This is a genomic window from Citrobacter sp. ABFQG, assembly GCF_004322975.1.
GTDB lineage: Bacteria > Pseudomonadota > Gammaproteobacteria > Enterobacterales > Enterobacteriaceae > Citrobacter > Citrobacter freundii.
Genome location: NZ_CP036435.1, coordinates 3,454,366 through 3,569,172, shown reverse-complemented (window position 1 = coordinate 3,569,172; position 114,807 = coordinate 3,454,366). Strand labels below are relative to the sequence as shown.

117 protein-coding genes and 1 riboswitch (2 of these 118 cut by a window edge) are annotated in these 114,807 nt (G+C 51.2%); of the genes, 71 read left to right on the top strand and 46 right to left on the bottom strand.

The genetic code is table 11. The annotated features are described in order from the left end of the window. Positions 1-1,035, bottom strand: partial view of a dicarboxylate/amino acid:cation symporter gene (locus tag WN16_RS17535; RefSeq protein WP_044701493.1) — the 5' portion only. The gene continues 237 nt to the left of window position 1, outside the view; only the first 1,035 of its 1,272 coding nucleotides appear in the window; the start codon lies at positions 1,033-1,035; its stop codon lies off the left edge, out of view. Between the two features lie 406 nt (positions 1,036-1,441). On the opposite strand from WN16_RS17535, the gene tar reads away from it, so the two are divergent. The 10 genes from tar to WN16_RS17485 all read left to right on the top strand — a co-directional run bounded on the left by tar (position 1,442) and on the right by WN16_RS17485 (position 12,963). Continuing rightward, positions 1,442-3,097, top strand: a complete 1,656-nt coding sequence (gene tar, locus WN16_RS17530) for a methyl-accepting chemotaxis protein II (protein WP_003833879.1) — start codon at positions 1,442-1,444, stop codon at positions 3,095-3,097. Positions 3,098-3,140: 43 nt separating this feature from the next. Then, the gene (tap, locus tag WN16_RS17525; protein ID WP_044701491.1) at positions 3,141-4,742 is read left to right on the top strand and encodes a methyl-accepting chemotaxis protein IV; all 1,602 of its coding nucleotides are present in this window, start codon (positions 3,141-3,143) and stop codon (positions 4,740-4,742) included. A 19-nt stretch (positions 4,743-4,761) separates the two neighbouring features. Further along, on the top strand, positions 4,762-5,634 hold the full coding sequence (gene cheR, locus WN16_RS17520) for a protein-glutamate O-methyltransferase CheR (RefSeq protein ID WP_003034649.1): 873 nt from the start codon (positions 4,762-4,764) through the stop codon (positions 5,632-5,634). After that, a complete protein-coding gene (locus WN16_RS17515; RefSeq protein WP_003034651.1) occupies positions 5,631-6,680 on the top strand; it encodes a chemotaxis response regulator protein-glutamate methylesterase in 1,050 nt (349 codons plus the stop codon). The genes cheR and WN16_RS17515 overlap by 4 nt, the downstream gene beginning before the upstream one ends. 17 nt (positions 6,681-6,697) lie before the next feature. Further along, positions 6,698-7,087: a chemotaxis response regulator CheY gene (gene cheY / locus WN16_RS17510; RefSeq protein WP_003034656.1), complete on the top strand. Its 390-nt coding sequence runs from the start codon at positions 6,698-6,700 to the stop codon at positions 7,085-7,087. Between the two features lie 10 nt (positions 7,088-7,097). After that, complete coding sequence (cheZ, locus tag WN16_RS17505) at positions 7,098-7,742, top strand: protein phosphatase CheZ (protein ID WP_003034659.1); 645 nt, start codon at positions 7,098-7,100, stop codon at positions 7,740-7,742. A 158-nt stretch (positions 7,743-7,900) separates the two neighbouring features. Further along, positions 7,901-9,052 carry a flagellar biosynthesis protein FlhB gene (gene flhB, locus WN16_RS17500; protein ID WP_003034664.1) on the top strand — a complete coding sequence of 384 codons (1,152 nt, stop codon included), beginning with the start codon at positions 7,901-7,903 and terminating at the stop codon, positions 9,050-9,052. After that, a complete protein-coding gene (flhA, locus tag WN16_RS17495; protein WP_044701487.1) occupies positions 9,045-11,123 on the top strand; it encodes a flagellar biosynthesis protein FlhA in 2,079 nt (692 codons plus the stop codon). The genes flhB and flhA overlap by 8 nt, the downstream gene beginning before the upstream one ends. After that, the gene (flhe, locus tag WN16_RS17490; RefSeq protein WP_016150530.1) at positions 11,123-11,515 is read left to right on the top strand and encodes a flagellar protein FlhE; all 393 of its coding nucleotides are present in this window, start codon (positions 11,123-11,125) and stop codon (positions 11,513-11,515) included. The genes flhA and flhe overlap by 1 nt, the downstream gene beginning before the upstream one ends. Positions 11,516-11,823: 308 nt before the next feature. Then, complete coding sequence (locus tag WN16_RS17485) at positions 11,824-12,963, top strand: glycoside hydrolase family 105 protein (RefSeq protein ID WP_003034669.1); 1,140 nt, start codon at positions 11,824-11,826, stop codon at positions 12,961-12,963. Here the strand turns inward: WN16_RS17485 and mrdA are convergent. Together mrdA and argS are read right to left on the bottom strand one after the other, a co-directional pair. Continuing rightward, positions 12,935-14,872 carry a penicillin-binding protein 2 gene (gene mrdA / locus WN16_RS17480; RefSeq protein WP_044701483.1) on the bottom strand — a complete coding sequence of 646 codons (1,938 nt, stop codon included), beginning with the start codon at positions 14,870-14,872 and terminating at the stop codon, positions 12,935-12,937. The genes WN16_RS17485 and mrdA overlap by 29 nt on opposite strands. 228 nt (positions 14,873-15,100) lie before the next feature. Next, complete coding sequence (gene argS, locus WN16_RS17475; RefSeq protein WP_003034673.1) at positions 15,101-16,834, bottom strand: arginine--tRNA ligase; 1,734 nt, start codon at positions 16,832-16,834, stop codon at positions 15,101-15,103. A 238-nt stretch (positions 16,835-17,072) separates the two neighbouring features. On the opposite strand from argS, the gene WN16_RS17470 reads away from it, so the two are divergent. Both WN16_RS17470 and cutC read left to right on the top strand, forming a co-directional pair. Next, positions 17,073-17,639 (top strand): VOC family protein, encoded by a 567-nt coding sequence (locus tag WN16_RS17470; RefSeq protein WP_003034677.1) that lies wholly within the window; start codon positions 17,073-17,075, stop codon positions 17,637-17,639. 2 nt (positions 17,640-17,641) lie between these two features. Then, on the top strand, positions 17,642-18,388 hold the full coding sequence (gene cutC, locus WN16_RS17465; RefSeq protein ID WP_044701481.1) for a copper homeostasis protein CutC: 747 nt from the start codon (positions 17,642-17,644) through the stop codon (positions 18,386-18,388). Positions 18,389-18,631: 243 nt separating this feature from the next. On the opposite strand, the gene cmoB is transcribed toward cutC, so the two are convergent. The 5 genes from cmoB to WN16_RS17440 are packed head-to-tail and all read right to left on the bottom strand — an operon-like array spanning position 18,632 to position 22,210. After that, complete coding sequence (gene cmoB, locus WN16_RS17460; protein ID WP_003839177.1) at positions 18,632-19,600, bottom strand: tRNA 5-methoxyuridine(34)/uridine 5-oxyacetic acid(34) synthase CmoB; 969 nt, start codon at positions 19,598-19,600, stop codon at positions 18,632-18,634. Continuing rightward, a complete protein-coding gene (gene cmoA / locus WN16_RS17455) occupies positions 19,597-20,340 on the bottom strand; it encodes a carboxy-S-adenosyl-L-methionine synthase CmoA (RefSeq protein WP_003034686.1) in 744 nt (247 codons plus the stop codon). Before cmoA ends, cmoB begins: the two co-directional genes overlap by 4 nt. A gap of 40 nt (positions 20,341-20,380) precedes the next feature. Then, the gene (locus WN16_RS17450; protein ID WP_003034689.1) at positions 20,381-20,776 is read right to left on the bottom strand and encodes an MAPEG family protein; all 396 of its coding nucleotides are present in this window, start codon (positions 20,774-20,776) and stop codon (positions 20,381-20,383) included. A 52-nt stretch (positions 20,777-20,828) separates the two neighbouring features. Next, positions 20,829-21,647 carry a DUF72 domain-containing protein gene (locus tag WN16_RS17445; RefSeq protein WP_008323693.1) on the bottom strand — a complete coding sequence of 273 codons (819 nt, stop codon included), beginning with the start codon at positions 21,645-21,647 and terminating at the stop codon, positions 20,829-20,831. After that, on the bottom strand, positions 21,644-22,210 hold the full coding sequence (locus WN16_RS17440) for a hydrolase (protein WP_044700301.1): 567 nt from the start codon (positions 22,208-22,210) through the stop codon (positions 21,644-21,646). The genes WN16_RS17445 and WN16_RS17440 overlap by 4 nt, the downstream gene beginning before the upstream one ends. 288 nt (positions 22,211-22,498) lie before the next feature. Between WN16_RS17440 and aspS the strand changes: the two genes are divergently transcribed. The 6 genes from aspS to ruvB all read left to right on the top strand — a co-directional run bounded on the left by aspS (position 22,499) and on the right by ruvB (position 27,755). Then, positions 22,499-24,271, top strand: coding sequence for an aspartate--tRNA ligase (gene aspS / locus WN16_RS17435; RefSeq protein ID WP_003034862.1), 1,773 nt, complete (start codon positions 22,499-22,501; stop codon positions 24,269-24,271). 1 nt (position 24,272) lies between these two features. Next, positions 24,273-24,716 carry a dihydroneopterin triphosphate diphosphatase gene (gene nudB, locus WN16_RS17430; RefSeq protein ID WP_003034863.1) on the top strand — a complete coding sequence of 148 codons (444 nt, stop codon included), beginning with the start codon at positions 24,273-24,275 and terminating at the stop codon, positions 24,714-24,716. A 28-nt stretch (positions 24,717-24,744) separates the two neighbouring features. Further along, positions 24,745-25,488: a YebC/PmpR family DNA-binding transcriptional regulator gene (locus WN16_RS17425; protein ID WP_003034865.1), complete on the top strand. Its 744-nt coding sequence runs from the start codon at positions 24,745-24,747 to the stop codon at positions 25,486-25,488. A 34-nt stretch (positions 25,489-25,522) separates the two neighbouring features. Beyond that, positions 25,523-26,044, top strand: coding sequence for a crossover junction endodeoxyribonuclease RuvC (gene ruvC, locus WN16_RS17420; protein WP_003034867.1), 522 nt, complete (start codon positions 25,523-25,525; stop codon positions 26,042-26,044). Positions 26,045-26,124: 80 nt separating this feature from the next. Next, entirely contained in the window at positions 26,125-26,736 is a 612-nt protein-coding gene (gene ruvA, locus WN16_RS17415; RefSeq protein WP_003034869.1) for a Holliday junction branch migration protein RuvA, read from the top strand. Positions 26,737-26,744: 8 nt separating this feature from the next. Then, a complete protein-coding gene (ruvB, locus tag WN16_RS17410) occupies positions 26,745-27,755 on the top strand; it encodes a Holliday junction branch migration DNA helicase RuvB (RefSeq protein WP_003034872.1) in 1,011 nt (336 codons plus the stop codon). A gap of 78 nt (positions 27,756-27,833) precedes the next feature. Here ruvB and znuB read toward each other — a convergent pair whose 3' ends face one another. Beyond that, entirely contained in the window at positions 27,834-28,619 is a 786-nt protein-coding gene (gene znuB, locus WN16_RS17405; RefSeq protein WP_003034874.1) for a zinc ABC transporter permease subunit ZnuB, read from the bottom strand. Further along, positions 28,616-29,371, bottom strand: a complete 756-nt coding sequence (znuC, locus tag WN16_RS17400; RefSeq protein WP_003034877.1) for a zinc ABC transporter ATP-binding protein ZnuC — start codon at positions 29,369-29,371, stop codon at positions 28,616-28,618. Before znuC ends, znuB begins: the two co-directional genes overlap by 4 nt. Positions 29,372-29,449: 78 nt before the next feature. Between znuC and znuA the strand changes: the two genes are divergently transcribed. From znuA to lpxM, 3 genes are all read left to right on the top strand, one after another. After that, positions 29,450-30,394, top strand: coding sequence for a zinc ABC transporter substrate-binding protein ZnuA (znuA, locus tag WN16_RS17395; RefSeq protein ID WP_003841677.1), 945 nt, complete (start codon positions 29,450-29,452; stop codon positions 30,392-30,394). Positions 30,395-30,409: 15 nt separating this feature from the next. Next, positions 30,410-31,729 carry a murein DD-endopeptidase MepM gene (mepM, locus tag WN16_RS17390; protein ID WP_003034883.1) on the top strand — a complete coding sequence of 440 codons (1,320 nt, stop codon included), beginning with the start codon at positions 30,410-30,412 and terminating at the stop codon, positions 31,727-31,729. Between the two features lie 119 nt (positions 31,730-31,848). Continuing rightward, entirely contained in the window at positions 31,849-32,820 is a 972-nt protein-coding gene (gene lpxM, locus WN16_RS17385) for a lauroyl-Kdo(2)-lipid IV(A) myristoyltransferase (RefSeq protein WP_032935377.1), read from the top strand. 44 nt (positions 32,821-32,864) lie between these two features. Here the strand turns inward: lpxM and pyk are convergent, their stop codons facing one another. Further along, positions 32,865-34,307, bottom strand: coding sequence for a pyruvate kinase (gene pyk, locus WN16_RS17380; RefSeq protein ID WP_003034890.1), 1,443 nt, complete (start codon positions 34,305-34,307; stop codon positions 32,865-32,867). A 118-nt stretch (positions 34,308-34,425) separates the two neighbouring features. After that, positions 34,426-35,295: a MurR/RpiR family transcriptional regulator gene (locus WN16_RS17375; protein ID WP_003034893.1), complete on the bottom strand. Its 870-nt coding sequence runs from the start codon at positions 35,293-35,295 to the stop codon at positions 34,426-34,428. A 367-nt stretch (positions 35,296-35,662) separates the two neighbouring features. On the opposite strand from WN16_RS17375, the gene zwf reads away from it, so the two are divergent. The 3 genes from zwf (at position 35,663) to kdgA (ending at position 39,859) form a co-directional block, all read left to right on the top strand. After that, positions 35,663-37,138, top strand: coding sequence for a glucose-6-phosphate dehydrogenase (gene zwf, locus WN16_RS17365; RefSeq protein WP_003034896.1), 1,476 nt, complete (start codon positions 35,663-35,665; stop codon positions 37,136-37,138). A gap of 233 nt (positions 37,139-37,371) precedes the next feature. Next, on the top strand, positions 37,372-39,183 hold the full coding sequence (gene edd, locus WN16_RS17360) for a phosphogluconate dehydratase (protein ID WP_003841668.1): 1,812 nt from the start codon (positions 37,372-37,374) through the stop codon (positions 39,181-39,183). Positions 39,184-39,217: 34 nt separating this feature from the next. Next, positions 39,218-39,859, top strand: coding sequence for a bifunctional 4-hydroxy-2-oxoglutarate aldolase/2-dehydro-3-deoxy-phosphogluconate aldolase (gene kdgA, locus WN16_RS17355; protein WP_003034901.1), 642 nt, complete (start codon positions 39,218-39,220; stop codon positions 39,857-39,859). A gap of 67 nt (positions 39,860-39,926) precedes the next feature. Here kdgA and purT read toward each other — a convergent pair whose 3' ends face one another. After that, positions 39,927-41,105, bottom strand: coding sequence for a formate-dependent phosphoribosylglycinamide formyltransferase (gene purT / locus WN16_RS17350; protein WP_044700298.1), 1,179 nt, complete (start codon positions 41,103-41,105; stop codon positions 39,927-39,929). 131 nt (positions 41,106-41,236) lie between these two features. Here purT and yebG point away from each other — a divergent pair, with 131 nt between their 5' ends. The 4 genes from yebG (at position 41,237) to ptrB (ending at position 44,897) form a co-directional block, all read left to right on the top strand. Next, on the top strand, positions 41,237-41,527 hold the full coding sequence (yebG, locus tag WN16_RS17345; RefSeq protein ID WP_003034906.1) for a DNA damage-inducible protein YebG: 291 nt from the start codon (positions 41,237-41,239) through the stop codon (positions 41,525-41,527). 121 nt (positions 41,528-41,648) lie between these two features. Continuing rightward, positions 41,649-42,002 carry a protein YebF gene (yebF, locus tag WN16_RS17340; RefSeq protein ID WP_003034909.1) on the top strand — a complete coding sequence of 118 codons (354 nt, stop codon included), beginning with the start codon at positions 41,649-41,651 and terminating at the stop codon, positions 42,000-42,002. Positions 42,003-42,096: 94 nt separating this feature from the next. Continuing rightward, the gene (locus WN16_RS17335; RefSeq protein WP_016150461.1) at positions 42,097-42,756 is read left to right on the top strand and encodes a tellurite resistance TerB family protein; all 660 of its coding nucleotides are present in this window, start codon (positions 42,097-42,099) and stop codon (positions 42,754-42,756) included. Positions 42,757-42,842: 86 nt separating this feature from the next. After that, positions 42,843-44,897, top strand: coding sequence for an oligopeptidase B (ptrB, locus tag WN16_RS17330; RefSeq protein WP_170864029.1), 2,055 nt, complete (start codon positions 42,843-42,845; stop codon positions 44,895-44,897). On the opposite strand, the gene exoX is transcribed toward ptrB, so the two are convergent. The 3 genes from exoX to WN16_RS17315 form a co-directional block, all read right to left on the bottom strand. Further along, positions 44,888-45,550, bottom strand: a complete 663-nt coding sequence (gene exoX / locus WN16_RS17325; protein ID WP_003034918.1) for an exodeoxyribonuclease X — start codon at positions 45,548-45,550, stop codon at positions 44,888-44,890. The two genes, ptrB and exoX, sit on opposite strands and share 10 nt — an antisense overlap. A gap of 23 nt (positions 45,551-45,573) precedes the next feature. After that, a complete protein-coding gene (locus WN16_RS17320; protein WP_003841657.1) occupies positions 45,574-46,230 on the bottom strand; it encodes a carbon-nitrogen hydrolase family protein in 657 nt (218 codons plus the stop codon). Between the two features lie 106 nt (positions 46,231-46,336). Further along, positions 46,337-46,567 carry a DNA polymerase III subunit theta gene (locus tag WN16_RS17315; RefSeq protein WP_003034925.1) on the bottom strand — a complete coding sequence of 77 codons (231 nt, stop codon included), beginning with the start codon at positions 46,565-46,567 and terminating at the stop codon, positions 46,337-46,339. Between the two features lie 143 nt (positions 46,568-46,710). On the opposite strand from WN16_RS17315, the gene yobA reads away from it, so the two are divergent. The 4 genes from yobA (at position 46,711) to pphA (ending at position 49,374) form a co-directional block, all read left to right on the top strand. After that, positions 46,711-47,085: a CopC domain-containing protein YobA gene (gene yobA, locus WN16_RS17310; protein ID WP_003034928.1), complete on the top strand. Its 375-nt coding sequence runs from the start codon at positions 46,711-46,713 to the stop codon at positions 47,083-47,085. A 3-nt stretch (positions 47,086-47,088) separates the two neighbouring features. Then, the gene (gene copD / locus WN16_RS17305) at positions 47,089-47,961 is read left to right on the top strand and encodes a copper homeostasis membrane protein CopD (RefSeq protein ID WP_003034931.1); all 873 of its coding nucleotides are present in this window, start codon (positions 47,089-47,091) and stop codon (positions 47,959-47,961) included. A gap of 20 nt (positions 47,962-47,981) precedes the next feature. Continuing rightward, the gene (locus WN16_RS17300; protein ID WP_044700293.1) at positions 47,982-48,320 is read left to right on the top strand and encodes a YebY family protein; all 339 of its coding nucleotides are present in this window, start codon (positions 47,982-47,984) and stop codon (positions 48,318-48,320) included. Positions 48,321-48,732: 412 nt separating this feature from the next. Further along, the gene (gene pphA / locus WN16_RS17295) at positions 48,733-49,374 is read left to right on the top strand and encodes a protein-serine/threonine phosphatase (RefSeq protein WP_003034937.1); all 642 of its coding nucleotides are present in this window, start codon (positions 48,733-48,735) and stop codon (positions 49,372-49,374) included. Here the strand turns inward: pphA and WN16_RS17290 are convergent, their stop codons facing one another. The 5 genes from WN16_RS17290 to yebS form a co-directional block, all read right to left on the bottom strand. Next, complete coding sequence (locus tag WN16_RS17290) at positions 49,375-49,566, bottom strand: YebW family protein (protein WP_003034941.1); 192 nt, start codon at positions 49,564-49,566, stop codon at positions 49,375-49,377. A 102-nt stretch (positions 49,567-49,668) separates the two neighbouring features. Then, positions 49,669-49,905, bottom strand: coding sequence for a YebV family protein (locus WN16_RS17285; RefSeq protein WP_029139506.1), 237 nt, complete (start codon positions 49,903-49,905; stop codon positions 49,669-49,671). Between the two features lie 100 nt (positions 49,906-50,005). Continuing rightward, positions 50,006-51,394: a 16S rRNA (cytosine(1407)-C(5))-methyltransferase RsmF gene (gene rsmF / locus WN16_RS17280; RefSeq protein ID WP_044700319.1), complete on the bottom strand. Its 1,389-nt coding sequence runs from the start codon at positions 51,392-51,394 to the stop codon at positions 50,006-50,008. A 112-nt stretch (positions 51,395-51,506) separates the two neighbouring features. Beyond that, the gene (locus tag WN16_RS17275; RefSeq protein WP_003034947.1) at positions 51,507-54,140 is read right to left on the bottom strand and encodes a PqiB family protein; all 2,634 of its coding nucleotides are present in this window, start codon (positions 54,138-54,140) and stop codon (positions 51,507-51,509) included. After that, positions 54,109-55,392, bottom strand: coding sequence for a membrane integrity lipid transport subunit YebS (yebS, locus tag WN16_RS17270; RefSeq protein ID WP_003841983.1), 1,284 nt, complete (start codon positions 55,390-55,392; stop codon positions 54,109-54,111). Before yebS ends, WN16_RS17275 begins: the two co-directional genes overlap by 32 nt. 128 nt (positions 55,393-55,520) lie before the next feature. On the opposite strand from yebS, the gene WN16_RS17265 reads away from it, so the two are divergent. The 4 genes from WN16_RS17265 to htpX all read left to right on the top strand — a co-directional run bounded on the left by WN16_RS17265 (position 55,521) and on the right by htpX (position 59,943). Then, a complete protein-coding gene (locus WN16_RS17265; protein ID WP_003034953.1) occupies positions 55,521-56,018 on the top strand; it encodes a GAF domain-containing protein in 498 nt (165 codons plus the stop codon). Positions 56,019-56,114: 96 nt separating this feature from the next. After that, on the top strand, positions 56,115-56,801 hold the full coding sequence (gene proQ / locus WN16_RS17260; protein ID WP_003034957.1) for an RNA chaperone ProQ: 687 nt from the start codon (positions 56,115-56,117) through the stop codon (positions 56,799-56,801). A gap of 19 nt (positions 56,802-56,820) precedes the next feature. Beyond that, a complete protein-coding gene (gene prc / locus WN16_RS17255) occupies positions 56,821-58,869 on the top strand; it encodes a carboxy terminal-processing peptidase (RefSeq protein WP_003034960.1) in 2,049 nt (682 codons plus the stop codon). A gap of 192 nt (positions 58,870-59,061) precedes the next feature. Further along, positions 59,062-59,943 carry a protease HtpX gene (htpX, locus tag WN16_RS17250; RefSeq protein ID WP_003034964.1) on the top strand — a complete coding sequence of 294 codons (882 nt, stop codon included), beginning with the start codon at positions 59,062-59,064 and terminating at the stop codon, positions 59,941-59,943. 98 nt (positions 59,944-60,041) lie between these two features. Here htpX and WN16_RS17245 read toward each other — a convergent pair whose 3' ends face one another. Then, complete coding sequence (locus WN16_RS17245; RefSeq protein ID WP_127702267.1) at positions 60,042-61,079, bottom strand: hypothetical protein; 1,038 nt, start codon at positions 61,077-61,079, stop codon at positions 60,042-60,044. 209 nt (positions 61,080-61,288) lie between these two features. Between WN16_RS17245 and WN16_RS17240 the strand changes: the two genes are divergently transcribed. The 12 genes from WN16_RS17240 to WN16_RS17185 all read left to right on the top strand — a co-directional run bounded on the left by WN16_RS17240 (position 61,289) and on the right by WN16_RS17185 (position 70,236). Next, a complete protein-coding gene (locus WN16_RS17240; RefSeq protein ID WP_052739221.1) occupies positions 61,289-61,822 on the top strand; it encodes a SycD/LcrH family type III secretion system chaperone in 534 nt (177 codons plus the stop codon). After that, the gene (locus WN16_RS17235; RefSeq protein WP_242670820.1) at positions 61,803-62,705 is read left to right on the top strand and encodes a hypothetical protein; all 903 of its coding nucleotides are present in this window, start codon (positions 61,803-61,805) and stop codon (positions 62,703-62,705) included. The genes WN16_RS17240 and WN16_RS17235 overlap by 20 nt, the downstream gene beginning before the upstream one ends. Positions 62,706-62,755: 50 nt before the next feature. Further along, a protein-coding gene (locus WN16_RS17230) for an IS1-like element IS1B family transposase (RefSeq protein ID WP_095033700.1) occupies positions 62,756-63,453 on the top strand; the annotation gives its coding sequence in 2 pieces (ribosomal slippage) (positions 62,756-63,005 and positions 63,005-63,453; 699 coding nt in all). A gap of 74 nt (positions 63,454-63,527) precedes the next feature. Further along, complete coding sequence (locus tag WN16_RS17225) at positions 63,528-63,938, top strand: FliM/FliN family flagellar motor switch protein (protein WP_242670822.1); 411 nt, start codon at positions 63,528-63,530, stop codon at positions 63,936-63,938. Between the two features lie 9 nt (positions 63,939-63,947). After that, positions 63,948-64,637: an EscR/YscR/HrcR family type III secretion system export apparatus protein gene (locus WN16_RS17220; RefSeq protein ID WP_044700258.1), complete on the top strand. Its 690-nt coding sequence runs from the start codon at positions 63,948-63,950 to the stop codon at positions 64,635-64,637. A gap of 3 nt (positions 64,638-64,640) precedes the next feature. Then, a complete protein-coding gene (sctS, locus tag WN16_RS17215) occupies positions 64,641-64,901 on the top strand; it encodes a type III secretion system export apparatus subunit SctS (RefSeq protein ID WP_003844086.1) in 261 nt (86 codons plus the stop codon). A gap of 10 nt (positions 64,902-64,911) precedes the next feature. Continuing rightward, entirely contained in the window at positions 64,912-65,673 is a 762-nt protein-coding gene (gene sctT, locus WN16_RS17210) for a type III secretion system export apparatus subunit SctT (RefSeq protein WP_052739225.1), read from the top strand. 5 nt (positions 65,674-65,678) lie between these two features. Continuing rightward, positions 65,679-66,815 (top strand): EscU/YscU/HrcU family type III secretion system export apparatus switch protein, encoded by a 1,137-nt coding sequence (locus WN16_RS17205; RefSeq protein WP_044700256.1) that lies wholly within the window; start codon positions 65,679-65,681, stop codon positions 66,813-66,815. Next, positions 66,805-67,455 (top strand): lytic transglycosylase domain-containing protein, encoded by a 651-nt coding sequence (locus tag WN16_RS17200; RefSeq protein WP_103790853.1) that lies wholly within the window; start codon positions 66,805-66,807, stop codon positions 67,453-67,455. The genes WN16_RS17205 and WN16_RS17200 overlap by 11 nt, the downstream gene beginning before the upstream one ends. A 138-nt stretch (positions 67,456-67,593) precedes the next feature. Next, complete coding sequence (locus WN16_RS17195; protein WP_003844080.1) at positions 67,594-68,274, top strand: response regulator transcription factor; 681 nt, start codon at positions 67,594-67,596, stop codon at positions 68,272-68,274. A gap of 30 nt (positions 68,275-68,304) precedes the next feature. Continuing rightward, the gene (locus WN16_RS17190) at positions 68,305-70,020 is read left to right on the top strand and encodes an IpaD/SipD/SspD family type III secretion system needle tip protein (RefSeq protein WP_080941990.1); all 1,716 of its coding nucleotides are present in this window, start codon (positions 68,305-68,307) and stop codon (positions 70,018-70,020) included. 9 nt (positions 70,021-70,029) lie between these two features. Further along, positions 70,030-70,236 carry a hypothetical protein gene (locus WN16_RS17185; protein WP_003844076.1) on the top strand — a complete coding sequence of 69 codons (207 nt, stop codon included), beginning with the start codon at positions 70,030-70,032 and terminating at the stop codon, positions 70,234-70,236. A 63-nt stretch (positions 70,237-70,299) separates the two neighbouring features. Here WN16_RS17185 and WN16_RS17180 read toward each other — a convergent pair whose 3' ends face one another. Beyond that, the gene (locus tag WN16_RS17180; RefSeq protein WP_044700249.1) at positions 70,300-71,667 is read right to left on the bottom strand and encodes an MFS transporter; all 1,368 of its coding nucleotides are present in this window, start codon (positions 71,665-71,667) and stop codon (positions 70,300-70,302) included. Positions 71,668-71,841: 174 nt separating this feature from the next. Between WN16_RS17180 and kdgR the strand changes: the two genes are divergently transcribed. Further along, positions 71,842-72,633: a DNA-binding transcriptional regulator KdgR gene (kdgR, locus tag WN16_RS17175; RefSeq protein ID WP_003833778.1), complete on the top strand. Its 792-nt coding sequence runs from the start codon at positions 71,842-71,844 to the stop codon at positions 72,631-72,633. Positions 72,634-72,747: 114 nt separating this feature from the next. Here the strand turns inward: kdgR and WN16_RS17170 are convergent, their stop codons facing one another. After that, the gene (locus tag WN16_RS17170) at positions 72,748-72,987 is read right to left on the bottom strand and encodes a YobH family protein (protein WP_003034975.1); all 240 of its coding nucleotides are present in this window, start codon (positions 72,985-72,987) and stop codon (positions 72,748-72,750) included. A gap of 164 nt (positions 72,988-73,151) precedes the next feature. Between WN16_RS17170 and mgrB the strand changes: the two genes are divergently transcribed. From mgrB to rlmA, 6 genes are all read left to right on the top strand, one after another. Next, on the top strand, positions 73,152-73,295 hold the full coding sequence (gene mgrB / locus WN16_RS17165) for a PhoP/PhoQ regulator MgrB (RefSeq protein WP_003034977.1): 144 nt from the start codon (positions 73,152-73,154) through the stop codon (positions 73,293-73,295). Positions 73,296-73,369: 74 nt separating this feature from the next. Continuing rightward, a complete protein-coding gene (locus WN16_RS17160; RefSeq protein ID WP_003034980.1) occupies positions 73,370-73,654 on the top strand; it encodes a YebO family protein in 285 nt (94 codons plus the stop codon). 636 nt (positions 73,655-74,290) lie between these two features. After that, a complete protein-coding gene (locus WN16_RS17155) occupies positions 74,291-74,434 on the top strand; it encodes a DUF2627 domain-containing protein (protein ID WP_003034983.1) in 144 nt (47 codons plus the stop codon). Positions 74,435-74,446: 12 nt separating this feature from the next. After that, complete coding sequence (cspE, locus tag WN16_RS17150; protein WP_001062678.1) at positions 74,447-74,656, top strand: transcription antiterminator/RNA stability regulator CspE; 210 nt, start codon at positions 74,447-74,449, stop codon at positions 74,654-74,656. A 219-nt stretch (positions 74,657-74,875) separates the two neighbouring features. After that, entirely contained in the window at positions 74,876-76,621 is a 1,746-nt protein-coding gene (gene ftsI / locus WN16_RS17145) for a peptidoglycan glycosyltransferase FtsI (RefSeq protein ID WP_003841630.1), read from the top strand. Between the two features lie 63 nt (positions 76,622-76,684). Further along, complete coding sequence (rlmA, locus tag WN16_RS17140) at positions 76,685-77,494, top strand: 23S rRNA (guanine(745)-N(1))-methyltransferase (protein ID WP_003841628.1); 810 nt, start codon at positions 76,685-76,687, stop codon at positions 77,492-77,494. Here rlmA and mntP read toward each other — a convergent pair. From mntP to manX, 5 genes are all read right to left on the bottom strand, one after another. After that, complete coding sequence (gene mntP / locus WN16_RS17135; protein ID WP_044700246.1) at positions 77,491-78,057, bottom strand: manganese efflux pump MntP; 567 nt, start codon at positions 78,055-78,057, stop codon at positions 77,491-77,493. The genes rlmA and mntP overlap by 4 nt on opposite strands. Before the next feature lie 130 nt (positions 78,058-78,187). Next, a riboswitch (yybP-ykoY riboswitch) is annotated at positions 78,188-78,292 on the bottom strand. Between the two features lie 197 nt (positions 78,293-78,489). Further along, complete coding sequence (locus WN16_RS17130; protein ID WP_003021010.1) at positions 78,490-78,948, bottom strand: DUF986 family protein; 459 nt, start codon at positions 78,946-78,948, stop codon at positions 78,490-78,492. A 60-nt stretch (positions 78,949-79,008) separates the two neighbouring features. Further along, complete coding sequence (locus WN16_RS17125; protein WP_008322630.1) at positions 79,009-79,860, bottom strand: PTS mannose transporter subunit IID; 852 nt, start codon at positions 79,858-79,860, stop codon at positions 79,009-79,011. Positions 79,861-79,872: 12 nt separating this feature from the next. Then, the gene (locus WN16_RS17120; RefSeq protein WP_003021004.1) at positions 79,873-80,673 is read right to left on the bottom strand and encodes a PTS mannose/fructose/sorbose transporter subunit IIC; all 801 of its coding nucleotides are present in this window, start codon (positions 80,671-80,673) and stop codon (positions 79,873-79,875) included. A 58-nt stretch (positions 80,674-80,731) separates the two neighbouring features. Beyond that, positions 80,732-81,694, bottom strand: coding sequence for a PTS mannose transporter subunit IIAB (manX, locus tag WN16_RS17115; RefSeq protein WP_003841624.1), 963 nt, complete (start codon positions 81,692-81,694; stop codon positions 80,732-80,734). A gap of 459 nt (positions 81,695-82,153) precedes the next feature. On the opposite strand from manX, the gene yoaE reads away from it, so the two are divergent. After that, positions 82,154-83,713, top strand: coding sequence for a CNNM family cation transport protein YoaE (yoaE, locus tag WN16_RS17110; protein ID WP_003844070.1), 1,560 nt, complete (start codon positions 82,154-82,156; stop codon positions 83,711-83,713). 6 nt (positions 83,714-83,719) lie between these two features. Here the strand turns inward: yoaE and WN16_RS17105 are convergent, their stop codons facing one another. The 4 genes from WN16_RS17105 to pabB form a co-directional block, all read right to left on the bottom strand. Beyond that, a complete protein-coding gene (locus WN16_RS17105) occupies positions 83,720-85,321 on the bottom strand; it encodes an EAL domain-containing protein (protein ID WP_047715751.1) in 1,602 nt (533 codons plus the stop codon). A gap of 130 nt (positions 85,322-85,451) precedes the next feature. Next, positions 85,452-86,816: an L-serine ammonia-lyase gene (gene sdaA / locus WN16_RS17100; protein ID WP_003020994.1), complete on the bottom strand. Its 1,365-nt coding sequence runs from the start codon at positions 86,814-86,816 to the stop codon at positions 85,452-85,454. 183 nt (positions 86,817-86,999) lie between these two features. After that, positions 87,000-87,578: a CoA pyrophosphatase gene (locus WN16_RS17095; protein ID WP_003020991.1), complete on the bottom strand. Its 579-nt coding sequence runs from the start codon at positions 87,576-87,578 to the stop codon at positions 87,000-87,002. 3 nt (positions 87,579-87,581) lie between these two features. Beyond that, positions 87,582-88,943, bottom strand: coding sequence for an aminodeoxychorismate synthase component 1 (pabB, locus tag WN16_RS17090; protein WP_044700240.1), 1,362 nt, complete (start codon positions 88,941-88,943; stop codon positions 87,582-87,584). 83 nt (positions 88,944-89,026) lie between these two features. Here pabB and WN16_RS17085 point away from each other — a divergent pair, with 83 nt between their 5' ends. After that, positions 89,027-89,206 carry a YoaH family protein gene (locus WN16_RS17085; RefSeq protein ID WP_003020986.1) on the top strand — a complete coding sequence of 60 codons (180 nt, stop codon included), beginning with the start codon at positions 89,027-89,029 and terminating at the stop codon, positions 89,204-89,206. A 6-nt stretch (positions 89,207-89,212) separates the two neighbouring features. Here the strand turns inward: WN16_RS17085 and WN16_RS17080 are convergent, their stop codons facing one another. Further along, positions 89,213-89,557 carry a RidA family protein gene (locus tag WN16_RS17080; protein ID WP_003020984.1) on the bottom strand — a complete coding sequence of 115 codons (345 nt, stop codon included), beginning with the start codon at positions 89,555-89,557 and terminating at the stop codon, positions 89,213-89,215. 141 nt (positions 89,558-89,698) lie between these two features. Between WN16_RS17080 and WN16_RS17075 the strand changes: the two genes are divergently transcribed. The 5 genes from WN16_RS17075 (at position 89,699) to rnd (ending at position 96,132) form a co-directional block, all read left to right on the top strand. Then, on the top strand, positions 89,699-91,609 hold the full coding sequence (locus WN16_RS17075; protein WP_003020980.1) for an ATP-dependent DNA helicase: 1,911 nt from the start codon (positions 89,699-89,701) through the stop codon (positions 91,607-91,609). Positions 91,610-91,667: 58 nt separating this feature from the next. Next, complete coding sequence (tsaB, locus tag WN16_RS17070; protein ID WP_044700237.1) at positions 91,668-92,363, top strand: tRNA (adenosine(37)-N6)-threonylcarbamoyltransferase complex dimerization subunit type 1 TsaB; 696 nt, start codon at positions 91,668-91,670, stop codon at positions 92,361-92,363. 94 nt (positions 92,364-92,457) lie between these two features. Further along, positions 92,458-93,042, top strand: a complete 585-nt coding sequence (locus tag WN16_RS17065; protein WP_003020975.1) for a Slp family lipoprotein — start codon at positions 92,458-92,460, stop codon at positions 93,040-93,042. A gap of 204 nt (positions 93,043-93,246) precedes the next feature. Beyond that, positions 93,247-94,932 (top strand): long-chain-fatty-acid--CoA ligase FadD, encoded by a 1,686-nt coding sequence (gene fadD, locus WN16_RS17060; protein ID WP_003020970.1) that lies wholly within the window; start codon positions 93,247-93,249, stop codon positions 94,930-94,932. Positions 94,933-95,016: 84 nt separating this feature from the next. Continuing rightward, positions 95,017-96,132: a ribonuclease D gene (gene rnd, locus WN16_RS17055; protein WP_008322612.1), complete on the top strand. Its 1,116-nt coding sequence runs from the start codon at positions 95,017-95,019 to the stop codon at positions 96,130-96,132. A 50-nt stretch (positions 96,133-96,182) separates the two neighbouring features. On the opposite strand, the gene WN16_RS17050 is transcribed toward rnd, so the two are convergent. Continuing rightward, entirely contained in the window at positions 96,183-97,268 is a 1,086-nt protein-coding gene (locus WN16_RS17050) for a tartrate dehydrogenase (RefSeq protein ID WP_032949464.1), read from the bottom strand. A 103-nt stretch (positions 97,269-97,371) separates the two neighbouring features. Here WN16_RS17050 and WN16_RS17045 point away from each other — a divergent pair, with 103 nt between their 5' ends. Beyond that, positions 97,372-98,289, top strand: a complete 918-nt coding sequence (locus WN16_RS17045; RefSeq protein WP_032935407.1) for a LysR family transcriptional regulator — start codon at positions 97,372-97,374, stop codon at positions 98,287-98,289. A gap of 86 nt (positions 98,290-98,375) precedes the next feature. Here the strand turns inward: WN16_RS17045 and minE are convergent, their stop codons facing one another. From minE to minC, 3 genes are read right to left on the bottom strand one after another with little or no spacing between them, the layout of a single operon-like run. Further along, positions 98,376-98,642, bottom strand: coding sequence for a cell division topological specificity factor MinE (gene minE, locus WN16_RS17040; protein ID WP_001185666.1), 267 nt, complete (start codon positions 98,640-98,642; stop codon positions 98,376-98,378). A gap of 3 nt (positions 98,643-98,645) precedes the next feature. Continuing rightward, positions 98,646-99,458, bottom strand: coding sequence for a septum site-determining protein MinD (minD, locus tag WN16_RS17035; RefSeq protein ID WP_003020956.1), 813 nt, complete (start codon positions 99,456-99,458; stop codon positions 98,646-98,648). 23 nt (positions 99,459-99,481) lie between these two features. Next, positions 99,482-100,189: a septum site-determining protein MinC gene (minC, locus tag WN16_RS17030; RefSeq protein WP_003844062.1), complete on the bottom strand. Its 708-nt coding sequence runs from the start codon at positions 100,187-100,189 to the stop codon at positions 99,482-99,484. 126 nt (positions 100,190-100,315) lie between these two features. Here minC and WN16_RS17025 point away from each other — a divergent pair, with 126 nt between their 5' ends. The 3 genes from WN16_RS17025 to WN16_RS17015 all read left to right on the top strand — a co-directional run bounded on the left by WN16_RS17025 (position 100,316) and on the right by WN16_RS17015 (position 101,877). Continuing rightward, positions 100,316-100,609 (top strand): YcgL domain-containing protein, encoded by a 294-nt coding sequence (locus tag WN16_RS17025; RefSeq protein WP_003020949.1) that lies wholly within the window; start codon positions 100,316-100,318, stop codon positions 100,607-100,609. A gap of 69 nt (positions 100,610-100,678) precedes the next feature. Continuing rightward, entirely contained in the window at positions 100,679-101,338 is a 660-nt protein-coding gene (locus WN16_RS17020; protein WP_003020947.1) for a fumarylacetoacetate hydrolase family protein, read from the top strand. 92 nt (positions 101,339-101,430) lie between these two features. Then, positions 101,431-101,877 (top strand): YcgN family cysteine cluster protein, encoded by a 447-nt coding sequence (locus WN16_RS17015; protein ID WP_003020944.1) that lies wholly within the window; start codon positions 101,431-101,433, stop codon positions 101,875-101,877. A gap of 29 nt (positions 101,878-101,906) precedes the next feature. On the opposite strand, the gene WN16_RS17010 is transcribed toward WN16_RS17015, so the two are convergent. The 3 genes from WN16_RS17010 to nhaB all read right to left on the bottom strand — a co-directional run bounded on the left by WN16_RS17010 (position 101,907) and on the right by nhaB (position 104,575). Then, on the bottom strand, positions 101,907-102,248 hold the full coding sequence (locus WN16_RS17010) for a DUF1971 domain-containing protein (RefSeq protein WP_003020940.1): 342 nt from the start codon (positions 102,246-102,248) through the stop codon (positions 101,907-101,909). A 110-nt stretch (positions 102,249-102,358) separates the two neighbouring features. After that, a complete protein-coding gene (gene dsbB / locus WN16_RS17005) occupies positions 102,359-102,889 on the bottom strand; it encodes a disulfide bond formation protein DsbB (protein WP_003844060.1) in 531 nt (176 codons plus the stop codon). Positions 102,890-103,030: 141 nt separating this feature from the next. Then, entirely contained in the window at positions 103,031-104,575 is a 1,545-nt protein-coding gene (gene nhaB / locus WN16_RS17000; protein WP_003020934.1) for a Na(+)/H(+) antiporter NhaB, read from the bottom strand. Between the two features lie 236 nt (positions 104,576-104,811). Between nhaB and fadR the strand changes: the two genes are divergently transcribed. Further along, a complete protein-coding gene (gene fadR / locus WN16_RS16995) occupies positions 104,812-105,531 on the top strand; it encodes a fatty acid metabolism transcriptional regulator FadR (RefSeq protein ID WP_003020931.1) in 720 nt (239 codons plus the stop codon). A 102-nt stretch (positions 105,532-105,633) separates the two neighbouring features. Here the strand turns inward: fadR and WN16_RS16990 are convergent, their stop codons facing one another. Continuing rightward, on the bottom strand, positions 105,634-107,166 hold the full coding sequence (locus WN16_RS16990) for a SpoVR family protein (RefSeq protein ID WP_044700234.1): 1,533 nt from the start codon (positions 107,164-107,166) through the stop codon (positions 105,634-105,636). A gap of 322 nt (positions 107,167-107,488) precedes the next feature. Between WN16_RS16990 and WN16_RS16985 the strand changes: the two genes are divergently transcribed. Both WN16_RS16985 and dadX read left to right on the top strand, forming a co-directional pair. Then, positions 107,489-108,787, top strand: a complete 1,299-nt coding sequence (locus WN16_RS16985; RefSeq protein ID WP_003841565.1) for a D-amino acid dehydrogenase — start codon at positions 107,489-107,491, stop codon at positions 108,785-108,787. A 12-nt stretch (positions 108,788-108,799) separates the two neighbouring features. Beyond that, positions 108,800-109,870, top strand: a complete 1,071-nt coding sequence (dadX, locus tag WN16_RS16980; protein ID WP_003020922.1) for a catabolic alanine racemase DadX — start codon at positions 108,800-108,802, stop codon at positions 109,868-109,870. A 51-nt stretch (positions 109,871-109,921) separates the two neighbouring features. Here the strand turns inward: dadX and WN16_RS16975 are convergent, their stop codons facing one another. Together WN16_RS16975 and ldcA are read right to left on the bottom strand one after the other, a co-directional pair. Then, the gene (locus tag WN16_RS16975) at positions 109,922-111,655 is read right to left on the bottom strand and encodes a potassium/proton antiporter (protein WP_044700231.1); all 1,734 of its coding nucleotides are present in this window, start codon (positions 111,653-111,655) and stop codon (positions 109,922-109,924) included. A 97-nt stretch (positions 111,656-111,752) separates the two neighbouring features. Then, the gene (gene ldcA, locus WN16_RS16970) at positions 111,753-112,667 is read right to left on the bottom strand and encodes a muramoyltetrapeptide carboxypeptidase (RefSeq protein WP_032949456.1); all 915 of its coding nucleotides are present in this window, start codon (positions 112,665-112,667) and stop codon (positions 111,753-111,755) included. A 98-nt stretch (positions 112,668-112,765) separates the two neighbouring features. Here ldcA and emtA point away from each other — a divergent pair, with 98 nt between their 5' ends. After that, positions 112,766-113,377: a membrane-bound lytic murein transglycosylase EmtA gene (emtA, locus tag WN16_RS16965; RefSeq protein ID WP_003020914.1), complete on the top strand. Its 612-nt coding sequence runs from the start codon at positions 112,766-112,768 to the stop codon at positions 113,375-113,377. Positions 113,378-113,388: 11 nt separating this feature from the next. Here emtA and WN16_RS16960 read toward each other — a convergent pair whose 3' ends face one another. Beyond that, on the bottom strand, positions 113,389-114,123 hold the full coding sequence (locus tag WN16_RS16960) for a flagellar brake protein (RefSeq protein WP_003020911.1): 735 nt from the start codon (positions 114,121-114,123) through the stop codon (positions 113,389-113,391). Positions 114,124-114,324: 201 nt separating this feature from the next. Between WN16_RS16960 and WN16_RS16955 the strand changes: the two genes are divergently transcribed. Beyond that, positions 114,325-114,579 (top strand): GlsB/YeaQ/YmgE family stress response membrane protein, encoded by a 255-nt coding sequence (locus tag WN16_RS16955; RefSeq protein WP_003020908.1) that lies wholly within the window; start codon positions 114,325-114,327, stop codon positions 114,577-114,579. 41 nt (positions 114,580-114,620) lie between these two features. On the opposite strand, the gene WN16_RS16950 is transcribed toward WN16_RS16955, so the two are convergent. Then, a protein-coding gene (locus tag WN16_RS16950) for a TonB-dependent receptor (RefSeq protein ID WP_044700230.1) crosses the window boundary here: on the bottom strand, positions 114,621-114,807 show its final stretch. 1,784 nt of this gene lie beyond the right edge of the window; 187 of the gene's 1,971 nt are visible here — the last part of the coding sequence; its start codon lies off the right edge, out of view — the gene reads right to left on this strand; it ends in the stop codon at positions 114,621-114,623.

The window sequence follows — 114,807 nt, the reverse complement described above, 5'->3', positions numbered from 1 at the left end:
TTTGGACGCCAGCATCAGCGTCAGCATCAGGACGGTGATTTCTGCGAAAGAGAGGTGAATATTATAGGCCTGCGCGATAAACATGGAGGCAAATGAACAGTAGACCATGGAACCGACCAGGTTGAACGAATAACCGATAGGCAGCACGAATGACACGATGTTGGGTGAGCAGCCAAATTTAGTTAATTGCTCCAGCGTTTTCGGATAAGCGGCCTCAGAGCTGCTGGTGGTGAATGCGACCAGAACCGGGTCTTTCAGCATGCTCACCAGGCGAAAGACCTCTTTTTTCAGCATGACATAACCCACCGCCAACAGAACCAGGCAGGTCAGCAAAATCGCCACATAGTAGCCGCCGATAAACGATGCATAGTTAAGCAGGATCCCCAGACCTTGGGTAGAGATTACGGAAGAGATGGCGGCAAAAATTGCCAGCGGCGCGACGTACATCACGTAGCCGGTCACCTTCAGCATAATGTGGGAAACCACATCCAGCGCGGCAACCAGCGGAGCGTTAAATTTCTCTCCGAGCGATGCTCCACCAATACCGAAGAACATTGAGAACACCACGATTTGCAGGATCTCATTGTTAGCCATGGCCTCGGCTATGCTGGTTGGAATGGTATGTGTCAGAAAACCTTTCAGGCTCATGCCGCCTACGGCCAGACCGGTGTCGGTGGCTTCCAGCGGGATCGTAAGGTTTAACCCGCTCCCGGGTTGCTCAAGGGAAACCACAAACAGACCGACCAGAATAGACAATACAGAAGAGCTGATAAACCAGATCATCGCTTTGCCGCCCACGCGACCGATGGTGGACGTTTCCCCCAGGCGCATAATACCAACGGTCAGGGTGCTGAATACTAAAGGCGCAATCACCATCTTAATCAGACGTAAAAAGATGTCGGTGAGAAGCGTAATATTATCGGCCCAGGCGGTCACAACGCCGGGGGAGGCATAAGAGTGGATCACCGCACCCGACAGGATCCCCGCCAGCATGAAGATCACGATAAACAACGTGAGTTTGTTTGCATTTGCCACTAAAAAGCCCTCAGTAAGGATTTAACATTTATTGATCGGTTACTCATTTTTTATACTTATTAAGTGGTAACGAAGTATTCATCATATAAATTGGATTAAAGCGTAAACGGATACAACTTTTTTTAATTTTTTATCCATTTTGTTGTGGTATTTACGATGCATATGTGTGATCCAAATCACACAAAAAAGTGTATTTCAGCCAATCTGGCCGTGCTCACCGATGAGTATGAATGTTATTTGCATGATAATTATGGTGTTTTTATGTGAATAATTTGTGGTTGCTGCACACCAGTTTTACCTTCCCCTCGCCAGGCTTCACATCCCTTCAGGATTTCCTTTTTGCAAACGTAAAGTTATCTCTGCCACTGCCGATAACGTTGGTAACTCGTTTTCAGGAAGGTGCCTTATGTTTAACCGTATCCGCGTTGTCACAATGCTGATGATGGTGCTGGGGGTTTTCGCACTGCTACAGCTTGTTTCCGGTGGTCTGTTGTTTTCTTCATTGCAGCAGAATCAGCAAAGTTTTGTTATTTCTAACGATCTTCGACAGCAGCAAAGTGAACTCACCTCAACATGGGATCTGATGCTGCAAACACGAATCAATTTAAGCCGTTCTTCTGCGCGCATGATGATGGATGCGTCAAACCAGCAAAGCAGCGCCAAAAACGATCTGCTGAAGAATGCGAAAGCATCGCTGGCGCAGGCTGAAACGCATTACGCAAAATTTAAAAACATCACACCGTTGCCGGAAATGGCAGAAGCCAGCGGCAACGTTGAGGAAAAATATCAGCAGTACCATGCGGCCTTGGCAGAACTGGTTCAGTTTCTGGAAAGCGGCAATATGGACGCCTACTTTGCGCAGCCTACGCAGGGAATGCAAAACGCACTCGGCGAGGCGCTGGGCAAGTATGCCAGCGTTAGCGAAAAGCTTTACGTTCAGGCATTTGATCAAAGCGCGCGGGATTACCATTTCGCCCAATGGCAGCTTGGCGTGCTGGCCGTGGTGCTGGTGCTGATTCTGGTGGTGGTCTGGTACGGCATCCGTCATACCCTCCTTAATCCTCTGTCCCGTGTTATTGCCCATATTCGGGAAATCGCCAGCGGTAACCTGACCGCAACTCTTGCCGTTAGTGGTCGTAACGAAATCGGCGAGCTGGCCAGTACGGTTGATCATATGCAGCGCTCGCTGACGGAAACCGTCACTCTGGTGCGTGAAGGCTCTGATGCGATTTATTCCGGTACCAGCGAAATTGCCAGCGGAAACACGGACCTCTCATCTCGTACGGAACAGCAGGCGTCTGCGCTGGAAGAGACTGCAGCCAGCATGGAACAACTGACCGCAACCGTGAAGCAAAACGCGGACAATGCGCGTCAGGCCTCGCAACTGGCGAAAAGCGCCTCGGACACCGCGCAGCATGGCGGCAAAGTGGTTGATAGCGTGGTGAACACCATGCACGAAATTGCCGATAGCTCGAAGAAAATTGCCGACATCATTAGCGTCATCGATGGCATTGCCTTTCAGACCAACATTCTCGCACTGAACGCGGCGGTTGAAGCTGCCCGCGCCGGTGAGCAAGGCCGCGGCTTTGCCGTGGTGGCGGGCGAAGTGCGTAATCTGGCAAGCCGCAGTGCGCAGGCGGCGAAAGAGATTAAAGCATTGATTGAAGATTCCGTTTCCCGGGTTGATACCGGTTCTGTACTGGTAGAAAGCGCTGGGGAAACGATGAACGACATCGTCAATGCCGTGACGCGGGTGACCGATATCATGGGTGAGATTGCCTCGGCCTCCGACGAGCAAAGCCGGGGGATTGATCAGGTTGCGCTCGCGGTCTCTGAAATGGATCGCGTTACGCAGCAGAACGCCTCTTTGGTACAGGAGTCGGCTGCCGCAGCGGCCGCTCTTGAAGAACAGGCCAGTCGCCTGACGCAGTCGGTATCGACTTTCCGTCTTGCGTCACGTCCGGCCTCGACAAAACCACGCGATACACGATTACCTGCAGCGCCGAGCGCATCCTATCCGCGCCAGAGCATTGAACAAGATACGAATTGGGAAACATTTTGACTGACAGTTAAACCGCGGCCAGTGCCGCCTGATGGGAGCGTTGATGTTTAATCGTATTCGAATTTCGACCACGCTGTTTTTGATTTTAATCCTCTGCGGTGTTTTGCAGATTGGCAGTAATGGCTTGTCCTTCTGGGCATTTCGGGACGGTTTTCAGAACCTGAATCAGGTCGAACGGAGTAATCAGCAACGCGCTGCGCTGGCCCAAACTCGCGCTGTGTTATTACAGGCCAGTACGGCCCTTAATAAGGCAGGGACGCTGACCGCCCTGAGCTATCCGCCAGAGGACATCAAAACCCTGATGACCCTTGCGCGCGACAGCCTGGCGCAGTCTGAATTGATGTTTAAACGCTTTATGGCGACATCGGATTCGACGGAACAAGGCAAGGCGCTGTTTAGCGCGACGGAGAAAAGTTTCAACCAGTGGCACAGCGATCTCGTGCATCAGGCCACCTGGCTTGAAAACAATCAGTTGTCAGATTTTCTGACCGCGCCGGTGCAGGCGGCTCAAGATGCTTTTGATGCGAATGTGAATGCGTGGCAGAGCAACATCGACCGCGTGTTGCAAACGGCAGGAGAGCAGAGTCAGCGCAATTACCATATGTCGGGGGTGATTTTCGCCACTATGGTGGTCCTGGCAGCACTGCTCACCAGCGGTGCGCTGTTCTGGTCACGCAAGATGATTGTTCAGCCGCTGGCGATTATTGGCAGCCATTTCGACAGTATTGCCGCTGGGAATCTGGCACGGCCAGTAGCGGTTTATGGGCGCAATGAGATCTCGGCCATTTTTGCCAGCCTGCAGAAGATGCAAAAGGCATTACGCGAAACAGTAAATGACGTTCGTCAGGGCAGCTCAGCCATGCATAGCGGTATTTCAGAAATCGCGATGGGCAATAACGATTTATCTTCGCGAACCGAACAGCAGGCGGCCGCGCTGGCGCAAACGGCGGCCAGCATGGAACAACTTACCGCCACCGTCGGCCAGAACGCTGATAACGCGCGCCAGGCGTCAGGAATCGCCAAAAGTGCGGCAGACACAGCGCATAAAGGTGGCGAGCAGACGTCCCGGGTTGCCAGCACCATGCATGAGATTTCTGCCAGCTCGCAGAAAATCGGCGACATCATCGGCGTGATTGACAGCATTGCCTTCCAGACCAATATCCTGGCGTTGAATGCCGCGGTCGAGGCCGCCAGGGCAGGGGAGCAAGGGCGTGGTTTTGCCGTCGTCGCTGGTGAAGTGCGTAATCTGGCAAGCCGTAGCGCGCAGGCGGCGAAAGAAATTAAGGGGCTCATTGAGGAGTCAGTCACCCGGGTGCATCAGGGCTCGCAACTGGTGGATATGGCGTCGCGCACGATGACGGAAATTGTCAGTTCGGTGACCCGGGTTAACGACATCATGGGCGAGATTGCCTCGGCATCCGATGAACAGCGCAGAGGCATTGAGCAGGTGGCGCAGGCCGTCAGCCAGATGGACTCAGTGACGCAGCAAAACGCCGGGCTGGTGGAAGAAGCCGCATCCGCCACCGGACAACTCGCCACACAGGCCGATAATCTTTCCGCCTGTGTCGCATTTTTCAAGCTTGAAGAGCAAACCGTAGCAAAACAAGAGTTGGCGCAGCCGCAGGTTGTGCCCGTTGTATCCTGAATGTGATTGAGAAGGCGCTATGACATCATCTCTGCCCACCGGGCAAACGTCATTATTGTTACAGATGACACAGCGCCTCGCGCTGTCTGACGCGCATTTTCGTCGGATATGTCAATTAATCTACCAGCGTGCGGGGATCGTACTGGCCGACCACAAGCGGGATATGGTTTATAACCGCCTGGTCCGCCGTTTGCGTACCCTGGGGCTGGATGACTTTGGTCGCTATCTCAGCATGCTGGAAGCTAACCAGAACAGTGCTGAGTGGCAGGCTTTTATTAACTCCCTGACTACCAACCTGACCGCATTTTTTCGCGAAGGGCATCATTTTCCGGTGCTGTCAGATCATGCTCGTCGGCGCAGCGGTGAATACCGCGTCTGGAGCGCGGCGGCATCAACCGGAGAAGAGCCCTACAGCATTGCGATTACGCTTGCCGATACCTTAGGTATGGCACCGGGCCGCTGGCGCGTTTTTGCCAGCGACATTGATACCGAAGTGCTGGAAAAGGCCAGAAACGGCATTTACCGCCTCGATGAGCTAAAGACGCTGTCACCCCAGCAGTTGCAGCGTTATTTCATGCGCGGCACCGGGCCGCATGAAGGGCTGGTACGAGTTCGGCAGGAACTGGCAGGTCATGTTGAATTTTCCAGCGTCAATTTACTGGATAAGCAGTACAACGTGCCTGGCCCTTTTGATGCCATATTTTGCCGTAACGTGATGATCTATTTCGATAAAACGACGCAGCAGGACATTTTGCACCGTTTTGTTCCACTTCTTAAACCTGACGGACTGCTGTTTGCAGGTCATTCAGAAAACTTTAGCAACCTTGTGCGCGAGTTTAGCCTGCGTGGACAGACCGTGTATGCGCATGCGCCAGGTAAGGATAAAGCATGAGTAAAATCAGGGTGTTGTCGGTAGATGATTCTGCATTGATGCGTCAAATCATGACCGAAATTATTAACAGCCACAGTGATATGGAAATGGTGGCGACGGCGCCGGATCCGTTGGTCGCCCGGGATTTAATCAAAAAATACAATCCCGACGTCCTGACGCTGGATGTGGAAATGCCGCGCATGGACGGCCTCGATTTCCTTGAGAAGTTGATGCGCCTGCGTCCAATGCCGGTGGTTATGGTTTCTTCACTGACCGGTAAAGGTTCTGAGGTCACGCTGCGGGCCCTGGAACTGGGGGCGATTGACTTTGTCACCAAGCCTCAGTTGGGGATCCGCGAAGGCATGCTGGCGTATAGCGAGATGATTGCGGAGAAAATCCGCACCGCATCGCGGGCAAAACTGGCCGCCCACAAACCCTTGGCGGCACCGACGACCTTGAAAACGGGGCCATTACTCAGTTCAGAAAAACTGCTGGTCATCGGCGCCTCAACCGGAGGAACAGAGGCAATTCGCCATGTACTCCAGCCATTGCCGCTTTCAAGTCCCGGTATTCTTATTACCCAGCATATGCCGCCAGGATTTACCCGTTCGTTCGCCGAACGTCTGAACAAACTGTGTCAGATTACCGTAAAAGAGGCAGAGGACGGAGAGCGCGTTCTCCCTGGGCATGCGTATATCGCGCCTGGCGACAAGCATATGGAGCTGGCGCGCAGCGGCGCGAACTATCAAATCAAAATTCATGACGGTCCGCCGGTTAACCGGCACCGGCCCTCAGTGGATGTGCTGTTTCATTCGGTGGCGAAACATGCGGGGCGTAATGCCGTTGGGGTGATCCTGACCGGTATGGGCAACGATGGCGCAGCCGGAATGTTAGCGATGAACCAGGCGGGTGCCTGGACCATTGCGCAAAACGAAGCAAGTTGTGTGGTGTTCGGCATGCCGCGCGAGGCCATCAATATGGGTGGCGTAAGCGAAGTGGTCGATCTTAGCCAGGTGAGCCAGCAAATGCTGGTGAAAATTAGTGCCGGACAGGCAATACGTATTTGAATCAGGAGTTTATTTTTATGGCGGATAAAGAGCTTAAGTTTTTGGTTGTGGATGACTTTTCCACCATGCGTCGCATCGTGCGTAACCTGCTTAAAGAGCTGGGATTCAACAATGTTGAAGAGGCTGAAGATGGCGTGGATGCGCTGAACAAGCTGCAGGCAGGGGGATTCGGTTTTGTTATTTCTGACTGGAACATGCCGAACATGGATGGACTGGAACTGCTGAAAACCATCCGTGCAGATGGTGGGATGGCTTCTCTGCCGGTGCTGATGGTCACGGCGGAAGCGAAAAAAGAGAACATCATTGCGGCGGCGCAGGCAGGCGCCAGTGGCTATGTCGTGAAACCGTTCACGGCGGCGACGCTGGAAGAAAAACTGAATAAAATCTTTGAGAAACTGGGCATGTGAGGGTGTGATGATGATGCAACCACAAATTAAACCTGCTGACGAACACTCTGCAGGGGACATCATCGCGCGCATCGGCAGTTTGACCCGAATGCTGCGCGACAGCCTGCGTGAACTGGGGCTGGATCAGGCCATTGCCGAAGCGGCAGAAGCAATTCCCGATGCCCGCGATCGTCTCGATTACGTTGTACAGATGACCGCTCAGGCGGCAGAGCGCGCGCTGAACAGCGTCGAAGCTTCGCAGCCGCACCAGGACGCGATGGAAAAAGGGGCCAAAGACCTGACCAAACGCTGGGATGAATGGTTCGAAAATCCGATCGAACTGTCAGACGCTCGTGAACTGGTCACCGATACCCGTCAGTTCCTTGGTGATGTGCCCGGACATACCAGCTTTACCAATGCCCAGTTGCTGGACATCATGATGGCGCAGGATTTCCAGGATCTCACCGGACAGGTCATCAAGCGCATGATGGATGTTATCCAGGAAATTGAACGTCAGCTGCTGATGGTTCTGTTGGAAAACATTCCGGAACAGGGCGCTCGTCCAAAACGTGAAAACGAAAGCTTGCTGAACGGCCCGCAGGTTGACGCCTCGAAAGCTGGCGTAGTGGCAAGCCAGGATCAGGTTGACGACCTGCTGGATAGCCTCGGGTTCTGATGAGTATTTGCCGGATGTGAGGCGTGGGCCTCTCATCCGGCTTACGCGCAATACTGCTTAAAGCCATAAATCCCGTCTTTTTTACCGCTTACTCTTCCCATTGCTGGATAGCTGTTCTGGCATCATTCTCGCCTATATCTCTATCCAGGGTCTGATGCGTGGCAGAAGAAAGCGACGACGACAAAACAGAAGCCCCCACACCCCACCGACTTGAAAAAGCGCGGGAAGAAGGGCAGATCCCCCGATCCAAAGAGCTAACCTCACTACTTATTTTGCTGGTGGGCGTGTGCATTATCTGGATTGGCGGGGAGTCGCTTGCCCGCAGGCTGGCCGGTATGCTGTCGGCCGGATTACGTTTTGACCACAGTATGGTCAACGATCCAAACCTGATCCTCAGCCAAATCATCCTGCTGATTAAAGACGCGATGATTGCGCTGTTGCCGTTGATTACCGGCGTCGTTCTGGTGGCATTAATCTCCCCGGTGATGCTTGGCGGCTTGATTTTCAGCGGTAAATCCCTGCAACCCAAATTCTCTAAGCTGAATCCGTTGCCGGGCATTAAGCGCATGTTTTCCGCGCAAACCGGCGCAGAACTGCTCAAAGCGATACTGAAGTCGACGTTAGTGGGCAGCGTGGCCGGGTTTTATCTCTGGCACAAGTGGCCAGAGATGATGCGGCTGATGGCGGAATCTCCGATTACGGCGATGGGCAACGCCCTGGATTTAGTCGGCATGTGCGCGTTGTTGGTGGTGCTTGGTGTCATTCCGATGGTGGGATTCGACGTTTTTTTCCAGATTTACAGCCATCTGAAAAAGCTGCGCATGTCGCGCCAGGATATCCGTGACGAATTTAAGCAAAGCGAAGGTGACCCGCACGTTAAGGGCAAAATTCGCCAAATGCAGCGCGCGGCCGCTCAGCGTCGCATGATGGCGGATGTACCAAAAGCAGACGTTATTGTCACTAACCCTACGCACTACTCAGTGGCGTTGAAGTATGACGAGAACAAAATGAGTGCGCCGAAAGTTGTCGCTAAGGGGGCCGGGCTGGTTGCGCTGCGCATTCGTGAAATTGGCGCAGAGCACCGTGTCCCTACGTTAGAAGCGCCACCACTGGCGCGTGCGCTCTATCGCCATGCTGAAATTGGTCAGCAAATACCGGGTCAATTATATGCCGCCGTTGCCGAAGTGCTGGCATGGGTATGGCAGCTAAAACGCTGGCGTCTGGCTGGCGGCAAACGTCCACCACAACCTGAAAACCTTCCGGTGCCTGAAGCACTGGATTTCATGAACGAGAAGAATACTGATGGCTAATCTGGTCGCGATGCTGCGTCTGCCCAGCAACCTGAAATCCACGCAATGGCAAATCCTTGCCGGACCGATCCTCATCCTGCTGATCCTGTCGATGATGGTGCTGCCGCTGCCGGCTTTCGTCCTCGATTTGCTGTTCACATTTAACATTGCGCTGTCGATCATGGTACTGCTGGTGGCGATGTTCACCCAGCGTACGCTGGAATTTGCCGCATTCCCGACGATTTTGCTGTTTACCACATTATTACGCCTGGCGCTGAACGTCGCGTCGACCCGTATCATTTTGATGGAAGGACACACCGGCGCGGCGGCGGCGGGGAAGGTGGTTGAAGCTTTTGGTCACTTCCTGGTGGGCGGTAACTTTGCGATCGGTATCGTGGTCTTCGTCATTCTCGTCATCATTAACTTTATGGTAATCACCAAAGGTGCAGGGCGTATCGCCGAGGTTGGCGCGCGCTTCGTGCTGGATGGTATGCCCGGCAAGCAGATGGCGATTGATGCGGATTTGAATGCCGGTCTGATTGGCGAAGATGAAGCTAAAAAACGACGCTCGGAAGTGACCCAGGAAGCGGATTTTTACGGCTCAATGGACGGTGCGAGTAAATTCGTCCGTGGAGACGCCATTGCCGGTATTTTGATCATGGTGATCAACGTAGTCGGCGGTCTGTTAGTTGGGGTGTTGCAGCATGGTATGAGCATGGGCAGCGCTGCGGAAAGTTATACCCTGCTGACCATCGGTGACGGGCTGGTGGCACAAATTCCTGCTCTGGTTATCTCTACCGCTGCGGGCGTGATCGTGACCCGCGTGAGTACCGACCAGGACGTAGGCGAACAGATGGTGACCCAACTGTTCAGCAATCCTAGTGTCATGTTGCTCAGTGCGGCGGTACTTGGACTTTTGGGCCTGGTTCCGGGCATGCCGAACCTGGTGTTTCTGATGTTTACTGCCGCATTGCTGGGCCTGGCCTGGTGGATGCGCGGTCGTGAGCAAAAAGTGCCAGATGAACCGCAGCCGGTGAAAATGCCGGAAAACAACTCCGTGGTGGAAGCCACGTGGAACGACGTGCAGTTGGAAGATTCGCTGGGAATGGAGGTAGGTTATCGCCTGATCCCAATGGTGGACTTTCAGCAGGATGGCGAGTTACTGGGGCGAATTCGCAGTATTCGTAAGAAATTCGCTCAGGATATGGGCTTCCTGCCGCCGGTGGTACACATCCGTGACAATATGGATCTGCAGCCGGCCCGCTATCGAATTTTGATGAAAGGGGTAGAAATTGGCAGCGGTGATGCCTATCCGGGACGCTGGCTGGCCATTAACCCGGGTACTGCTGCCGGGTCGCTGCCGGGCGAGAAAACGGTCGATCCGGCTTTCGGACTGGACGCTATCTGGATTGAAAGCGCATTGAAGGAACAGGCGCAGATTCAGGGCTTTACGGTGGTTGAAGCCAGTACAGTTGTCGCTACGCATCTAAATCACCTGATTGGCCAGTTTGCCGCTGAGCTGTTTGGCCGTCAGGAAGCGCAGCAGTTACTGGATCGAGTGTCGCAGGAAATGCCAAAGCTGACGGAAGATCTGGTGCCGGGCGTTGTGACGCTCACCACGCTGCATAAAGTGCTGCAGAACTTACTGGACGAGAAAGTACCGATTCGTGATATGCGCACCATTCTTGAAACGCTGGCGGAACATGCGCCGCTGCAAAACGATCCGCATGAGCTTACCGCGGTCGTCCGTGTTGCGTTGGGACGCGCCATCACTCAGCAGTGGTTCCCGGGTAATGAAGAGGTTCAGGTTATCGGTCTTGATACTCCGCTCGAGCGTTTGCTGCTGCAAGCGCTGCAGGGGGGGGGTGGCCTGGAGCCTGGGCTTGCAGACCGCCTGCTGGCCCAAACACAGGAAGCGCTGTCCCGGCAGGAAATGTTGGGCGCGCCGCCGGTCTTGCTGGTTAATCACGCGTTGCGTCCGCTGCTGGCGCGGTTTTTACGTCGCAGCATCCCGCAGTTGGTGGTGTTATCGAACATGGAGCTTTCCGATAACCGCCATATCCGCATGACAGCGACCATTGGAGGTAAATAATGCGCAAGTTACTGTGGTTGTTGTTTTTTCCTCTGGTGGCGCAGGCCGCCGGAGAAGGGGCCTGGCAGGCAAGCGGTATGGGGATCACCTTAAATCACCGTGGCCAGTCAGCCTCGTCTGAGCCTTTGGTTCCTGGCCAGCCGGTCTCAGGCTTAATGACGCTGGTAGCCTGGCGCTATGAGCTGAATGGCCCCACGCCCGCAGGTCTGCGGGTGCGTTTATGTTCTCAGTCCCGTTGTGTCGAGCTGGATGGGCAAAGTGGGACCACCAACGGGTTCAATAATGTTCCGGCCATTGAACCGATGCATTTTGTCTGGGAAGTCCCCGGCGGTGGTCGCCTGATCCCCGCGTTACGCATTCAGAGCAATCAGGTGATTGTGAACTACCGTTAACACCCTCCGTCATTCAGACCAGCAGTTGAAACTGCTGGTTGTTTCAATATTCCAGTCTCTCATTCAATTAAATAGAAACGCAGTTTTATAAAATAAGTGACGTACGTTGCCGGACTCTTTGTATTGTTGCCATTCCACGAACCCTTCTGGCAGAAATAGAAAGGTTTCACTTCCTGTTTGCTTTTACTGTGCCCCTATAAGGATGCCCATTGTCAAAGCGAGGATTGCGGGGCCTCCCAAATACAGCTGCTGCGCCGCAACAGGGGCAGGTCACAGCATTGAATCCGACATTGACAGAGGTTAAGTAAATGATTGTTTACCCGGTTAAACATAGCCCGTTGTTGCGCCAGCCAGAACATTTTATTGCCAGGGATGAATTAAAAACGCTGATCAAAAAGGTGACGCATAACCTGGTCAATATTCATGACGAAACTGGTGAGTTCTTGCTGCGTCTGGACGATGGACGCGTAATTGATACCAAAGGCTGGGCGGGATGGGAGTGGACGCACGGCGTCGGCTTGTACGGGATGTATCAGTACTATCTGCAAACCGGCGATGAAACGATACGCGATATCATCGATAGCTGGTTTGCCGATCGCTTTGCTGAAGGTGCAACCACCAAAAACGTTAACACCATGGCGCCATTTTTAACGTTGGCGTATCGCTATGAAGAGACGCGTAATCCAGCGTATCTACCGTGGCTCGACAGCTGGGCTGAGTGGGCAATGCATGAGATGCCGCGTACCGAGTTCGGCGGTATGCAACACATTACGCTGGCGGAAGAAAACCACCAGCAGATGTGGGATGACACGCTGATGATGACGGTTCTACCGCTGGCGAAGATTGGCAAGTTACTCAATCGCCCTGACTACATCGAAGAGGCAACGTATCAGTTCCTGCTGCACGTGCAAAACCTGATGGATAAAGACACGGGACTGTGGTTCCACGGCTGGAGCTATGAAGGAAATCATAACTTTGCCAATGCCCGCTGGGCGCGTGGCAACAGTTGGTTAACTATCGTGATCCCGGACTTCCTCGAATTACTTGATTTACCAGAAAACAATGCCGTTCACCGCTATCTGGTACAGGTCCTGAACGCACAAATCGCGGCGCTGGCGAAATGCCAGGATGAAAGTGGGTTGTGGCATACCTTGCTGGACGACCCGCAGTCGTATCTGGAAGCATCGGCAACTGCCGGATTTGCTTATGGGATCCTCAAAGCTGTACGTAAACGCTATGTTGGGCAAGAGTATACGCTGGTGGCCGAAAAAGCCATTCGTGGCATTGTGCAGCATATTTCACCGGAAGGTGAACTGCTGCACACCTCGTTTGGCACCGGGATGGGACACAATCTCGATTTCTACCGCAACATCCCTCGGACTTCTATGCCTTACGGACAAGCGATGGCGATGCTGTGTCTTACCGAATACTTGCGTAAGTATTTTTGATATCGGTATTCGATGGCGCTAACGCTATCGGACCTGATGGTTGAGTCGTCACTGTGTGTACCGTGTTGTCCTGCGGGGCAAAGAGATGATCCATGATTTGACGCATAACCGGCGCGGCGGTGACACCATCGCTGCCGCCGTTTTCCAGAATTAACGCCACCGCGACCTTCGGGTTCTTATAGGGCGCAAATGCGGTATAGAACACGTGGTCGCGCAAGCGGACAGGGATCATCTTCGCATTGTAGGTCTGATTTTCTTTCAGGCTAAAGACCTGCGAGGTGCCGCTTTTCGCCGCAATGCCGTAAGGTGCTGTGTGAAAGAACTTATAACCTGTACCATTTGGTTCATTCGCCATGCCGAACATCGCCTGACGCACCAGTCCCCAGTAGGGTGACGAGGCTGAGGCGATTTGTGACGGTGCTTCTGGAGCCTGATACGGCGTGAAGGTTTTGCCATTTTCTTCATCGAGTAGCAGGTGAGGGACGATAACCTTGCCGTTGTTAATCAGTGCGACCATGGCTTTGACCATCTGGATAGGAGTGGCAATCCAGTAGCCCTGGCCGATGCCAACTGAGATAGTATCCCCCTGATACCAGGCTTTTTTATGCACTTTTTGCTTCCATTCACGGCTCGGGAGCAGGCCGTTATACTCCTCATCAAGATCGATACCGGTCGGTTTACCGTAACCAAACTGGCTGAGCATGCTGTTAATCCGGTCGATCCCCATCATATACGCTACCTGATAGAAGAACGTATCGGCAGACTCTTCTATCGCTTTGGTGACATCCAGCATACCGTGGCCCGTTTTTTTCCAGTCACGGTAATGTCGCTCGGTGCCGGGTAGCGTCCAGGTAGGAGCACCGAAGAAACTGGTCTGCGGCGTGATCACACCGTTTAGTAATGCTGACATCGCCATATACGGTTTGACCGTTGAAGCGGGGGGGTACAATCCCTGTGTGACGCGGTTGATTAATGGCAGGTCTTTATCCTGGAGTAGCTTGTTATAGTCCTGATAGCTAATGCCTTTGACAAACGGATTAGGGTCATAGCTGGGGTTTGAGACCATCGCCAGTACAGAACCGTCGTGTGGATCTTCAACTAAAACGGCGGCACGCTGGCCAGCCAACAAGCTCTCAATATATTGCTGTAAATGTAAATCCAGCGTCAAATGGATATTTTTTCCGGCAACGGGCGGCACATCTTTGAGCAGGCGTACGATGCGTCCGTGGTTATCTACTTCCACCTCCTGATAACCGGTCTTTCCATGCAGTTCATTTTCGTAATAGCGCTCAATACCTTGCTTACCGATATTGTGATCGGCGGCGTAGTTCTCAGCCTGACCCTTTTGATCCAGAGCTTTCAGGTCGTTGTCATTGATTTTTGAAACATAGCCAAGGACATGTGCCAGCGCCGCGCCATAGGGATACTGGCGGTCTTCGTAGCTATTGATGTTTACGCCGCTAAAATGAAACTGGTTTACCGAGAAACGGGCGATTTCCACATCGGTAAGCGCATTTTTTAGCACGACCGGACGATAGCGGCTGCTGGCTTTTAGCTCATGGCGAAACTGATCAATATCATCAGGAGTGAGGTCAACGATGGGCGTGAGCTGCTGGATTAACGCATTCATATCGCTGATTTTATAAGGCGTAACGGAAATATCGTACCAGGTGACGTTGCGCACCAGCGGGATGCCGTTGCGATCGTAAATCATGCCACGCGTGGGGGCGACGGGTAGCATTTTGATGTCGTTTGCATTCGACCGGGTGGTGTAATACTGGTGCTGACAGATTTGTAAGTTATACAGATTGTAAATCAGGATGCCAAAACAGATGACCACCAGGCCAAAGGCCACCAATACACGCCGCTGAAAGAGTTTTTCTTCCGCCTCAAAATCTCTGAATGTCATTGACCCGTACCCGATTAATTCGCCGCCTAATGATACGGAGGCTTAAACGGGATGACAGGCAAAAAATGTTCCATATCTCTAGGGAAATGTGTCATTCCTTGTGGGCTGTTACAAATTACAGTGAACGTCGCCGCTTCTCGTAGGCCTGATTGCGCTGCCTATGAGAACGGGTCAGGGAAAATAAAAAAGCCCGCGACATAGCGCGGGCTTTCACATTACTTGAGGTAATTACATACGTTCTACGGTTTCGATACCCAGTGTATCCAGACCCAGCTTCAGGGTTTTCGCCGTCAGCTGTGCCAGTTTCAGCCGGCTGTTACGAATCTCTTCGTTTTCAGCGCTGAGGATAGGGCAGTGCTCGTAGAAGCCAGAGAACAGACCGGCAACGTCGTACAGGTAAGCACACATCACGTGCGGTGTACCTTCACGCGCAACGACGGTCAGCGTTTCTTCAAACTGCAGCAGACGCGCAGCCAGCTGAGCCTCGCGATCTTCGTTGATAATCACCTGCGCATTTGCCAGCGCGCTTTCGTCGATATCCGCTTTACGGAATACGGACAGTACGCGGGTGTAAGCATACTGCATGTACGGAGCGGTATTGCCTTCGAACGCCAGCATGTTGTCCCAGTCGAAGATATAGTCGGTGGTACGGTTTTTGGACAGATCCGCGTATTTCACCGCACCGATACCGACCGCATTTGCCAGCTTTTCCAGCTCATCGGCAGGCATGTCCGGGTTCTTCTCCGCGACCAGACGACGTGCGCGCTCCAGCGCTTCATCCAGCAGATCGGCCAGTTTAACCGTGCCGCCAGCGCGGGTTTTGAACGGTTTACCGTCTTTACCCAGCATCATACCGAACATGTGGTGTTCCAGCGGCACCGAATCCGGCACATAACCAGCTTTACGTACGATGGTCCAGGCCTGCATTAAGTGCTGATGCTGACGAGAGTCGATGTAATACAGTACGCGATCGGCATGCAGGGTTTCGTAACGATACTTGGCACAGGCGATGTCGGTTGTGGTGTAGAGATAGCCGCCATCTTTCTTCTGAATGATAACGCCCATCGGTTCGCCTTCCTTGTTTTTATACTCATCAAGGAATACGACGGTAGCGCCTTCGCTTTCAACAGCCAGGCCTTTGGCTTTGAGATCGGCCACGATGCCAGGCAGCATCGGGTTGTACAGGCTCTCGCCCATGACGTCGTCACGGGTCAGGGTAACGTTGAGGCGATCGTAGGTTAACTGGTTCTGTGACATGGTAATGTCGACCAGTTTACGCCACATCTCACGGAAGTATTCGTCGCCGCCTTGCAGCTTCACGACATAGCTACGAGCGCGTTCCGCGAAGGCTTCATCTTCGTCGTAATGTTTTTTCGCGTCACGGTAGAAACCTTCCAGGTCAGCCAGCGCCATCTCTCCGGCATTTTCCTGCTGCTGTTTTTCCAGCCATGCGATGAGCATACCGAACTGAGTTCCCCAGTCGCCGACGTGGTTGGCGCGGATAACCTTGTGACCAAGGAATTCCAGCGTACGCACCGCCGCGTCACCGATGATGGTGGAACGCAGGTGACCAACGTGCATCTCTTTCGCTACGTTAGGCGCGGAGTAGTCAACCACGACGGTTTGTTTAGTCGGTTGGGTGACGCCCAGACGATCGGAAGCCAGCGCCTGCTGAACGTGCTGCGCCAGAAATGCCGGGTCGAGAAAAATGTTGATAAAGCCCGGGCCTGCAATTTCAACTTTGCTGGCAATCCCGTTGAGATCCAGATGAGTCAGCACCTGCTCAGCCAGTTGTCGCGGCGCCATACCCAGTTTTTTAGCGACAGCCATCATGCCGTTAGCTTGATAGTCGCCGAACTGTACTTTTGCTGACTGACGAACCTGTGGTTCGCAATCTGCAGGCGCGCCTGCAGCAATCATGGCCTGACTGACTTTTTCTGAGAGAAGAGCCTGAATATTCACCGGAATACCTTACATTTATGAAGCGGTCTAAAATTCACCGCACCAGTTTAAGAATTAAGGGCGGGAGTATACTGCAAATGCCCGTTGCCGTCAGCATTGTGTGTACCGCCAGTAGCCTGAAATATAAACCATGCAATGGCGTAAATTTATCCATGATGTGTTCGGAGAAAACAGCGGTTGGATGGCGCAGCGCAACAGAGTAAATTAGCGACTTTGAACATGGATATGAGCTTTTAATATGGCGAACTGGCAAACCGTTGCAGAACTACAGGATATTTCTGCAGATTTACCGCATTTCACGCAGGCATTAACGGAACTTTCTACCCGTCTTGGGCTGGATATCACAGGCCTGGAAGCCGATCACATTTCCTTGCGTTGCCATCAAAATACCACTGCAGAACGCTGGCGTCGTGGGTTTGAACAGTGCGGTGAATTGTTGTCAGAAAACATTATTAACGGCAGACCTATTTGTCTTTTTAAACTGCATGAGCCGGTTTGTGTGCAACATTGGCAATTTTCCATCGTCGAACTGCCGTGGCCGGGCGAAAAACGTTACCCGCATGAAGGCTGGGAACATATTGAAATTGTTCTGCCGGGTGAGGCACAAACGCTGAATGCGCGAGCGCTGGCGCTGCTTTCCGATCACGGTCTGAGTCAACCTGGTATATTTGTGAAAACCAGCTCGCCAAAAGGAGAACGTGAACGTTTACCGAATCCGACGCTGGCGGTTAGCGATGGTAGCGTGACGATTAAATTCCACCCGTGGTCGATTGAAACCATTGTGGCAAGCGAGCGTCAGGAGTGAGCATGACTATACTGGAAATCTGCTGTTACAGCATGGAGTGCGCGCGCACGGCGCAGCAAAACGGCGCGGATCGTATTGAGCTTTGCTCGGCACCCAAAGAAGGGGGCTTAACGCCTTCACTGGGCGTCTTGCGTTCTGTTCGCCAGCACATTTCGATTCCCGTCAATCCCATTATTCGTCCACGTGGAGGCGACTTTTGTTACACCGAAGGTGAATTCGCTGCAATGCTGGATGATATAGCGATGGTCAGAGAACTAGGGTTCTCAGGGCTGGTGACCGGCATTTTAGATGCGGATGGCGATGTCGATATGCCGCGCATGGAGAAAATAATGATCGCCGCCGGTTCACTGCAAGTCACTTTTCATCGTGCCTTTGATATGTGTGCTAACCCACTCAATACACTTAAAAAATTAGCTGATTTGGGCATCGCCAGAGTACTCACCTCCGGGCAAAAATCCGATGCGGTGCAAGGTTTAACAAAAATAATGGAACTTATTGCGCAGCCTGGTGCTCCAATCATTATGGCCGGAGCGGGGGTTCGCGCCTCGAATTTGTCCCTGTTCCTTGATGCTGGGGTGCAGGAAGTCCACAGTTCTGCCGGAGTATGGCTGGCTTCACCAATGCGTTATCGCAATTCGGGGTTGTCGATGTCTTCGGATGCGCAGGCGGATGAGTATTCTCGCTATGCGGTAGACGGGGCGGCGGTTGCTGAAATGAAAGCAATCATTGCACACCATCAGGCCAACTGATTTTACCGTTGCATCATGTCGCCCAATATGATGCTTGCTCGTACCAGGCCCCTGCCATTTCAACAGGGGCCTTTTTTTATCCTTCTCCTGCATATTTCGGTCTGCAACTGTGTTGGCTTTCCTCGCTCACCCCGGTCACGTAGTTATCTACGCTCCAAGGGATTTGCTGCGTCGCCGCCTTGTTGCAAACCGAACTATTTTGGAGAAATGGTGCTATACGTAATAGTCATTTGGCAAAAATGACTACGGTTTACGCGCAATCAATACCGCACGCAGTGGGGCAGGGTAGCCTTCCACCGTCTTGCTGTGGTCGTTCGGGTCAAGGAAGTCGGCCAGCGATTCGGTAATCATCCATTCGGTGCGGCGCTGTTCTTCGGTAGTGGTCACACATACGTCGGCAATGCGCACATCAACAAACCCGCATTTTTCCAGCCAGTTTTTTAGCGCCAGTGCAGACGGGATAAAGTAAACGTTACGCATCTGGGCGTAGCGATCGCCCGGCACCAGCACGGTATTTTCATCGCCTTCGACGACCAGCGTTTCCAGTACCAGTTCGCCATCTTTAACCAACTGATCCTTTAACTGCCACAGGTGTTCCAGCGGCGAGCGGCGGTGATAAAGCACGCCCATGGAGAATACGGTATCAAAGGCGTTGAGCGCCGGAAGCTGTTCAATTCCCAGCGGCAGCAGATGCGCGCGCTGGTCATTGCCCAGCAGTTTACGCACCGCCTCAAACTGGCACAGGAAGAGTTGGGTCGGATCGATACCGACCGCCAGATGTGCGCCCGCGCCAATCATGCGCCACATGTGATAGCCACTGCCGCAACCGACATCAAGAATGGTACGTCCGGTGAGATCAGACAAGTGCGGCAGGACGCGATCCCACTTCCAGTCGGAACGCCATTCGGTATCGATATTGACGCCGTACAGCGAGTAAGGTCCTTTACGCCATGGCATCAGGTTACGCATCAGGGTGTCGATACGTTTAAGCTGACCTTCGCTTAGCGGCTCTTTGCTTTCTGCGGTAACGCTGTGCAGTAAGTCCAGACGATGCGGCGTTAGCTCGGGCAGAAACTCGACGGCGTTTGACCATTGTTTAAAAAGACCGTGCTGATCGCGCTGCCAGGCAGCGATTTGCGCCGGAAGTGTTTCCAGCCAATGGGACAGATGATTTTTGGCAATCAACTGATAAAAGTTACCAAAATCGATCATGCGCTAACCTCAGCTTTCAACGCCACCAGAGAGCCAAAGTTGAAACACTGGAACCACAATTCGCTGTGCTCAAAGCCGGCCTGATGCAGTCGCGCTTTGTGCGTTTCGACCGAGTCGGTCAGCATCACGTTTTCCAGCATGCTGCGCTTCTGGCTGATTTCCAATTCGCTGTAGCCATTGGCCCGTTTGAAATCGTGGTGCATGTTGAACAGCAGCTCGCCAACGTTAGCATCTTCAAAACTGAATTTTTCAGACAGCACCAGCGCGCCACCGGGATTCAGCCCCTGATAAATCTTATCCAACAACGCCTGGCGCTCGGGTGGCTCAAGGAATTGCAGGGTAAAATTCAGCACCACCATCGAGGCATTTTCGATAGTAATGTTGCGAATATCGCCTTCGACAACCTCAACCGGAGTCGGTGCTTTATAAGCGTCGATGTGACGACGGCAGCGCTCAACCATCGCCGGGGAGTTATCGACAGCAATAATTTTGCAATTCTCGTGATGAATATTGCGACGCACCGAGAGCGTCGCCGCGCCCAGAGAACAGCCCAGATCGTAGACCTGCGTGTTGGGTTGTACGAAACGTTCGGCCAACATGCCAATCATAGAAATAATATTGGAATAGCCAGGAACGGAACGCTGGATCATATCCGGGAAGACTTCAGCTACCCGTTCATCAAAGGTCCAGTCACCCAGACTGGCGATAGGCGCAGAAAAAAGCGTGTCGCGGTGAGACATAACGTAAAAATCCGGGAAAAATAAAGTGGCGTATTGTGCGCTAATGCAGGGAGAAAACCAACTCCCAGGGCATATACCAAAGATTCGCCAGCACCATTAGCAACAGCGAACACCAGGTTGCGCTCATGCCTGAACGGCGCCAGCGGAAAAGCCGGTGGTGGAATCCGTAATAATGCATCAGTCGTCCGGCAATCAACATCAGCCCGCAAAGATGCACCATCCACGTCTCTGCGCCGTTCATTTCCATAAATAACAGCAGCACTAACGCGACGGGAATATATTCCACCGCGTTACCGTGAATGCGGATAGCGCTTTGCAGTTCGCTAAAACCTCCATCGCCATAGGCAACGCGATATTGCATGCGCAGGCGAACAACGTCAAAGGAGAACTTTATTAACAATAACGCACCCAATACGGCATAAAGCGCGCTTACCATACAAACTCCCTTTTAAAATGGCTGCTGGCATTGACTATGATAGGTGGCATTTTCAGAAAAGAGAAGATTGCTGTGGAATAGACGGTGCTGATCCGATCTCTGGCAGAGCATTGCGTAAATCTGCCCATAGCGTATCGACAAGCTCCGGGGCCTGCGCGATGTCCGGCGTATGCAAAAACAGATACGGCGTCGTGGTGTGATGCCATAGCGACAGCTTGGTCAGCCAGACGGCAAAAAGCGCGCTGTTTTGTGCCATATCATCGCTACCGATAAAGCGTACCATCGGATGGTTTGCCGTCACCACCGCATGCACCGGAACCTTCGGTTTCTTGCGCTGGGCGTCACGTATCGCTTCGGTATGTGGGATTGCGGCATGTACCGGGCGGCTGTCCAGAATCACCCGGTTTACTCCACGCTCGTGTAACCCGCGATTAAATAGCTGTTCGGCTTCGCCTTTGGCAAAGAAGTCTGGATGGCGAACTTCCACACCGTAGGTAAAGCATTTGGGGAGCGCATCGAGAAACTGCCACAGGGCAGGCAGGTCGCGTGGGCTAAAAGTCGCGGGTAATTGCAGCCAGTATTGTCCAATGCGCGATTCCAGCGGCGACATGCGCATAAAAAATTCCTGTACCAGGTCATCACAATTACGCAGCGCGGCCTTATGCGAAATGGTCGCCGGAAACTTAAAACAAAATCGAAACGTATCGGTGGTCTGTGCCTGCCAGCGGGCAACAATATCGGCTTTAGGCAGCGCATACAGCGTGGTATTGCCCTCCACGCAGTTAAAGTGGCGGGCATACTCTTCAAGGCTTGTGATCCCCAAACGCACCCATTTTGGATGCGACCACTGGGGTAAACCGATATAGATCATAGCGCTTGCAAAATCTCCTCCACGCTGCGAACGCGCGCAATGCGGGGGAAAATGTGAGTCATGCTACCCTGGTGTTGCTCAGCACTGGCGGCGCTACAGGCATCCTCTGCAATGATAAGACTGAAACCCAGCTCCCACGCATTTCGCGCCGTCGACTCAACGCCAATGTTCGTAGAGATGCCGCACAGGACGATGGTATCGATACCCCGGCGACGCAGCTGTAATTCCAGATCGGTGCCATAGAAGGCTCCCCACTGGCGTTTGGTTACTTCGAGATCGCTGGTGCATTTACCCAGAGCAGCCGGGTAATTCCACCAGTTTTCGGGCAACGCTTTTGCTGGAGTCTGAGCATCTACTGGTTGTTTCAGTGCTTCGGCGTAATCGTCAGACCACCCGACGCGCACCATTACCACCGGGGAACCGTGGGTACGGAATTTTTCCGCCAACTGCGCGGTGCGGGCAACCACAGCGTGTGCCGTATGAGGTCCGCCAGCGAAAGGCAGGATCCCTTCCTGTAAGTCAATCACGACAAGGGCAGTTGTTTTTGCGTTCAGTTCCAGCATGTTCACTCCAGTAAAAAATAGAATTCCGTTACACCTTAAGCGCGAATCAGTGTGAAAGGGGCGACAATTTTTGTTATTTTTTGTGAGATTACGCAATGCCCGTCCAGGAAACAGGCGTACAGTCAGTACCGGACTAAGAGTCTATCCCAGTAGGCTCTTATCGTGCGGCAGAATTTCCAGTATAATAGCCGCCTTTTTTCATTCAGTTGTGACATTCAGCTAAAGCTGCGACTTCGTCATCTGCGAGACAGGTGACAATCCGCCTGCGGCAAAGTTAAGGGATATCTCATGCGTACAGAATATTGCGGACAGCTACGTCTGTCCCACGAGGGGCAGCAGGTGACTCTGTGTGGTTGGGTCAACCGTCGTCGTGATCTTGGTAGCCTGATCTTTATCGATATGCGCGACCGCGAAGGTATCGTGCAGGTATTTTTCGATCCGGACCGTGCGGACGCGTTAAAGCTGGCCTCCGAACTGCGTAATGAGTTCTGCATCCAGGTTACGGGCACCGTGCGTGCGCGTGACGCGAAAAACGTCAACGCCGAGATGGCGACGGGCGAAATTGAAGTGCTGGCCTCCGATCTGACCATCATCAACCGTTCAGACTCGCTGCCGTTGGACTCTAACCACGTCAACACCGAAGAAGCGCGACTGAAGTATCGCTATTTAGATCTGCGTCGCCCTGAAATGGCGCAGCGCCTGAAAACGCGTGCCAAAATTACCAGTCTGGTGCGTCGTTTTATGGACGACCACGGCTTCCTCGACATCGAAACACCGATGCTGACCAAAGCGACGCCGGAAGGCGCGCGCGATTACCTGGTACCTTCTCGCGTACATAAAGGTAAATTCTACGCGCTGCCGCAATCACCTCAGTTGTTTAAACAACTGCTGATGATGTCTGGCTTTGACCGCTACTATCAGATCGTAAAATGCTTCCGTGATGAAGACTTACGTGCTGACCGTCAGCCTGAATTTACCCAGATCGACGTTGAGACTTCCTTCATGACCGCACCGCAGGTGCGTGAAGTGATGGAAGCGCTGGTGCGTAATCTGTGGCTGGAAGTTAAAGGGGTGGATCTGGGTGATTTCCCGATCATGACCTTTGCCGAAGCTGAGCGTCGTTACGGTTCCGATAAACCAGACCTGCGTAACCCGATGGAGCTGGTTGACGTTGCCGATCTGGTGAAAGACGTTGAGTTCGCAGTGTTCTCTGGTCCGGCAAACGATGCGAAAGGCCGCGTAGCTGCTCTGCGTGTACCGGGCGGTGCCGCACTGAGCCGTAAGCAAATTGACGATTACGGCAACTTTATTAAGATTTACGGCGCGAAAGGTCTGGCTTACATCAAAGTCACCGAGCGTGCGAAAGGTCTGGAAGGTATCACCAGCCCGGTTGCTAAGTTCCTGAACGCAGAAATCGTGGAAGCGATTCTGGCGCGTACCGGTGCGCAAGACGGCGACATGATTTTCTTCGGTGCCGACAACAAGAAAGTGGTTGCCGACGCGATGGGCGCGCTGCGTCTGAAACTGGGTAAAGACCTGAACATTACCGACGAAGCCAAATGGGCGCCGCTGTGGGTTATCGACTTCCCAATGTTTGAAGACGATGGTGAAGGCGGACTGACCGCAATGCACCATCCGTTCACCGCGCCGAAAGATATGACAGCTGCTGAGCTGAAAGCTGCGCCGGAAGACGCGGTTGCTAACGCATACGATATGGTTATCAACGGCTACGAAGTGGGCGGCGGTTCCGTGCGTATTCACAACGGCGACATGCAGCAGACCGTATTTGGTATTCTGGGCATTAACGAGCAAGAGCAGCGTGAGAAATTCGGCTTCCTGCTGGATGCGCTAAAATATGGTACACCACCGCATGCGGGCCTGGCGTTTGGTCTGGACCGTCTGACTATGCTGCTGACCGGTACTGACAACATTCGTGACGTTATTGCTTTCCCGAAAACCACTGCTGCAGCGTGTCTGATGACTGAAGCGCCGAGCTTTGCCAACGAAGCTGCGCTGGCGGAACTGAGCATTCAGGTTGTTAAGAAGGCCGAGAATAACTGATATGACATACAAACAGCCTGTCTCGGTGTTAGTCGTGATTTATGCAAAGGACACCGGGAGAGTGCTGATGTTACAGCGACGCGACGATCCTGATTTCTGGCAGTCGGTCACCGGCAGCCTTGAAGAGGGTGAAACCGCGTCGCAAGCCGCTATGCGCGAAGTAAAGGAAGAGGTCGCCATTGATGTTGCATCTGAGCAACTGACCTTAATTGACTGTCAGCGCACGGTGGAGTTTGAGATTTTTAGCCATTTACGTCATCGCTATGCACCGGGAATTGAACGAAATACTGAATCCTGGTTTTGCCTGGCACTTCCCTCAGAACGAGAGATCGTGTTCACCGAACATCTGACCTATCGTTGGGTTAATGCGGTTGAAGCCGCCCAATTAACCAAGTCGTGGAGTAACCGGCAGGCGATTGAAGAGTTTGTAATTAACGTCGCCTGAAAAGGCGCGCTTTTTGGAGATATTATTTATGGCAGGTCATAGTAAATGGGCCAACACCAGACACCGTAAAGCAGCGCAGGATGCTAAACGCGGTAAAATTTTCACCAAAATAATTCGTGAGCTGGTGACGGCGGCAAAACTCGGCGGCGGCGATCCGGACGCTAACCCGCGTCTGCGTGCAGCGGTTGATAAAGCGCTGGCTAACAACATGACCCGTGACACCCTGAACCGTGCAATCGCGCGCGGTGTGGGTGGTGATGAAGATTCCAACATGGAAACCATCATCTATGAAGGTTATGGTCCTGGCGGTACAGCCGTTATGATTGAATGTCTGTCTGACAACCGTAACCGTACTGTTGCGGAAGTGCGTCACGCGTTCACGAAAACGGGCGGCAACCTCGGTACCGACGGTTCCGTGGCTTACCTGTTCAGCAAAAAAGGCGTGATCTCCTTTGAACAAGGCGACGAAGACGCCATCATGGAAGCGGCGCTGGAAGCAGGTGCTGAAGACGTGGTGACCTTCGACGACGGCGCAATTGACGTTTACACCGCGTGGGAAGAGATGGGTAAAGTGCGTGACGCGCTGGAAGCGGCGGGTCTGAAAGCGGACGCGGCTGAAGTGTCTATGATTCCATCCACCAAAGCAGATATGGATGCAGAAACAGCGCCGAAGTTGTTGCGTCTGATCGATATGCTGGAAGACTGCGACGACGTGCAGGAAGTTTACCATAACGGCGAGATCTCTGATGAGGTTGCAGCTACCTTAGAATGAGGTGGCTGTACCGCAACCTGACAGGAGGTGCGTGATGTCTATCATTCTCGGCATTGACCCGGGGTCGCGCATCACCGGTTATGGCGTTATTCGTCAGGTCGGCAGACAGCTGACCTACCTCGGCAGCGGTTGTATCCGCACCAAAGTCGACGATCTCCCGTCACGTTTGAAGTTAATTTACGCGGGCGTGACGGAAATCATCACCCAGTTCCAGCCGGACTATTTTGCCATTGAGCAGGTCTTTATGGCGAAGAACGCTGACTCGGCGCTAAAGCTTGGACAGGCACGCGGCGTGGCAATCGTTGCGGCGACCAATCAGGATCTACCGGTCTTTGAATACGCGGCCCGCCAGGTAAAACAGACTGTGGTGGGGATCGGTAGTGCGGAAAAAAGCCAGGTCCAGCATATGGTGCGCACGCTGCTAAAACTCCCGGCGAATCCGCAAGCGGATGCCGCGGATGCGCTGGCGATTGCTATTACCCACTGCCATGTCAGTCAGAATGCCATGCAAATGAGCGAGTCGAGGCTGAATTTGGCGCGAGGTCGATTACGTTAGTGACAAATGAGGCTGGATATCTATCCAGCCTTTTTTTATGATAGCGCATTACCTTTTAGCCCTTAACGCAGGAGCGTCACGTGATAGGCAGACTCAGAGGCATCATTATTGAAAAACAACCCCCGCTGGTCCTTCTGGAAACGGGTGGGGTAGGCTATGAAGTGCACATGCCAATGACCTGTTTCTACGAGTTGCCGGAAGCCGGGCAGGAAGCGATTATCTTCACCCATTTTGTGGTGCGTGAAGACGCTCAACTGCTGTATGGCTTTAACAACAAGCAAGAGCGCACGCTGTTTAAAGAGTTAATCAAAACCAATGGCGTGGGGCCGAAGCTGGCGCTGGCGATCCTCTCCGGAATGTCTGCGCAGCAGTTTGTTAATGCCGTTGAGCGCGAAGAGCTTGGCGCGTTAGTGAAATTACCGGGCATTGGTAAGAAAACCGCAGAGCGTTTGATTGTTGAAATGAAAGACCGCTTTAAAGGCCTGCATGGTGACCTCTTTACCCCGGCGGCGGATCTGGTTCTGACCTCTCCGGCCAGTCCGACAACGGACGACGCCGAGCAGGAAGCGGTTGCTGCGCTGGTGGCGTTGGGCTATAAACCACAAGAAGCCAGCCGCATGGTGAGCAAAATTGCCCGCCCTGATGCCAGCAGTGAAACCCTGATTCGTGAAGCGCTTCGCGCGGCATTGTGAGGTAAAGGATGATTGAAGCAGATCGCCTGATTTCGGCTGTCAGCACGACCCCTGAAGACCTGGTGGATCGTGCGATCCGCCCTAAATTGCTGGAAGAGTATATTGGCCAGCCTCAGGTCCGTTCGCAAATGGAGATTTTTATCCAGGCGGCGAAGCTGCGTGGTGACGCTCTCGATCACCTGCTGATTTTCGGTCCTCCAGGTCTTGGTAAAACCACGCTTGCCAATATTGTCGCCAATGAAATGGGCGTTAATCTGCGCACCACGTCCGGTCCGGTACTGGAAAAAGCGGGTGACCTGGCGGCAATGCTTACCAACCTTGAACCCCACGATGTGCTGTTTATCGATGAAATCCATCGTCTTTCACCGGTGGTGGAAGAGGTGCTGTATCCGGCGATGGAAGATTATCAGCTGGATATCATGATTGGTGAAGGGCCGGCTGCACGTTCGATCAAGATCGATCTGCCACCGTTTACGCTAATCGGGGCGACGACGCGCGCCGGGTCGTTAACGTCTCCGTTGCGTGACCGTTTTGGTATTGTACAGCGCCTGGAATTCTATCAGGTGGCTGATCTGCAGCACATTGTAGGACGCAGTGCGCGTTTTATGGGCCTGGAAATGAGCGATGAAGGCGCGCTGGAAGTGGCACGCCGCGCTCGCGGTACGCCGCGTATCGCCAACCGCTTATTACGCCGGGTACGTGATTTCGCCGAAGTGAAGCATGACGGCACGATTTCAGCAGATATCGCCGCTCAGGCGCTGGATATGCTCAATGTGGATGCGGAAGGATTTGATTATATGGACCGTAAGTTGCTGCTGGCGGTTATCGACAAATTCTTTGGCGGACCGGTCGGACTGGATAACCTGGCAGCGGCGATCGGGGAAGAGCGTGAAACCATTGAGGACGTGCTTGAGCCATATCTGATTCAGCAAGGTTTTCTGCAGCGTACGCCGCGTGGACGTATGGCAACCGTGCGCGCCTGGAACCATTTTGGCATTACGCCGCCACAGATGCCTTAATGCATGATGTCGCTACGCTTATAAGGCCTGGGCGATTTTGTAGGCCCGGTAAGCGCAGCGCCACCGGGCAACGCATGCTTAGCTCGCTTGCTTTTTCATCATGCTGAAAATAAACAGCAGCGCGGCACACAGCACCACGGAGGGACCTGCCGGGGTGTCATAGAAGGCCGAGAAGGTCAGCCCACCTGTAACCGCTATCATTCCCACACCAACGGCAACTCCTGCCATCTGTTCCGGCGTACGGGCAAAGCGACGGGCGGTCGCCGCAGGGATAATAAGCAGCGAGGTGATAATCAACGCCCCGACAAACTTCATCGCCACGCCAATCGTTAACGCCGTAACCAGCATCAGCAGCAGCTTCACGCGTTGCAGCTTCACGCCATCGACAAATGCCAGATCCGGACTGATGGTCATCGACAGCAGGTTACGCCACTGCCAGAACAGAATCGCCAGAACAATAACCACGCCGATGGCGATGGAGATAAGATCTTCAGGCGTCACGGCGAGCAAATCACCAAACAGGTATGCCATCAGATCCACACGGATGTTGGACATCAGGCTGACGACAACCAGCCCCAGCGACAATGCACTATGCGCCATAATGCCCAGTAAGGTATCGATCGCAAGGTGAGGGCGCTTTTCAAGCCATACCAGACCACCAGCCAGCAACAAAGTGACGGCGATAACCGCATAGAAAGGGTTTACATCCAGCAGCAGGCCAAAGGCGACTCCCAGCAGCGAAGCGTGGGCCAGCGTATCACCGAAATAAGACATTCGACGCCAGACCACAAACGAGCCGAGTGGGCCAGCAGCACAGGCCAGCATGATCCCGGCTAACCAACCGGGTAATAACAATTCAATCATGAGTGACCATTTCCCCGGCGTAAGACGATACGACCCTGTAAATCGTGGCGGTGGTTGTGATTATGACGGTAAATTCCGAGTTGTTCGGCGCCGCGTTGCCCGAACATTGAGATGAATTCCGGGTGCATGGAAACCACTTCCGGTGCACCGGAACAGCAAATATGATGGTTCAGGCACAGTACTTCATCGGTTTTGGCCATCACCAGATGCAGGTCATGGGAAACCATCAGTACGGCGCAATCCAGTTCACGTCGCAACTGGTCGATAAGGTCGTACAGTGCGACCTGCCCATTGACATCCACGCCCTGGGTCGGCTCATCGAGCACCAGTAGCTGAGGTTTATTCAATAAAGCACGGGCTAACAGGACGCGTTGCGTTTCCCCGCCAGAGAGCTTTTGCATCGGCGCATTCATCAGATGTCCGGCCTGAACGCGCTTCAGTGCCGGAAGGATATCCTCTTTTTTGGTGCCGGGACGTAAGCGCATAAACCGACTTACCGTCAGCGGAAGCGTAGTATCGAGGTACAGTTTTTGCGGTACATAGCCAATCCGCAATTGGCCATTACGCTTGATAACTCCCTCATCAGCCGCTACCAGTCCTAATACAACGCGCACCAGCGTAGACTTCCCGGCACCATTTGGGCCGAGAAGCGTTAAAATTTTACCGGGTCGAAGTTCAAGCGATACGTCAGACAGGACGCGGCGTTGACCATAAGAGACCGAGACATTTTCCAGTGAAACCAAAGTCGTCATATCAATTTTAGTCTTGCAGAAGTTATAGAATGTTATAATATCACATTTCTTACATTCATTACGATGATTGGTCGCATTATGTTACATAAAAATACGCTTCTTTTCGCAGCATTATCCGCTGCTCTTTGGGGTAGTGCAACACAGGCAGCAAATGCTGCTGTGGTGGCCTCGCTCAAGCCGCTGGGATTTATTGCTTCGGCCATTGCGGACGGGGTAACAGACACTGAAGTTTTGCTGCCTGACGGGGCTTCCGAACACGACTATTCACTGCGTCCATCAGACGTAAAACGCTTACAGGGCGCGGACTTAGTCGTTTGGATTGGCCCTGAGATGGAAGCGTTTATGGAAAAGTCAGTTAAGAATATTCCTAACGCGAAACTGGTAACGATTGCGCAGCTCAATGACGTGAAACCGTTACTCATGAAAGGTGCTGACGACGACGATGACGATCATGGACACAATGATGCTGGCAGTGAAAAAAGTGACGAGCATCACCATCATGGCGATTACAACATGCATCTTTGGCTTTCCCCAGAGATAGCGCGGGCCTCAGCGGTTGCAATCCATGAAAAATTAGTGGAACTTATGCCGCAAAGTCGAGCCAAACTTGACGCCAACCTGAAGGATTTTGAGGCACAATTAGCCGCAACCGATAAGCAGGTAGGTAACGAGCTCGCACCGCTCAAGGGAAAAGGTTATTTCGTTTTTCATGACGCCTATGGCTACTACGAAAAACACTACGGACTAACACCGCTTGGTCACTTTACCGTGAACCCTGAGATTCAACCTGGTGCGCAGCGTTTACATGAAATAAGAACACAGTTGGTTGAGCAAAAAGCAACCTGCGTTTTTGCTGAGCCACAGTTCAGGCCTGCGGTCGTTGAAGCCGTCGCGAGAGGGACATCCGTTCGAATGGGAACGTTGGATCCGCTCGGTACGAATATCAAACTGGGTAAAACAAGCTATTCAGCGTTTTTGAACCAATTAGCCAACCAGTATGCGAGCTGCCTGAAAGGAGATTAATGAGGAAGTGAATACGTGCAACAGATAGCCCGCTCTGTCGCTCTGGCATTTAATAATCTGCCGCGACCCCATCGCGTTATGCTGGGGTCGCTTACCGTACTGACATTGGCCGTCGCCGTCTGGCGGCCTTATGTTTACCATCCCGATTCTGCACCCATCGTTAAAACTATCGAGCTGGAAAAAAGCGAGATTCGTTCACTGTTGCCTGAGGCAAGCGAACCTATTGATCAGGCTGCACAGGAAGACGAAGCCATTCCGCAGGATGAACTGGATGACAAAACGTCTGGTGAAGCTGGTGTGCATGAGTATGTCGTCTCCACTGGCGATACGCTGAGCAGTATTCTGAATCAGTACGGCATCGATATGGGCGATATCAGTCAACTCGCTGCTTCCGATAAAGAGCTGCGTAATCTGAAAATTGGTCAGCAGCTTTCCTGGACCTTAAGCGCGGAAGGTGACCTGCAGCGTCTGACCTGGGAAGTATCCCGCCGTGAAACCCGTACTTACGATCGCACTGCGACGGGGTTCAAAATGAGCAGCGAAATGCAACAGGGCGATTGGGTTAACAGTCGTATCAAAGGCACGGTGGGCGGAAGCTTCGTCGCCAGCGCCAAAGATGCCGGGCTGACCAGCTCTGAAATCAGCGCAGTGATTAAGGCCATGCAGTGGCAGATGGATTTCCGCAAACTGAAAAAAGGTGATGAGTTCTCGGTACTGATGTCTCGCGAAATGCTGGACGGCAAGCGCGAGCAAAGCCAACTGCTGGGCGTGCGTTTACGTTCTGAAGGCAAAGACTATTATGCCATCCGTGCAGCAGACGGTAAGTTCTATGACCGTAACGGTACCGGGCTGGCGAAAGGCTTCATGCGTTTCCCGACGGCGAAACAGTTCCGTATTTCCTCGAACTTTAACCCGCGTCGCCTGAATCCGGTGACTGGACGCGTAGCGCCGCACAAAGGTGTCGACTTTGCGATGCCGCAGGGGACGCCGGTACTGTCGGTGGGCGATGGTGAAGTGGTTGTAGCGAAGCGTAGCGGCGCTGCCGGATACTATGTTGCGGTTCGTCATGGTCGCACCTACACCACGCGTTATATGCACCTGCGTAAGCTGTTGGTGAAACCAGGCCAAAAAGTGAAACGTGGCGATCGTATCGCGCTGTCAGGTAACACCGGGCGTTCAACGGGGCCGCATCTGCACTATGAAGTATGGGTTAACCAGCAGGCCGTGAACCCTTTGACGGCGAAACTGCCGCGTACAGAGGGTCTGACCGGCTCGGATCGCACCGATTACCTGGCGCAGGTGAAAGAGGTTATGCCTCAGCTACGTTTTGATTAATTAGTACACTGACAAAGCCGGTACGCTATGCGTGCCGGCTTTTTTATTTTGTACGGCGCACGGTGCGCCGCTACACTATCAGCAGATTTACTTTTCGCGGCACCAGACACTGGAAGAGCATGGAAACGAAAAAAAAGAATATTGAGTATATCCCTGAGTTTCACAAATCATTTCGCCATCCGCGCTACTGGGGCGCCTGGCTGGGGGTGGCGGCGATAGCTGGTATTGCGTTAACGCCGGCAGCATTTCGTGATCCTATTCTGGCAAAACTCGGACGGCTCGCCGGAAGACTGGGAAAAAGCTCCCGTCGCAGAGCATTGATCAATTTATCCCTCTGCTTTCCTGAACGTAGCGAAGCTGAGCGTGAAGCCATTGTTGATGATATGTATGCAACTGCGCCTCAGGCGATGGTCATGATGGCTGAATTAGCAATACGTGGCCCGGAGAAGATTCAAAACCGTGTTGACTGGCAAGGCCTGGAAATCATCGAAGAGATGCGGCGCAACGATGAAAAAGTTATTTTTCTCGTTCCACATGGCTGGGGTGTAGATATCCCGGCGATGCTGATGGCGTCCCAGGGACAGAAAATGGCGGCGATGTTCCACAATCAGGGGAACCCGGTATTCGATTACGTCTGGAACACGGTACGCCGTCGCTTTGGTGGTCGTTTGCATGCGCGTAATGATGGCATCAAACCGTTTATTCAGTCTGTCCGTCAGGGATATTGGGGATACTACCTGCCGGATCAGGACCATGGGCCTGAACACAGCGAGTTTGTCGATTTTTTTGCTACCTATAAAGCAACGTTACCGGCGATTGGACGTCTGATGAAAGTCTGCCATGCGCGCGTGGTACCGCTGTTCCCCGTATACGATGGGAGAACGCACCGCCTGACGATCCATGTTCGTCCACCGATGGATGACATCCTGACGGCGGATGACCACACCATTGCCAGACGGATGAACGAAGAGGTGGAGATTTTTGTCACGCCTCATGTCGAACAATACACCTGGATTCTGAAACTGCTTAAGACGCGTAAACCCGGCGAGATTGAGCCCTATAAGCGCAAAGATCTCTATCCGAAGAAATAAAAAAAAGCCTCTCAAAACGAGAGGCTTTTTTACATTTAAGCGACTTATTCTACGGTCAGAATACGCGTGGTGTTGGTTGAGCCAATGGTGCTCATCACATCGCCCTGGGTCACGATCACCAGGTCACCAGAAACCAGGTAGCCTTTATCGCGCAGCAGGTTCACCGCTTCATTGGCGGCAACGACGCCGTCAGTTTCGCTGTCGAAGTGAACCGGGGTGACACCGCGGTACAGGGAGGTCAGATTCAGCGTACGCTCATGACGGGACATCGCGAAAATCGGCAGGCCGGAACTGATACGAGAAGTCATCAGCGCAGTGCGACCGGACTCCGTCATTGCGATGATAGCGGTGACCCCTTTCAGGTGGTTAGCAGCGTACATCGCTGACATCGCAATCGCTTCTTCAACGTTATCAAACTGCACGTCAAGGCGGTGTTTAGAGACGTTGATGCTCGGGATCTTTTCAGCGCCGAGACAGACGCGCGCCATTGCCGCGACGGTTTCCGCCGGGTACTGACCTGCTGCTGTTTCTGCAGAGAGCATCACGGCATCGGTGCCGTCGAGGACGGCGTTAGCCACATCCATCACTTCCGCACGAGTCGGCATTGGGTTGGTAATCATCGACTCCATCATCTGCGTAGCGGTGATGACCGCACGGTTCAGCTGGCGCGCGCGACGAATCAACGCTTTCTGAATACCTACCAGCTCAGGGTCACCGATTTCAACACCCAGGTCGCCACGGGCTACCATCACTACGTCAGAAGCCAGGATGATGTCATCCATCGCATTCTGGTCGCAGACGGCTTCTGCACGTTCTACTTTGGCGACAATTTTCGCATCGCAACCGGCATCGCGCGCCAGACGGCGGGCATAATTCAGATCTTCGCCGCAGCGCGGGAAGGAGACAGCCAGATAGTCAACGCTGATTTGTGCTGCGGTAATGATGTCGGCTTTGTCTTTTTCGGTCAGGGCTTCAGCAGAGAGACCGCCGCCCAGTTTGTTGATGCCTTTGTTATTGGATAGCGGGCCACCGACGGTGACTTCGGTGAAGACTTTCATGCCCTGAACTTCCAGCACCTTAAGCTGTACGCGACCATCGTCGAGCAGCAGGATATCGCCAGGCACGACGTCAGCAGGCAGCCCTTTATAATCAATACCGACTTTTTCTTTGTCGCCTTCGCCTTTGCCGAGGTTGGCGTCTAACAGGAACTTGTCGCCAACGTTAAGAAATACTTTACCTTCTTTAAAGGTGGATACGCGGATTTTAGGTCCCTGCAGGTCACCCAAAATAGCTACATGACGTCCCAGTTTTGCGGCAATTTCACGGACTTTATCCGCCCGCAGTTTGTGATCTTCTGGAGAGCCGTGGGAAAAGTTCATACGTACGACGTTCGCACCCGCGGCGATAATCTTCTCAAGGTTGTTATCGCGGTCAGTTGCCGGGCCTAACGTGGTAACGATTTTGGTTCTGCGAAGCCTTCTGGACATGTAATACTCCGTTGACTGAAACAACTTGGTGTTGCGTGAACATTGATCCGGCCGTTCTCAAACATTAACGGTAAATGAACAACCCGGATGATAAAAGGGTAGAACATTGTTATTGCTTTTAGCGGTCATCACTCTTGATGAGTAATTCTTTATCAAAACGCGATTCCTTGAGCGCTTCCTTGACACGCTTCAAGTTATCTCTAAATTTTGCCCCTCGGCGCAAAGTAAATCCTGTAGCCAGCACATCTATCACGGTCAGTTGAGCAAGTCGAGAGACCATGGGCATATAAATGTCAGTATCTTCCGGTACATCGAGGGTAATTGCCAGCGTGGCTTCCCGCGCCAGTGGTGTACCGGGAGAGGTGAGGGCGATAACCATGGCATCGTTTTCCCGCGCTAACTGCGCCAGTTCAACCAGACTTTTGGTTCTTCCGGTATGAGAAATAAGCACAATGACGTCGTCGTCGCTACAATTCATACAACTCATGCGTTGCAGAACAATATCGTCGGAATAAATTACCGGCACGTTAAAGCGGAAAAATTTATTCATCGCGTCATGCGCTACCGCGGCGGAAGAACCTAAACCAAAGAAGGCAATTTTCTTCGCCTGGGTTAATAAATCTACCGCCCGGTTTACCGCCGCGTTATCCAGCGACTGGCGAACGTGGTCGAGGCTTGCCATCGCTGACTCGAAGATTTTCCCCGTGTAAGATTCTACGCTGTCATCCTCATCCACATTGCGATTAACATAAGGGGTGCCATTTGCCAGACTTTGCGCCAGATGCAGTTTAAAATCAGGAAAGCCGCGGGTGTCCATGCTGCGACAGAAACGGTTCACCGTTGGCTCGCTGACATTCGCTTCTACAGCAAGTGCGGCGATGCTTGAATGGATTGCCCGCTCGGGAGAGGCAAGAATAATGTCGGCGACTTTACGCTCTGACTTGCTCAAATGTTCCAGTTTTAACTGGATTTTTTCCAGCATATTCATGATGTAGGTAGACTCATGGGTCATGGGCAAAAACGATTTCAGCGATACGGGGAAACCGATACACAATTTAGTGTATAGATATTACCCCTGCTAATGCAGCAACGGGGCAAAATGGACAGAATAGTTGTTGTTTTTTTTCATTACATGATCGGAGTCGGATTTTCATACTTCGTCATGGGTACGGAAAATACGACTTTTTTATCCATTTTGATGGGTTATACGCCAATAAAGCGGCTGTTCGCGGTAACAGCACGGCTGGATAAGCGTTTACGGTTTCCGGATTCACGTAAAAGCAGTACAGTGCACTGTAATAAAATTACAACCAGTGTCTGGCAAAAGCACCAGGCACTTAATTGAGGAGAATGACATGGCGGTAACGCAAACAGCCCAGGCATGTGACCTGGTCATTTTCGGTGCGAAGGGCGACCTGGCGCGACGGAAATTGCTGCCTTCCCTGTATCAACTGGAAAAGGCCGGCCAGATTAACCCGGAAACCCGTATCATTGGGGTTGGGCGTGCCGACTGGGACAAAGCAGCTTATACCAAGGTTGTGCGCGAAGCGCTCGAAACCTTCATGAAAGAAAAAATCGATGAAGGTTTATGGGAGACCCTCAGCGGTCGTCTGGAGTTTTGTAATCTGGACGTCAATGATACCGCCGCATTTAGCCGTCTGGGTGAAATGCTGGATCAGAAATCACGTACCACTATTAACTATTTCGCGATGCCGCCAAGCACTTTTGGCGCAATCTGCAAAGGTTTGGGTGAAGCAAAGCTGAATGCTAAGCCTGCCCGCGTGGTGATGGAAAAACCGTTAGGAACGTCGCTGGCAACATCGCGCGAAATCAACGATCAGGTCGGCGAGTATTTCGAAGAGTGCCAGGTTTACCGCATCGACCACTATCTCGGCAAAGAGACGGTACTGAACCTGTTGGCACTGCGTTTTGCCAACTCCCTGTTTGTGAACAACTGGGATAACCGCACTATCGATCACGTAGAAATTACCGTGGCGGAAGAAGTGGGCATTGAAGGGCGCTGGGGCTACTTTGACCAGGCCGGTCAGATGCGCGACATGATCCAGAACCACCTGCTGCAAATCCTATGCATGATCGCGATGTCTCCGCCGTCCGATCTGAGCGCTGACAGCATCCGTGATGAAAAAGTGAAGGTACTGAAATCACTGCGTCGCATCGATCGTTCGAACGTGCGAGAAAAAACGGTTCGCGGTCAGTACACCGCCGGTTTTGCCCAGGGCAAAAAAGTTCCGGGATACCTGGAAGAAGAAGGTGCGAACAAGAGCAGCAATACGGAAACGTTTGTGGCAATCCGTGTGGATATCGATAACTGGCGCTGGGCGGGTGTTCCATTCTACCTGCGTACCGGTAAACGTTTACCGACCAAGTGCTCTGAAGTCGTGGTTTACTTCAAAACGCCTGAGCTGAACCTGTTCAGAGAATCCTGGCAGGACCTGCCACAGAACAAGCTGACCATCCGTTTGCAGCCTGATGAGGGTGTCGATATCCAGGTCCTGAATAAAGTGCCGGGCCTGGATCACAAGCATAACCTGCAAATTACCAAACTTGATCTGAGCTACTCCGAAACCTTCAATCAAACACATCTGGCCGACGCTTATGAGCGTCTGCTGCTTGAAACGATGCGCGGCATTCAGGCGCTGTTTGTGCGTCGAGATGAAGTTGAAGAAGCATGGAAGTGGGTCGACTCTATTACCGAAGCCTGGGCAATGGACAACGACGCACCGAAGCCTTATCAGGCCGGGACCTGGGGACCGGTTGCCTCTGTGGCCATGATTACCCGTGATGGTCGTTCCTGGAACGAATTCGAGTAAAATATCATCTAGCCCATAGGTGTTATTTTACCGGTAACATGATCTAACACAGATTGTAGAATAATTTTTGCACTTTTAAGCCTCGCGTGGATTCACCCGCGGGGCTTTTTTTATTACACTGCCTGAAACGATTTTGCCCCTGAGCTACGGCTAACAAGCGATTCAGCTGTTTTTAACCCAACTGAAACACATTGTTTTTCCAACGCTCTGACAGATAAATTTTAGGAGCCTCTATGAATCCGAATTTGTTACGCGTAACACAACGTATCGTCGAACGTTCTCGCGACACACGTTCCGCCTACCTTGCCCGTATTGAACAAGCGAAATCGACTACCGTTCATCGTTCACAACTGGCGTGCGGTAACCTGGCGCATGGTTTTGCTGCCTGCCAGCCGGATGACAAGGCTTCGCTGAAAAGCATGCTGCGTAACAATATCGCGATCATTACCTCCTATAACGACATGCTTTCCGCGCATCAGCCGTACGAACATTACCCGGACATCATTCGTAAAGCGCTGCATGAAGCCAATGCGGTAGGCCAGGTTGCTGGCGGTGTTCCTGCGATGTGCGACGGTGTGACCCAGGGACAGGATGGGATGGAGCTTTCGCTGCTGAGTCGCGAAGTGATTGCTATGTCGGCTGCTGTGGGACTCTCACACAATATGTTCGACGGCGCGTTATTCCTTGGCGTGTGCGACAAAATTGTTCCGGGTCTGGTGATGGCGGCACTGTCATTTGGTCATCTGCCTTCGATCTTTATTCCCTCTGGCCCGATGGCGAGTGGTCTGGCGAACAAAGAAAAAGTGCGTATCCGTCAGCTGTATGCTGAAGGTAAAGTCGATCGTATGGCGCTGCTTGAATCCGAAGCTGCGTCTTATCACGCACCGGGTACCTGTACGTTCTATGGCACGGCAAACACCAACCAGATGGTGGTGGAGTTTATGGGGATGCAACTGCCAGGCTCCTCATTCGTGCACCCGGATGCGCCGCTGCGCGAAGCGTTGACCGCCGCTGCGGCTCGTCAGGTAACGCGTCTGACCGGCAACGGCAATGAATGGATGCCGATCGGTAAAATGATCGATGAAAAAGTAGTGGTCAACGGTATTGTCGCGCTGCTGGCGACCGGGGGCTCCACTAACCATACAATGCACCTGGTCGCGATGGCGCGCGCAGCCGGTATTCTGATTAACTGGGACGACTTCTCCGATCTGTCCGATATTGTGCCGCTGATGGCGCGTCTGTACCCGAATGGTCCGGCAGACATTAACCACTTCCAGGCGGCGGGTGGCGTGCCGGTGTTAATGCGCGAACTGCTTAACGCGGGTCTGCTGCATGAAGATGTGAACACCGTTGCCGGGTTTGGTTTATCGCGCTACACCATGGAGCCTTGGCTCAACGAGGGTGAGCTGGACTGGCGTGAAGGTGCGGCGAAGTCGCTGGACAGCAACGTGATAGCCACCTTTGACCAGCCTTTCTCCCACCACGGCGGCACCAAAGTGCTGAGTGGAAACCTCGGCCGCGCAGTGATGAAAACGTCGGCGGTACCGGTAGAAAATCAGGTGATTGAAGCGCCCGCGGTTGTTTTCGAAAGTCAGCATGATGTATTGCCTGCCTTCGATGCGGGACTGCTCGACCGTGATTGCGTAGTAGTTGTGCGCCATCAGGGACCAAAAGCAAACGGAATGCCAGAATTACATAAACTCATGCCGCCACTTGGTGTATTATTGGACCGTTGTTTCAAAATTGCGTTAGTTACCGATGGACGACTTTCAGGTGCTTCAGGTAAAGTGCCTTCAGCAATCCATGTAACCCCAGAAGCCTATGATGGCGGGCTGCTGGCAAAAGTACGCGATGGCGACATCATTCGTGTGAATGGACAGACAGGTGAATTGACGCTGCTGGTTGATGAAGAGGAACTTGCTTCTCGTCAGCCTCATATTCCTGACCTCAGCGCATCGCGCGTGGGCACAGGCCGTGAAATGTTCAGCGCGTTGCGTGAAAAGCTGTCCGGTGCGGAACAGGGCGCAACCTGTATCACTTTTTAAGACTTATTTTGTAATCAGGCGAGAGAAAACTCTGATGAAAAACTGGAAGACAAGTGCAGAAGCAATCCTGACCACTGGCCCGGTTGTACCGGTTATCGTGGTTAATAAACTGGAACACGCCGTGCCGATGGCAAAAGCGCTGGTTGCAGGCGGCGTGCGCGTTCTGGAAGTGACCCTACGTACCGCATGTGCGATGGATGCCATTCGCGCGATCGCAAAAGAAGTTCCGGACGCTATCGTTGGTGCAGGTACTGTACTGAATCCACAACAGCTGGCTGAAGTTACCGAAGCCGGTGCACAGTTTGCTATCAGTCCGGGTCTGACCGAGCCGTTGCTGAAAGCCGCAACTGAAGGCACTATTCCGTTGATCCCTGGTATCAGCACCGTGTCTGAACTGATGCTGGGTATGGACTACGGTTTGAAAGAGTTCAAATTCTTCCCTGCTGAAGCAAATGGCGGTACTAAAGCGCTGCAGGCGATTGCGGGTCCGTTCTCACAGGTCCGTTTCTGCCCAACCGGTGGGATCTCTCCAGCGAATTACCGCGACTACCTGGCACTGAAAAGCGTGCTGTGCATCGGTGGTTCCTGGCTGGTTCCGGCAGATGCGCTGGAAGCAGGTGATTACGATCGCATTACCAAACTGGCTCGTGAGGCTGTTGAAGGCGCGAAGCAATAATTGCGCAAAATGCCCGGTAATCACTACCGGGCATGGGAATCTGTAACGGGCCATTCGGCCCGTTTTTTTATCCAGTAACTTTCACCTGTGCGGCCGCGTCTTTCGCGCGTATCACCGCATCTTCAATGCTCTGTGCTGTGGCCAGCACAACGCCCAGACGACGGCTCCCGTCGATGTCCGGTTTGCCGAAGAACCTAACTTGCATACCCGCACCTACAGCGGCCTGCACGTTATCAAACGTGATATTCTGACTGGTAAGTTGCGGCAGAATAACAGCGGAAGCAGAAGGCCCATACTGGCGGATTTCGCCAACGGGCAGACCGAGAAATGCACGTACGTGCAGGGCAAACTCAGACAGATCCTGCGAAATTAAGGTCACCATACCCGTGTCGTGAGGGCGAGGGGAGACTTCGCTGAAAATCACCTCATCACCGCAGACAAACAGCTCCACGCCAAACAGTCCGTGACCACCCAGCGCCAGCACCACCTTGCGGGCAATCTCCTGCGCGCGCGCCAGCGCCAGTTCACTCATCTGCTGCGGCTGCCAGGACTCGCGATAATCGCCATCTTCCTGTCGATGTCCAACCGGCGCGCAGAAATGCACGCCATCAACGGCGCTAACGGTTAGCAGGGTGATTTCAAAATCAAAATTCACTACGCCTTCGACGATAACGCGTCCGGCACCAGCCCGACCGCCCTGTTGAGCATAGTCCCAGGCTGCAGCGAGCTGATCGGCTGAACGGATAAAGCTTTGTCCTTTACCGGACGAACTCATTACCGGTTTCACGATGCAGGGATAGCCGATTTCAGCGACGGCTTCGCGAAAGCGGACTTCACTGTCAGCAAAGCGGTAAGAAGAGGTCGGTAGAGACAATTCTTCGGCGGCGAGGCGACGGATTCCTTCCCGGTTCATGGTCAGTTGCGTTGCTCTTGCACATGGCACAACACGCTGGCCTTCCTGCTCCAGTTTTACCAGCATATCCGTGGCGATCGCCTCAATTTCCGGCACGATATAATGTGGTTTTTCACGCTCGACGAGCTGGCGTAATGCTTCGCCATCCAGCATGTTGATAACGTATGAGCGATGGGCAACGTGCATGGCTGGCGCGTCGGGGTAACGATCCACGGCAATGACTTCCACACCCAGGCGTTGACATTCAATTGCCACTTCTTTACCCAGTTCTCCCGAACCTAATAACATCACTCGCGTTGCTGCTGGACGCAGCGCTGTGCCTAATAACGTCATAAATTAATCCCCTGTTTTATCTGGGCGCAGTATATACGAAAACGTTTGCGTCTGTCTTTATTACCAGGTTGATTTCAGGGCTTAAAAAGAATATACTGTACATAAATACAGGTAATTTAAGAGGCTGCAAAATGGCGGTTGAAGTTAAATACGTAGTCATTCGGGAAGGTGAGGAAAAAATGTCGTTTACCAGCAAAAAGGAAGCCGATGCGTATGACAAAATGCTGGATACAGCAGATCTGCTCGACACATGGCTGGAGCAATCGCCGGTAGCGCTTGAAGACGAGCAGCGCGAAGCGCTTTCCCTGTGGCTGGCTGAGCAAAAAGATGTGCTGAGCGCCATTCTGAAAAATGGCAAGCTGCCTTCGCCGCAGGCTGTCGAAAACGATGCGCACGCTGGGGATGATACTCAGGCTGCCTGAAACGACTTGCGCTCCTGACGTTTTGTACCATGCTTTTCCCTGAATCATTGTGCAATCCCTGACGTTATTTCTCGTTGCTACAGGCAATCTGAATGACGAAGGGGAGATTAAGGAGAAAAGAATGTATAAAAAAAGAACGTTATTGAGCCTGCTGCTGCTGTCTGCCAGCGTATCTGTATTTGCGGCAAATATGGAAAGCAAAAACGTCCAGTTCCCCAAGTGTGAGGGACTGGACGCTAACGGTATTGCGGCGAGCGTGAAACGTGATTATCAACAAAATCGCATCGCGCGCTGGGCTGACGATCAAAAGCGCGTCGGGCAAGCCGATCCTGTCGCCTGGGTAAACACGCCCGATATTACGGGCAAAGACGGGAAATGGTCAGTTCCCCTGACTGTTCGCGGTAAAAGTGCGGATATTCACTATCAGGTAAAAGTCGACTGCAAAGCCGGAACAGCGGAGTATCAGCCGCAGTAACGGAGGTATTTGCACATCTTTTGATGACCTGAACACTTCCTGACATCCCCTCGGGTACGCTTTGATGATTATTCGTCTGTACTTGAGGGGCAAAATGGCTAACTGGCTAAATCAACTACAATCTCTTCTTGGGCAAAAAGCTTCCTCCGCGTCATCTTCTGGCGAGCAAGGGCTGAGTAAACTTCTCGTTCCAGGCGCGTTAGGCGGTCTGGCAGGATTACTGGTTGCCAACAAATCTTCTCGTAAATTACTGAGTAAATACGGCACCAGCGCGCTTCTGGTGGGCGGCGGCGCGGTTGCCGGGACTGTGTTATGGAACAAGTACAAGGATAAAGTTCGCGTAGCGCATCAGGATGAGCCGCAGTTTGGCGCACAAAGCTCACCGCTGGATGAGCGAACTGAACGTCTGATTCTGGCGCTGGTTTTTGCGGCGAAAAGCGATGGCCATATTGATGCCAAAGAACGTAGCGCCATTGAGCAGCAGCTCCGTGAAGCGGGCGTGGAAGAGCAGGGCCGCATTCTGATTGAACGCGCCATCGAACAACCGTTAGACCCTCAACGACTGGCGCATGGGATCCGTAACGAAGAAGAAGCGCTAGAAATTTACTTCCTGAGCTGTGCGGCGATTGATATCGACCACTTTATGGAACGTAGTTATCTCAATGCGCTGGGCGATGCGTTGAAGATCCCGCAGGATGTTCGTGAAGGCATTGAACAGGATCTCAAGGAACAAAAACAGGCGTTACCGGGTTAATTACTTACCGCTAAGGCGCATGTTTCGCTTGCATCATTGCTGTCTTTTGCCACCCTTATAGGATGTTTAAGCAAAAGAACAATGACATGCTACCAAAAGTTTCTCGTATTCCACACGCCATGACGCAGCATGGCGATACTCGTGTTGATAATTATTACTGGTTGCGAGATGACACTCGCTCGCAGCCAGAAGTGCTGGATTATCTGCAACAAGAAAATGCGTATGGCCGTCAGGTTATGGCCTCGCAGCAGGCTTTGCAGGATCGCGTCCTGAAAGAGATTATCGACCGTATCCCGCCTCAGGATGCTTCTGCCCCCTATGTGAAGAATGGTTATCGCTACCGGCATATTTATGAACCGGGGTGTGAATATGCCATTTATCAGCGTCAGTCTGCCTTCAGTGAAGAGTGGGATGATTGGGACACTTTGTTGGATGGGAACCAGCGCGCGGCACACAGCGAGTTTTATACGCTGGGAGGACTGGCGATATCACCGGATAACACCATCATGGCACTGGCCGAAGATTATCTCTCTCGCCGGCAATATGGCGTGCGTTTTCGCAACCTGCAAAGCGGCAACTGGTATCCGGAAGTGCTGGAAAACGTCGAAGCGGATTTGGTATGGGCGAATGATTCTCAGACTTTCTATTACGTGCGCAAGCACGAAACGACGTTATTGCCGTATCAGGTCTGGCGACATACAGTCGGCTCGCCATCGTCACTGGATGAGCTGGTGTATGAAGAAGCCGATGACATGTTTTATGTCAGTCTGCATAAAACCACATCATTGCATTATGTGGTTATCCACATTGCCAGTGCGACCACCAGTGAAGTTTTGTTGCTTGATGCAGAACTGGCAGATGCCGAACCGTTGGTCTTTTTAGCGCGACGCAAAGACCACGAATACAGTCTCGATCACTATCAGCACAATTTTTATCTGCGCTCCAACCGTCAGGGGAAAAATTTCGGCCTGTACCGTACCCGTGTTCGTGATGAGCAAGCCTGGGAGACGCTGATCCCTCCGCGTGACAACGTGATGCTGGAGGGCTTTACGTTATTCACCGACTGGCTGGTGGTAGAAGAGCGGAAGCGGGGCTTAACCAGCCTGCGGCAGATTAATCGTAAAACGCGCGAAGTGGTCGGGATCGCCTTTGACGATCCGGCATATGTGACCTGGCTTGCCTATAATCCAGAGCCGGAGACATCGCGCCTGCGCTATGGCTATTCCTCCATGACTACCCCGGACACATTGTTTGAACTGGATATGGACACCGGGGAACGTCGTGTGCTTAAGCAGACGGAGGTCCCCGGATTTGATGCGGCGAATTACCGTAGCGAACACGTATGGATAACGGCACGTGATGGCACTGAGGTTCCGGTTTCGCTGGTTTATCATCAAAAGTATTTTCTGAAAGGGAAAAATCCGTTACTGGTTTATGGCTATGGCTCATATGGCGCCAGCATGGATGCCGATTTCAGCAGTAGCCGTTTAAGCTTACTGGATCGCGGCTTTGTTTACGCCATTGCCCATGTGCGTGGCGGTGGTGAATTAGGACAACAGTGGTACGAGGACGGTAAGTTTCTGCGCAAGAAAAATACCTTTAATGATTACCTCGACGTCTGTGATGCGCTGCTAAAAATGGGCTATGGCGCGCCTGAGTTATGTTATGGCATGGGAGGAAGCGCCGGGGGCATGTTAATGGGCGTCGCCATTAATGAGCGCCCGGAACGCTTCCATGGTGTTATTGCTCAGGTGCCGTTTGTCGATGTGCTGACCACAATGCTGGATGAATCAATTCCCCTGACGACCGGTGAGTTTGAAGAGTGGGGTAATCCGCAGGACGAAGAGTATTACACCTATATGAAAAGCTACAGTCCGTATGACAATGTAACCGCGCAGGCGTATCCGCATCTGCTGGTCACGACGGGATTACACGATTCCCAGGTGCAATACTGGGAACCAGCAAAATGGGTGGCAAAACTGCGTGAGCTGAAAACGGACGATCATTTGCTGCTACTTTGCACGGATATGGATTCCGGACACGGCGGTAAATCCGGGCGTTTTAAATCTTACGAAGGTGTGGCTCTTGAGTACGCTTTTTTGATTGGACTGGCGCAGGGAACACTGCCTGCTCAGGCGTGATCCAAATAGTGTTTTAGCGTTAATCGCAGTTCCGGGCTCATATTATCAAGGTTATTAAATAACCAGCGCAGATAGCCCGGATCGCGTTCAGCCACTTCTGATACCGGTTTTCCGCGGTACTTACCAAAAGTGAAAGTAGTGAGTAACGCGGGACGGCCGGTAATATCGACCATTTGATCGGCTGTCCAGCCTGACGTCTGCATGATGTCGATCAGGAGTGCCGCAGTGATATAGCAGTCGTACAGGGCGCGGTGATGGTGGAGACCCGCTGGCGTCTGTACGCTCAGCTTGCGCGATTTATACAGCGCCATGTTGCTGTATTTGATCCCCGGCCACAAACGACGGGAGAGCTTCATGGTGCAAATCCACTCCCCGGGCATATCGGGTAATACGCGGCGGTCAAAGCTGGCATTGTGCGCCACGTACCACTTGCTGCCGTAATACTGCGGGATGACGTCTTCAATCCACGGCTTATCGGCCACCATTGCTTCAGTAATGCGATGGATAGCCATCGCCTGTGGGCTGATGGGGCGGTCAGGGCGTACCAGGTGGCTCATTGGGTTGACTATTTTTCCGTCAACCACATCGACAGAAGCAATTTCAACAATGCCTCCCTGTAGACCACAGGTTTCTGTATCTATTATGCGCAACATGCCATGCTCCTGACCCAAAACGACTAGCGTAATGGAATGATATCACCTTGCCAACCCCGTGGCGTGCGTTGACCGGTTAACAGCAAAGAACCGCTGTCTGCGCGAACAATCAATCGGCCTCGCTCATCCCATAACGCGCTGCTGCCACGCGCATTGGCCATTAATACAGCTATGGCAAACTTATGCGAGAAACTCTGGAGACGAGATGTGGAGGAGAGCAATTCGGGTTCGCTAATGGACTGACTGCTGGTGAACAGGGAGTAAGCCGGGTCGATATCGATACCTTCCGGCTGGCTATCCACTACGCTAATGGCATTTTGCTGTCTGGCGATACAGGCTCCGTGACTTTGATGAAACGTTAAGGGCGAGGTCATCCAGGGAGAAAAGAGCGCGATGCCTTTTACGAACCGGTTGTTATGTTCCACCGGTAGTCCCGCAATGATTGTCATACGATAAGTCACGGCGGCATGGGCGAGAGGTTCTAACAGCGCTTCATCGGGCGGGGCAGGAAGCGCGTCATGTTCATCAACACAACCTAACAAGGAGAGGGAAGGAAAGACCAGCAATTCACATTGGCATTGGGCGGCTGCCTGAATGAATTGCAGGTGATGTGCGACATGCTCGGTAACTGAGGTGTGAAGAGGTTCGTACTGCGCTGCTGCGATTTTCCAGTGTGACATAATGATTTCCTTTTCATAGTGTCTACAATCATCCTGAAAGTATAGATTAAGAATATGCTTATACTGTAGCAGCCATCATGTAAGGAATCGTAACGTAGTATAAGTTTTATTTAACTTTAGGCTCGTAAGGTAAACGTGAAAGGGAAACGGATGCCAGTCGGTGCGCGATGAGTCTTTCGCGAAACCAGTCGCGTAAATGTTCGGGCTGTTCACGCTCAACAACTTCGGCAACAACCGGCATGTTGTATCGCTCCTTAAACGCTACACCTGCAGCGGCCAGGTCAACATTGACCTTATCCATCTCCGCCTGCTCAAGTTTGGCCAGATTGATGTTCATGGGCTTCTCCTTTTCTCTGTCTTTCGGCGCGCAAAGTTACTAAGAGTGTGCATTAATGGCAAGACCGAAATGATGATTCTCGACTCGATCATTGTAGAAGGTTATTCTCTATAGATTAGACATAACAAAAAGGAATAGTTGAAATGGCTTCATCTGCATCTATGCTTCGCAGCGCTCTCATCGTACTCGCCAGCGTGCTGGCAACGCCCGCCGCCCTGGCGCATGCCCACCTCACAAAACAAAGCCCGGCTGCTAATGCCGAGGTTGCGGCATCTCCTCAGGCGTTGACGCTGAATTTTTCTGAAGGCGTAGAGCCGGGATTCAGCGGCGCAAAGCTGACAGGTCCAAACAAAGAACAGATCAAAACGGGCAAGGCGTCACGCAGTGAGCAGGACAAAACGCAGCTGATTGTTCCGCTTGATCAAACACTTGAAGCAGGAAAATATACGGTCGACTGGCACGTTGTTTCCGTGGATGGTCACAAGACGAAGGGGCAATATACCTTTAGCGTGAAATAACCGATGCTGGCATTTACCTGGGTTGCTTTACGGTTTATCCATTTTACCACGTTGATGCTGGTGTTTGGCTGTGCGCTTTACGGCGCATGGCTGGCTCCCGTTTCGGTTCGTCGTTTAATGATGCGTCGTTTTTTGCGTCTGCAACGGCATGCCGCAACGTGGAGCTTTATCAGCGCGACGCTGATGCTGGCGATCCAGGGTGGGTTAATGGGCTCAGGCTGGCGGGATGTTATCTCTACAGATGTATGGGGCGCGGTGTTGCAAACGCAGTTTGGCGGCGTCTGGTTATGGCAGATTATCCTCGCGCTGGTCACTCTGGTGGTGGTTATTATCGTACCGCGTAGCATGCCGCGACGGCTGTTAATGCTGACGATTGCGCAGTTTATTTTGCTGGCTGGCGTCGGGCATGCGACGCTGCATAGTGGTATTACTGGGGCAATCCAGCAGGTTAACCATGCCTTGCATCTGATATGCGCCGCCGCCTGGTTCGGTGGCCTGCTACCCGTACTTTACTGTATGCGAATGGCGCATGGCCGCTGGCGAGAACAGGCCATCAGCACCATGATGCGTTTCTCCCGCTACGGGCATCTTTTTGTTATCGGTGTTTTACTTACCGGTATTATGAATGCGCTGTTTATTGTTGGTTTTTCTGTTCCCTGGCACATGGCTTACGGGCGACTGCTTTTGTTAAAAGGTGCCCTGGTCATGCTAATGGTGGCGATTGCGCTGGTGAATCGGTATGTTCTGGTACCACGCATGCAGCAGGATAACCGCGGCATGACTCTCTATTTTATTTGGATGACCAAGCTGGAATGGGGTATAGGAGCCGTTGTGCTGGCAATTGTCAGCCTGTTCGCAACCCTTGAACCTTTCTGATTGATGGACTGGCGAAACGCATGAAAAAAATCATTATCTCTTTATTACTCCTGGCAAGCTCCGGAGCCGCGCTGGCTGCGCCGCAGGTCATTACCGTCAGCCGTTTTGAGGTTGGCAAAGATAAGTGGGCGTTTAATCGGGAAGAGGTGATGCTGACCTGCCGCCCGGGTAACGCGCTGTATGTCATCAATCCCAGTACGCTGGTGCAATACCCGTTGAATGATGTTGCCAGACAGCAGATGGAGAGCGGAAAAACCACGGCAAAGCCGATCGAGATTATCCAGATTGATGATCTGGCGAAACCGGGCGAAAAAATGAGCCTGGCACCGTTTGTGGAGCGTGCAGAAAAGCTTTGCTAATTGTCAGATGTAGCGCTCTGATTTCCAATAAAAAACCGCAAGGATCTCACACGAGAACTTGCGGTTTTTGCGTTTGGATGCGTAACAAACGTCCTTTTTTTCCGGCCACTTTAGTCGCGGACTGGAAAACCTGGCGCTGTCATCTATTCTTAAATGGCAGGGTAACTTAGCCTGCATTAATGCCAACTTTTAGCGCACGGCTCTCTCCCAAGAGCCATTTCCCTGGACCGAATACAGGAATCGTATTCGGTCTCTTTTTATGTGGCGAATGCGATGCCATCCAGGGCAAAACACGTCTTATCGCATGCTGCATTCTCCATAAACCATACCATACTCCTGCCCTCGATCGTCCAGGCTTTTTTACCATCATTGCTAAAATTATAACCAGGTACCCTTGTACTCTGGAGGCGACATGGGACGACCTGACAATATCTATCAACGAATCGACGGTACACAGTGGCGTCACGTCTGGGTGGTTGGGGATATCCACGGCTGCTTCTCGATACTGATGGCTAAACTGCGCCAGTACCGTTTTGATCCCTGGCAGGATCTGCTGGTTTCAGTGGGGGATGTTATTGACCGTGGACCAGACAGTTTGCGTTGCCTGAAATTATTGCGTAAACGCTGGATTGTCGCGGTCAGGGGGAATCATGAACAGATGGCGCTGGACGCGCTGGCGACGGGGGATAAATTCATGTGGTTAATGAATGGTGGCTCGTGGTATGCGCAGGCGGAGCAACCGGCAGCAAAATTCGCTCTTGAAGAGTGTTGGCAATTACCCTGGATTCTGGAGCTGCACTGTCAAAACGGCATACACGTTATTGCTCATGCCGATTACCCGGATGATGATTATCAGTGGCTAAAAAAGATCGATTTACAGCGTGTGCTGTGGGATCGTTCGAGGCTAATGAACAACGGTTGTGGGATTCGCGGCGCGGATCACTTTTGGTTTGGCCACACGCCGTTGCGCCATCGGCTGGATCGCGAGAATCTGCATTATATTGATACCGGTGCTGTATTTGGCGGCGAGTTAACGCTGGTACAACTGCAATAATCAAAAATCGCTGTATTCCTGGGCCGGGTGCCAGAAACTATCGATGTAGTCATCCGCGGGTAAACACCCTCCGTTACGAATACGTTGATCGTCCATCGATATCAGGCACTGCTGCTCAGTTTTGTAGACATCAACCACGATATCTTCACAACCGCCATCCAGGTAGCACACAAAAAGAACCAGCGTGAACATTCCATCCTCAAATGGTAAAGCCATAGCTGTAGTGTAGAAGATGTTGATAGATGAGGGAAATTAACCAAGAAATAACCCGTCTGGCGACGGGTTCTTTTTGAATCAGGCAAGGCGCATGATCCAGGCATCTGACTTACGATCGTAGTGTTCGCGAAATAGTACTGAATGTTCTCCGTTCAACAGGGCCGGGACACTGGTATCGGCATCCCAGGCATCCAGTTGCATACATAAATCCGGGTCGGATTTACACGGAATGGTTAACGTTCGGTCCCCCGGCGATTCGCCATGTAACTCGGCGTCGTCGATTTCAAAAGCGCCAATGCGCACACTGGTTTTCATCATCGTGCTCTCCGTTAATTTGCTAATTGTGGTACGACCAGTTAGGTCGTCCATTTTTCAGCGTAGTCAACGTTAGCAAAAGCGCCAGTAAAAACGTGCGTTATCCCGTAAAGAGTTTGCCATCCCGGACAAGATCGCGTGGGTAGCTATTCTTCAGTCGCGATCCAATACGTTTTGCCAGACCGATAGGCTGATGCTGGAATGTAACCAGTACGTCGTCACTCGTCGGTGTGGCTTGTGGGTAGACATCCCGGCCGCGGTACCACTCTTCAGCTTCGGCAAGCGTCAGTTCAAACGCATGGCTGTGATTTGGGTTGGCGAACGCGATGACGGCTTCATGCTGCCAGCGGTAGCCTTTATTGTGCGTTTCCGCTAATTTGACGCCGAGTCGGGAAAAGCGGACTTTGCCGATCAGTGGCTCAATTTCTGTTGGGAATAGCCAAATCTCTTTATCGCGCTGCCACAGGCGTAAATTATCTTCCCACTGCAGTCCACAAGCGCTCGCGGCTTGTGCGACAAGCGCGGACTCGCGTCCTTTCAGCGGGCTAAACGGGAAGTTACCGACTTTATATGTCGGCGCAGGTAGTGGAGGGATGGCGGCTGTTTTGCGCAAACGCGCAACGAAGAAACCTTCGCAATCGTAAATTTGCGGAAACACATGCAGGAATCCTTCCGGCGTCAGAGCGCGTTCGGCCTGTGGAAATAAATCGCCGAGTGGTAAAAACTCGACGGCGTCCGGGTAGGTTTCAATCAACCACTGCATGACGTTTTCATTTTCGTCACGGTTAAGTGTACAGGTGGAGTAAACCAACGTGCCGCCGGGGCGCAGAGCGTGAAAGGCGCTGTCGAGCAGTTCGCGCTGAGTTGCGGCAATTTCCAGATTACTTTCTGGCGACCAGTTTTTTAGCGCGTCAGGGTCTTTACGCACTACGCCTTCCCCGGAACACGGGGCGTCGAGCAATATGGCATCAAATGATTCCGGCAACGCAGCGCCAAATACTCGTCCGTCAAAATGGGTCAGGGCGACGTTGGCTATCCCGCAACGGCTGATATTAGCATGCAGGACTTTGACGCGACTGGCAGAAAATTCATTCGCCAGAATGGCGCCTCGATTATTCATTTTTGCGGCAATTTGCGTGGTTTTGGAGCCAGGGGCTGCCGCGACATCCATTACGCGTTCCGGGGTATTGCCTTCGGCAAACAGCGCAGCGACTGGCAGCATTGAGCTGGCTTCCTGAATATAAAACAGGCCGCTTAAATGTTCTGCTGTGCTACCGAGCGGCACTAACTCATCTTCATCGCGTTCGATCCAGAAACCTTCAGCACACCAGGGAACCGGAGTGAGAGACCAGTTGTAAGGTGCTGTCAGTGTGAGGAAATCGGCAACGGAGATTTTCAGCGTATTGACGCGAATGCTGCGGCGCAACGGGCGCTGACAGGCAGCGAGAAAATCATCGAATGAGAGCGTGGAAGGCATTGCTTCACGCATTTTAGTCAGAAAGGCGTCGGGAAAATAAGCCACTTGGTACCACCGGCAAAAAAACAGGTGCGCAGTGTAGCATAAGTGCTCCGGCGCGAGTACGCCGGAGCAAGTGGAGAGATTATCGTGGCAGGGCTGTTCCCCATTCACGCCACTCTTTCGGTTCGCTTTCGAGCAACAGGAAGTGTTTACCTGCCTGCGCTTTAGGAGCCAGCGGTGTGCCTGGTGGAGTCGCGAAGGCGATGCCGCCGCGGATGAACTGATTGAAGGTACCGGTCTTCACGACACCGCCGGTCAGGCCGAAGTCAAGATTGTAGCCGGATGCCAGCCAGAACACGGAGTTGTTGCGCACCAGATGCTGATAGCGCTGGCTAATGCGCATGGCAACCATCACACGATCGGAAAGCGAGCCCAGCGTCAGCCCGGTGACGGTCCCCACTTCAATACCTCTGAACAAAACCGGGGTTCCGATATTCAGTGAACCTGCTTCCGGTGCTTCCACCACAATACTCAGACCATCGAGGTAACGAGAGTCGGTAATGGTGGCTTCCTGCAGCTCAAAATCACGTCGCGGATTACCGCGTCCGGGTTCAACGTTGATGTACGGCTGCAGGATTGTATCCAGATGCTCCACGCCAGCTGCCGAAATTTGCGGGGTGATCACGGAGAAACGGGTACCGCTTCGCGCGAAGGTCTGCACGTATTCTGGGTACAGAACCGCTTTTGCCTGCACTTCGTTCCGTGCGGTGATCAGCTCAAGCGTCTGAATCTGGCCGATATCGATTCCCAGGTAGCGAATCGGCATGCCAGCAGCGAGTTTACCGGCATCGAACGCATGCAGCGTTATCTGGCCGCCTACCGCACGCGCGGCGGTTTCCGAAGCATACAGAATGCGCTTGTCGCCTTTGCGTTGGCTGGCGCTGGCACCGCTTAAATTATCGAAGCTAATTGCCCCTTTGAGCGCGCGTGAAAGGGGAGATGCCTGTACGGTTAATCCGCTGCCGTTAAGCTGAACTTTTGCTCCGCCTTCGGCCCAGAACACGCTGTTGCTGGTCAACAGGTTGCGATATTCCGGTTTAATATGCAGATCGATATCAAACGCATCGGCGCGAGGACGAACGCTGATCACTTCACCGACCTCGAATTTGCGGTATAGAACCACCGAGCCGGCCTGCACATCAGGCAGCGTTTCGGCGCTCAGGCTGACCGTGGTGGTTGGCAGATCGCTCAGGCTGTTTTCAATCGCTTTTTCCAGGTTGGCATACAGCGGGTAGCTTTTTTTCATTTCCCCCTTCGTACCGGGCAAAATACGAATGCCGCCGCTGAGCCACTCGCTGGCGCTGGCGCCAAGGAACTCCACGCCATCAAGTCCGACTTTGACGTCCACGCGGCTGTTGACCACGAACTTACTGTCACCTTGCACCAGGTCACGATGCTGCGGTTCGATGGCAACGGTAAATGAAACGCCTTTGCTGGAAAGCGTGCGCTCAATCACCTGACCGACCTGTACGCCGTGGAGAATCAGCGGCTGGCCAGCATCAATACCGTAACTTTCCGGTGCGGTGAGCGTAAATGTCATGACCCCTGGATCGTGTAACAACGACTTCTCTGCGGGGATAACCACAAACTGGCTACGCGGCTCGCCTTCGCCGGGGACCAGTTCAAACGTTTTACCCGTCAGCAGTGAGCTGAGATTGGCATCGTTTAACGATAATTTAGGGCTGTGTAATTCAATCCGCGTGTTGTCGCGCAGCAGCGTTACGACGCTGGGGTCGACCGTCATTTCTCCAGTCACTTTACCGCCTGGATTTAAATCCAGTTTGGTGAGTTGGCCGACTTGTAATCCTTGATACATCAGCGATGTTGAGCCAGCTTTGAGTCCGTCCCCGCTGGGTAAGTCAAGCTTGACGATCACCCCGCGCTGGCTGTGCGCGAGATCCTGATATAAACCAAACGTGTCGTCGGCTGCGGCGGGTTTTGAGTCTTCAGGCGAATCAAAAGCAATGGCGCCATTGACCAGCGCGGCCAGACTCTCCAGTTTGATCTTCGCGCCGCTGAGACTGACATCCGCATTCACACCGGAGACGTTCCAGAAGCGGCTGCCTTTTTTCACCAGATTGGTAAACCGACGTTCAATCAGCACGTCGATAGTTACGCCCTGATTGTTGGGGTTGATAGTGTAGTCATACACCCGGCCCACCGGAATCTTACGGAAATAAACCAGCGAACCGCTATTGAGCGAACCGAGGTCAGGCGCCCGCAGATGCAGCATCAAATCGCCATTATCCAGACGGTATTTGGGCTGTGTGTCGAGGGCAACAAAATGATCTTCTTCCTCGCCGGTTCCGGGCATCATGCCGATATAGTTACCACCAACCAACGCATCCAGACCCGAAACGCCGGCCAGCGACGCTTTCGGCGTGACCAGCCAGAACTGGGTATCTTTGCGCAGTGCATCTTTCATGCTCGATTTGATGCTGACGCGGACTTCAATTTTACGCAGATCTTTGCTGAGGTTGATATCCTGCACCGTGCCCACTTCAACGCCCTGATAACGAACGGGCGTGCGTCCTGGTACAATGCCGTCCGCGGACATGAAGTCAATGGTTACGGTATTGCCGCGATCTTCATAGCTTCCCCAGATAAGCCATCCTGCGATCATCAGTGCAATGAACGGCAGCAGCCAGAACGGAGAGATACGGCGTTTTGTTTTAATCTGCGCTTCAGTCTGCGAAGCGGGCGTTTCCTGACTCATGTGCATCCCAAAGTAAGCGGCTGTCCAGCCATTCCACAGCAAGAATAGTCAATATTACCGCCGCGCCGAAATAAAACGCAGCCGGTCCCATAGTAAAAGCAAGTATCTGATCGCGATTAATCAGCGACATGGTTAAAGCGATAACAAAGAGATCCAGCATCGACCAGCGGCCAATCCAGGTCACCATACGCAGCAGTTTTATGCGGGTACGCAATCCTTGCTCGCAGTTAAAATGGATGCTGATGAGCAACGTAAACATCACAATCACTTTGGTGAATGGCACCAGAATACTGGCGATAAAAACGATCGCCGCCACGCCGACGTTGCTGTTTGCCAAAGACATTATGCCTGACAGGATAGTGTCTTCCTGCCTACCACCGTTGACATAAATTACCGAGATGGGCAGCAGATTAGCAGGCAAAAGTAGGACAATCGAGGCCAGTAGCGCCGCCCAACACTTTTGGATGCTTTGATTCCTGCGCCAGCGCAGCGGGATATGGCAACGAGGGCAGCGACCCCGAGCGTCCGGATAACCTGTAAAGTGACAACCGAGGCAGACGCGGAGCTTTTCATCAGGGCGACGGGCTGGTCTTTGCGGGTAAAATCGGTCCCAAAGCTGCTCTACGTTGAGGTGCGACAGCGTCAAAATACTGAGGATCACCAGCGCAATAAAAGCAAACAGCCCCACACCGGGTTGCAAAAAAGCATAGTCCTGAACTTTGATTGACGCGACGCCAATGCCCACAAGATAGATATCGAGCATCACCCACTCTTTGAGCCTTTCCAGCATCAGCAGCACCGGGCGCAGGTTCATCCCAAGAATATTGCCAAACCACAGATAAGCAATTGAGGTCACGAGAATTAGCGGCGCGCCAGCGACGCAAAAAAGCACGAAAGAAGCAGTGAGGGGGTCACCTTGTCGGGTCATTTGCCAGATGCCTTGCATAACATTGGCATCAATGCGCACGCCTAATAAATAGATGTGCAGGAGTGGCTCTCCCCAGGCAAAGGGCATCAGCAGCAACATGGTGAAAGCCATTGCCGCAAGTCGCGTTAATGACCAGTCGCGTCCGTCACGAATTTTTGCCTGGCAGCGTGGGCAAAAGGCACTTTGGTGCGAACGCATTTTAGGCAAGCTAAATATCAGGTCACATTCAGGGCAGCGATGATAATGTGCACGAGGTAGTGCCTCACCGATGGACCTGATGGCTATTTTTTTAGTTGGCGTGATGCGTGGTGTCGTTAAGGCCATGTATCGCGAATCAAATTGTTGAAGTAATGTTATCTTAACTCATGACGGGAATGATCTTGAGCATTAACGCATTTAATGTTTATTTTAGTAGGCTGCAGTTTTAAGTAAGACAACTAAGTGATTACATAATGAACAAAATAGAGCTATACACGGATCTGAACCGTGATTTTCAGGCATTGATGGCAGGTGAAACCAGTTTTCTGGCAACGCTGGCGAATACCAGCGCATTGTTGTACGAGCGTCTTGCAGAAGTGAATTGGGCCGGTTTTTACCTGCTTGAGGACGATACGCTGGTGCTTGGTCCCTTCCAGGGCAAAATTGCCTGCGTGCGGATCCCGGTAGGGCGTGGTGTGTGCGGTACAGCAGTGGCGCAGAACCAGGTTCAGCGTATTGAGGACGTACATGCTTTTGATGGGCACATTGCTTGTGATGCCGCCAGCAACGCTGAAATCGTCCTGCCAATCACCGTCGAAAATCAGATAATCGGCGTGCTGGATATCGATAGCACGGCGTTTGGCCGCTTTACTGAGGAAGATGAACAAGGTCTGCGTACACTGGTGGCACAGCTTGAAACCGTGCTTGCAACGACGGATTACAAAAAATTCTTTGCGCACGTCGCAGGATAATCAACGGATAACGTAGCAATTACTGATGACGTCATTATAATGTCGCCTGTTCATGCCTGCGCTTGTTGGCTACGTCCGTTGTAATCAGGAAATTTCATGGAAAATCAACCTAAGTTGAATAGCAGTAAAGAAGTCATCGCGTTTCTGGCCGAACGCTTCCCGCAGTGTTTTAGTGCGGAAGGCGAAGCGCGCCCACTGAAAATTGGCATTTTTCAGGATCTGGTAGAGCGTGTTGAGGGCGAAATGAACCTCAGCAAGACTCAGCTCCGTTCTGCCTTACGTCTCTATACTTCAAGCTGGCGCTATCTGTACGGCGTTAAATTGGGCGCAACGCGTGTTGATCTCGACGGCAACCCTTGTGGTGAGCTGGATGAACAACATGTTGAACATGCGCGCAAACAGCTGGAAGAAGCTAAAGCCCGTGTTCAGGCGCAACGCGCAGAGCAACAGGCGAAAAAACGCGAAGCGGCTGCTGCTGCCGGTGAAAAAGAAGGCGCACCGCGTCGCGAGCGTAAGCCGCGTCCTGCACCGCGTCGTAAAGAAGGTGCAGAGCGTAAACCTCGCGCTGAAAAACCAGCAGCAAAAGCACCGCGTGCTCCTCGCGAAGAACAGCATACCCCGGTATCTGATATTTCAGTACTGACGGTAGGGCAGTCTCTGAAGGTGAAAGCAGGAAATAATGCGATGGATGCCACCGTATTAGAAATCACCAAAGATGGCGTCCGTGTACAGCTGAATTCGGGTATGTCTTTGATTGTACGCGCAGAACACCTGGTGTTCTGAAACGGAGGCCAGGCCTGGCATGAACACTTTTTTTAGGCTTACTGCGTTAGCTGGTCTGCTTGCATTAGCAGGCCAGGCACTTGCTGTGGAAGACATCACGCGTGCCGATCAAATCCCCGTTTTAAAGGAAGAAACCCAGCATGCGACGGTAAGCGAACGTGTGACTTCGCGTTTTACGCGATCACACTATCGCCAGTTCGATCTGGATCAGGCGTTTTCGGCAAAAATTTTTGACCGCTATTTGAATTTGCTCGACTACAGCCACAATGTGCTGTTGGCGAGCGATATCGAACAGTATGCAAAAAAGAAAACGGTCCTCGGCGATGAACTGCGCACCGGCAAGCTGGATGTCTTTTACGATCTCTATAATCTGGCGCAAAAACGCCGATTTGAACGTTATCAGTACGCATTAAGCGTACTGGCACGTCCAATGGATTTTACCGGTAACGACACGTTTAACCTCGACCGAAGTAAAGCGCCGTGGCCGAAGAGCGAAGCAGAGCTAAATGCGCTGTGGGACGGCAAGGTTAAATTTGACGAACTCAGCCTGAAGCTGACCGGTAAAACCGATGCGGAAATTCGCGAAACGCTGACGCGCCGCTACAAATTTGCGATTCGCCGTCTGGCGCAGACCAACAGCGAAGATGTGTTCTCACTGGCGATGACAGCGTTCGCCCGTGAAATCGACCCGCATACTAACTATCTCTCTCCGCGCAATACCGAGCAGTTCAATACTGAAATGAGCTTGTCTTTGGAAGGTATTGGCGCGGTTCTGCAAATGGATGATGACTACACCGTCATTAACTCCATGGTGGCAGGTGGTCCGGCAGCCAAGAGCAAGTCGATCAGCGTTGGCGATCGTATTGTCGGCGTCGGGCAGACGGGCAAGGGCATGGTCGATGTGATTGGCTGGCGTCTGGATGACGTCGTGGCACTGATCAAAGGACCTAAAGGCAGCAAGGTACGCCTTGAAATTCTGCCTGCCGGTAAAGGTACCAAGACGCGCACCGTGACGCTAACGCGTGAACGTATTCGTCTCGAAGATCGCGCCGTGAAAATGTCCGTGAAAACCGTTGGCAAAGAAAAAGTTGGCGTACTGGATATTCCTGGCTTCTATGTAGGCCTGACTGATGATGTCAAAGTCCAACTGCAGAAACTGGAAAAACAAAATGTCAGCAGTATTATCATCGATCTGCGTACCAACGGTGGTGGAGCACTGACTGAAGCGGTTTCGCTTTCCGGTCTGTTCATTCCTTCCGGCCCGGTGGTTCAGGTTCGTGATAATAACGGTAAAGTGCGTGAAGACAGCGATACCGACGGCGTTGTGTACTACAAAGGCCCGCTGGTGGTATTGGTCGATCGCTTCAGCGCCTCAGCATCAGAGATTTTCGCTGCGGCAATGCAGGATTATGGCCGAGCGTTGATCGTTGGTGAACCGACCTTTGGGAAAGGCACCGTCCAGCAGTATCGCTCCCTGAACCGTATTTACGATCAGATGCTGCGTCCGGAATGGCCAGCGCTGGGTTCTGTTCAGTACACGATCCAGAAATTCTACCGCGTAAACGGTGGCAGCACGCAGCGTAAGGGCGTTACGCCGGATATCATCATGCCGACAGGTAATGAAGAAACTGAAACCGGCGAGAAATTTGAAGATAACGCACTGCCGTGGGACAGCATTGATGCTGCGACCTACACTAAGTCAGATAATCTGACGCCGTTCGGACCTGAATTGCTGAAAGAGCACAATGCACGTATTGCGAACGATCCTGAGTTCCAATACATCATGAAGGACATTGCGCGTTTCAATGCGATGAAGGATAAGCGCAACATCGCTTCTCTGAATTACGCTCAGCGTGAAAAAGAGAATAACGAAGATGACGCAATGCGTCTGGCGCGTATCAACGATCGGTTTAAACGTGAAGGCAAACCGCCATTGAAGAAACTGGACGATCTGCCGAAGGATTACCAAGAGCCGGATCCGTACCTGGATGAAACGGTAAAAATCGCGCTCGACCTGGCGCATCTTGAGAAAGAGAAGCCAGCGGAACAGCCCGCAACCAGTCAATAACCTCGAACAGGCACAAGAAATTGTGCCTGTTTTTTTAACAAGTGCATGAAGACGTCAGCCTGATACGATAAAATGTAAAGTTGTGTCTTTCTGGTGACTTAGCACCTATGGATGCTTGAAAATAGTCATAAGACCCATACGATATGGGTAATCGCATAGTGCGTTTTGTTAAATTGAGGTTAAAAGAAAATTATGATGCGAATCGCGCTCTTCCTGCTGACGAACCTGGCTGTGATGGTCGTTTTCGGGCTGGTATTGAGCCTGACAGGGATCCAGTCAAGCAGCGTTCAAGGCTTGTTGATCATGGCACTGCTGTTTGGTTTTGGTGGTTCCTTCATTTCGCTGCTGATGTCCAAATGGATGGCGTTAAAGTCCGTTGGCGGGGAAGTGATCGAACAGCCTCGCAATGAAAGAGAACGCTGGCTGATGAATACAGTTGCGAATCAGGCCCGCCAGGCCGGGATCGCTATGCCACAGGTTGCAATCTACCACGCGCCAGATATTAACGCGTTTGCGACTGGTGCCCGCCGGGATGCCTCGCTGGTGGCTGTAAGTACTGGCCTGTTGCAAAACATGAGCCCGGATGAAGCCGAAGCGGTTATCGCGCATGAGATCAGCCACATTGCCAATGGCGATATGGTGACCATGACGCTCATTCAGGGGGTAGTAAACACCTTCGTTATCTTTATCTCACGTATTCTGGCGCAAATTGCCGCTGGCTTTATGGGCGGGAACCGTGATGAGGGTGAGGGTAGCAACGGTAACCCGTTGATCTACTTTGCGGTGGCGACTGTGCTGGAACTGGTGTTTGGTATTCTGGCGAGCATCATTACCATGTGGTTCTCACGTCATCGTGAATTCCATGCGGATGCCGGTTCTGCAAAACTGGTGGGTCGTGAAAAAATGATCGCCGCGCTGCAGCGCCTGAAAACCAGCTATGAGCCGCAGGAAGCGACCAGTATGATGGCGTTCTGCATCAATGGTAAATCCAAATCGTTGAGTGAGCTGTTTATGACTCACCCCCCGTTGGACAAACGTATTGAAGCGCTACGCAGTGGGGAATATTTGAAATAGGTTGCCTGGATTGATAAAAGGGCCACATCGTGGCCCTTCATTTGTTAGCCTTAAACCATCGCTGGTAGAGAGCAGTATTGTTATTTTCGAAGAAAATGCTACGCTTCAGGGAAGGTGGTTTTCACATATTCAACAAATTTTTCACATGCGGAATTAAGAGCTTCTCCAACTGAATTATCGCGGCCCTCCCCCTTAAAACTGTCCGTCTCAGTATGACAGGACTTTACAAAATCATTTGTAACTATAATAGCCTGCCCGAAAAAAGTAGAAGTAAAATCCTTGTCAAACAAAATATTCTTATTTAGGTTTGTAGTGAAAGCCTTATATAAGGATAATGTCAACTCGCGGTCATTTACTGGTAACTCCTTAAGCTGTTTATCCATATACTCATTAAAAGCAGGTTGTTCAAGCCTGGCGATGCTAACATCACTGATATGCACTGATCGAGAGGACGAAAGAAATCTTTTGATAATTTGACCTGCTGCATTACCTTGCTCACTAATTGCCATATTAATGTCAGATGTTCTATATTCGGTGTTCAATATGTTAGCTAATGAGGTCCTGATAGTATCAACATCAAGATTTGTAGTCTCTCTAACCGGTGACTCATTCAATTGAGTATATTTATTAAACATTGCATTGAAAATGGGAACTATTGTTTTATCATCGACCATTTTTGCACAGGTTTCTATACTGTTAATAATCGCTTCACCTTTTTTGAACTGAGCATCATAATCGTTTTTAACCTTCTGTATTTTGTCTTTTAGAACATTATAAGCCTCTAAATTTTTCCCGCTAAGGGAATCAGTTTTGTATTGATTTTCAAAGGTTGTTATAGCTTTATTTATATTTAAAGTTGTGTGCATATCTAATATTATACGATTTTTATTTAGAGTCATGACTCCTCTATTATTGAACGAATGTGTTGGGATATCTACACAATTAGCATTACTACGCGCCAAATCTGCTGTTGTTTTTTGAAGGGTTTTGCTAATACTAATATTTTTTGGGACATTAGCGATAGCTGATAAACATGCGGACAGTAAATTATGGTTCTTAACTTCTCTTTGCCTGTGAAAATCACTTTTATAATGGCTATAAACATTGTGTGAGTATGTTTTAACTGCACTTGGCATATACATTTCCATATAGTTTTGTTAATCATCAAGTATCACCTGTAGGATGGCATCACGGTGGGTGGATTTCTTTCAAAAAGTGCTTCGATTTCTCTATGTGTCAACCTAAGTGCATATCTTCTAAATCTTTATTTATTTATTTTAATAATGAATGGAGTGATAATTATAGAATAACAATCATCTATTATTTGTATGGATCTAAATTTATTATGGACAATGGAAATGATGTTTTGATGGAGGATCTTCTCAGCAAAATTGCTGAAGAAAATCGTGAACAGTTTATTGAAGATTTATTTGAGTCTGGCGCTACCCGCAAACAGCTGTATGGTATTCCAGATAGCCTGATGAACGGTTTCTACGCCTGTGCATACGAGTATTACCAAAAAGGAGAAATTGAAAAAGCGGAGCACTTTTTTAAATTTTTAATGATGTATGATTTCTATAATCCTGATTACGCATTTGGCCTGGCCGCTGTTTATCAGTTAAAGCAGGACTACAAGCATGCACTGGATATCTATGCAATTGCCTATGCACTTGATGATGATAATTTGCGCGCCATTTTTGAAGCAGGGCAGTGCTATATGCACTTGCATAACTATTCGAAAGCACGCGACTCATTTGGAGAGGTCGTGGCTCACGAAAAGGATCCTGAGCTGGTCAAGCGTGCCGAAGTATATCTTAAGGCGCTAACAAAGATTAACGACAGTGATGAGGATCATTACCATGTACGGAATAGCAAATAAGCCTGTCACGCTGGTTACCCAGCAGGTAACTAGTGAAGGTGATGTCGAAAGAATTACTACCGCGAAAAAGGACATTAGTTCTACAAGCAGCAGTGACGGAAATGCGGCGCAGAAAATTGTCCAGCAAAAATTGGTTACGCGCGCAGAGAAATTAGCCATGACCAGTGAATCATGGAAACCGACTTTACGTTCTCCTGAAAGTGTGACGCTGCGATCATCCCAGCAACCTAAGTCGCAAGCAAGTGAGACGAATAGCACGATGTCGGGAGGTAAGACGCAATCATCAACCTATTCTCTGACACAGGTTCTGGCCACATTAGCGGTGAAACTGGGGGATTCTACTGTGGTCGGGCAAATGTTTCGTGCCACAGCGACACAGTTGATGGGAAGCGCCACATCAGCAGCACTTATTCAGAAGTCGCAAGATGTCGAAAACGCACAGCAGACGTTGACGCAGGCAAATTTAGCTTATAGCGAGGCTGTAAAGACCGTAAACGAGGCTGACGACCATTTGCTACAAGCTGAAACATCTCTAAACAACGCTGAGCAGTCGCTGAACAATGCCCTGAATATTCTTACTTCATCGGAAACAGCATATAACGACGCTCTGAACGCGATTTACAGCAACAATACGGAAAAAACACTAGCGATTAAAACGGCTGCAGATAGGATGACAAGTGCACAGCAGGCAGTGGACGTGGCTTCTGATAAATGCCAGCAGGCGATTGATGTCAAAAGCAAGGCGCAAACAGCGGCAAATGATGCCACTGAGAATGCTCAGGAAAAACAGCAAGCGGTGGTTACGGCAACTCAGATGCTGAAAGTAGCGCAGGACACATTGGGGAATGCGACAGTTAGCACCCGGAATGTAAATAACGGGTGATGCTGCCAACTTACTGATTTAGTGTATGATGGTGTTTTTGAGGTGCTCCAGTGGCTTCTGTTTCTATCAGCTGTCCCTCCTGTTCAGCTACTGACGGGGTGGTGCGTAACGGCAAAAGCACCGCCGGACATCAGCGCTATCTCTGCTCTCACTGCCGTAAAACATGGCAACTGCAGTTCACTTACACCGCTTCTCAACCCGGTACGCACCAGAAAATCATTGATATGGCCATGAATGGCGTTGGATGCCGGGCAACCGCCCGCATTATGGGCGTTGGCCTCAACACGATTTTCCGCCATTTAAAAAACTCAGGCCGCAGTCGGTAACCTCGCGCATACAGCCGGGCAGTGACGTCATCGTCTGCGCGGAAATGGACGAACAGTGGGGATACGTCGGGGCTAAATCGCGCCAGCGCTGGCTGTTTTACGCGTATGACAGGCTCCGGAAGACGGTTGTTGCGCACGTATTCGGTGAACGCACTATGGCGACGCTGGGGCGTCTTATGAGCCTGCTGTCACCCTTTGACGTGGTGATATGGATGACGGATGGCTGGCCGCTGTATGAATCCCGCCTGAAGGGAAAGCTGCACGTAATCAGCAAGCGATATACGCAGCGAATTGAGCGGCATAACCTGAATCTGAGGCAGCACCTGGCACGGCTGGGACGGAAGTCGCTGTCGTTCTCAAAATCGGTGGAGCTGCATGACAAAGTCATCGGGCATTATCTGAACATAAAACACTATCAATAAGTTGGAGTCATTACCACAATTGCCAGCATTTGCTTTGTCCCATCAAAATATCTCTCGGATTCACAGCGTTACCTGTGAGGGATATCGAAAATTTGGCCATTGGTGATGCCTTGTGGATTACAAATGTTCAGATTTACCTTTATGTCGGAAACATAGATTATTGTGCAGTCCAATATGAACAACACCATTTTACTGTAAGTGAGGATATTATGGATATTCAAACAAATAATGCTCTTGTTGATAAATTATGGTCCACAGATGGACTCAAACTAAACATTGAGTTTGTACTCAGTGAAACAACCATGACATTAGCAGAAATTAGTAAAATACAAATCGGCGATGTATTAGATTCCCAGATTGGTCTGGGAGGCAACAAAGTTGATGTTGAACTCCGGGTTCAGGGTAGAACGTTGGCAAAGGGAGAACTTATTTTGCTGAATGATCGTTTGGCGGTGGAAATAGAGGAAGTTTACAACACATTGTGAGATGAGATTATGACGGATTATAATAGCATTGGTTTGGTAGGGATTCTGAGTCTTGCGACACTATTGCCATTTTTCATTGCGGGCGGAACGTGCTTTATTAAATTCTCTATTGTTTTTTCATTGATACGCAACGCCATTGGCTTACAGCAGGCGCCATCCAATATGACTTTGAATGGCATATCACTACTCTTAACTGCTTTTGTCATGTCGCCTGTTGCCCTGCAGAGTTATGATTATTATTGCCAGGAAGGTATCTCTTTCGATAATGTTGAGTCAGTGCAAAGTTTCATCGATAGCGGCCTTTCTGGATATAAAAATTATTTATACCGGTTTTCTGATAAAGAACTCCTTACATTTTTTAGCAATATCTATCAGCAGCAATATCCCGTAACGGATGATCATCAAGTTGTTGGAATTAAACCAACAGTTGATAATAGCTCGTTATTTACGCTGTTAGCGGCTTATTCATTGAGTGAAATAAAAAGCGCCTTTGTTTTAGGTTTTTATGTTTATCTTCCTTTCATTGTAGTGGATCTGTTAGTTTCCAACGTATTGTTGGCTCTCGGCATGATGATGATGAGTCCTGTAACAATATCATTACCAATAAAATTGGTACTTTTTGTTGCCATTGATGGCTGGTCTAAGATTGCGACCGGAATGGTCATGCAGTACGCAGCGTTATGGAAAACGGCGGCATAAACAATGGACAATATCTTTTATATAGGCAATAAAGCACTATATATGGTGTTAATATTATCTTCAGTTCCGGTTATTGTTGCAACAGTGGTGGGGATAGTTGTGGCCCTTCTTCAGGCAATTACTCATATCCAGGAACAGACCTTGCCATTTGGTATAAAATTGCTGGCGGTATGTGCCGCGCTTTTTATGACTGCACCCTGGTTTGTTTCCAGCCTGAAAAGTTTCGCTGCCGAAGTATTGGTTATGGCATTCCAGATACCCTAATGAGTCGCCTATGAATGTTTATGTGCTCTACCATGAATATATCCTGTTGATTGTTATTGGGATGGCCAGACTTCTGCCAATAACATTTTTCTTGCCCTGGTTTAACAGCCAGGTGCTAGGGGGCATGTTAGCCAAAAATGTAATTACGTGTTTTATGCTTCTCGGTTTTTTGCCCTTGCTGAGTGTACAGTTTCCAATGGCGCCAGCGGCGCCACCAATGGTGATTATCGTTCGGGAAGCGATTATTGGTTTACTATGTGGTATTTGCCTGTCAGTGCCATTCTGGATTGCTTTGGTGGTAGGTGAGGTCATTGACAACCAACGCGGAGCAACTATTAGTAGTACTATGAATCCAGGGATAGGGGTAGAAACATCTGTTTTCGCCAGTTTTATGAACTATTTCTACGGCGCGACTTTTATGCTAAGTGGCGGAATGGTTACGCTTTGTGAGGCGATAAAAAAAAGTTATCAAATATTTCCGGTGGCACAATCCTTTCACTTTGACAAAGCATTAGCACTGCAAGTTGTTCATCTTGTTAATGAGTTAATGCTGAAGGCTTTAATTTTGGTAGGGCCTATCGTCGTCGCTTTATTTGTCACAGAATGTGCGCTTGGTTTACTTTCACGTTTCGCATCACAATTGAATGCTTTTTCTGTCGCATTAACATTAAAGAGCGTTATCGCCATTTTCGTACTGCTGATTTATTTAACACCATTACTTATCTCCCAGTTGACAGGATTACGACTAAGTGATTTTTTACCGAAGAATTAAGCATAATGAGTGAAGAAAAAACTGAACAACCAACGCATAAAAAGAAAGAAGATTCTGCTAAGAAAGGACAGATGTTTCTTAGCCGAGATTTTGTAGGGCTACTTACGTTAATTGTAGTCTCCTCTTTTGTATGGATGAGCATCGATGCGAGGGAGTTAACATTTTATTTCGATTTATTCGTCAGTAGTGGTTTCATGCTATCAACGGGAGAATATGCGCGACTGGTATTTACAACAGCGTTTAAAATTATCTCTGGTATTGCCCTGATTTCTGTCTTTACTTCGGCACTGGTGACATTGATACAAACGCGTTTTAAAATGGCGTCGGAGGCGATTCGATTGGATCTGAATGCCATTAATCCAATAAAAGGATTTAAAGAAATATTCAGTGTCAGAGGTTTGAAAGACAGTATAAAAGCTATTTTGTATCTTGGGATGGCACTCACTGGTTTTAGTATTTTTATTATAAAGTATCATGGTCGTTTATTTACTGTGCCGACTGGGGGCATCCAGCATTTTATTAATGTGTGGCGTGGGTTGATGCCATTGCTTTTTTGTTATACCTTGTTGCCGTTTTTAATTGTTATGGCATTTGATGCTTTGGTTGATTTTTATTTATATATTAAAGACTTGATGATGACCAAACAGGAAATAAAGCAAGAGTATAAGAATAATGAGGGTGATCAGCACATTAAAAACGCGCGTAAGCAGTTGCATCGTGAATTGCTTTCTGAACAGACTAAAGCAAATATATTAACTTCAAAAATGGTGTTGGCTAATCCGACACATATCGCATTGGGCATTTATTTTAATCCTACGGTAATTGGCTTGCCTTTTATTTCAGTCGTCGAGAAAAACTCTCGCGCTGTTGCTGTTATTGCTTTCGCGGAAAAAAACAATATCCCTGTTATTCGCAATATCTCTCTGGCACGGCGAATTTTTAAGACAGCAAAAATTTATACTTTTATTGATAGCAGCAGTATTGATGAAATTATGCGCTTACTGACCTGGCTCGAGCAGATGGAACAAGCTTGGAAGGATGATATTCCTCAGAATGACGAGTCAGAAAAGATGGAGGGCGATGTTAACTGCGATAAAGAAAATACGGAAACAAACATGGAAGGGGGGGGAAATGCGTCATAGTATATTTCTTTTACTGTGTTGGTACATGCCTGCTGCGATGGCAGCTCAGTGGTGTTATGAAGATGCTCAGGGAATCATGTATGTCGAACAGCAACGGACGTCAAACAAGGGGCGTCGCTGCGCTATCGCTAACGATGATGCCGTGCAACGCTGGCAGGCCACGAAATCCAATTCCGCCATTCGCATGTCGCGTTCCTCACCGCGGCGTCAGTTTTCGACTCAGATGGCCAAGGGTCGTTACGATAATGTTATCGGCCACTATGCCAGACAGTATGGTGTCGATCCGTATCTCGTTAAGGCGGTTATGGCCGTTGAGTCCGGATTTAATCCGGACATTATCTCAGCAAAAGGCGCTGTGGGTTTAATGCAGTTGATGTCTGATACTGCGAACCGCCTGTCTTCAGCATTGGGGTATTCTCTTGAAAAGCATCGATTATCTGATCCTGAGATTAATATTCATCTTGGCACTTATTTTCTTTCAGAATTGGTGAAGCGCTATAGAAGTAATCTTGAACTGGTTCTGGCCGCATATAACGCCGGAGAGGGGAACGTTGCAAAGTATAGCAATCAAATCCCCCCGTTTAATGAGACACATAAGTATATTAGAAATGTAATCAATGAATACAATGCTATTCATTGATTAAATGATTTAATGTATTTTTAATTCTAAAGTTAGAATAAATAATTTGAGTTACCTTGTTCTGCATGAAATTATCTTAAATAATTTATTTTTAGCTAATTAAGGATTGATTAGCATTTGCATAAGAAGGAACCGAATATGTCCCATAAATTCCTACATTCCCGACTCTCCGTTGCAGTTGCCAGTGATGAACCGATTGTCATTACAGGATTACGCAGTCTGCTTGCCGGGTATGCGGATATTGCATTTGTAACTCATTCGCGAAATGAATTGATTCATGCGTTATCAGGTAAACGCGATGATAAAAAATTAGTTCTGATTGTTGATGTATCTTTTGACTGTGAAAATAATAATGATGCTACTCACTATATCTCGAGAATTCAAAAGGTAGCACCGGAAATCAAGCTGATTGCGCTTGTAAGTGAAAACTACACATTTACTCCCACGCTCCGACGTCTCCGGGCGTCAGGCGTACACGCGTTAATAAGCAAGAAAGATGATTTAGAACGCTGTCTGCCAAAAGCGTTATCTTATTTGGCGACAAAGCGCTTTTATTCTTCTCCGCGGATCCAACAGAAGGATATAACTACTGATTATGCTCAACAGCAGTCCCAGTTAACCTCGCGAGAACTCGAAATTATTCGTCTGTATGCACGAGGCATGCGGGTAAAAGAGATTGCAAACCTTCTTAAGCGTTCAGTCTGTACGGTTGCGGTACATAAGCACAACGCGATGCAGAAACTTGCAATAACCAGCAACATACAATTGCTTCAATATATGCAATCTCAGGATACGCTTGCCGAGATGCCTGGTAACTAAAACGTTGCACACCTTTCAGGGAAAGATACGATGTCTACAAGTGTCACAACAGCAGGACAAATTTCATTTTCAACACTATGTACAACCACCAATGCAGTTTCTTCATCGCCTAAGGTGCTACAAGCTTCTACAACGGCCGATACTGCAGAAACGGGTACGCGCCGCCAACAGGTGATTGATATGTTGACAGAAAAACTGGCAGTCTATTCTGAACAGTATCATCAGCTTCTCAACAAAGGGATCCTTATCGACACGACTCCTGCACAGGGCGTATTGAAATCGTCTCTCTCTCGGTTCATGAACACCGGTGTTTCAAGTAAAAAAAGCGTGGGAGAACCTTTAGAGGATTCCGCTGTTGGTGGCTCACTCTGGGACATCACTTTCGACAAAAACATGGATAAGGACGGTGATGGCAAGATTGATGATCATATCGATTTCAGCACCTATATCTGGTCAAATGATAACGATCATGGCAATGGGGTGAAATATCCCGAGAGTGACTGGGAAATCTATGCGGATGTTAGTACTGAGCTTGTTGGGCTGCAAACAGATTATATGGATGTATATACGGATCTTGCTAATCAAAGCGTTGAATTTCTCAATGATGTTAACAGCTTTAAATCACAGATGGTGACATTTGTCTCCACTGATGATGATGACATGAAAATTGATGTCGGTGGTGTGATGGACGAACTAGATGCCATCATTTATGGGTGGGGGATATATGATGCTAACGGTAATATCAACCTGACACCCATTAACCCTGAAACGACTTCCGGCCCCTATCCTGAACGCGGACCTGTAGCTATCCGCGGATTAGATGCCCAGGGAGTCTATTATTGGGCTACACAACTGGAGTTATCCGATCAGCTGGCTATCGAAACACATACTGAGGCTGGGGCTGATGGGAAAATGTATACGGGTAATCCTGAAGATGATATAGATAATATTACGGTGGCTGATTCGGTTGCTAATCTTAATGAACCTCCAGAATCGGATTGTCGGCTGTATATGGTAGCTGAGGCTGATGGCACTTATACTCTCTATGTTTACCCAGATCTTCAGCCCGTTAGGGATGGCCAGGATGCAACATTTAGCTTAATAGGCTCAGATGCAGGAACATCGACTGCAGCCGAGGCCCCAACTGCATCCGATATTGGTTTATCTCCAAACGACTCAAGATATTATGGAAATGATGGGGATGAAAAATCGTACTCTGTTATATCCCCGAGCGAGGACATGGTTATTGTGCCCATGTCTACAATAAGCTCGAAAAACTTTTATATACCGGCTGGTTATACGTTAATAACATCAAGAGATACTGACGATTATAAGGAATATGATTGTTTTTTAATCCCAACCTCAATGTTAGACCCTGCAGAAACCAATAGTGAAGCAGGTAATAGCAATGCTAGTGTGCGTCTTACAGAAAGTGTTGTTGTTTTGGATAAGTCATATGACATGAATGGGAAGGGAATCCTTAGTGATAAGGCTAATATTTATGTTTCTCCTGCATTGACCTGGGATTTTGAGGCACACAACTCGGGTGAATTTGCTACTATCAGCAGCGGTATGTTTAACGAGTGGGAAAACTCGATGAACACGATGTCCAGTACAGTAGAAAGCCAGTCGCAAGTTATGTCTGAAAAATTAAGCCAGGCAAATACCATCTTCAATAACCTGACCAAGGTATTGTCGTCGACGATAGAAGCTCTACTGGAAACCCAAAAAGAGTTCCTGAAATAGGTATTTATCATGAGCGATATGACCATCAGCACAACGCCAGTTTCTGCAGATGATGCTGTTTCAGCAGAAGAACTCGACCCAACAGCGAATTTAACGGATGAGCAGCGTAAATTGATGCAGTTAGCCACTGCAGGATTTAGTCTGGAGTTTTTTTCTGATTGTATAATGGGAGATACAGACGATCCGTCTAATCCTATGTACCAACCGGAGTGGTGACATCGGAACCGTTACGCGAATAATAGTGACGTCAAGCCCGGCGAAGTACTGCCGGGTATGGGTTTATACGCGCGGTTGTGTAATACGTAAGCCACTTACGATTGCGGCCAGCGAAGCCAGAATACCCGCTGTTATCAGCGAGACGTGCGTTCCACTGTCATCAAACTGATTTAGCATCAGCGCAACCAGTGCGGCCCCGGTACTCTGACCCAGTAAGCGTGCCGTTCCGAGCATACCGCTCGCGCCTCCGCTACGATCTCGCGGCGCGGAGGTGATGATAGTGTGGTTGTTCGGTGACTGGAACAAACCAAAACCCGCACCACACAAAATCATTGGCCAGATGATATTAAAATCGGAAGGTGATGCGGGCAGTAACACCAGAGAAAACAGCCCACAAGCCATTACTGCCATGCCCAGCGCGCCAAGCAGACCTGCATGAACACGTTCAATCAAATATCCCGCCAGTGGGGCCATCACCATGGTTGCCAGCGGCCACGGCGTCAGCAGCAGACCCGTTTCAACTTCGCTGCGTCCGAGAACCGTTTGCATAAAAAAGGGCAGGGAAACCATCGCCAGCATTTGTGCGCTGAATGAACAGATTGAGGTGCAAATAGAGAGTGAAAACAGCGGAATGCGTAGCAGATCAACCGGTAATAAAGGTACCGGCAATGCGAGCTGGCGGCGGATAAAGAAAAACCCTACCACGAGAAGCCCCATAAGTTCAGCACCAATCAGTTTTAGCGACTGTCCCTGTGCAAATCCGCTGAGTGCCGTGATCAACAAACCGAATGTTAAGGCGTTCATTATTGCGCTGGGCAGATCAAAGCGCGGTTTATTGCTACGCGATGAATTGGGTGGCAAAAAACGCATAGCCAGCAGCAGGGCGATGATCCCCAATGGAACGTTAATCAGAAATAGCCATTTCCACGAGGCAATAGAAAGAATTGCCGCCGCAATAGTCGGACCCGCTGCCGAGGATACAGCCACGATAAAGGAGTTAATACCCATCCCGCGGCCAAGCTGGCGCTGAGGATAAATGAGTCGGATCAATGCCGTATTAACGCTCATCAGCGCCGCGCCGCCAAAACCCTGAGCCACGCGCGCTAACGTCAGCATATGCAGCGAGTCTGACAAGGCACAAAACAGCGATGCCAACAGAAACACGACCAGACCACACTTATAAATGCGTCGGTAGCCAAACATATCACCTAAAAAAGAGAGCGATAACAGCGAAACAACGATCGCAATTTGGTAGGCGTTCACAATCCAGATTGAGCTGGCGGGTGAGGCCTGAAGATCGGTGGCGATAGTGGGGAGGGCAACGTTTGCTATTGCGCCGTCGAGTACTGCCATAGAGATGCCAATAACAATGGTTAAAATTGCGCCATATCGCTGGGGCAATGACAGACCATCGGTCTGAGTTTTTTCCATAGGAAGTCAATACTGTTGGAATTTATGATGAGAATAATAATTTTAGCATTGATATTCAGGCGTTAGGTCGCAGATTTGTAACTAAGTAAGCAAAGAGCGATTGCGAGGGCTGATACGTGAAATTATAATAAAAACCGGTTCTGATTTTTATAAAACACTCGAAAGGGGTGATAAATGGCAATCGCAGATCTGGATAAACAACCCGATTCTGTATCTTCCGTGCTGAAGGTTTTTGGCATTCTGCAGGCGCTGGGTGAAGAGCGCGAAATTGGTATTACCGAGTTGTCGCAACGCGTCATGATGTCAAAAAGCACCGTTTATCGCTTTTTGCAGACCATGAAAACGCTGGGTTATGTGGCACAAGAAGGGGAGTCTGAGAAATACTCACTGACCCTGAAACTATTCGAGCTGGGTGCTCGCGCGTTACAAAACGTCGATCTTATCCGTAGCGCTGATATTCAGATGCGCGAACTTTCGCGCCTGACCAAAGAGACAGTGCACCTTGGTGCACTGGATGAAGACAGCATCGTCTACATCCATAAAATCGACTCTATGTACAATCTGCGCATGTATTCTCGCGTAGGTCGCCGTAATCCGCTGTACAGCACGGCTATCGGTAAAGTTCTGCTGGCATGGCGTGACCGCGATGAAGTGAAGCAGATTCTGGATGGTATCGAGTACAAGCGCAGCACCGACCGTACTATTACCAATACTGATGAGCTGCTGGTATTGCTGGATAAAGTACGCGAGCAGGGCTACGGTGAAGATAACGAAGAACAGGAAGAAGGTCTGCGCTGCATCGGTGTACCGGTGTTTGACCGTTTCGGTGTAGTGATTGCAGGCTTGAGTATTTCATTCCCGACGCTACGTTTCTCAGAAGAACGTTTGCACGAGTATGTGGCGATGCTGCATACGGCTGCGCGTAAAATTTCAGAACAAATGGGTTATAACGACTATCCGTTCTAATCTGATGTAATAGCGTCAAGGTAAAAACCCCAGGTATTTTTGTATCTGGGGTTTTTTATGAACAGTCATAACGTTAGTTGGTGCAAATAACGTAGCGGATGTATTGCTGCTATATTAACCGTTATCAATAATGACCGTGCTTTTTCTTAACAAGGGACAATCCGACAGGCCAATGATACCGCTGTTTGTGTGGACGTATTGCGCGGTGCTGGTTCCGCGGGCGGTCAGATATTGGCATTGCAAGCCCAGGCCTGCTGCATTCTCCTTACTTCCAATCAAAATTCCGTAGCCGCTCAGTAATAAACCGATCCAAACCAGAGCTAACAACACAATAGCGCGGATTATCAGACGCATTACAACCTCTTATCTTTTCTCGTTATTATTAGATTAGCCTGTACATGGGATGAAACAAGTGAATCATTCCTAAAAAGATTGAATGCCGATACAGTTAACGCTGGGTTTAGGTAACGCATGATAATTTATAGGCATAAGATGTTGATTCGAAGAGTGGAGCTGGAGTGAAAAAAATTCGCTGGGTAGTGCTGATAGTTGTCGTGCTGGTATGCATACTGATGTGGGCGCAAGTGTTCAACATCATGTGCGATCAGGATGTACAATTTTTCAGCGGTATTTGTGCCATTAATAAATTTATTCCCTGGTAAGCGCATTTTTGCCACAGTTGATTACCTTCTTGTGCGGCAGTGGTAAACTACGCTGTCTACATTGAGGTGGTGAAATGAACGAAGTTTTGAATTCTGGCGCGTTGAGTTTGGCGTCTTTGGCTGTATCGGTGGTGATTCTGGTTGTCGGGCTTGTACTGTGGTTTTTCGTCAATAGGGCAAGTTCGCGTACTAATGAGCAGATTGAGTTGCTTGAAGCGTTGTTAGATCAGCAAAAAAGACAGAACGCATTGCTCCGTCGCCTTTGCGAAGCTAACGAACCTGAAAAATCGGCAGAGCCTGCTGTGGTCACAGCGAAGGACGAAGATGATGACATCATCCGCCTGGTAGCTGAGCGGTAAAAACGGTATGACAGGGTGAGGATCTGTTGCTTACGTTCTCAGATGTTTCATCCTGTCGCCAACATGCCAGATTATTTTCTTCTGCATATGTCGTGTAATTAGCACTCTGATTCTCGTGTTAACTCAGTATTTTCAGATGCTCCAGCCAATTAATATCTTATCCCCGGTCTGATATAAATATAATTTCCCATACGATAAAAATATGATTATGTCATTTTTGTGATAGCGATCGTCTTATTAACAGCGAAACGTTTCTCTTACTTTTTTTGTGCATTGTCATCATTCTTTCATTATTTTGGTGCAAAAGCAGAAGGCAGATCTCATTTTTACGCTTGTGACATTTTATGCATTACTAAGCATAAAAAATGATATTCAGCACACCCTGTAACAGCTAATCTGGAACAACCGAAGCTATTGAGCTATGGTAGAAATGTCCCGGCTATGGTGCAAGCCTGGCGGGGGATGGGGCGAGCGGCGGGAATATAACACTACTCGGTGTGGCGCATAACTGTGCAGTTGCTGTTTGATGAACGACAGGATTTGTGCGACCGATCGAGACACGTTTAAAAATGGCTTGCCATTATTAACGTTGTATGTGATAACACGTTTTGGGTTAAACGAGGTACAGTTCTGTTTATGTGTGGCATTTTCAGTAAAGAAGTCCTGAGTAAACACGTTGACGTTGAATACCGCTTCTCTGCCGAACCTTATATTAGTGCCTCAAGCAGTAATGTCTCAGTTTTATCTATGTTATGCCTGCGGGCGAAGAAAATACTCTAAGGAATTTTGCAAATGGCAAAGATTAAAGGTCAAGTTAAGTGGTTCAACGAGTCTAAAGGTTTTGGTTTCATTACTCCGGCTGATGGCAGCAAAGACGTGTTCGTACACTTCTCCGCTATCCAGGGTAACGGCTTCAAAACTCTGGCTGAAGGCCAGAACGTTGAGTTCGAAATTCAGGACGGCCAGAAAGGTCCGGCTGCTGTTAACGTAACAGCTATCTGATCGACACCACTGATTTGAAGCGCATATGCGCAACCATCTCAGATATAAAGCCTCGCCTATGCGGGGCTTTTTAATTCAAAATACGTCTAAATATTTCTAAATGCCCTCCCATTAGCGCTTTGTTGCAAAGGCGTGATGTTCGTAGCATAGTTTTCCCCGCTTTCTTACGACATTTCTCGTTAAATCAGACACCTGAAAAACTATCTTGCTGGAGTTCAGGTGAAAAAGAAAAACGACGGCGACGCGCGCAATTTTACTCCCGTACGTTTTGCCCTGCTTTGTGTGGCAATATTATTGAGTCTGGGATTGCTGCTGGGTCGGGTTGCATGGCTGCAAATTGTCACGCCGACGAGTCTGGTGAAACAGGAAGACATGCGTTCATTACGTGAGGTAACTATTGCCTCGCCGCGCGGGATGATTACCGACAGAGAAGGGCGACCGCTGGCGGTAAGTGTTCCGGTTAACGCGGTATGGGCCGATCCTAAGACCATCATCAGCAAGGGAGGCGTGGGTTATAACGAACGGTGGCAGGCTCTGGCAAGGGCTCTGCATCTGTCACTGAGTACGCTGGCGGAACGCGTTAACAGTAATCCTGGCGGACGTTTTATTTACCTGGCACGACAAATTTCCCCTCAGCAGGCTGAGTGGGTCGATGATCTTAATCTCCCGGGCATTAACCTGCGCGAGGAATCCCGCCGGTTCTATCCTGCAGGCCACGTAGCGGCGAATCTCATAGGTTTTACCAACATTGATGGACAAGGCATTGAAGGGCTGGAAAAAAGCTTTAATAACCAGTTGATGGGTAAACCTGGCTCCCGTCTGGTACGTAAAGACAAATTTGGCCATGTAATCGAGAATATCACCGAAGTTACGCCTGTTCCTGCACACCAATTACAGCTCAGCATCGATGAGCGCCTGCAGACGGTCACTGAAGATGCGTTGGACAATGCCGTTACGTGGAATAAAGCGGAATCAGGAGCCGCAGTGCTGGTCAACATTGCTACCGGTGAAATACTGTCCATGGCGAGCTTTCCTGACTTCAACCCCAATAACCGTGACGGCGCGGTACTGGATGATTTTCGTAACCGTGCGATAAGCGATACGTTTGAACCCGGTTCAACCGTTAAACCGCTGGTGATCATGACTGCACTCCAGCAGGGGATAGTACAACCGGACAGCGTGATTGATACCCATCCTTTTTACCTTGATGGACATCGCATTCGCGACGTCGGATTTTACCCGGAGCTGTCGTTGACCGGAATTTTGCAGAAATCGAGCGATACCGGCGTGTCGCACCTTTCACTGGCTATGCCTGTTCAAAAGTTGCTGGATACCTATAAGAGCTTTGGTTTTGGCGATCCAACCGGACTGGGATTAACCGGTGAAAGTAGCGGTTTAATGCCTCAACGCCGCTACTGGAGCGATTTGGATCGCGCGACCTTTGCATTCGGCTATGGATTAATGGTAACGCCGCTGCAGTTGGCGCACGTATATGCAACCATTGGTAGTTTTGGTATCTATCGACCCCTTTCGATTACCCGTATTGACCCGCCGGTAATCGGTACCAGAGTGATGCCGGAGGCGCTGGTTCACCAGGTTGAACATATGATGGAAAGCGTCGCGTTACCCGGTGGTGGGGGAACTAAAGCCGCGGTCAGAGATTATCGCGTGGCGGTTAAAACAGGAACGGCAAAGAAAATTGGTGATGACGGTAAGTATGTCGATAAATACGTGGCCTACACGGCAGGCGTTGCGCCAGCGAGCGACCCGAAATTTGCACTGGTGGTCGTCATCAATAATCCGCAAAACGGTGCTTATTATGGCGGGGCTGTCTCTGCGCCTGTCTTCAGCCAGATAATGGGAGATGTCCTGCGTCTGGAGAACGTTAAACCGGATGGCATGCCTGCCGACTCTGATCATCTGCTGGTGATGCACGGCAGCAACGTATCCTCGCCGTCGCTGTAAGTTATTTTCCCAGGGTGCAATTCGCGTTACACTTGCGCCCTTAAGTCACCTGCCGGAGTTGTCATGTCGTTTTCCTGTCCTCTTTGCCACCAGCCTCTTACTCAAGCGAATAACAGTTTTGTCTGCCCCGGGCGGCACCAGTTTGACGTGGCGAAAGAAGGGTATGTCAACTTACTGCCGGTTCAGCATAAGCGGTCGCGCGATCCGGGTGATAGCGCTGAAATGATGCAAGCCAGACGGGCATTTCTTGATGCTGGGCACTATCAACCGTTGCGTGATGCGATTGTGAATGTGCTTAAAGAAAAGTCGAATTCAGAAGATGCAGCGATCCTGGATATTGGCTGTGGGGAAGGGTATTACACCCATGCGTTTGCCGACGCGCTGGCGGGCTGTACAACCTTTGGTCTTGACGTATCCAAAGTGGCAATTAAAGCCGCAGCCAGACGCTATCCGCAGGTGATCTTTTGCGTTGCCTCCAGCCATCGTCTGCCGTTCGCAGACGAGTCAATGGATGCCATCATCCGGATCTATGCGCCCTGTAAAGCGCAAGAGCTGGCTCGCGTGGTTAAACCGGGTGGATGGGTGATCACCGCCACGCCGGGACCACGCCATTTAATGGAACTGAAAGGGCTGATTTATGATGAGGTGCGTTTGCATGCGCCCCATACTGAGCAACTGGACGGTTTTGTTCTGCAACAGAGCATTGCGCTGGGATATCAGATGCAGCTTCAGGGCAGCGAGGCCGTTGCGTTACTGCAAATGACGCCGTTCGCCTGGCGGGCAAAGCCGGAAGTGTGGGAAACGTTAGCGGGGAAAACGACGTTTGACTGCCAGACCGACTTTAGTATTCATGTCTGGCAGCGTCTGAATTAACCGTGGAAGTGTGCCCAGAGGATCTGGGCACCGATACCAATCAGCACCACCCCACCCAAAATTTCAGCTCGTTTGCCCAGCATTGGGCCAATGAAACGACCAATCATCATGCCGAGCGTGGACATAATCAATGTGGCGCAGCCGATGGCCAGCGCTGTGGCAATAATGTTGACCTGCAGGAAAGCCAGACCCACCCCGACGGCCATTGCGTCGAGGCTGGTGGCAATGGCGGTGGTAACCAGCAGCCAGAAACCGTGGCGGCGCTGCGGTTCTTCCTCTTCATCGCCGTTGTCGCGAAAACCTTCGATTATCATTCGCCCACCTAAAAAGATCAGCAGAATGAAGGCGATCCAATGGTTCCACTCCAGCACGAATTTGCTGGCCAGCATCCCGATGCCCCAGCCAATCAGTGGCGTAAGCGTTTCAACTGCGCCGAATATCAGTCCGGTGCGCAATGCTTCAGAAAATTTGGGTTTATGCAGGGTGGCGCCTTTGCCAATTGATGCGGCGAAAGCATCCATCGACATGCCGAAAGCGAGAAGAACGGTAGCGGTGAGATTCATAACAGCGTCCTGACCGGGGTATCCATAAAACACATCACTGCCCCCAGTAACCATGCATACAGGCTGGAATCACTGTAAATACAGCGCCATTCAAATATGCATTGCAGTTGATGTGCCTATGGTCTCGCCTGACTGAACCTGTAAGTTCAGTCCGTACGTGCCACGTTTTTCAACGAGTATGTTGACACGTACATTTCCGGAGTCTGGAAATCGGCTACTCCCCAACGACGGGCGCAACCTTAACATATTTTGAGAATATAAAACAAGAAACGCAGAAATAATATTTGACTTCTAGTTGAAAACGATTTTCATTTAGATTTATTTATAAATAAAACGTTAAAATAAATAACATTGAGGACAGTGAAATATAGCCTTGGCTATGTTTGCTTTTACACTGATATATAAAAACATAGTTCAGGCTATATTTATAAGCTATTGATTTGAAATTAATAGTTTATATATTCTCTCAAGATCGTCTATATTTCGTACGCGAATCAACAATCTTCGATGTTCTAATTGCATCACCAATACACCGTCTTCAGATAAATTCATCTCTTTAATGCGGTTATATTCAATCCAGACGTTGGCGAAGAAAAAACCTTTCTGCTTGAAGATGATTTTTGGCGTACGGATCCAGAACAGATACAAACCCATCAATACCAGTGCACATAATAACCATGTGGTAAATTGCGCGCCGTGGCTGGTGATGTTGTTGTAGATAAGAATAGCTACCAGGCCAAGGAAGATAACACTGTCGACTCTGCTGCGGGGAAGCAGGGCGACAGTAAGCAGAGTAGGGCCATTACGGCGGGGCATGATGAACTGATCGTAAATGGCATACGCCAGCAGCGAAAAGATAAATAGAACCAGCACCAGGTCCGTGATAGTCATGAATCCTCAACCCTCTAAATAGAAAAACCGGGGGCAAGCCCCCGGTGATGTACAACAGTTTTACAGGCCGAGCAGTCCGACAGCGTAGCCCGCGATACCGATGACGAAGAAGCCAACGATGATCCACAGCGGGTTCACTTTCTTACGCAACAGCCACATACAGGCGAATGTCAGCAGCAGAGGAACCAGACCCGGCATCAGCTGGTCAAGGATAGTCTGCACAGTGGTAACACGAGTCTGACCATCCTGACCGGTGATAGTAGAAACCACCAGTGGAATGTTTACGTGCGTCCACTTGTTAACCAATGCCCCCATGACAAACAGGCCGAGGATTGACGCCCCCTCAGTCAGTTTCTGCAGGAAGCCGCCGCCCATATCTTTAACGATATCGACACCTTTACGGTAGCCATATGCCACACCGTAATAACGGGTTGCCAGACGAACCAGGTTAAACAGAACGAAGAACAGCAATGGCCCCAGCAGGCTGCCGCTCATCGCGATACCTGCACCGAGCGCGGCGAATACTGGGCGAACGGTACCCCAGAAGATCGGATCGCCGACGCCTGCCAGCGGACCCATCAGACCAACTTTGATACCGTTGATGGCACCATCGTCAATCTCTGCGCCGTTTGCACGCTGTTCTTCCATCGCCAGCGTAACGCCCAGTACTGGAGCCGCTACGTACGGATGGGTGTTAAAGAATTCCAGGTGACGCTTAATCGCTTGCTTACGTGCGTCGTTGTTTTCCGGGTACAAGCGGCGGATAGCCGGCACCATGGAGAAACAGAAACCCAGCGCCTGCATACGTTCGAAGTTCCATGAACCCTGAAACAGGTTAGAACGAATGAACACGCCACGAATGTCACTCGGAGTGAGTTTTTTCTCGGTGGTAGTTTTAGTCATATCAACCATTTCGCTCACCTGCTAGTCCAGTTCGTTATCGAGATCGTTATTGCCAGCCGCCGCAGCAGGTGCACCGGCTACGCGGTTATATTTCGGGCTCAGCTGAATGTAGAGGATCGCCATTACTGCGCCAATCACACCCAGAGCAACCAGGTTGAAGTTAGTAAATGCCGCGGTGACGAAGCCGAGGTAGAAGAATGGCATCAGGTAGCCTGCGCGCATCATGTTGATGACCATCGCATAACCAACCACCACGATCATACCGCCTGCGATGTTCAGACCGCCAGTCACGACTTCCGGAATGGCGTTAAGCATGCTCTGAACTTCACTGGTACCAACAGAAATCGCTACGATTACCGCTGGGATAGCGATACGCATAGCCTGCAGGAACAGAGAGGATACATGCAGCCAGGAGAGTGCCGTCAGGTTACCGTTTTCGGCCGCCTTATCCGCTGCGTGCTGGAATGCTACGGTGATAGTACGAACGATAATGGTCAGTACTTGGCCTGCGGCTGCCAGTGGGATAGCCAGCGCGATACCGGCACCAATGCTTTGGTGACCTGCGATAACCAGAACGGTAGAGATAATTGAGGCCAGTGCCGCATCTGGTGCAACCGCAGCACCGATGTTCATCCAGCCCAGGGCGATCATTTCCAGGGTACCACCGATGATAATACCGGTTTTCATGTCCCCGAGAACGGCGCCAATCAGCGTACAGGCCACCAACGGGCGGTGGAACTGAAATTCATCGAGTACCGACTCCATACCCGCGATACATGCGACGATGAACACCAGCACAATCTGAAGAGTGGTAATCTCCATTGTACTTCTCCTATTGCTATACAGACTTAAGTGTGAAAACTAAGTAAATGCCAGGGAATTATTTCACCTTGGCAATCAAATCCATCATTTTCAGTTTCTGATCGGTAGAAACCTTACGTGCCTCAAGCTCAATACCGCGTTCGTTGAGTTTCTTGAAGGCTTCGATGTCTTTGTCATCGACAGAAATTGCGTTGTTTACCTGCGTTTTACCCTGACGGAAAGCCATACCGCCAATGTTTACGGAGGTAATTTTCACACCACCTTCAACGATACGTTCTACGTCGGTTGGGTTGGTGAACAACAGCATCACACGCTCACCTGCATATTTAGGGTTGTTGTAGACGCGGATCATTTTCGCGACATCAACCACATGCGCCGTCACACCCGGAGGTGCTACCTGAGTCAGCAGCGTTTTACGCACGGTATCGGCGGCAACTTCATCACTGACGACGATAATGCGTGTTACGTTGGTTTCTTTGGTCCAGCGAGTTGCCACCTGACCATGGATTAAACGGTCATCAATACGCGCCAGGCCGATCTGCATATAATCGTTCGGACCCATCGGTTTGGCGGGAGCTGCTGCTTTGGGTGCTGCTACTGGGGCAGGAGCGGCTTTCTCAACCGGTTTGGCTTTCAGCGCTTTCACGCCTTCGCTACCGGTTTCAACGGCCAGTGCCACTAATTCATCAAAGCTCGGGTTGTCATCACGCGCCATGAAGGTTTCAACCAGCATGGGAATGTTCACACCGGCGATAACTTCGTAATGCTCTTTATCGACGACAATGCGGCTTGCAGCGTTAAACGGGCTGCCTCCCCATGTGTCAACGAGAAACAGCACGCCTTTACTGGTATCGAGTTTTGCCAACTGAGCGTTGTACTTTTCGATCAGCGTTTCGGCATTTTCGCCTGGAACGAAATCTATCCAGCCGACATTTTCCTGCTCGCCTAACAGCATTTCTGCCGTCTTAAGTAACTGCTCTGCAGCCCAACCATGTGTGCCTATTACAATAGCAATGGTCACTTGCTACCTCCTTTATTATCGTTAACACATCAACGTGAAGATGTATTTGAATCGTCGTCCGCAATCGAATCGATTCAGATAAGGGTTACAAAGAAAAACCTATGATTTTCGTGAATTATTTTAGATATCGAAAAAAATATTTTATGTGATGAAGATCCGTAATTTAACTTCCGATTAAAAGAAATTTCGAAGGGTAAAATATCTCCGAAACAACTTATTGCAAAGGAAGGTAAATCTTTGCTAAAAACCGCTTCTCTCTGTTATGTTTAGCATCTGTTTAATTACTCAGGAGTATAGGGCAGTAGCCCACCATATGGATCGTCACCGACGTCATTTCACCTTCAGGCCGTATCAAGCCTGTCAGATTGGCACTTTTTGCCACAAATTTTCTCTGCATATCGCTTTAACGCCTGAGATCCTCAGCGCGCAGTTTGGTCATTCCTTAAGCAGGAGCTTGTCATGGAATTATTAATGGACCCGCAGATTTGGGTGGGTTTGCTCACGCTTGTCGTTCTTGAAATTGTTCTGGGTATTGATAACCTGGTCTTCATTGCGATCCTGGCTGATAAGCTGCCGCCGAAACAGCGAGATAAAGCGCGTTTAATCGGTTTGTCACTGGCACTGATTATGCGTCTGGGCCTGTTGTCCGTGATTTCGTGGATGGTGACGCTGACAAAGCCGCTGTTCACGGTAATGGACTATGCGTTCTCGGGGCGCGATCTGATTATGCTGCTGGGGGGTATCTTCCTCTTGTTCAAGGCTACGACAGAGCTGCATGAGCGGCTGGAAAACCGTGAACATGATACCGGGCAGACGAAAGGGTATGCGAGCTTTTGGGTTGTCGTAACGCAGATTGTCATCCTCGATGCAGTGTTCTCGCTGGATGCTGTGATTACGGCGGTCGGTATGGTCAACCATCTGCCAGTGATGATGGCGGCAGTAGTGATTGCCATGGCCGTGATGCTGTTGGCCTCTAAGCCGTTGACCCGATTTGTGAACCAACACCCGACGGTGGTGGTGCTGTGTCTGAGCTTCCTGTTGATGATTGGTCTGAGTCTGGTTGCCGAAGGGTTTGGCTTCCACATTCCGAAAGGCTATCTGTATGCGGCGATTGGTTTCTCAATCATCATTGAGCTGTTTAACCAGATTGCCCGTCGTAACTTTATTCGTCACCAGTCGACGCTGCCATTGCGTGCGCGTACTGCCGATGCGATTCTCCGTCTGATGGGCGGTAAACGTCAGGCCAGCGTGCAGATGGAATCCGACAATCCGGTACCGGTTCCCGTCCCGGAAGGCGCATTTGTAGAAGAAGAACGCTATATGATCAACGGCGTCCTCTCTTTGGCGTCGCGTTCATTACGCGGCATTATGACGCCTCGTGGGGAGATTAGCTGGGTTGATGCAGACCTGAGCGTGGAGGAAATTCGCGAGCAGTTGCTTTCGTCACCTCATAGCCTGTTCCCGGTATGTCGTGGTGAACTGGATGAAATCATCGGTATCGTGCGTGCTAAAGAGCTGCTGGTGGCGCTGGAAGACGGTGTGGATGTGGCGGCGATTGCCTCTGCTTCTCCGGCTATTGTTGTTCCGGAAACGCTGGACCCGATCAATCTGTTAGGCGTTCTGCGTCGTGCCCGCGGTAGCTTCGTTATCGTCACAAACGAGTTTGGCGTAGTACAGGGTCTGGTCACGCCGCTGGATGTATTAGAAGCCATCGCCGGTGAATTCCCTGATGCCGATGAAACGCCTGAAATTATAGCTGATGCAGGCGGTTGGTTGGTCAAAGGCGGTACCGATCTGCATGCGTTGCAACAGGCGCTGGACGTGGATACGTTAGTGAATGAAGACGAAGACATCGCTACGGTGGCAGGTTTAGTCATTGCGGCTAACGGCCATATTCCTCGTGTAGGTGATGTTATCGAGGTCGCACCGCTGAGCATTACGATTGTCGAAGCGAATGACTATCGTGTGGATTTAGTTCGCATTGTTAAAGAACAACCCGCTCACGACGAAGACGAGTAACCGGGTTTAGCGAAACGGCATGACGGGCATACTGTGTCTCCCGTTATGCCGGGTGGGCGGCGGCGTGCTGCCCGCCAGCCATTTTGGAAAATCGCGCAGCGGCATTGGCTTGGCATACAGAAAACCTTGCAATAAATGTACGCCGTGTCGGCGCAAATGCTGAGCTTGCCCCTGTGTTTCAACGCCTTCCGCCACCAGTTCTATATTCAATTTTTTCCCCAAAGCGATAATGATGTCTGTGACGGTTGAGTTCACGGCGTCTGTGCCTATTGCCGAAGTAAATGATTTATCGATCTTCAGCACATCCGGGCGGAGCTTTTCCAGCCAGGAGAGCGAGCTATTGCCGGTACCGAAATCATCAATCGCCAGTTTTACGCCAAGCCGATTTAATTCGCGTACGACCCGATAATCCACATCCAGTAACGCATCGCGTTCGGTCAGTTCGATAACCAATTGCTGGATTGGGTGCTGGCTGAACCAGTACTGATTAAGATCTTTTAGCAACGTACCATTACGAAAATGGCTGGCGGCGACATTAATCCCAATATGAAACTGGCTGCTCATCGGGAAAACGTGTCGTTGCTGAATGGTTTCTGCGATGACATGGCGGGTAAGCGGTACAATCAGGTTGTGCTCCTCAGCGATGGGAATAAACACTTCCGGAGAGATCCAACCCTGGCGCGGGTTATTCCAGCGTAAAAGGATTTCCACGCCCATGCATTGCTGGGTTTGCGCATTAAGCAGCGGCTGGCAAAATAGTTCGAATTCCCGAGCAGCAAGGGCCAGATTAATCTCCCATGAGAAACTCATTCTGCTGGCGGTAGCCAGCCATGCCAGATAACCCACTAATAAACTTAGGATCACCGCCAGCGGCAGCTGTGTTGGCAGGTGTTTTACCGCCAACTCACTGGGACCAGGGCCGGTGACGCTAATGGTAAACGGAAAATGTTGAGATGAAAGCTGGTAGCGTTTTTCATCATTTAGCTTAGGCAGAGTATCGACAACACCTTGATCATACAGTAGATGCCGATTACCAACGGTTAAGCTGGCATCGGTGATCTGCGGCGGCTGGGGTTCAAGCAACATAGACGACAATAAGTCAATATTGACGATTTCCAGCACGCCATCTTCACCATCGGCAGAGGACGGATACCACTGAGTCAGAATCGGACTGCCTTTAATCAATGAATGGTCGGTAGACAGCAGCAGTTGCGGTTCCCTGTTGGGTAATTCGGGCTGCAGTTGACTAATGGGAACATTACGATAACCAAAAATGCTGGAGCAATAGAGGATCCCGCTTTGAATCAGATTAATAGAACGTACCGTTTGCAACCTTGCGGCATGTTTGCTTAAGGGTAAACGCGCCACTGAGCAGGGGAGGCCAATCAACGGCAGCAATACATCCCGTCCGGTCTGCAAGGGTAAAAGCACGTCATCCAGTTCTTCTACAGCATGGTTGGCAAAGGTGACGATATTTCGGTGATTTAAATTACGCTCCGAAATAAATCGGACAGTTAATGTGAGGATGAGCGTCAGTAGTGCACATACTGTGCAGACGATTAAGCGATTCCGGCGATAATTTTTAATGATCCGTTGTGCTGTTTGCATGCGGGCCGCCCGATAAGCCGTTGGTCACAGAAGCCAACAGCAACAGAGCAAGTGTAGTGGGGAAAATTACAGTAGACGAGGGTGAGGGGGCAAATTCGCCCATCCGTTGCAGATGGGCGAAAATTAAGTATTAGTCACATTGAACTTTGATCGCCAGGCCACCGCGTGACGTTTCGCGGTATTTGGCGTTCATGTCTTTACCCGTTTCGTACATAGTCTCAATGACCTTATCCAGCGAGACGCGCGGCGCGCTGGTACGGCGCATTGCCATACGCGCAGCGTTGATCGCCTTCACTGAGGCAATTGCGTTACGCTCAATGCACGGTACCTGTACCTGACCGGCAACCGGATCGCAGGTTAAACCGAGGTTATGTTCCATGCCGATTTCAGCAGCAACACACACCTGTTCCGGGCTTGCGCCTAACAGTTCAGCCAGACCCGCGGCAGCCATGGAGCAGGCTACGCCCACTTCACCCTGACAACCTACTTCTGCACCAGAGATAGAGGCGTTCATTTTGTACAACGCGCCAATCGCACCGGCCGCCAGGAAATAGCGGGTATAGATATCCGGGCTAACGGACTCAATGAAATGATCGTAATAGGCCAGTACCGCAGGCACGATACCGCAGGCACCGTTGGTTGGCGCTGTCACTACGCGACCGCCCGCGGCGTTTTCTTCGTTAACGGCCAACGCAAACATGTTCACCCAGTCGATCACGTTCATTGGATCGTTGGACAGCTTATCGCTGGAAACCAGCATACGACGCAGGGCTGAAGCACGGCGAGGAACGCGCAGCGGACCCGGCAGCACACCTTCGGTGTTCATGCCACGATCGATACATGCCTGCATGGTTTGCCAGACGTGGCCAAAGTACTCTTCAATCTCTTTCTTACTGTGCAGCGCAAGTTCGTTCTGCATTGCCATGCCAGAGAGAGACAGGCCGGTGCTGTTGCAATATTCCAGCATTTCAGTAGCGGATTTGAACGGATAAGGCACGCTGACCTCGCCCGAGGCATCCTGACCAAAATGTTCTTCATCAACGATGAATCCACCGCCGATTGAGTAGTAGGTTTTGCTATAAATGACGGTTTCGCCATTGTACGCATGGATCTGCATTCCGTTTTCATGCAGCGGCAGGTTGCCGTTGTGAAAACGCATCCCGTCATTCTGCGGGAAATCCACTTCGTGCTGACCCTGCGCAAGCAGCAGGCGTCCACGCGTTTCTACGTCGCGGATAAATCCTGGGATGCTATCAATATCCACGGTAGCAGGCTCATTGCCCGCCAGACCCATAATAATGGCGATATCGGTGTGGTGACCTTTACCCGTGAGCGACAGTGAACCATACACGTCGACGGCGACACGAGTAACGCTGTCCAGTAATCCTTTTTCGACCAGGTCATCGACGAACTGTTTACCCGCCTTCATAGGCCCTACGGTATGGGAAGATGAGGGACCAATCCCCACCTTAAACATGTCGAATAGACTAATCACGATAATACTCCTACAGGGCGACTGGGCTTTCCAGTAACGATGTTATAACTGCGCATAGTGTAAGAGGGAACGCGGCGATCGGCTTAACTATTCACATGAATTAAACTAATAGATAACCGCGGTTTTACTAATGTTGTGACCTGAGTTTCAAGTTGTCTATTGTGTGCGTAAAGATAAGTATAGTCAGGGCTTGACGCCAATTTGCAGCGCCAGCTCACGAATTATTCCGGCAGTCATTCCCCAGACGAAATATTGCTCATACCAGGAAAGCCATACGCGATGTGAATCGCCACGACGGTAAATATCCAACGGGTGGTAACGACCTAAATGCAGGGCCTGGGCCAGCGGCATTTCGAACACTGCGGAAACTTCATCTTCACTGGCGCGATACGGCAGATTAGGCGGGATAATGCCTACCACAGGGGTGACCTGGAAACCGGTCACGCTGTCGACAGGCGGCAGAACGCCAATCACTTCTACGCATGAAGGTGGGATCGCCACCTCCTCCTGCGCTTCGCGAAGGGCGGCGGCAATTAACGAGGCATCACTGCTATCCACTGCCCCACCGGGGAATGCGACCTGTCCGGCGTGCTTGCGCAGGTGAACGGAACGCTGGGTTAACAGCAACCCCGGCTGTGGGCGACGCACGACGGGGATCAGTACGGCGGCCTGGCGCTGGTTTAACGCGGCATGATTGACCTGCGGGCGCAGGAGTTGAAAGCGCGATAAAAAATCATCAAGCGTCAGGCTGCTGTATTCCACGTGTCAATTCTCCAGTTGGTGCAAAATGCGATTCACTTTATCAAATGTTTCCTGATATTCAGCGTCTTCCTGACTGTCTGCAACAATACCACCGCCTGCGGAGCAATAAATTTGTCCGTTTGTGGCTGTCAGCGTGCGAATGGTAATGCTGGTATCCATATTGCCGCAAAAGCTCAGATAACCAATGCTGCCGCACCAGGCGTTGCGTCTTTGCGGCTCCAGTTCGTCGATAATTTCCATCGCCCGCACTTTCGGCGCGCCGGTAATAGAGCCGCCGGGGAAGGCGGCGCGTAGCAGATCGGTGGCGTATAATGACTCTGGCAGACGTGCGGTAATGGTGCTGACCAAATGATGAACGGCAGGGAACGGTTCGACGATAAACAGCTCCGGAACCTGTACCGAACCCGGTACGGCAACGCGGCCAATATCATTACGCATCAAATCGACGATCATCAGGTTTTCCGCACGATCCTTCGGCGAATTCGCCAGTCGCCGGGCCTGCTCACGATCGGCATCGGTATCTCCAAGCCTCGGTAGCGTGCCTTTAATCGGACGCGTCTGGATGTGCTGGTTTTCCAGCAGAATAAATCGTTCCGGCGAAAGGCTGAGGATTGCACCTTCCTCAAGACGAATAAATGCACTAAACGGGGCGCGGTTGGCGTGATTGAGAGTGACAAATGCCTGCCACTCATCGCCCTGGTAATGCGCCTGAAAACGCTGGGCAAGATTGACCTGGTAACAGTCTCCGCTGTGCAGATAATCCTGCACCTGGCGGAATTTTTCGCCGTACTGAGCGCGGCTCATATTAGACTGCCACGCCGAAGTTAATGTAAACGGCTCACGCGTTGGCGGTTGTTGCGCGTCGAGCCATTTCAGGCGAGCCTCGACATCGGTATGGCTGAGCAGCGATACGGTCTGCAACTGGTGATCGACAATCAGTGCCCAGTCGTAAATGCCAACGGCCATATCCGGTAGCGTAATATCGCGCTCTGCAATAGTGGGCAGAGATTCGAAGCGTCGGCCAAGATCGTAGCCAAACAGACCTAACGCACCGCCCTGAAACGGCAGGTCTGGGTGATATTCGGGGTGAATCTTGTGTGCGATTAGTGCGGAATGTAATACCGTCATGGGATCATCAAGCGAGCGCGAGGTTGCGTGCCCGTCCTGCACTACGGTCTCTGTAGCTCGCGTAACAAGCGTGGTGACGGGATCCGCCACTAGAATATCAAAGCGGTTATGCGGATGGTCGGCTTGACCCGAATGCAGCAGCATCGCCCAGGGCAGATGGCTTAATGTCGAAAAATAGCGTTCAGCGGCGTCCTGACGCCAGGGTAATGTGATTACTGCGGGAGATAACGTCTTCATCAGTCCTGACTCGTTGCTACTCTACTGGCTAACTGCCCGGTAGCATGAAATAATTAGCGCAGACAATTTAGCAGGAGTTAACAATGTTTGCAGGTTTACCTTCACTCAGTCATGAGCAGCAGCAAAAAGCGGTAGAGCGTATTCAGGAGCTGATGTCGCAGGGGATGAGCAGCGGACAAGCCATTGCTCTTGTTGCTGAAGAGTTACGCGCCAGTCATACCGGCGAGCGGATCGTGGCGCGTTTTGAAGATGAAGACGAATAACGCCGCTTAAACTGCAGCGATAATCTTAATCTCAACTTTGTATTTCGGGTTCATCAACCCGGCCTGAACGGTACAACGTACCGGCGCGTGACCCGCAACAACCCACGCGTCCCAGGCTTTGTTCATGGCGGCAAAATCGTTTTTGTCTGCCAAAAACAGGGTGGCATCAAGAATACGTGACTTGTTGCTGCCTTGTTTTTCCAGCACCGCATCAATTTGCGCCAGCGTATTTGCCGTTTGCTCAAAAGCGTCTGCATCCAGATTTTCCGGCACGCCAGTGTAATACAGCGTGTTGTTGTGGATAACCACGTCGGACCAACGCGCTTCGGCATCAATGCGCACAATCGTCATAAATCATTCCTCATTTACGTGTTTTCAAATGGCTTTGGGTTGCGCCAAGACTGCCATAATGTTGTGCCCACGTCACCTCTTCAACTGGCGAAAGAGCTGCTGGCCTGACATAATCCCTGTTCAAATGAACAGGGGGGCAGTGTGACGGACGATTTTGCAGCAGACGGTCAGTTGGCTAAAGCAATACCGGGTTTTAAACCGCGAGAACCACAGCGGCAGATGGCCATCGCCGTCAGTCATGCCATCGAAAAATCACAACCGTTGGTGGTAGAAGCCGGAACCGGGACGGGTAAAACCTATGCTTATCTTGCCCCAGCGCTGCGTGCCGGAAAGAAGGTCATTGTCTCCACGGGCTCGAAGGCGTTGCAGGATCAGCTATACAGCCGCGATCTCCCGACCGTCGCTAAGGCACTAAAGTTCACCGGTAAACTGGCGCTGCTGAAAGGGCGTTCAAACTATCTGTGCCTTGAACGTCTCGAACAGCAGGCGCTGGCGGGTGGTGACTTGCCGGTACAAACGTTAAGCGACGTCATCCTGCTGCGCTCCTGGTCAAATCAAACCCTTGATGGGGACATCAGCACCTGCGTCAGCGTGGCGGAGGACTCTCAGGCCTGGCCGTTGGTCACCAGCACTAATGACAACTGTCTGGGCAGCGACTGCCCGCTATATAAAGAGTGTTTTGTCGTGAAAGCGCGTAAAAAAGCGATGGATGCGGATGTCGTCGTGGTTAACCACCATCTGTTTCTCGCTGATATGGTGGTAAAAGAAAGCGGGTTTGGCGAATTGATCCCGGAAGCTGATGTAATGATCTTCGATGAAGCGCATCAGCTACCGGATATCGCCAGCCAGTACTTTGGTCAATCGCTCTCCAGTCGCCAGCTGTTAGACCTGGCGAAAGACATCACCATTGCATATCGCACCGAGCTGAAAGACACTCAGCAGTTGCAAAAGTGCGCCGATCGCCTTGCACAAAGCGCTCAGGACTTCCGCTTGCAACTTGGTGAGCCGGGCTATCGCGGAAACCTGCGGGAACTGCTGGCCGACCAGCGCGTACAGCGCGCGTTTTTGCTGCTCGATGACACGCTGGAGCTATGTTATGACGTGGCGAAGCTGTCTCTTGGGCGTTCGGCGTTGCTGGATGCCGCGTTTGAACGCGCCACACTTTACCGTGCGCGCCTGAAGCGTCTGAAAGAGATCAACCAGCCAGGCTTCAGCTACTGGTATGAATGCACCTCCCGCCATTTCACTCTCGCGCTGACGCCGCTCACTGTGGCGGATAAATTCAAAGAAGTGATGGAACAAAAGCCGGGCTGCTGGATTTTTACTTCCGCGACGTTGTCGGTAAACGATGACCTTCATCATTTCACCGCGAGGTTGGGGATTGAAGATGCCGAGTCGATGTTATTGCCGAGTCCATTTGATTACACGCGCCAGGCGCTGCTGTGCGTGCCGCGTAATCTCCCGCAAACCAACCAGCCGGGGGCTGCGCGTCAGTTAGCATCCATGCTGCGACCTATTATCGAAGCGAACAACGGTCGCTGCTTTATGCTGTGCACTTCGCACGCGATGATGCGCGATCTGGCGGAACAATTCCGCGCCACCATGACGCTTCCCGTTCTGCTGCAGGGCGAAACCAGTAAAGGGCAACTGTTACAGCAGTTTGTCAGCGCAGGTAATGCGCTTCTGGTTGCCACCAGCAGCTTCTGGGAAGGCGTGGACGTGCGCGGTGATACGCTGTCGCTGGTGATAATCGACAAACTGCCGTTTACCTCGCCGGACGACCCGCTGTTAAAAGCCCGAATGGAGGATTGTCGACTGCGCGGCGGCGATCCGTTTGAAGACGTCCAGTTGCCGGATGCGGTCATCACCCTGAAGCAGGGGGTAGGGCGTCTGATACGTGATGCCGACGATCGCGGCGTGCTGGTGATTTGCGACAATCGTCTGGTTATGCGGCCATACGGCGCCACCTTCCTGGCGAGTCTTCCTCCTGCGCCGCGGACGCGTGACATAGCTCGCGCGGTTCGCTTTCTTGCCATACCAACGACTGAGTAATTTGTTACGGAGTGTGGTAAGATGCGCGCCAAATTTATTGATCTGATCACAAACACCCATGCGAATTCTGGCTATCGATACCGCCACAGAGGCGTGCTCTGTTGCCCTGTGGAATGACGGTACTATCAAGGCTCACTTTGAGCTTTGCCCACGAGAACACACCCAACGAATTTTACCGATGGTTCAGGAAATCCTGGCCGCTGGCGATCTCACGTTAACCGATATCGACGCCCTGGCGTTTGGTCGGGGTCCCGGCAGTTTCACCGGCGTGCGTATCGGTATTGGCATTGCTCAGGGGCTGGCGTTAGGCGCAAACTTACCGATGATCGGCGTCTCCACCCTGGCGACCATGGCGCAGGGCGCCTGGCGTAAGTCGGGCGCGACTCGTGTACTGGCGGCGATTGACGCGCGAATGGGCGAAGTCTACTGGGCCGAATACCAGCGTGATGACAACGGCAACTGGCAAGGTGAAGAAACCGAAGCGGTGTTAACCCCCGAGCAGGTACATGAGCGTTTACTGCAGCTTTCTGGCGAGTGGGTAACTGTTGGGACGGGGTGGCCAGCCTGGCCTGAGCTTGGTAAAGACAGCGGTCTGACGCTCAGCGATGGTGACGTGCTGCTTCCTGCGGCTGAAGATATGCTGCCTGTCGCCGCGCAAATGCTGGCTGCGGGTAAGACCGTAGCGGTCGAACACGCGGAACCGGTTTATTTACGTAACACCGTGGCGTGGAAGAAACTTCCCGGTAAAGAATGAATCTTAGTAGTACATCCCCGGTTAATTTTCATAGACGTCGGTGCACAGCATTGTGAACAGGCCGGGGCAGAAGCTAAGAAAAGGGAGTCGCAATATGGCGGTGCAAAAGCAGTTATTGAAAGGTGTGTTGGCGGGGGCCTTGGCGTTAATGCTTAGCGGCTGCGTCACCATCCCGGATGCGATTAAAGGTTCGAGCCCGATGCCGCAGCAGGATCTGGTGCGGGTGATGAATGCGCCGCAGCTGTATGTCGGACAGGAAGCGCGTTTTGGTGGCAAAGTGGTGGATATTCAGAACCAGCAGGGAAAATCCCGTCTGGAAATTGCCACCGTTCCGCTCGATAGCGGTGCGCGTCCAGTGCTGGGTGAAGCCTCTCGCGGGCGTATATATGCTGATGTAAATGGTTTCCTCGACCCGGTGGACTTTCGCGGGCAACTGGTCACCGTCGTCGGCCCGATTAGCGGTACGGTGGACGGAAAAATAGGTAATACGCCGTATAAATTCATGCTGATGCAGGTAACCGGTTATAAACGCTGGCATATTACTCAGCAGATTGTCATGCCGCCTCAGCCTATCGACCCCTGGTTCTACGGTGCGCGTGGCTGGCCTTACGGTGGCTATGGTGGATGGGGCTGGTACAATCCCGGCCCGGCACAGGTTCAGACCATAGTAACAGAGTAACTCTTTGTTTTATTGGTAAAAGAAACAGCGGCCCGTCCGCTGTTTCTGCATTAACGTGGATATAAGAAAAATAAATAGTGACGTGCTTCGCAACCTTGTCGTTGTGTAATAAACAAACTGGTACGCTGAGTTAATATTATGTTAACAGTTTGTTTATTGCCTGGGGTTGTGATGACGACGAATACGCATTTTAGAGGTGATGTATTGAAAAAGGTTTGGCTTAACCGTTATCCCGCTGGTGTTCCTGCGGAGATCAATCCTGACCGTTATCAATCCCTGGTGGAACTCTTTGAACACTCAGTAAGACGGTATGCCGATCAGCCCGCGTTTGTAAACATGGGGGAGGTGATGACCTTCCGCAAGCTTGAAGAGCGTAGCCGTGCGTTTGCCGCTTATTTGCAACAGGGGCTCGGGCTGAAAAAGGGCGATCGCGTCGCGCTGATGATGCCGAATCTGCTGCAATATCCGGTCGCACTGTTTGGGATTTTACGTGCCGGCATGATCGTCGTGAACGTAAACCCGCTGTACACGCCTCGCGAGCTGGAACATCAGCTCAACGATAGCGGCGCGTCGGCGATTGTCATCGTATCTAACTTTGCCCACACGCTGGAAAAAGTAGTCGACAAAACGTCTGTGCAACACGTGATCCTGACGCGTATGGGCGATCAGCTGTCCACCGCCAAAGGGACGCTGGTTAACTTCGTCGTCAAGTATATCAAGCGTCTGGTGCCGAAATATCACCTGCCGGATGCCATCTCGTTTCGCAGTGCGCTGCAAAACGGTTATCGCATGCAGTATGTGAAGCCCGAAGTCGTGTCGGAAGATTTGGCGTTCCTGCAATATACTGGCGGGACAACCGGCGTGGCGAAAGGCGCGATGCTTACACACCGCAACATGCTGGCTAACCTGGAGCAGGTTAACGCCACCTATGGCCCGTTGCTGCATCCGGGTAAAGAACTGGTGGTAACGGCCCTACCGCTGTATCACATTTTTGCGCTAACGATGAACTGCCTGCTGTTTATTGAGCTAGGTGGTCAAAACCTGCTGATTACTAACCCGCGTGATATTCCGGGGCTGGTAAAAGAGCTGGCGAAGTATCCATTTACCGCGATGACCGGTGTCAATACGTTGTTTAACGCGCTGCTGAATAACAAAGAGTTCCAGCAACTGGATTTCTCTTCACTCCACCTCTCGGCAGGCGGCGGAATGCCGGTTCAACAGGCGGTAGCTGAACGTTGGGTGAAGCTGACAGGTCAGTATCTGCTGGAAGGCTACGGCCTGACGGAGTGCGCGCCGTTGGTAAGCGTCAATCCTCACGATATCGACTACCACAGCGGCAGTATCGGGTTACCGGTGCCTTCCACCGAGGTCAAGCTGGTGGACGACGACGACAACGAAGTGCCGCCGGGAGAACCGGGGGAGCTCTGCGTGAAAGGCCCGCAGGTGATGCTGGGCTACTGGCAGCGACCAGACGCCACTGACGAAATCGTCAAAGACGGCTGGCTGCACACCGGCGATATTGCAGTGATGGATGATGAAGGCTTCCTGCGTATTGTCGATCGTAAGAAGGACATGATCCTCGTGTCCGGCTTTAACGTCTATCCGAACGAAATTGAAGACGTGGTTATGCAACATCCTGGCGTGCAGGAAGTGGCTGCGGTTGGTGTTCCGTCCGGCAGCAGCGGTGAAGCGGTAAAAATTTTCGTGGTGAAGAAAGACGCCTCGTTAACCGATGAAGCGCTGGTCACTTTCTGTCGTCGTCACCTGACGGGCTATAAAGTACCGAAGCTGGTGGAGTTTCGCGATGAGTTGCCGAAATCTAACGTCGGTAAAATTTTGCGACGAGAATTACGTGACGAAGCGCGCGCCAAAGTGGACAATAAAGGCTGAGCGTTAAGTCAGCCAGCAGAAAACGCCGGGTAATCCGGCGTTTTTTTTGGCGCAAACCTAAGAGAGCACGATTTGAATTATCAAATGATCACCACGGACGACGCGTTGGCCACGCTGTGCGAAGCCGTCCGTGAATTTCCGGCGATAGCCCTGGATACAGAATTTGTTCGCACGCGTACCTATTATCCGCAGTTGGGGCTGATCCAGCTGTTTGATGGCAAACACGTTGCTCTGATTGATCCGCAGGGGATCACCGACTGGTCGCCGCTGCGCGATATTCTGCGTGATACTGCCATCACCAAATTCCTACATGCAGGTAGCGAAGATCTGGAAGTGTTTCTCAACACTTTTGGCGAACTGCCGCAGCCGTTGATTGATACGCAAATTCTGGCTGCTTTTTGCGGTCGTCCGCTGTCGTGGGGCTTTGCCGCGATGGTGGAAGAGTTTACGGGCGTGGCGCTCGACAAAAGCGAGTCGCGTACCGACTGGCTGGCCAGACCGCTGACCGAGCGTCAGTGTGAGTACGCGGCGGCTGATGTCTGGTATCTATTACCGATCACCACAAAACTGATGGTCGAAACTGAAGCCAGCGGCTGGCTGCCAGCCGCACTGGACGAATGTCGCTTAATGCAGCAGCGTCGCCAGGAGGTTCTGGCACCTGAAGACGCATGGCGCGACATCACCAACGCCTGGCAACTGCGTACCCGTCAGTTGGCCTGCCTGCAACTGCTTGCCGACTGGCGACTGCGTAAAGCTCGTGAGCGCGATCTGGCGGTGAACTTTGTGGTGCGTGAAGAACACCTGTGGTCGGTCGCTCGTTATATGCCAGGGAGTCTGGGTGAGCTGGATAGTCTGGGACTTTCCGGCAGTGAAATTCGCTTCCACGGCAAGACGCTGATCTCCCTGGTAGAGAAGGCACAGGCCTTACCGGAAGAGTCGCTGCCGCAGCCGCTGCTGAATTTGATGGATATGCCAGGCTATCGCAAGGCGTTCAAAGCCATTAAGACGCTGGTTACTGAAGTGAGTGCGGAACATAATCTTAGCGTCGAGCTGCTTGCTTCGCGTCGTCAGATTAACCAGTTGCTCAACTGGCACTGGAAATTAAAGCCGCAGCAGTCCCTGCCGGAACTGATTTCCGGTTGGCGTGGCGAGTTGATGGCAGAACGACTCAACGCGCTGCTGCAGGAATACCCACAGTAGAAAACCTAAAAAAACGGGAGCTGGCGCTCCCGTTTTTAATCGGATTTGAGTTAGCGACACAGTGCCTGACGAATGGCTTCACCTACCTGTTGGGTGGTGGCGCAGCCTTTCATATCTGGCGTTTTCGGGCCGCTGGCAATGACCTGCTCAATTGCCGCCAGAATACCGTCGTGGGCGGCTTTATAGTTGGCATCACCGTTGCCAAGGAAGTCGAGCATCATGGCTCCAGCCCAGATAGTCGCTATAGGGTTGGCGATATTCTGACCGTAGATATCCGGGGCCGAACCGTGTACCGGCTCGAACAGGGACGGGAAGGTGCGTTCCGGATTTAAGTTGGCAGAAGGCGCAATGCCAATCGTTCCGGTACAGGCTGGACCGAGATCGGAGAGGATGTCACCAAACAGGTTGGAAGCAACCACGACGTCAAATCGCTCAGGCTGCATGACAAAGCGGGCGCACAGAATATCAATATGCTGTTTATCCCAGCGGATCTCAGGATAGTGTGACGCCATCGCTTCGACGCGTTCATCCCAGTAGGGCATGCTGATGGCCAGCCCATTGGATTTGGTCGCCGAAGTCAACGTTTTGCGTGGGCGACTTTGTGCCAGTTCAAAGGCAAAACGCAAAATTCGGTCGACGCCACGGCGGGTGAAGACCGACTCCTGGATCACCATCTCGTGTTCAGTACCTTCGCTCACGCGTCCGCCGAGGGCAGAGTATTCTCCCTCGGTGTTTTCGCGTACGACGTAGAAATCAATGTCGCCAGGCTGCTTGCCAACCAGTGGGCAAGGAACTCCCGGAAACAGGCGCACCGGTCGCAGGTTGACGTACTGGTCAAATTCGCGGCGAAACTTAAGCAGCGAACCCCATAATGAGATGTGGTCAGGCACGGTGTCCGGCCAGCCAACCGCGCCAAAATAGATAGCATCGAAGGATTGCAACTGCTCATGCCAGTCATCGGGCATCATTTTGCCGTGATGGGCGTAGTATTCGCAGCTGGCCCATTCCATTTGCTCAAAGCTGAGCGACAACCCCCAACGCTCGGCGGCTGCCTGCAAAACATGAATGCCCTCAGGCAGGACTTCTTTACCAATGCCATCTCCGGGGATAGCGGCGATACGCCAGGTTTTCTTCATAGCAGCTCTCACTTGTGCGCCATCAAAATTGACTTTCCCCTTATCCTATAATTGACTGATTAATAGTTAATCCCCCTAACTGGTGAAACATAAAACACAGATCATGAATAATCTGCCGCTGCTAAAAGATTTACGCGTCTTTATGCTGGTTGCCCGTCGTGCAGGATTTGCCGCTGTTGCCGAGGAACTGGGCGTATCACCGGCTTTTATCAGTAAGCGCGTTGCCCTGCTGGAGCAAACGCTGAATGTTGTGCTGCTGCATCGAACAACGCGGCGCGTAACCATCACGGAAGAGGGGGAGCGGATCTACGAATGGGCGCAGCGGATCCTACAGGATGTCGATCAAATGATGGACGAGCTTTCTGATGCCAGGCAGGTCCCGCGGGGGATGCTACGTATTATTAGTAGCTTTGGTTTTGGCCGCCGGGTGGTGGCTCCGGCGCTGTCGGCGCTGGCAAAAGAGTACCCGCAGTTAGAACTGAGGTTCGATGTTGAAGATCGTCTGGTGGATATGGTGAATGAGGGCATCGATCTTGATATTCGTATCGGGGATGATATCGCGCCGAACCTGATTGCCCGCAAGCTGGCGACTAACTACCGTATTTTGTGCGCCTCGCCGGAATTTTTGACGCAGCATGGGACGCCGAAGCAACTCAACGATCTTGCCACTCTTCCTTGTCTGGTCATCAAAGAGCGCGACCATCCGTTTGGTATCTGGCAAATGCGCAATAAAGAGGGCGATCATTCGATTAAAGTTACGGGGCCTCTGTCATCTAATCATGGCGAAGTGGTACATCAGTGGTGCCTTGATGGGCAGGGAATAGCCCTGCGGTCATGGTGGGACGTTTGCGACAACATTACCAGCGGAAACCTGATACACATATTGCCCGAGTATTATCAACCAGCAAATATTTGGGCGGTGTATGTTTCCCGGCTGGCGACGTCGGCAAAAATCCGTATTACGGTCGAGTATTTGCGCCGCTATTTTACCGAAAACTATCCAAAGTTCACTTTGGAATAAAAGTGCAACAGGTTGGCAAGAAACAGAAAATAAAAAAGGCAGAATAATCTGCCTTTTTTGTAACGATGACTCTCTGAGCAAAGCCGTTATTTAGATTCTTCGGCTTCAGGTAATGTCACGTTAAGTTCGAGGATAGAAATATCGCCGTCTTTTTGCTCAAGCTGTACGGTCACCATTTCAGGATCAATTTGTACATACTTGCAGATAACCTCGAGAATATCTTTCCTCAACTGCGGTAAATAATGTGGCTCGGCGTCACTACGACGGCGTTCCGCAACAATAATCTGCAGTCGCTCTTTAGCGATGTTCGCTGTGCTCTTTTTCCGCGAGAGAAAAAAATCCAGTAATGCCATAACTTATCCTCCGAACAGGCGTTTGAGGAAACCTTTCTTCTCTTCTTCAATGAAGCGGAAAGGACGTTCTTCTCCCAACAGACGGTCTACGGTATCAGCATAGGCTTTACCGGCATCAGCATTGATGTCGAGAATAACCGGCTCACCCTGGTTAGACGCGCGCAGGACTGACTGATCTTCAGGAATCACGCCAACCAGCTTGATTCGCAGAATTTCCAGTACGTCTTCCATGCTCAGCATGTCACCTTTATTTACGCGGCCAGGGTTGTAGCGCGTCAGCAACAAATGCTCTTTAATCGGATCTTCACCGTTTTCCGCACGACGAGATTTCGACGCCAGAATACCCAGAATACGGTCAGAGTCACGTACAGAGGAAACTTCCGGGTTAGTGGTGATTATCGCTTCATCGGCAAAATACAGGGCCATCAGCGCACCGGTTTCAATACCCGCCGGAGAGTCGCAGACAATGAAGTCGAATTCCATCGTTTTCAGATCGTCCAGAACTTTCGCGACGCCTTCACGCGTCAGCGCGTCTTTATCGCGAGTCTGTGAGGCCGGAAGAATAAAGAGATTTTCGGTACGCTTATCTTTGATTAACGCCTGATTTAACGACGCATCTCCCTGAATAACGTTGACGAAGTCATAAACGACGCGGCGTTCACAACCCATAATCAGATCAAGGTTACGCAGGCCGATATCAAAATCAATAACGACAGTTTTCTTTCCCTTCTGGGCCAAACCTGTAGCGATGGCCGCGCTGGAGGTGGTTTTGCCAACGCCCCCTTTACCCGAAGTAACAACAATAATGCGTGCCATAGAAATTCCTTGTTAAAAAGGGATCAATTCAACGGTTGAACTGTCAAAGCGTTCTCTGCTAATTGCAGACGTGCCGCTTTGCCATAAAATTCTGCTGGGATTTTATCACTCAGCCAATAAACACCTGCGATAGACACCAGTTCTGCCGTCAGATGGGTACAAAAAATTTGCGCTTCCCGATCACCGCTAGCGCCTGCCAACGCCCGGCCTCTCATCATTCCATAAACATGAATATTGCCATCAGCGATAAGCTCTGCGCCTGCACTGACGTGGCTTGTAACAATCAGATCACATTGTGGTGCATAAATGCGCTGACCGGAACGAACCGGCACATTTATTAATCGTGTTTTTGTGATGGGAGTAACGTTTTGCGGCGGAGCGACGTGAGCCGGGGCCTCAACGGGCGCAGGACGAATAGCTTTTTCTTTACCTTCTGTCAGTAAAGGAAGACCCATTTCGTCGATTTCAGCCTTGAGTCTGGCGTCTTTGCATCCGCTAACGCCGATAATGCGCAATCCAGTAGACGCGACAACTTTCTGCAACGCTGACCAGTTTACCGGGCTTTCAAGACCACTCACGTTAACCACGACGGGAGCATGTTTTAAAAAAGCAGGTGCCTGCGCGATTTTGTCTTCCAACGCCTGACGAATAACCTCGGGTTCTGCTTCATGTAAGTGAACCACTGATAAGGTGAAGCTACTGCCTTTAAGCTCGATTGGCGTGTTTGACATCCTGGCCTTACTCAATTTGCTATTTATCATCCCCAGCGCGGGGTGATATTCCGAAGACTATAAGGCATGTTATAGTCAGTATTATATTGAGGCAAGCCACCATTCCGTGAATTCAGAGTAAAAGATATGTTTTGTGTGATCTACCGAAGCAGTAAACGTGACCAGACCTATTTATATGTCGAAAAAAAAGACGATTTCTCGCGAGTTCCTGAAGAACTGATGAAAGGATTTGGTCAGCCGACGCTGGCAATGATGCTGCCGCTTGATGGCCGTAAAAAGCTCGTTAATGCCGATCTGGAAAAAGTAAAACAGGCACTCACCGAGCAGGGCTATTATTTACAAATACCACCACCGCCAGAAGATTTACTTAAACAGCATCTGGCTGCGGCGAAACAAAATACACCAGACGCTAAACGTTAAACTGCATCCGGCAGCAGCACGCCCCATCGATGCAGTACCTGAAATCGATAACTACGTTAGGGGAAAATAATGTATCAACATCATAACTGGCATGGTGCTCTGCTGGATTATCCGGTGAGTAAGGTGGTTTGCGTAGGGAGTAACTATGCCAACCACATTAAAGAGATGGGCGGAACCCCTCCGGAAGAGCCGGTGTTGTTTATCAAACCGGAAACTGCGCTGTGCGATTTGCGCCAGCCGCTGGTGATCCCATCTGATATGGGTTCAGTTCACCATGAAGTTGAGCTGGCGGTACTGATTGGCGCGACCCTACGTCAGGCGACGGAAGAACATGTGCGCAAAGCCATCGCGGGCTATGGCGTCGCGTTGGATCTGACCCTGCGTGATATTCAGGGCAAAATGAAGAAAGCGGGGCAGCCGTGGGAAAAAGCGAAAGGTTTTGATAACTCTTGCCCGCTGTCGGGGTTTATTCCGGTGGCCGAGTTTAACGGCGATCCGCAGGATACGATGCTGGGGTTAACGGTCAACGGTGAAACACGCCAGCACGGCTCCACGGCGGATATGATCCATCAAATCGTTCCTTTGATTGCCTATATGAGTCGTTTCTTTACCCTCAAAGCGGGCGATGTTGTGTTGACGGGGACTCCAGCAGGTGTTGGGCCGTTAAACAGCGGTGATGAGCTGGCCATCAGTTTTCATGGTCAAACGCTGACGACACGCGTGCTGTAATCTCTTCTTGCCGCCTTTTCGGGCGGCAAAACTTGCATCAGCGTGCCAGACTGGTTATAAGGTGCAGCTTTATTGCAATAGCGGATACCCTGATGAGCGACATACCTTTCTGGCAAAGTAAAACCCTGGATGAAATGACCGATGCCGAGTGGGAGTCATTATGTGACGGGTGTGGTCAATGCTGCCTGCATAAGCTGATGGATGAAGACACCGACGAAATTTATTTTACCAACGTCGCGTGTAAGCAGCTCAATATCAAAACCTGTCAATGCCGTAATTACGAACGCCGATTCGAGTACGAGCCTGACTGTATCAAACTGACGCGCGATAATCTGCCTACCTTTGAATGGCTGCCGATGACCTGTGCTTATCGTCTGTTAGCGGAAGGTAAAGGGCTGCCGGAGTGGCATCCACTGCTGACGGGGTCCAAAGCGGCAATGCACGGCGAGCGTATTTCAGTACGTCATATTGCGGTGAAAGAATCGGAAGTGCGTGACTGGCAGGATCATATTTTGAACAAACCTTCATGGGCGGACTAAGCCGCCCATCGATTAGCAGGCGTAAGGGCTTAAGACTTTTTCGCCTGATACATCTCATCTCCATGGTTGTCATCTTCAACCCAGAAATTGATGTTGAATTGGGCGTCGTCGCTTAATTCAACGCGATGCCAGTACTGCGGCGGGCTGGTCGCGAACTGACCGGCATTAATTACCACTTTTACTTCAGGCTCTTTTGCGTCTTCATTGGCAAAACCGTAATACGTTACCGTACCTTCCATCACACAAAGCTGGCCAAAAACGCCTGCTGCAGTGTTATGGTGAGAAAGAAGTGCTGCGGGGACATTGTCTTTGGTAAAGAAGGGAGTAGAGCGTTTAACTTTCCAGTTTGCCGGGATGCGTAAATGGGACATAAGACATCTCCTTGGTGTGGCATCTATAAGATGTATTTAATATACATCTTATAGATGCCAGCAGGCAATGAATTTAAGCCAAAAAAAACGCTCCCGAAGGAGCGTCTCTGTTAGCGACCGAAGAGGTCACGTTTTTTCGGTTTGAACGGCTGTGCTATCACCACCAGCACGGCGACTACCAGGTAGGCGGCGAAGATCCCCAACAGCCACTGCGGCATTTCCAGGGTTAAAAAAGACCACTGGCGCTCAGCACAGTCACCGGACGCTAAAAACACCTGCGGCAGCCATTTGTCCAGTGGCAGCCAGCTTGGGAAGCGTGCGGCAAAATCACAGGTCATAAACGGGGACGGGTGCAGCTGAATCATGGTGTGTTCATATGCTAACTGAAGTCCGCGCCAGGCACTGTAAATCCAGATTATCATCGCCACATAGCGCAGCGGTGTTTTTGGTGCAATAGCACCCACCAGCCCTGCACCCATCACGCCAAATAATGCGCTACGTTCGTAAATACACAACACGCAAGGTTTTAGCAGCATGACGTGCTGGAACCACAGCGCAACGAGCTCCAGCGCAAAGGCGGTTAACGCCAACAATAACCATGCCCCACGACCTCGGGAGCACTGGTTTAAAAATCGCAACATAATCATTTCCCTGCAACATGCGTAGAGACCGCAGTTTAAACCAATTCACTTTATGCGCCACTAGCGGGAATTGAAAATTTGCGTAATCGGATAATTATCATGCAAAAAGTCAAACCGGGCAGTGATTTGCCCGGTTAATTGTTATGAAAGTGTAGCTAACCAGCCCGTTTGGGTCATCCACTCGGTCACCGGGACAAGCGTGAACTCGACGCAAAGCAGACCGACGAGCGTCAGGACGAGAGTATAAGGCAGAGCCATCCACACCATGCGACCATACGAGAGGCGAATTAACGGCGCCAGTGCAGAGGTCAGCAGGAACAGGAATGCAGCCTGGCCGTTCGGAGTTGCCACCGAAGGCAGGTTGGTCCCGGTATTGATCGCCACCGCTAACAGCTCATACTGATTGAGGCTGATGGTCCCCTGTTCCAGCGCGGCTTTGGCCTCGTTAATGTAAATGGTGCCGACAAATACGTTATCAGAAATAGAAGACAGCAGGCCATTGAAGAGGTAGAACAGCGTCAGTTGGGCATGTTCGGAGGATTGCAATACAAACTGAATGATCGGCGAAAAGAGCTGTTGATCGATAATCACCGCAACAACAGAGAAGAACACGGTCAGCAGGGCGGTGAAGGGCAGCGACTCGGTAAAGGCTTTACCTATCGCATGTTCGTCGGTGACTCCCGTCAAGGAGGTTGCCAGAATGATGACCGACAAACCGATCAATCCGACTTCTGCCAGATGCAGGGCCAACGCAACTACCAGCCAGACGCCAATAATAGCCTGGACAATCAGTTTGATTTTGTCCTGGCGGGTACGTTGCTGGCGGCTCTGATCGTCAAACTGTTGCAGGACATCACGAACGGTCTCCGGCAGCGTTTCGCCATAGCCAAACCAGCGCAATTTCTCGACCAGTACACAGGTTAACAGGCCGCAAATCAGTACCGGGACGGTAACCGGCGACATGCGTAGGAAAAAGTCGCCAAAATGCCAGCCAGCCGCTTTGGCGATAATCAGGTTTTGTGGCTCGCCCACCATGGTCATCACGCCGCCTAACGCCGTACCGACACCCGCGTGCATCATCAGGCTACGCAGAAAACCACGGAACTGCTCAAGAACGACCTTATTGTGCTGATCGATATGGCTGTCATCGAGCATGTTGTTGTCTTCCGCGCGGGAAGAGGCAACGCGATGGTAGATGCCATAAAAACCGACCGCAACGCTGATTACCACGGCCACGACGGTCAGCGCATCAAGGAACGCCGAGAGGAAAGCGGCCGCAACACAAAATGCCAGCGACAGCAGCGTTTTGGAGCGAATAGTGAGTAGCAGACGCGTGAAAATAAACAGTAGCAGCTGCTTCATAAAGTAGATGCCTGCCACCATAAACATCAGCAGCAATAACACCTCAAGGTTTGCGGCAACCTCTTCACGAACATGCGTTGCGCTGGTCATACCAATAATGACAGCTTCGATAGCCAACAGCCCGCCAGGCAGCAGTGGGTAGCATTTTAACGCCATCGCCAGCGTGAAAATGAACTCGGCCACCAGCAACCAGCCGGCGATAAAAGGGTTGATGAAAAAAATAATCGGGTTAACGACTAAGAAGACAAGCAGTGCAAGTTTGTACCAGTCTGGTGATTGACCTAAAAAATTGCGCCACATCGCGCGGCCCCATGATAGCTCCATGGTGATTTCCCTACCTTTAAAAATGAAATCATATTTTTATGTTTGACCGCAAAGCTTAGCGGGAGGAGGGAGTACAGGCAAGCTATTCACAAGACTGGCAAGGTTGGCTGTACTGTAGCGTTATTTGGAAAATGAAGCCTTGATCCACTTTTTCTTCATTGCGTCAGCTATCAGCTAAGATACCCATCTGGTATGATGTGTGTAACTATGTTTTGCTGTGTAATGGAATTTTTACTATGGTCATTAAGGCGCAAAGCCCGGCTGGGTTCGCGGAAGAGTACATCATTGAAAGTATCTGGAATAACCGCTTCCCACCTGGCACTATTTTGCCCGCTGAACGTGAACTCTCCGAACTTATTGGGGTGACACGTACCACGCTACGCGAAGTATTGCAGCGTCTGGCGCGAGATGGCTGGTTGACCATTCAACACGGCAAACCGACGAAGGTAAATAACTTCTGGGAAACTTCCGGGCTGAATATTCTTGAAACGCTGGCGCGCCTCGATCACGAGAGTGTTCCGCAGCTGATTGATAATCTGCTGTCTGTGCGTACCAATATTTCGACGATCTTTGTTCGTACTGCGTTTCGCCAGCATCCTGATAAAGCACAGGAGGTTCTGGCGACGGCAAATCAGGTGGCTGACCACGCTGACGCATTTGCCGATCTGGACTATAACATTTTCCGCGGTCTGGCATTTGCCTCCGGCAATCCGATTTACGGTTTGATCCTCAACGGTATGAAAGGATTATATACCCGCATTGGCCGCCATTATTTTGCCAACCCGGAAGCGCGCGCGCTGGCGCTGAGCTTCTACCACAAGCTGTCAGAACTCTGCGAGCAGGGTGCTCATGAGCAGGTGTATGAAACGGTGCGCCGCTACGGTCACGACAGTGGCGAGATTTGGCATCGTATGCAGAAGAATCTGCCGGGCGATTTGGCGATTCAGGGCCGTTAATCGCTCAAAGCCGGATGGCGACGCCAAAGCGTCTTATCCGGCCTGGAATGCATGCACTTCGTAGGCCGGATAAGGTGTTTACACCGCCTCCGGCAATAAGATTTACAGACCGTTCATCCTTGGCGGACAACGCTCCAACAGCTCCACGCTGCCATCTTCATTCTGCTGCTCCAGCATCACATCAAAACCCCAAAGCCGGTGTACATGCTTGAGCACTTCTTTGCGTCCTTTATCCAACGGTGCGCGGTTATGCGGAATATAGCGCAAGGTGAGCGAACGGTCGCCACGCAGATCGACATTCCAGATTTGAATATTCGGCTCCAGGTTGCTCAGGTTGTATTGCGACGACAACCTGTTGCGGATCTCACGATATCCTTCCTCGTTATGAATCGCAGAAATCTCCAGATAGTTGTGACGATCGTCATCCAGCACGGTGAACAGGCGGAAATCGCGCATTACCTTCGGTGACAGGAACTGGCTGATAAAACTCTCATCTTTGAAATCGCGCATCGCGAAATGCAGGGTTTCCAGCCAGTCGGAACCCGCTATATCCGGGAACCAGTATTTGTCCTCCTCGGTCGGCGACTGACAAATACGTTTGATATCCTGGAACATGGCAAACCCCAGGGCATAAGGGTTTATCCCGCTATACCACGGGCTGTTGTAGGGTGGCTGAAATACCACATTGGTATGGCTATGCAGAAACTCCAGCATAAACCGTTCGGTGACTTTACCTTCATCATAAAGGTGGTTCAGGATGGTGTAATGCCAGAAAGTGGCCCAGCCCTCGTTCATCACCTGCGTCTGTTTCTGCGGATAAAAATACTGGCTGACCTTGCGTACAATGCGTAACACCTCACGCTGCCAGGACTCCAGTAGCGGCGCGTTTTTTTCCATAAAATACAGCAGATTTTCTTGCGGCTCGGAAGGATATCGCCGCGCTTCGGAAATGGTTTTCTCTTCCTCTTTCTTCGGCAGCGTGCGCCACAACATATTGACCTGACTTTGCAGATACTCTTCACGACTTTTCTGCCGGGCTTTCTCTTCCTGTAGGGAGATTTTTTGCGGGCGTTTGTAACGGTCAACGCCGTAGTTCATCAGCGCATGGCAGGAGTCGAGGAGCTTTTCGACTTCATCCACCCCGTAGCGTTCTTCACACTGGGTTATATAGTTTCGTGCGAAGATTAGGTAATCGACGATGGAACTGGCATCCGTCCAGCTACGAAACAGGTAGTTGTTTTTGAAGAAGGAGTTGTGTCCGTAGCAGGCATGCGCCATCACCAGCGCCTGCATGGTGATGGTGTTCTCCTCCATCAGATACGCGATACACGGATTGGAGTTGATAACAATCTCATAGGCCAGTCCCTGCTGACCATGCTTATACAAGCGCTCGGTTTCAATAAACTTTTTACCAAACGACCAGTGAGGATAGTTGATCGGCATCCCGACGCTGGAGTAAGCGTCCATCATCTGTTCGGAGGTGATCACCTCGATTTGGTGCGGGTAGGTATCCAGTTTGTAGAGTTTCGCCACGCGATCTATCTCTGCCAGATAGACATCCAGCAGATCAAACGTCCAGTCGGGTCCATCGCTTAACCGTGTGCTGTCCTTGTTCATGGAATCAATCGTAGCCATTCGCGCACCCTCATTGTTGGCGGCACTCTCTGTCTGGAGTACCTCATTTCAAGCATAGAACATGGTGTTAAAAAACGTGCTGCGGCAGAAATTTTTTCTTTGCGATTTCTCGTTAGCGAGGCGTTGAAAAACGGCATTGCCGCAAAATTTTATGCTGGATAAAAATAACGCACAGCAGGAGATGCCAAAGCAGAGAGTTCCCCGCCATCACCGCTATATGTGAGATAAGTCACCATAAAAAAGCCATATGTTGAATAATATTTTCAACTGAGTTATCAAGATGTAATTAGATGATTGTTCTTTTACTGTTAACGGAGTGGCTATGCGAGTTGTCATACTGGGAAGTGGTGTCGTTGGCGTGACCAGCGCCTGGTACTTAAGTCAGGCTGGACACGATGTCACCGTCATTGATCGTGAGCCCGGTCCGGCACTGGAAACCAGTGCGGCGAACGCGGGGCAAATATCTCCAGGTTATGCGGCACCATGGGCGGCACCAGGCGTACCGCTTAAAGCAATCAAATGGATGTTTCAGCGCCACGCTCCGTTGGCCGTTCGTCTTGACGGAACCCAGTTCCAGTTGAAATGGATGTGGCAGATGCTGCGCAACTGCGACACCAGCCACTACATGGAAAATAAAGGACGCATGGTGCGACTGGCGGAATACAGCCGTGATTGTCTGAAAGCGCTGCGCGCCTCTACCGGTATTGAGTATGAAGGACGTCAGGGCGGAACCCTGCAACTGTTCCGTACCGCTCAACAGTATGAGAACGCCACTCGCGACATCGCCGTGCTCGAAGACGCTGGCGTGCCATATCAGCTCCTGGAAGCAAATCGTCTGGCGGAAGTCGAACCGGCACTGGCAGAAGTGGCGCACAAACTGACCGGCGGTCTGCGTTTACCGAATGATGAAACCGGCGACTGCCAGTTGTTTACCCAGCGTCTGGCGCAGATGGCGGAGCAGGCGGGCGTTAAGTTTCGCTTTAACACCCCGGTCGATAAGCTGCTGAGCGATGGTGAGCAGATTTATGGCGTCCAGTGCGGCGAAGAGATTATCAAAGCCGATGCCTATGTGATGGCGTTTGGTTCGTACTCCACTGCGATGCTGAAAGGGATCGTTGATATCCCGGTCTATCCGCTCAAAGGCTATTCGTTGACTATTCCGGTAGCGCAAGACGACGGCGCGCCGGTTTCTACTATCCTTGATGAAACCTACAAAATCGCTATTACCCGCTTTGACAATCGTATTCGGGTTGGCGGCATGGCGGAGATTGTCGGTTTTAATACAGAGCTGCTACAACCTCGTCGTGAAACGCTGGAAATGGTCGTACGCGATCTCTTCCCGCGCGGCGGTCATGTGGAGCAGGCAACCTTCTGGACTGGACTGCGTCCGATGACGCCGGACGGTACGCCGGTGGTGGGGCGCACCCGCTTTAAGAATCTGCTGCTCAATACCGGCCACGGCACGCTGGGCTGGACCATGGCCTGCGGTTCCGGTCAGTTGCTGAGCGATATCCTTTCTGGCCGTACGCCAGCCATACCTTATGACGATCTGAGCGTGGCGCGTTACAGTCCGGGGTTTACCCCCTCTCGTCCACGGCATTTACATGGCGCACATAACTGATAAGGACGTGAGATGACCCGCCCGATACTGGCCAGCATTGACCTGCAGGCGTTGAAACAAAATCTGACCATTACCCGCCAGGCAGCGCCGGACGCTCGCGTCTGGTCGGTGGTGAAAGCCAATGCATATGGACACGGCATTGAACGCGTCTGGAATGCGCTGGGCACAACCGATGGTTTTGCCATGCTCAATCTTGAAGAGGCGATAACCCTGCGCGAGCGCGGATGGAAAGGCCCGATACTCATGCTGGAGGGTTTTTTCCACGCTGAAGACCTGACGGTATATGACAATTATCGACTGACCACCTGTGTACACAGTAACTGGCAGCTAAAAGCATTGCAGAATGCCCGCCTCAAAGCACCGCTCGATGTTTACCTGAAGGTGAACAGCGGTATGAACCGGCTTGGGTTTTTACCGGAAAGAGTTCCAACGGTCTGGCAACAGCTGCGGGCGATGCCCAACGTCGGCGAAATGACGCTGATGTCGCATTTTGCAGATGCAGAGCACCCGGAAGGTATCCAGGAAGCAATGGCGCGTATTGCGCTGGCAACAGAAGGACTGGAGTGCAGACGGTCACTGTCGAATTCGGCCGCCACGCTGTGGCACCCTGAAGCGCATTATGACTGGGTTCGTCCGGGCATTATTTTGTATGGCGCGTCGCCTTCGGGACAATGGCGGGACATCGCCAACACCGGCCTGAAGCCAGTGATGACTCTGAGCAGCGAGATAATCGGCATACAAACGCTGAAAGCTGGCGATCGGGTGGGTTACGGTGGCCGTTACACCGCCAGCGGCGAGCAGCGCATTGGAATAGTGGCGACCGGCTATGCAGACGGTTATCCGCGCCATGCGCCAAGCGGAACGCCTGTGCTGGTGGACGGTGTACGTACCGGGACGGTGGGGACAGTCTCAATGGATATGCTGGCGGTAGATCTGACACCGTGCCCGCAGGCAGGGATCGGGACACCGGTAGAGCTGTGGGGCAAAGAGATTAAAATTGACGATGTAGCTACCTCAGCAGGAACGGTGGGCTACGAGTTGATGTGTTCTTTGGCGCTGCGCGTACCGGTTGTGACGGTGTAACTTTTGTTTGCCGGGTAAGGCGCTGCCGCCACCCGGCAAACAACATCCTCTTTACTCATCCTCGTCTTCAGCAACGCGAACACCGACCTTCAGCACTGCATTATCTTCCTTCTCGGCCACCGTCCAGATCATGCCAGCGAATTCCACCTGGTCACCGACGACCGGCGCGGCACCAAGCAGATGCTGGACAATTTCACCCAGCGTTTGCTGCTTATCACGATACTCTGTGCCATCATCCAGGCCATAAATCAGCGCCACATCGGCATATTTCGCGCTGGCTTCCAGAATAAAATCACCGAAGAAGCGCTGGTCTAACGACACCGGTGGCGACTGGCTGAATAGCTTGCCGAGAGCTGGGAGATCGCGCTCGCGACCAATAACACACAATACGTCGCCTTCGCGCAGACGCGTGCTGCCGGAGGGGTGAAACAGCACGTTGTCACGAAACAGGGCGGCTATTCGCGTTTCTTCCGGCATATGCAGGTCGCGCAGCGCGGCACCCACACACCACTTATCTGCGCTGAGCTGATAAACAAACTGCTCCCACGGGTTATCTGGGTGAATATCGAGACCAATGCGCGAAACGGGCCAGCCGACAGGAGGGACCACCACCTTGGCTTTTTTCGCGGCCCATGAAAGTGACGTTCCCTGAAACAGCAACGAGATCAGTACCACGAAAAAGGCGACGTTAAAGAACAGGCGCGCGTTCTCCAGGCCCGCCATCATTGGGAAGACGGCGAGGATGATCGGCACCGCGCCGCGCAAACCCACCCAACTGATGAAAATACGCTCGCGCAGATTAAAGCCACGAAACGGCAGCAGTCCGGCGAAGACCGAAAGCGGGCGGGCAATGAATATCATCCACGCAGACAAAATCAGCGCAGGGATTGCGATAGGCAGCAGGTCGGACGGCGTAACCAGCAGTCCAAGCACCAGGAACATGGCGATTTGTGCCAGCCAGGCCAGACCGTCGAAGTTTTGCAGAATACCAAATCGGTTGCGGATGGGGCGATTCCCCAGCAGGAAACCACACAGATAAACCGCCAGAATACCGCTGCCTTCCAGCGCAGTGGTCAGGGCAAAAATCAGGATCCCACCGCTTAACGCCAAGAGTGGATACAGTCCGGCAGGCAGAGAAATGCGGTTAATCATCTGCTGGAGCATATATCCACCGCCAAGACCGATAGCGATTCCTAAGCCAAACTGCTGGATAATGTGCACCGCGAACATCCAGCTTAAGCCGGACTCGTGATTTTGGATCATGGCGATGAGTGTGATGGTCAAAAACACGGCCATCGGGTCATTACTACCGGATTCAATTTCCAGCGTAGAGCCAACGCGTTCGTTAAGTCCCTTACCGCCAAGCAGGGAAAAGACCGCCGCGGCGTCAGTTGAACCAACAATCGCGCCAATCAGCAGCCCTTCGATAAGATCCAGATGAAACAGCCACGCGGCCATCATGCCAGTGAGTCCGGAAGTAATCAGCACACCGACCGTCGCCAACGATAGCGCCGGGCCTAACGCAACGCGAAAAGAGCTGGCCTGAGTGCGCATGCCGCCGTCGAGTAGGATAACCGCCAGTGCCAGGTTACTCACCATGTAGGCGAAAGGATAGTTATCGAAAGGTATGCCGCCAATACCATCCACACCCGCTAACATACCGATAGCGAGAAATATCACGAGAATTGGGATACCGAGACGTGATGAGAATGAACTGAGTAAGATACTGCAGGTGACGAGAACGGAACCCAAAATAAAAAGGCTAATAATTGCTGCGGCATCCAACGTTCGGTTACTCCTGAATTACGCTGTTTCGTATTAATAAACCCTACCATAATAACGACAGAAACAGCGTTTTACTTAGCCCCATTAGCTGCTTTTTTTACGATTTTAGTACCGGATGCCCACTTAAGGTGAGCTGAGTGCTGTTTTTATCGTTTTTCAGCACCGCTCTGGCTCCCAGCGGCAGGGTGACGGTGCGTTGTTCATGGCCAAAATCGAGGCCGCCGATCAACGGAACGGACAGCCTGGTGCGCAGAAAATCACAAACTGAATCAAGATTGTAACCAGCGTCGTAATCATTCGGCGCGCTGCCGCTAAAACTGCCGAGGATAATGGCGTTTTGCTGGGCCAGTATTCCCGCGTGGTACAGTTGCAGCAGCATGCGCTCGACACGGAATGGATGCTCGTTAATGTCTTCCAGCACCAAAATGCCGTTTTTGATGGCCGGCATCCACGGTGTACCCATCAGCGAAATGATCATCGCCAGATTTCCGCCCCACAGTGTACCTTCAGTCGCGCACTGCGGACCGTCACCCTGCCATTCGAGGGTAAATTGGGCATTACGCAATGCTTGCCAGAAATGGTGCTCGGTGAATGTGTTCATCTCCTCGGCACCGAAGTTGGCCGCCAGCATCGGGCCGCTGAAGCTAATCACATTCCCTTGAGCCAGTAGACCACACTGGATCGCCGTAAAATCGCTGTGCCCGCACAGCAGCAGCGGATCTTGTTGCTGGCGGGCTGCCAGCCCTTGCCAGTCAATATCTTCCAGTAAACGGCTCGCGCCATAGCCGCCACGTACCGCCATCACAATGGTATTGGGGGTTTTCAGATTAACGAGCGAGTTCACATCAGCAAGCCTTTCTGCCTCTGTACCCGCAAAACGCTGGCAGCGGCGCGCAATGACCGCTGAATTATCGACCTGATGACCGGCCTCAGTAAGACGTGCAAGCCCACGTAACGCAGCCTGCTGATTGATACAGTAGCCCGACGGGGCAATTAAGTGAAACCGGGACATGGCATTTCCTTGCTACAACTAAAACCAAATGTATATCATGCCGCGTAGGTATGTCGTTGTCACCTCAGCGACAGGTTCCGGCTATAAGGATAGATGACGTGAAATTGAGATGGTTTGCTTTTTTGGTTGTATTACTTGCGGGCTGTAGTTCAAAACATGATTACAAAAACCCGCCGTGGAATGCTGAAGTTCCGGTTAAACGCGCAATGCAATGGATGCCGATCAGTGAAAAAGCCGGTGCGGCCTGGGGTGTCAGTCCACAATTGATTACCGCTATTATTGCCATTGAATCAGGCGGTAATCCGAATGCGGTCAGTAAGTCTAATGCGATTGGTCTGATGCAGTTAAAAGCCTCGACTTCAGGCCGCGATGTTTATCGTCGCATGGGATGGAGCGGAGAGCCGTCGACCAGCGAGTTGAAAAACCCCGAACGCAATATCTCCATGGGGGCCGCATACCTGAGCATTCTGGAGACCGGGCCGCTGGCAGGGATTGAGGATCCACAGGTGATGCAGTATGCGCTGGTAGTATCGTACGCTAACGGAGCGGGAGCATTGCTGCGAACGTTCTCTTCCGACAGGAAGAAAGCCATCAATAAGATCAACGATCTCAGCCCGGATGAATTTATTGAACATGTTGCGGACAATCATCCGGCGCCGCAAGCTCCGCGCTATATCTGGAAGCTTCAGCAAGCGCTGGATGTAATGTAATTCAGGTGATGTTAATCGCGCACTTTGTTCGACTTTTCCCGGGCCTCGCGCTCAAGGGAAAAAATAATCCGCTGTAAGTTCCGCTCCACCGCCGGGCCGACGTTGAGAAAACGAAAGCTCAGGCGGGGAGTGGTAATGGTTTCGTTTTTACTGTCGATAACTTTGCGTTCGCTAATGGAAATAAGCTGGGCGTCAACGTGATACACTCCCCATTGTTCCATGTTCAGTTCAACCTGCGCGAAGCGTATACCTTCTACCAGTCCTTCTGGTTTTGCCGTTTCTAACAGCCCGCCCATACCGCCAAGCGACAAATCGAATAAGCGAAAGCACAGCGTGCTGTTGTCCGGCATTTTTGCCGTGCAGCGATAGGGAGGATGCAGCGGAGCGCCGATGCGGAAATATTCCCGACGCTGAACAAACCACAGGGAAGGCGGCAAGGATGAAATAAACGCTGGCAGTTGCTGATACTCACCTTTTTTTAACTGTGGCAGGGTGAATTCTACTTTGGCTCCCTGCGTTTCGGCGATAATCGAGATCTGACTGGCCCGCTGTACGGCCTGGTTTTCATATTCCTGGCTACCAAAATCCATGACCAGCTCGTCCGGGCTGACGGCCAGAACTTTGCTGATGAACTGGCCGCCCGACCAGGAGATACGCAGTGGAACCTGCTGCGATTTTAAGTCCCGAAGTACACCTAACACCGCTAACGGATTTTGCTTCAGGAACTGCTCATTGTAGTTACTCACACCTAATGACTCCCGGATGCCTGGTTTGTCGTTGGATTATCGGCATCAATCAACGGAACTTAATACAAATGGATGAAATTTTTTACCAACGCCAATGAATTAAGTCTGCGTGAAAACAGCATATAGCGATGGTTTGCCTATACTTTAAAGGCTGGCGCAAGAATGTCTTGCGCGTGCGTTCACTGGAAAGAGGGCCTGAAAATGGGAATTATTGCCTGGATTATTTTTGGTCTGATTGCGGGGGTTATCGCCAAACTGATTATGCCGGGGCGCGATGGCGGTGGATTTATCCTGACCTGTATTCTCGGTGTTGTCGGTGCTGTGGTCGGTGGATGGCTGGCAACGATGTTTGGTATCGGCGGCGATGTCAGCGGGTTTAATCTCCACAGCTTCCTGGTGGCCGTGGTCGGCGCGATTGTTGTGCTGGGTGTCTTCCGACTGGTGCGGCGAGATTAATCGAACGGCCCCCGCGGGGGCCGTTTCTCTGTATTGCTAAGTCAGAACTGATACTCAATCCCCGCCCAGTAATTACGGCCTTCTTCAATAAATCCTTCACTATAAACGTACTGCGTATCGAACAGGTTATTGACCGACGCGTTAACGCTGAATCCGTGACCGATGGCGTAGTCAGCGCGTAAATGGGTAATGGCGAAACCAGCGGCTTTCTGTGAGCCGTCGCTATTG

Excerpts from the sequence above, each read along its gene's own strand:
- tar (WP_003833879.1), top strand. The coding sequence starts at position 1,442 with ATGTTTAACCGTATCCGCGTTGTCACAATGCTGATGATGGTGCTGGGG.
- tap (WP_044701491.1), top strand. The coding sequence starts at position 3,141 with ATGTTTAATCGTATTCGAATTTCGACCACGCTGTTTTTGATTTTAATC.
- cheR (WP_003034649.1), top strand. The coding sequence starts at position 4,762 with ATGACATCATCTCTGCCCACCGGGCAAACGTCATTATTGTTACAGATG.
- WN16_RS17515 (WP_003034651.1), top strand. The coding sequence starts at position 5,631 with ATGAGTAAAATCAGGGTGTTGTCGGTAGATGATTCTGCATTGATGCGT.
- cheY (WP_003034656.1), top strand. The coding sequence starts at position 6,698 with ATGGCGGATAAAGAGCTTAAGTTTTTGGTTGTGGATGACTTTTCCACC.
- cheZ (WP_003034659.1), top strand. The coding sequence starts at position 7,098 with ATGATGCAACCACAAATTAAACCTGCTGACGAACACTCTGCAGGGGAC.
- flhA (WP_044701487.1), top strand. The coding sequence starts at position 9,045 with ATGGCTAATCTGGTCGCGATGCTGCGTCTGCCCAGCAACCTGAAATCC.
- flhe (WP_016150530.1), top strand. The coding sequence starts at position 11,123 with ATGCGCAAGTTACTGTGGTTGTTGTTTTTTCCTCTGGTGGCGCAGGCC.
- WN16_RS17485 (WP_003034669.1), top strand. The coding sequence starts at position 11,824 with ATGATTGTTTACCCGGTTAAACATAGCCCGTTGTTGCGCCAGCCAGAA.
- mrdA (WP_044701483.1), bottom strand. The coding sequence starts at position 14,872 with ATGACATTCAGAGATTTTGAGGCGGAAGAAAAACTCTTTCAGCGGCGT.
- WN16_RS17470 (WP_003034677.1), top strand. The coding sequence starts at position 17,073 with ATGGCGAACTGGCAAACCGTTGCAGAACTACAGGATATTTCTGCAGAT.
- cutC (WP_044701481.1), top strand. The coding sequence starts at position 17,642 with ATGACTATACTGGAAATCTGCTGTTACAGCATGGAGTGCGCGCGCACG.
- cmoB (WP_003839177.1), bottom strand. The coding sequence starts at position 19,600 with ATGATCGATTTTGGTAACTTTTATCAGTTGATTGCCAAAAATCATCTG.
- cmoA (WP_003034686.1), bottom strand. The coding sequence starts at position 20,340 with ATGTCTCACCGCGACACGCTTTTTTCTGCGCCTATCGCCAGTCTGGGT.
- WN16_RS17450 (WP_003034689.1), bottom strand. The coding sequence starts at position 20,776 with ATGGTAAGCGCGCTTTATGCCGTATTGGGTGCGTTATTGTTAATAAAG.
- WN16_RS17445 (WP_008323693.1), bottom strand. The coding sequence starts at position 21,647 with ATGATCTATATCGGTTTACCCCAGTGGTCGCATCCAAAATGGGTGCGT.
- WN16_RS17440 (WP_044700301.1), bottom strand. The coding sequence starts at position 22,210 with ATGCTGGAACTGAACGCAAAAACAACTGCCCTTGTCGTGATTGACTTA.
- aspS (WP_003034862.1), top strand. The coding sequence starts at position 22,499 with ATGCGTACAGAATATTGCGGACAGCTACGTCTGTCCCACGAGGGGCAG.
- nudB (WP_003034863.1), top strand. The coding sequence starts at position 24,273 with ATGACATACAAACAGCCTGTCTCGGTGTTAGTCGTGATTTATGCAAAG.
- WN16_RS17425 (WP_003034865.1), top strand. The coding sequence starts at position 24,745 with ATGGCAGGTCATAGTAAATGGGCCAACACCAGACACCGTAAAGCAGCG.
- ruvC (WP_003034867.1), top strand. The coding sequence starts at position 25,523 with ATGTCTATCATTCTCGGCATTGACCCGGGGTCGCGCATCACCGGTTAT.
- ruvB (WP_003034872.1), top strand. The coding sequence starts at position 26,745 with ATGATTGAAGCAGATCGCCTGATTTCGGCTGTCAGCACGACCCCTGAA.
- znuB (WP_003034874.1), bottom strand. The coding sequence starts at position 28,619 with ATGATTGAATTGTTATTACCCGGTTGGTTAGCCGGGATCATGCTGGCC.
- znuC (WP_003034877.1), bottom strand. The coding sequence starts at position 29,371 with ATGACGACTTTGGTTTCACTGGAAAATGTCTCGGTCTCTTATGGTCAA.
- znuA (WP_003841677.1), top strand. The coding sequence starts at position 29,450 with ATGTTACATAAAAATACGCTTCTTTTCGCAGCATTATCCGCTGCTCTT.
- lpxM (WP_032935377.1), top strand. The coding sequence starts at position 31,849 with ATGGAAACGAAAAAAAAGAATATTGAGTATATCCCTGAGTTTCACAAA.
- pyk (WP_003034890.1), bottom strand. The coding sequence starts at position 34,307 with ATGTCCAGAAGGCTTCGCAGAACCAAAATCGTTACCACGTTAGGCCCG.
- WN16_RS17375 (WP_003034893.1), bottom strand. The coding sequence starts at position 35,295 with ATGAATATGCTGGAAAAAATCCAGTTAAAACTGGAACATTTGAGCAAG.
- zwf (WP_003034896.1), top strand. The coding sequence starts at position 35,663 with ATGGCGGTAACGCAAACAGCCCAGGCATGTGACCTGGTCATTTTCGGT.
- edd (WP_003841668.1), top strand. The coding sequence starts at position 37,372 with ATGAATCCGAATTTGTTACGCGTAACACAACGTATCGTCGAACGTTCT.
- kdgA (WP_003034901.1), top strand. The coding sequence starts at position 39,218 with ATGAAAAACTGGAAGACAAGTGCAGAAGCAATCCTGACCACTGGCCCG.
- purT (WP_044700298.1), bottom strand. The coding sequence starts at position 41,105 with ATGACGTTATTAGGCACAGCGCTGCGTCCAGCAGCAACGCGAGTGATG.
- yebG (WP_003034906.1), top strand. The coding sequence starts at position 41,237 with ATGGCGGTTGAAGTTAAATACGTAGTCATTCGGGAAGGTGAGGAAAAA.
- yebF (WP_003034909.1), top strand. The coding sequence starts at position 41,649 with ATGTATAAAAAAAGAACGTTATTGAGCCTGCTGCTGCTGTCTGCCAGC.
- WN16_RS17335 (WP_016150461.1), top strand. The coding sequence starts at position 42,097 with ATGGCTAACTGGCTAAATCAACTACAATCTCTTCTTGGGCAAAAAGCT.
- ptrB (WP_170864029.1), top strand. The coding sequence starts at position 42,843 with ATGCTACCAAAAGTTTCTCGTATTCCACACGCCATGACGCAGCATGGC.
- exoX (WP_003034918.1), bottom strand. The coding sequence starts at position 45,550 with ATGTTGCGCATAATAGATACAGAAACCTGTGGTCTACAGGGAGGCATT.
- WN16_RS17320 (WP_003841657.1), bottom strand. The coding sequence starts at position 46,230 with ATGTCACACTGGAAAATCGCAGCAGCGCAGTACGAACCTCTTCACACC.
- WN16_RS17315 (WP_003034925.1), bottom strand. The coding sequence starts at position 46,567 with ATGAACATCAATCTGGCCAAACTTGAGCAGGCGGAGATGGATAAGGTC.
- yobA (WP_003034928.1), top strand. The coding sequence starts at position 46,711 with ATGGCTTCATCTGCATCTATGCTTCGCAGCGCTCTCATCGTACTCGCC.
- copD (WP_003034931.1), top strand. The coding sequence starts at position 47,089 with ATGCTGGCATTTACCTGGGTTGCTTTACGGTTTATCCATTTTACCACG.
- WN16_RS17300 (WP_044700293.1), top strand. The coding sequence starts at position 47,982 with ATGAAAAAAATCATTATCTCTTTATTACTCCTGGCAAGCTCCGGAGCC.
- pphA (WP_003034937.1), top strand. The coding sequence starts at position 48,733 with ATGGGACGACCTGACAATATCTATCAACGAATCGACGGTACACAGTGG.
- WN16_RS17290 (WP_003034941.1), bottom strand. The coding sequence starts at position 49,566 with ATGTTCACGCTGGTTCTTTTTGTGTGCTACCTGGATGGCGGTTGTGAA.
- WN16_RS17285 (WP_029139506.1), bottom strand. The coding sequence starts at position 49,905 with ATGAAAACCAGTGTGCGCATTGGCGCTTTTGAAATCGACGACGCCGAG.
- rsmF (WP_044700319.1), bottom strand. The coding sequence starts at position 51,394 with ATGCGTGAAGCAATGCCTTCCACGCTCTCATTCGATGATTTTCTCGCT.
- WN16_RS17275 (WP_003034947.1), bottom strand. The coding sequence starts at position 54,140 with ATGAGTCAGGAAACGCCCGCTTCGCAGACTGAAGCGCAGATTAAAACA.
- yebS (WP_003841983.1), bottom strand. The coding sequence starts at position 55,392 with ATGGCCTTAACGACACCACGCATCACGCCAACTAAAAAAATAGCCATC.
- WN16_RS17265 (WP_003034953.1), top strand. The coding sequence starts at position 55,521 with ATGAACAAAATAGAGCTATACACGGATCTGAACCGTGATTTTCAGGCA.
- proQ (WP_003034957.1), top strand. The coding sequence starts at position 56,115 with ATGGAAAATCAACCTAAGTTGAATAGCAGTAAAGAAGTCATCGCGTTT.
- prc (WP_003034960.1), top strand. The coding sequence starts at position 56,821 with ATGAACACTTTTTTTAGGCTTACTGCGTTAGCTGGTCTGCTTGCATTA.
- htpX (WP_003034964.1), top strand. The coding sequence starts at position 59,062 with ATGATGCGAATCGCGCTCTTCCTGCTGACGAACCTGGCTGTGATGGTC.
- WN16_RS17245 (WP_127702267.1), bottom strand. The coding sequence starts at position 61,079 with ATGCCAAGTGCAGTTAAAACATACTCACACAATGTTTATAGCCATTAT.
- WN16_RS17240 (WP_052739221.1), top strand. The coding sequence starts at position 61,289 with ATGGACAATGGAAATGATGTTTTGATGGAGGATCTTCTCAGCAAAATT.
- WN16_RS17235 (WP_242670820.1), top strand. The coding sequence starts at position 61,803 with ATGTACGGAATAGCAAATAAGCCTGTCACGCTGGTTACCCAGCAGGTA.
- WN16_RS17220 (WP_044700258.1), top strand. The coding sequence starts at position 63,948 with ATGACGGATTATAATAGCATTGGTTTGGTAGGGATTCTGAGTCTTGCG.
- sctS (WP_003844086.1), top strand. The coding sequence starts at position 64,641 with ATGGACAATATCTTTTATATAGGCAATAAAGCACTATATATGGTGTTA.
- sctT (WP_052739225.1), top strand. The coding sequence starts at position 64,912 with ATGAATGTTTATGTGCTCTACCATGAATATATCCTGTTGATTGTTATT.
- WN16_RS17205 (WP_044700256.1), top strand. The coding sequence starts at position 65,679 with ATGAGTGAAGAAAAAACTGAACAACCAACGCATAAAAAGAAAGAAGAT.
- WN16_RS17200 (WP_103790853.1), top strand. The coding sequence starts at position 66,805 with ATGCGTCATAGTATATTTCTTTTACTGTGTTGGTACATGCCTGCTGCG.
- WN16_RS17195 (WP_003844080.1), top strand. The coding sequence starts at position 67,594 with ATGTCCCATAAATTCCTACATTCCCGACTCTCCGTTGCAGTTGCCAGT.
- WN16_RS17190 (WP_080941990.1), top strand. The coding sequence starts at position 68,305 with ATGTCTACAAGTGTCACAACAGCAGGACAAATTTCATTTTCAACACTA.
- WN16_RS17185 (WP_003844076.1), top strand. The coding sequence starts at position 70,030 with ATGAGCGATATGACCATCAGCACAACGCCAGTTTCTGCAGATGATGCT.
- WN16_RS17180 (WP_044700249.1), bottom strand. The coding sequence starts at position 71,667 with ATGGAAAAAACTCAGACCGATGGTCTGTCATTGCCCCAGCGATATGGC.
- kdgR (WP_003833778.1), top strand. The coding sequence starts at position 71,842 with ATGGCAATCGCAGATCTGGATAAACAACCCGATTCTGTATCTTCCGTG.
- WN16_RS17170 (WP_003034975.1), bottom strand. The coding sequence starts at position 72,987 with ATGCGTCTGATAATCCGCGCTATTGTGTTGTTAGCTCTGGTTTGGATC.
- WN16_RS17160 (WP_003034980.1), top strand. The coding sequence starts at position 73,370 with ATGAACGAAGTTTTGAATTCTGGCGCGTTGAGTTTGGCGTCTTTGGCT.
- WN16_RS17155 (WP_003034983.1), top strand. The coding sequence starts at position 74,291 with ATGTGTGGCATTTTCAGTAAAGAAGTCCTGAGTAAACACGTTGACGTT.
- cspE (WP_001062678.1), top strand. The coding sequence starts at position 74,447 with ATGGCAAAGATTAAAGGTCAAGTTAAGTGGTTCAACGAGTCTAAAGGT.
- rlmA (WP_003841628.1), top strand. The coding sequence starts at position 76,685 with ATGTCGTTTTCCTGTCCTCTTTGCCACCAGCCTCTTACTCAAGCGAAT.
- mntP (WP_044700246.1), bottom strand. The coding sequence starts at position 78,057 with ATGAATCTCACCGCTACCGTTCTTCTCGCTTTCGGCATGTCGATGGAT.
- WN16_RS17130 (WP_003021010.1), bottom strand. The coding sequence starts at position 78,948 with ATGACTATCACGGACCTGGTGCTGGTTCTATTTATCTTTTCGCTGCTG.
- WN16_RS17125 (WP_008322630.1), bottom strand. The coding sequence starts at position 79,860 with ATGGTTGATATGACTAAAACTACCACCGAGAAAAAACTCACTCCGAGT.
- WN16_RS17120 (WP_003021004.1), bottom strand. The coding sequence starts at position 80,673 with ATGGAGATTACCACTCTTCAGATTGTGCTGGTGTTCATCGTCGCATGT.
- yoaE (WP_003844070.1), top strand. The coding sequence starts at position 82,154 with ATGGAATTATTAATGGACCCGCAGATTTGGGTGGGTTTGCTCACGCTT.
- WN16_RS17105 (WP_047715751.1), bottom strand. The coding sequence starts at position 85,321 with ATGCAAACAGCACAACGGATCATTAAAAATTATCGCCGGAATCGCTTA.
- pabB (WP_044700240.1), bottom strand. The coding sequence starts at position 88,943 with ATGAAGACGTTATCTCCCGCAGTAATCACATTACCCTGGCGTCAGGAC.
- WN16_RS17085 (WP_003020986.1), top strand. The coding sequence starts at position 89,027 with ATGTTTGCAGGTTTACCTTCACTCAGTCATGAGCAGCAGCAAAAAGCG.
- WN16_RS17080 (WP_003020984.1), bottom strand. The coding sequence starts at position 89,557 with ATGACGATTGTGCGCATTGATGCCGAAGCGCGTTGGTCCGACGTGGTT.
- tsaB (WP_044700237.1), top strand. The coding sequence starts at position 91,668 with ATGCGAATTCTGGCTATCGATACCGCCACAGAGGCGTGCTCTGTTGCC.
- WN16_RS17065 (WP_003020975.1), top strand. The coding sequence starts at position 92,458 with ATGGCGGTGCAAAAGCAGTTATTGAAAGGTGTGTTGGCGGGGGCCTTG.
- rnd (WP_008322612.1), top strand. The coding sequence starts at position 95,017 with ATGATCACCACGGACGACGCGTTGGCCACGCTGTGCGAAGCCGTCCGT.
- WN16_RS17050 (WP_032949464.1), bottom strand. The coding sequence starts at position 97,268 with ATGAAGAAAACCTGGCGTATCGCCGCTATCCCCGGAGATGGCATTGGT.
- WN16_RS17045 (WP_032935407.1), top strand. The coding sequence starts at position 97,372 with ATGAATAATCTGCCGCTGCTAAAAGATTTACGCGTCTTTATGCTGGTT.
- minE (WP_001185666.1), bottom strand. The coding sequence starts at position 98,642 with ATGGCATTACTGGATTTTTTTCTCTCGCGGAAAAAGAGCACAGCGAAC.
- minD (WP_003020956.1), bottom strand. The coding sequence starts at position 99,458 with ATGGCACGCATTATTGTTGTTACTTCGGGTAAAGGGGGCGTTGGCAAA.
- minC (WP_003844062.1), bottom strand. The coding sequence starts at position 100,189 with ATGTCAAACACGCCAATCGAGCTTAAAGGCAGTAGCTTCACCTTATCA.
- WN16_RS17025 (WP_003020949.1), top strand. The coding sequence starts at position 100,316 with ATGTTTTGTGTGATCTACCGAAGCAGTAAACGTGACCAGACCTATTTA.
- WN16_RS17020 (WP_003020947.1), top strand. The coding sequence starts at position 100,679 with ATGTATCAACATCATAACTGGCATGGTGCTCTGCTGGATTATCCGGTG.
- WN16_RS17015 (WP_003020944.1), top strand. The coding sequence starts at position 101,431 with ATGAGCGACATACCTTTCTGGCAAAGTAAAACCCTGGATGAAATGACC.
- WN16_RS17010 (WP_003020940.1), bottom strand. The coding sequence starts at position 102,248 with ATGTCCCATTTACGCATCCCGGCAAACTGGAAAGTTAAACGCTCTACT.
- dsbB (WP_003844060.1), bottom strand. The coding sequence starts at position 102,889 with ATGTTGCGATTTTTAAACCAGTGCTCCCGAGGTCGTGGGGCATGGTTA.
- nhaB (WP_003020934.1), bottom strand. The coding sequence starts at position 104,575 with ATGGAGCTATCATGGGGCCGCGCGATGTGGCGCAATTTTTTAGGTCAA.
- fadR (WP_003020931.1), top strand. The coding sequence starts at position 104,812 with ATGGTCATTAAGGCGCAAAGCCCGGCTGGGTTCGCGGAAGAGTACATC.
- WN16_RS16990 (WP_044700234.1), bottom strand. The coding sequence starts at position 107,166 with ATGGCTACGATTGATTCCATGAACAAGGACAGCACACGGTTAAGCGAT.
- WN16_RS16985 (WP_003841565.1), top strand. The coding sequence starts at position 107,489 with ATGCGAGTTGTCATACTGGGAAGTGGTGTCGTTGGCGTGACCAGCGCC.
- dadX (WP_003020922.1), top strand. The coding sequence starts at position 108,800 with ATGACCCGCCCGATACTGGCCAGCATTGACCTGCAGGCGTTGAAACAA.
- ldcA (WP_032949456.1), bottom strand. The coding sequence starts at position 112,667 with ATGTCCCGGTTTCACTTAATTGCCCCGTCGGGCTACTGTATCAATCAG.
- WN16_RS16955 (WP_003020908.1), top strand. The coding sequence starts at position 114,325 with ATGGGAATTATTGCCTGGATTATTTTTGGTCTGATTGCGGGGGTTATC.